Annotated in this window: 101 protein-coding genes, 9 tRNA genes, 1 other RNA gene and 1 riboswitch (1 of these 112 cut by a window edge); of the genes, 44 read left to right on the top strand and 67 right to left on the bottom strand. The window is 69.3% G+C overall.

What is annotated here, in order from left to right:
• The 7 genes from minC to E5S66_RS04750 form a co-directional block, all read left to right on the top strand.
• Positions 1 to 524 carry the 3' portion of a septum site-determining protein MinC gene (gene minC / locus E5S66_RS04780; RefSeq protein ID WP_138348004.1) on the top strand. Its footprint begins 244 nt before the window's first position, so 524 of the gene's 768 nt are visible here — the last part of the coding sequence; the start codon falls outside the window, past its left edge; it ends in the stop codon at positions 522 to 524.
• Between the two features lie 34 nt (positions 525 to 558).
• Positions 559 to 1,371 (top strand): septum site-determining protein MinD, encoded by an 813-nt coding sequence (minD, locus tag E5S66_RS04775; RefSeq protein WP_028838488.1) that lies wholly within the window; start codon positions 559 to 561, stop codon positions 1,369 to 1,371.
• Positions 1,372 to 1,374: 3 nt separating this feature from the next.
• Positions 1,375 to 1,638: a cell division topological specificity factor MinE gene (minE, locus tag E5S66_RS04770; RefSeq protein WP_028838487.1), complete on the top strand. Its 264-nt coding sequence runs from the start codon at positions 1,375 to 1,377 to the stop codon at positions 1,636 to 1,638.
• A gap of 20 nt (positions 1,639 to 1,658) precedes the next feature.
• A complete protein-coding gene (locus tag E5S66_RS04765) occupies positions 1,659 to 2,162 on the top strand; it encodes a hypothetical protein (RefSeq protein WP_246037147.1) in 504 nt (167 codons plus the stop codon).
• A 79-nt stretch (positions 2,163 to 2,241) separates the two neighbouring features.
• Positions 2,242 to 4,203 carry a M2 family metallopeptidase gene (locus tag E5S66_RS04760; protein ID WP_138348002.1) on the top strand — a complete coding sequence of 654 codons (1,962 nt, stop codon included), beginning with the start codon at positions 2,242 to 2,244 and terminating at the stop codon, positions 4,201 to 4,203.
• Between the two features lie 87 nt (positions 4,204 to 4,290).
• Positions 4,291 to 5,355 (top strand): aromatic ring-hydroxylating oxygenase subunit alpha, encoded by a 1,065-nt coding sequence (locus E5S66_RS04755; protein WP_138348000.1) that lies wholly within the window; start codon positions 4,291 to 4,293, stop codon positions 5,353 to 5,355.
• 46 nt (positions 5,356 to 5,401) lie between these two features.
• Positions 5,402 to 6,736, top strand: coding sequence for an amino acid permease (locus tag E5S66_RS04750; protein ID WP_138347998.1), 1,335 nt, complete (start codon positions 5,402 to 5,404; stop codon positions 6,734 to 6,736).
• Here E5S66_RS04750 and E5S66_RS04745 read toward each other — a convergent pair.
• Positions 6,723 to 7,910, bottom strand: coding sequence for a multidrug effflux MFS transporter (locus tag E5S66_RS04745; protein WP_246037172.1), 1,188 nt, complete (start codon positions 7,908 to 7,910; stop codon positions 6,723 to 6,725). The two genes, E5S66_RS04750 and E5S66_RS04745, sit on opposite strands and share 14 nt — an antisense overlap.
• 253 nt (positions 7,911 to 8,163) lie before the next feature.
• A riboswitch (glycine riboswitch) is annotated at positions 8,164 to 8,294 on the top strand.
• Between the two features lie 34 nt (positions 8,295 to 8,328).
• Between E5S66_RS04745 and gcvP the strand changes: the two genes are divergently transcribed.
• Positions 8,329 to 11,238: an aminomethyl-transferring glycine dehydrogenase gene (gcvP, locus tag E5S66_RS04740; RefSeq protein ID WP_138347996.1), complete on the top strand. Its 2,910-nt coding sequence runs from the start codon at positions 8,329 to 8,331 to the stop codon at positions 11,236 to 11,238.
• A 252-nt stretch (positions 11,239 to 11,490) separates the two neighbouring features.
• On the top strand, positions 11,491 to 14,367 hold the full coding sequence (locus E5S66_RS04735; protein ID WP_138347994.1) for a TonB-dependent receptor: 2,877 nt from the start codon (positions 11,491 to 11,493) through the stop codon (positions 14,365 to 14,367).
• Between the two features lie 83 nt (positions 14,368 to 14,450).
• Here the strand turns inward: E5S66_RS04735 and E5S66_RS04730 are convergent, their stop codons facing one another.
• Together E5S66_RS04730 and trhA are read right to left on the bottom strand one after the other, a co-directional pair.
• Entirely contained in the window at positions 14,451 to 17,105 is a 2,655-nt protein-coding gene (locus E5S66_RS04730) for a M1 family metallopeptidase (RefSeq protein WP_138347992.1), read from the bottom strand.
• Between the two features lie 89 nt (positions 17,106 to 17,194).
• Positions 17,195 to 17,848 carry a PAQR family membrane homeostasis protein TrhA gene (gene trhA / locus E5S66_RS04725; protein WP_138347990.1) on the bottom strand — a complete coding sequence of 218 codons (654 nt, stop codon included), beginning with the start codon at positions 17,846 to 17,848 and terminating at the stop codon, positions 17,195 to 17,197.
• Positions 17,849 to 17,991: 143 nt separating this feature from the next.
• Between trhA and E5S66_RS04720 the strand changes: the two genes are divergently transcribed.
• Entirely contained in the window at positions 17,992 to 18,309 is a 318-nt protein-coding gene (locus tag E5S66_RS04720; RefSeq protein ID WP_138347988.1) for a flagellar basal body rod protein FlgC, read from the top strand.
• Positions 18,310 to 18,378: 69 nt separating this feature from the next.
• Here E5S66_RS04720 and E5S66_RS04715 read toward each other — a convergent pair whose 3' ends face one another.
• From E5S66_RS04715 to rlmE, 11 genes are all read right to left on the bottom strand, one after another.
• Positions 18,379 to 19,671, bottom strand: coding sequence for an adenylosuccinate synthase (locus tag E5S66_RS04715; RefSeq protein ID WP_028838475.1), 1,293 nt, complete (start codon positions 19,669 to 19,671; stop codon positions 18,379 to 18,381).
• 236 nt (positions 19,672 to 19,907) lie between these two features.
• Positions 19,908 to 20,093, bottom strand: a complete 186-nt coding sequence (locus E5S66_RS04710; RefSeq protein WP_028838474.1) for a DUF2065 domain-containing protein — start codon at positions 20,091 to 20,093, stop codon at positions 19,908 to 19,910.
• A 48-nt stretch (positions 20,094 to 20,141) separates the two neighbouring features.
• Positions 20,142 to 21,005, bottom strand: coding sequence for a protease modulator HflC (gene hflC / locus E5S66_RS04705; protein ID WP_028838473.1), 864 nt, complete (start codon positions 21,003 to 21,005; stop codon positions 20,142 to 20,144).
• Complete coding sequence (gene hflK, locus E5S66_RS04700) at positions 21,002 to 22,060, bottom strand: FtsH protease activity modulator HflK (RefSeq protein ID WP_342777279.1); 1,059 nt, start codon at positions 22,058 to 22,060, stop codon at positions 21,002 to 21,004. The genes hflC and hflK overlap by 4 nt, the downstream gene beginning before the upstream one ends.
• A 41-nt stretch (positions 22,061 to 22,101) precedes the next feature.
• A complete protein-coding gene (gene hflX, locus E5S66_RS04695) occupies positions 22,102 to 23,445 on the bottom strand; it encodes a ribosome rescue GTPase HflX (protein ID WP_138348680.1) in 1,344 nt (447 codons plus the stop codon).
• Between the two features lie 66 nt (positions 23,446 to 23,511).
• Complete coding sequence (gene hfq, locus E5S66_RS04690) at positions 23,512 to 23,787, bottom strand: RNA chaperone Hfq (protein WP_138347984.1); 276 nt, start codon at positions 23,785 to 23,787, stop codon at positions 23,512 to 23,514.
• Positions 23,788 to 23,964: 177 nt separating this feature from the next.
• Positions 23,965 to 24,930: a tRNA (adenosine(37)-N6)-dimethylallyltransferase MiaA gene (miaA, locus tag E5S66_RS04685; RefSeq protein WP_138347982.1), complete on the bottom strand. Its 966-nt coding sequence runs from the start codon at positions 24,928 to 24,930 to the stop codon at positions 23,965 to 23,967.
• Positions 24,931 to 24,935: 5 nt separating this feature from the next.
• Entirely contained in the window at positions 24,936 to 26,438 is a 1,503-nt protein-coding gene (gene putP / locus E5S66_RS04680) for a sodium/proline symporter PutP (protein WP_138347980.1), read from the bottom strand.
• 53 nt (positions 26,439 to 26,491) lie between these two features.
• Positions 26,492 to 27,385, bottom strand: coding sequence for a dihydropteroate synthase (gene folP / locus E5S66_RS04675; RefSeq protein ID WP_138347979.1), 894 nt, complete (start codon positions 27,383 to 27,385; stop codon positions 26,492 to 26,494).
• Between the two features lie 66 nt (positions 27,386 to 27,451).
• Positions 27,452 to 29,356 carry an ATP-dependent zinc metalloprotease FtsH gene (gene ftsH / locus E5S66_RS04670; protein ID WP_138347977.1) on the bottom strand — a complete coding sequence of 635 codons (1,905 nt, stop codon included), beginning with the start codon at positions 29,354 to 29,356 and terminating at the stop codon, positions 27,452 to 27,454.
• A gap of 43 nt (positions 29,357 to 29,399) precedes the next feature.
• The gene (gene rlmE, locus E5S66_RS04665; protein WP_138347975.1) at positions 29,400 to 30,047 is read right to left on the bottom strand and encodes a 23S rRNA (uridine(2552)-2'-O)-methyltransferase RlmE; all 648 of its coding nucleotides are present in this window, start codon (positions 30,045 to 30,047) and stop codon (positions 29,400 to 29,402) included.
• Positions 30,048 to 30,164: 117 nt separating this feature from the next.
• On the opposite strand from rlmE, the gene yhbY reads away from it, so the two are divergent.
• The 3 genes from yhbY (at position 30,165) to rnk (ending at position 31,399) form a co-directional block, all read left to right on the top strand.
• On the top strand, positions 30,165 to 30,470 hold the full coding sequence (gene yhbY, locus E5S66_RS04660) for a ribosome assembly RNA-binding protein YhbY (RefSeq protein WP_028838465.1): 306 nt from the start codon (positions 30,165 to 30,167) through the stop codon (positions 30,468 to 30,470).
• Between the two features lie 19 nt (positions 30,471 to 30,489).
• The gene (locus E5S66_RS04655; protein WP_138347973.1) at positions 30,490 to 30,861 is read left to right on the top strand and encodes an Mth938-like domain-containing protein; all 372 of its coding nucleotides are present in this window, start codon (positions 30,490 to 30,492) and stop codon (positions 30,859 to 30,861) included.
• 109 nt (positions 30,862 to 30,970) lie between these two features.
• Positions 30,971 to 31,399 carry a nucleoside diphosphate kinase regulator gene (gene rnk / locus E5S66_RS04650; RefSeq protein WP_138347970.1) on the top strand — a complete coding sequence of 143 codons (429 nt, stop codon included), beginning with the start codon at positions 30,971 to 30,973 and terminating at the stop codon, positions 31,397 to 31,399.
• 10 nt (positions 31,400 to 31,409) lie between these two features.
• Here rnk and recO read toward each other — a convergent pair whose 3' ends face one another.
• From recO to rpoE, 9 genes are all read right to left on the bottom strand, one after another.
• Entirely contained in the window at positions 31,410 to 32,153 is a 744-nt protein-coding gene (recO, locus tag E5S66_RS04645; RefSeq protein WP_138347968.1) for a DNA repair protein RecO, read from the bottom strand.
• Between the two features lie 36 nt (positions 32,154 to 32,189).
• Positions 32,190 to 33,110, bottom strand: coding sequence for a GTPase Era (era, locus tag E5S66_RS04640; RefSeq protein WP_028838461.1), 921 nt, complete (start codon positions 33,108 to 33,110; stop codon positions 32,190 to 32,192).
• Between the two features lie 76 nt (positions 33,111 to 33,186).
• Positions 33,187 to 33,873, bottom strand: a complete 687-nt coding sequence (rnc, locus tag E5S66_RS04635; RefSeq protein ID WP_138347967.1) for a ribonuclease III — start codon at positions 33,871 to 33,873, stop codon at positions 33,187 to 33,189.
• Positions 33,854 to 34,237, bottom strand: a complete 384-nt coding sequence (locus E5S66_RS04630; protein ID WP_028838459.1) for a DUF4845 domain-containing protein — start codon at positions 34,235 to 34,237, stop codon at positions 33,854 to 33,856. The genes rnc and E5S66_RS04630 overlap by 20 nt, the downstream gene beginning before the upstream one ends.
• A gap of 48 nt (positions 34,238 to 34,285) precedes the next feature.
• Complete coding sequence (gene lepB, locus E5S66_RS04625; RefSeq protein WP_138348679.1) at positions 34,286 to 35,071, bottom strand: signal peptidase I; 786 nt, start codon at positions 35,069 to 35,071, stop codon at positions 34,286 to 34,288.
• A 52-nt stretch (positions 35,072 to 35,123) separates the two neighbouring features.
• Positions 35,124 to 36,914 carry a translation elongation factor 4 gene (gene lepA / locus E5S66_RS04620; protein ID WP_171033504.1) on the bottom strand — a complete coding sequence of 597 codons (1,791 nt, stop codon included), beginning with the start codon at positions 36,912 to 36,914 and terminating at the stop codon, positions 35,124 to 35,126.
• Between the two features lie 170 nt (positions 36,915 to 37,084).
• Positions 37,085 to 38,641, bottom strand: a complete 1,557-nt coding sequence (locus E5S66_RS04615; protein WP_138347964.1) for a DegQ family serine endoprotease — start codon at positions 38,639 to 38,641, stop codon at positions 37,085 to 37,087.
• A 73-nt stretch (positions 38,642 to 38,714) separates the two neighbouring features.
• Complete coding sequence (locus E5S66_RS04610) at positions 38,715 to 39,611, bottom strand: sigma-E factor negative regulatory protein (protein ID WP_171033476.1); 897 nt, start codon at positions 39,609 to 39,611, stop codon at positions 38,715 to 38,717.
• A gap of 5 nt (positions 39,612 to 39,616) precedes the next feature.
• Positions 39,617 to 40,222: an RNA polymerase sigma factor RpoE gene (rpoE, locus tag E5S66_RS04605; RefSeq protein ID WP_246037146.1), complete on the bottom strand. Its 606-nt coding sequence runs from the start codon at positions 40,220 to 40,222 to the stop codon at positions 39,617 to 39,619.
• 180 nt (positions 40,223 to 40,402) lie between these two features.
• Between rpoE and E5S66_RS04600 the strand changes: the two genes are divergently transcribed.
• Complete coding sequence (locus E5S66_RS04600) at positions 40,403 to 42,478, top strand: 3-hydroxyacyl-CoA dehydrogenase NAD-binding domain-containing protein (protein ID WP_138347958.1); 2,076 nt, start codon at positions 40,403 to 40,405, stop codon at positions 42,476 to 42,478.
• Positions 42,479 to 42,503: 25 nt separating this feature from the next.
• Here the strand turns inward: E5S66_RS04600 and E5S66_RS04595 are convergent, their stop codons facing one another.
• From E5S66_RS04595 to E5S66_RS04515, 17 genes are all read right to left on the bottom strand, one after another.
• Positions 42,504 to 44,582, bottom strand: a complete 2,079-nt coding sequence (locus tag E5S66_RS04595) for a S9 family peptidase (RefSeq protein ID WP_138347956.1) — start codon at positions 44,580 to 44,582, stop codon at positions 42,504 to 42,506.
• Positions 44,583 to 44,609: 27 nt separating this feature from the next.
• A complete protein-coding gene (locus E5S66_RS04590; protein WP_138347954.1) occupies positions 44,610 to 46,430 on the bottom strand; it encodes a hypothetical protein in 1,821 nt (606 codons plus the stop codon).
• A 27-nt stretch (positions 46,431 to 46,457) separates the two neighbouring features.
• Positions 46,458 to 47,366, bottom strand: a complete 909-nt coding sequence (locus tag E5S66_RS04585; protein ID WP_138347953.1) for an ABC transporter ATP-binding protein — start codon at positions 47,364 to 47,366, stop codon at positions 46,458 to 46,460.
• Positions 47,367 to 47,459: 93 nt separating this feature from the next.
• A complete protein-coding gene (locus tag E5S66_RS04580) occupies positions 47,460 to 47,870 on the bottom strand; it encodes a GntR family transcriptional regulator (RefSeq protein ID WP_028838450.1) in 411 nt (136 codons plus the stop codon).
• Between the two features lie 246 nt (positions 47,871 to 48,116).
• The gene (locus E5S66_RS04575; RefSeq protein WP_138347951.1) at positions 48,117 to 48,476 is read right to left on the bottom strand and encodes a PilZ domain-containing protein; all 360 of its coding nucleotides are present in this window, start codon (positions 48,474 to 48,476) and stop codon (positions 48,117 to 48,119) included.
• Between the two features lie 33 nt (positions 48,477 to 48,509).
• On the bottom strand, positions 48,510 to 49,508 hold the full coding sequence (locus E5S66_RS04570) for a DNA polymerase III subunit delta' (RefSeq protein WP_138347949.1): 999 nt from the start codon (positions 49,506 to 49,508) through the stop codon (positions 48,510 to 48,512).
• The gene (gene tmk, locus E5S66_RS04565; protein WP_138348678.1) at positions 49,505 to 50,155 is read right to left on the bottom strand and encodes a dTMP kinase; all 651 of its coding nucleotides are present in this window, start codon (positions 50,153 to 50,155) and stop codon (positions 49,505 to 49,507) included. Before tmk ends, E5S66_RS04570 begins: the two co-directional genes overlap by 4 nt.
• Positions 50,156 to 50,157: 2 nt before the next feature.
• On the bottom strand, positions 50,158 to 51,210 hold the full coding sequence (mltG, locus tag E5S66_RS04560) for an endolytic transglycosylase MltG (RefSeq protein WP_138347947.1): 1,053 nt from the start codon (positions 51,208 to 51,210) through the stop codon (positions 50,158 to 50,160).
• On the bottom strand, positions 51,207 to 51,986 hold the full coding sequence (gene pabC / locus E5S66_RS04555; protein WP_212745320.1) for an aminodeoxychorismate lyase: 780 nt from the start codon (positions 51,984 to 51,986) through the stop codon (positions 51,207 to 51,209). Before pabC ends, mltG begins: the two co-directional genes overlap by 4 nt.
• Positions 51,987 to 52,128: 142 nt before the next feature.
• Positions 52,129 to 53,466 carry an aminodeoxychorismate synthase component I gene (locus E5S66_RS04550; protein WP_138347944.1) on the bottom strand — a complete coding sequence of 446 codons (1,338 nt, stop codon included), beginning with the start codon at positions 53,464 to 53,466 and terminating at the stop codon, positions 52,129 to 52,131.
• 55 nt (positions 53,467 to 53,521) lie between these two features.
• Entirely contained in the window at positions 53,522 to 54,760 is a 1,239-nt protein-coding gene (gene fabF, locus E5S66_RS04545) for a beta-ketoacyl-ACP synthase II (protein WP_138347942.1), read from the bottom strand.
• A gap of 90 nt (positions 54,761 to 54,850) precedes the next feature.
• Complete coding sequence (gene acpP, locus E5S66_RS04540; RefSeq protein ID WP_028838444.1) at positions 54,851 to 55,090, bottom strand: acyl carrier protein; 240 nt, start codon at positions 55,088 to 55,090, stop codon at positions 54,851 to 54,853.
• An 89-nt stretch (positions 55,091 to 55,179) separates the two neighbouring features.
• A complete protein-coding gene (gene fabG / locus E5S66_RS04535) occupies positions 55,180 to 55,926 on the bottom strand; it encodes a 3-oxoacyl-ACP reductase FabG (RefSeq protein ID WP_138347940.1) in 747 nt (248 codons plus the stop codon).
• Entirely contained in the window at positions 55,923 to 56,879 is a 957-nt protein-coding gene (gene fabD, locus E5S66_RS04530; RefSeq protein ID WP_425472163.1) for an ACP S-malonyltransferase, read from the bottom strand. The genes fabG and fabD overlap by 4 nt, the downstream gene beginning before the upstream one ends.
• A gap of 130 nt (positions 56,880 to 57,009) precedes the next feature.
• On the bottom strand, positions 57,010 to 57,999 hold the full coding sequence (locus E5S66_RS04525) for a beta-ketoacyl-ACP synthase III (RefSeq protein WP_138347938.1): 990 nt from the start codon (positions 57,997 to 57,999) through the stop codon (positions 57,010 to 57,012).
• Between the two features lie 177 nt (positions 58,000 to 58,176).
• Entirely contained in the window at positions 58,177 to 58,371 is a 195-nt protein-coding gene (rpmF, locus tag E5S66_RS04520; RefSeq protein ID WP_028838440.1) for a 50S ribosomal protein L32, read from the bottom strand.
• A 51-nt stretch (positions 58,372 to 58,422) separates the two neighbouring features.
• Positions 58,423 to 58,941, bottom strand: coding sequence for a YceD family protein (locus tag E5S66_RS04515; RefSeq protein ID WP_171033475.1), 519 nt, complete (start codon positions 58,939 to 58,941; stop codon positions 58,423 to 58,425).
• A 113-nt stretch (positions 58,942 to 59,054) separates the two neighbouring features.
• On the opposite strand from E5S66_RS04515, the gene E5S66_RS04510 reads away from it, so the two are divergent.
• Both E5S66_RS04510 and E5S66_RS04505 read left to right on the top strand, forming a co-directional pair.
• Positions 59,055 to 59,420 (top strand): hypothetical protein, encoded by a 366-nt coding sequence (locus E5S66_RS04510; protein ID WP_028838438.1) that lies wholly within the window; start codon positions 59,055 to 59,057, stop codon positions 59,418 to 59,420.
• 3 nt (positions 59,421 to 59,423) lie between these two features.
• Positions 59,424 to 60,002, top strand: coding sequence for a Maf family protein (locus E5S66_RS04505; RefSeq protein ID WP_138347935.1), 579 nt, complete (start codon positions 59,424 to 59,426; stop codon positions 60,000 to 60,002).
• A gap of 16 nt (positions 60,003 to 60,018) precedes the next feature.
• On the opposite strand, the gene E5S66_RS04500 is transcribed toward E5S66_RS04505, so the two are convergent.
• Together E5S66_RS04500 and E5S66_RS04495 are read right to left on the bottom strand one after the other, a co-directional pair.
• Positions 60,019 to 61,314, bottom strand: coding sequence for a hypothetical protein (locus E5S66_RS04500; RefSeq protein WP_138347933.1), 1,296 nt, complete (start codon positions 61,312 to 61,314; stop codon positions 60,019 to 60,021).
• A gap of 8 nt (positions 61,315 to 61,322) precedes the next feature.
• Positions 61,323 to 63,164 (bottom strand): glycosyltransferase family 39 protein, encoded by a 1,842-nt coding sequence (locus E5S66_RS04495; protein WP_138347931.1) that lies wholly within the window; start codon positions 63,162 to 63,164, stop codon positions 61,323 to 61,325.
• Positions 63,165 to 63,218: 54 nt separating this feature from the next.
• Here E5S66_RS04495 and E5S66_RS04490 point away from each other — a divergent pair, with 54 nt between their 5' ends.
• From E5S66_RS04490 to E5S66_RS04480, 3 genes are read left to right on the top strand one after another with little or no spacing between them, the layout of a single operon-like run.
• Positions 63,219 to 64,169, top strand: a complete 951-nt coding sequence (locus E5S66_RS04490) for an AAA family ATPase (protein ID WP_138348676.1) — start codon at positions 63,219 to 63,221, stop codon at positions 64,167 to 64,169.
• 25 nt (positions 64,170 to 64,194) lie between these two features.
• Positions 64,195 to 65,142, top strand: a complete 948-nt coding sequence (locus E5S66_RS04485; protein WP_138347929.1) for a DUF58 domain-containing protein — start codon at positions 64,195 to 64,197, stop codon at positions 65,140 to 65,142.
• The gene (locus E5S66_RS04480; protein WP_138347927.1) at positions 65,135 to 67,087 is read left to right on the top strand and encodes a transglutaminase TgpA family protein; all 1,953 of its coding nucleotides are present in this window, start codon (positions 65,135 to 65,137) and stop codon (positions 67,085 to 67,087) included. The genes E5S66_RS04485 and E5S66_RS04480 overlap by 8 nt, the downstream gene beginning before the upstream one ends.
• A gap of 108 nt (positions 67,088 to 67,195) precedes the next feature.
• Here the strand turns inward: E5S66_RS04480 and E5S66_RS04475 are convergent, their stop codons facing one another.
• From E5S66_RS04475 to dnaX, 4 genes are all read right to left on the bottom strand, one after another.
• Positions 67,196 to 67,549: a histidine triad nucleotide-binding protein gene (locus tag E5S66_RS04475; protein WP_138347925.1), complete on the bottom strand. Its 354-nt coding sequence runs from the start codon at positions 67,547 to 67,549 to the stop codon at positions 67,196 to 67,198.
• Between the two features lie 96 nt (positions 67,550 to 67,645).
• On the bottom strand, positions 67,646 to 68,242 hold the full coding sequence (recR, locus tag E5S66_RS04470) for a recombination mediator RecR (protein ID WP_138347923.1): 597 nt from the start codon (positions 68,240 to 68,242) through the stop codon (positions 67,646 to 67,648).
• 130 nt (positions 68,243 to 68,372) lie between these two features.
• Positions 68,373 to 68,693, bottom strand: coding sequence for a YbaB/EbfC family nucleoid-associated protein (locus E5S66_RS04465; RefSeq protein WP_138347921.1), 321 nt, complete (start codon positions 68,691 to 68,693; stop codon positions 68,373 to 68,375).
• Between the two features lie 30 nt (positions 68,694 to 68,723).
• Positions 68,724 to 70,451, bottom strand: a complete 1,728-nt coding sequence (dnaX, locus tag E5S66_RS04460; protein WP_138347919.1) for a DNA polymerase III subunit gamma/tau — start codon at positions 70,449 to 70,451, stop codon at positions 68,724 to 68,726.
• Between the two features lie 93 nt (positions 70,452 to 70,544).
• Between dnaX and E5S66_RS04455 the strand changes: the two genes are divergently transcribed.
• Both E5S66_RS04455 and ffs read left to right on the top strand, forming a co-directional pair.
• Positions 70,545 to 70,637, top strand: a tRNA-Ser gene (locus E5S66_RS04455).
• Between the two features lie 43 nt (positions 70,638 to 70,680).
• Positions 70,681 to 70,777: signal recognition particle sRNA small type (gene ffs / locus E5S66_RS04450), an RNA gene on the top strand.
• Between the two features lie 146 nt (positions 70,778 to 70,923).
• Here the strand turns inward: ffs and E5S66_RS04445 are convergent.
• Complete coding sequence (locus E5S66_RS04445; RefSeq protein WP_138347917.1) at positions 70,924 to 71,667, bottom strand: 3-deoxy-D-manno-octulosonic acid kinase; 744 nt, start codon at positions 71,665 to 71,667, stop codon at positions 70,924 to 70,926.
• A gap of 21 nt (positions 71,668 to 71,688) precedes the next feature.
• On the opposite strand from E5S66_RS04445, the gene E5S66_RS04440 reads away from it, so the two are divergent.
• Complete coding sequence (locus E5S66_RS04440) at positions 71,689 to 72,741, top strand: glycosyltransferase family 9 protein (protein ID WP_246037144.1); 1,053 nt, start codon at positions 71,689 to 71,691, stop codon at positions 72,739 to 72,741.
• Positions 72,742 to 72,745: 4 nt separating this feature from the next.
• On the opposite strand, the gene E5S66_RS04435 is transcribed toward E5S66_RS04440, so the two are convergent.
• Entirely contained in the window at positions 72,746 to 73,153 is a 408-nt protein-coding gene (locus tag E5S66_RS04435; RefSeq protein WP_138347913.1) for a DUF6165 family protein, read from the bottom strand.
• Between the two features lie 82 nt (positions 73,154 to 73,235).
• On the opposite strand from E5S66_RS04435, the gene E5S66_RS04430 reads away from it, so the two are divergent.
• Together E5S66_RS04430 and E5S66_RS04425 are read left to right on the top strand one after the other, a co-directional pair.
• Positions 73,236 to 73,326: transfer RNA gene (locus E5S66_RS04430), tRNA-Ser, on the top strand.
• A gap of 316 nt (positions 73,327 to 73,642) precedes the next feature.
• Complete coding sequence (locus tag E5S66_RS04425; protein WP_028838424.1) at positions 73,643 to 74,347, top strand: PP2C family protein-serine/threonine phosphatase; 705 nt, start codon at positions 73,643 to 73,645, stop codon at positions 74,345 to 74,347.
• 43 nt (positions 74,348 to 74,390) lie between these two features.
• Here E5S66_RS04425 and dnaQ read toward each other — a convergent pair whose 3' ends face one another.
• The 3 genes from dnaQ to E5S66_RS04410 are packed head-to-tail and all read right to left on the bottom strand — an operon-like array spanning position 74,391 to position 76,236.
• On the bottom strand, positions 74,391 to 75,119 hold the full coding sequence (gene dnaQ / locus E5S66_RS04420) for a DNA polymerase III subunit epsilon (RefSeq protein ID WP_028838423.1): 729 nt from the start codon (positions 75,117 to 75,119) through the stop codon (positions 74,391 to 74,393).
• Positions 75,119 to 75,577 (bottom strand): ribonuclease HI, encoded by a 459-nt coding sequence (gene rnhA / locus E5S66_RS04415; RefSeq protein WP_038052498.1) that lies wholly within the window; start codon positions 75,575 to 75,577, stop codon positions 75,119 to 75,121. Before rnhA ends, dnaQ begins: the two co-directional genes overlap by 1 nt.
• Positions 75,574 to 76,236: a hypothetical protein gene (locus E5S66_RS04410; protein ID WP_138347911.1), complete on the bottom strand. Its 663-nt coding sequence runs from the start codon at positions 76,234 to 76,236 to the stop codon at positions 75,574 to 75,576. The genes rnhA and E5S66_RS04410 overlap by 4 nt, the downstream gene beginning before the upstream one ends.
• 46 nt (positions 76,237 to 76,282) lie before the next feature.
• On the opposite strand from E5S66_RS04410, the gene gloB reads away from it, so the two are divergent.
• Entirely contained in the window at positions 76,283 to 77,047 is a 765-nt protein-coding gene (gloB, locus tag E5S66_RS04405; protein WP_138347909.1) for a hydroxyacylglutathione hydrolase, read from the top strand.
• A 99-nt stretch (positions 77,048 to 77,146) separates the two neighbouring features.
• A complete protein-coding gene (locus E5S66_RS04400) occupies positions 77,147 to 77,935 on the top strand; it encodes an enoyl-ACP reductase FabI (protein WP_138347907.1) in 789 nt (262 codons plus the stop codon).
• Between the two features lie 93 nt (positions 77,936 to 78,028).
• Here E5S66_RS04400 and E5S66_RS04395 read toward each other — a convergent pair whose 3' ends face one another.
• From E5S66_RS04395 to tig, 8 genes are all read right to left on the bottom strand, one after another.
• The gene (locus tag E5S66_RS04395) at positions 78,029 to 79,996 is read right to left on the bottom strand and encodes a SurA N-terminal domain-containing protein (protein ID WP_138347905.1); all 1,968 of its coding nucleotides are present in this window, start codon (positions 79,994 to 79,996) and stop codon (positions 78,029 to 78,031) included.
• A gap of 119 nt (positions 79,997 to 80,115) precedes the next feature.
• A tRNA-Asp gene (locus E5S66_RS04390) sits at positions 80,116 to 80,192 on the bottom strand.
• Between the two features lie 60 nt (positions 80,193 to 80,252).
• Positions 80,253 to 80,327, bottom strand: a tRNA-Val gene (locus tag E5S66_RS04385).
• 114 nt (positions 80,328 to 80,441) lie between these two features.
• Positions 80,442 to 80,714, bottom strand: coding sequence for an HU family DNA-binding protein (locus E5S66_RS04380; protein ID WP_028838418.1), 273 nt, complete (start codon positions 80,712 to 80,714; stop codon positions 80,442 to 80,444).
• Between the two features lie 222 nt (positions 80,715 to 80,936).
• On the bottom strand, positions 80,937 to 83,393 hold the full coding sequence (gene lon, locus E5S66_RS04375; protein WP_138347903.1) for an endopeptidase La: 2,457 nt from the start codon (positions 83,391 to 83,393) through the stop codon (positions 80,937 to 80,939).
• A gap of 217 nt (positions 83,394 to 83,610) precedes the next feature.
• Positions 83,611 to 84,900 (bottom strand): ATP-dependent Clp protease ATP-binding subunit ClpX, encoded by a 1,290-nt coding sequence (clpX, locus tag E5S66_RS04370; RefSeq protein WP_138347901.1) that lies wholly within the window; start codon positions 84,898 to 84,900, stop codon positions 83,611 to 83,613.
• Positions 84,901 to 85,041: 141 nt separating this feature from the next.
• The gene (gene clpP, locus E5S66_RS04365) at positions 85,042 to 85,665 is read right to left on the bottom strand and encodes an ATP-dependent Clp endopeptidase proteolytic subunit ClpP (protein ID WP_028838415.1); all 624 of its coding nucleotides are present in this window, start codon (positions 85,663 to 85,665) and stop codon (positions 85,042 to 85,044) included.
• A 33-nt stretch (positions 85,666 to 85,698) separates the two neighbouring features.
• The gene (tig, locus tag E5S66_RS04360; RefSeq protein ID WP_138347899.1) at positions 85,699 to 86,991 is read right to left on the bottom strand and encodes a trigger factor; all 1,293 of its coding nucleotides are present in this window, start codon (positions 86,989 to 86,991) and stop codon (positions 85,699 to 85,701) included.
• A gap of 269 nt (positions 86,992 to 87,260) precedes the next feature.
• Here tig and E5S66_RS04355 point away from each other — a divergent pair.
• From E5S66_RS04355 to E5S66_RS04330, 6 genes are all read left to right on the top strand, one after another.
• Positions 87,261 to 87,337: transfer RNA gene (locus tag E5S66_RS04355), tRNA-Pro, on the top strand.
• Positions 87,338 to 87,370: 33 nt separating this feature from the next.
• Positions 87,371 to 87,447: transfer RNA gene (locus E5S66_RS04350), tRNA-Arg, on the top strand.
• 22 nt (positions 87,448 to 87,469) lie between these two features.
• Positions 87,470 to 87,546 (top strand) — tRNA-His (locus E5S66_RS04345).
• Between the two features lie 69 nt (positions 87,547 to 87,615).
• Positions 87,616 to 87,691: transfer RNA gene (locus E5S66_RS04340), tRNA-Lys, on the top strand.
• A 113-nt stretch (positions 87,692 to 87,804) separates the two neighbouring features.
• Positions 87,805 to 87,889 (top strand) — tRNA-Leu (locus tag E5S66_RS04335).
• Positions 87,890 to 87,952: 63 nt separating this feature from the next.
• Positions 87,953 to 88,720, top strand: a complete 768-nt coding sequence (locus E5S66_RS04330) for a Bax inhibitor-1/YccA family protein (RefSeq protein WP_138347897.1) — start codon at positions 87,953 to 87,955, stop codon at positions 88,718 to 88,720.
• A 91-nt stretch (positions 88,721 to 88,811) separates the two neighbouring features.
• On the opposite strand, the gene E5S66_RS04325 is transcribed toward E5S66_RS04330, so the two are convergent.
• From E5S66_RS04325 to grxC, 3 genes are all read right to left on the bottom strand, one after another.
• Positions 88,812 to 89,816, bottom strand: coding sequence for an isocitrate dehydrogenase (locus E5S66_RS04325; RefSeq protein WP_138347895.1), 1,005 nt, complete (start codon positions 89,814 to 89,816; stop codon positions 88,812 to 88,814).
• Positions 89,817 to 89,925: 109 nt separating this feature from the next.
• Complete coding sequence (locus tag E5S66_RS04320) at positions 89,926 to 90,312, bottom strand: carboxymuconolactone decarboxylase family protein (RefSeq protein WP_028838411.1); 387 nt, start codon at positions 90,310 to 90,312, stop codon at positions 89,926 to 89,928.
• Positions 90,309 to 90,587, bottom strand: coding sequence for a glutaredoxin 3 (gene grxC / locus E5S66_RS04315; protein ID WP_028838410.1), 279 nt, complete (start codon positions 90,585 to 90,587; stop codon positions 90,309 to 90,311). The genes E5S66_RS04320 and grxC overlap by 4 nt, the downstream gene beginning before the upstream one ends.
• A 116-nt stretch (positions 90,588 to 90,703) precedes the next feature.
• Between grxC and E5S66_RS04310 the strand changes: the two genes are divergently transcribed.
• From E5S66_RS04310 to ppx, 5 genes are all read left to right on the top strand, one after another.
• Positions 90,704 to 92,335 carry a M48 family metalloprotease gene (locus E5S66_RS04310; RefSeq protein ID WP_138347893.1) on the top strand — a complete coding sequence of 544 codons (1,632 nt, stop codon included), beginning with the start codon at positions 90,704 to 90,706 and terminating at the stop codon, positions 92,333 to 92,335.
• A 75-nt stretch (positions 92,336 to 92,410) separates the two neighbouring features.
• Positions 92,411 to 93,112, top strand: coding sequence for a phosphate regulon transcriptional regulator PhoB (gene phoB, locus E5S66_RS04305; RefSeq protein ID WP_028838409.1), 702 nt, complete (start codon positions 92,411 to 92,413; stop codon positions 93,110 to 93,112).
• A gap of 111 nt (positions 93,113 to 93,223) precedes the next feature.
• Entirely contained in the window at positions 93,224 to 94,561 is a 1,338-nt protein-coding gene (gene phoR, locus E5S66_RS04300) for a phosphate regulon sensor histidine kinase PhoR (RefSeq protein WP_138347891.1), read from the top strand.
• Positions 94,558 to 96,636, top strand: a complete 2,079-nt coding sequence (ppk1, locus tag E5S66_RS04295) for a polyphosphate kinase 1 (RefSeq protein WP_138347889.1) — start codon at positions 94,558 to 94,560, stop codon at positions 96,634 to 96,636. The genes phoR and ppk1 overlap by 4 nt, the downstream gene beginning before the upstream one ends.
• 53 nt (positions 96,637 to 96,689) lie before the next feature.
• A complete protein-coding gene (gene ppx, locus E5S66_RS04290; protein WP_138347888.1) occupies positions 96,690 to 98,219 on the top strand; it encodes an exopolyphosphatase in 1,530 nt (509 codons plus the stop codon).
• Positions 98,220 to 98,312: 93 nt separating this feature from the next.
• On the opposite strand, the gene E5S66_RS04285 is transcribed toward ppx, so the two are convergent.
• From E5S66_RS04285 to creB, 4 genes are all read right to left on the bottom strand, one after another.
• A complete protein-coding gene (locus tag E5S66_RS04285) occupies positions 98,313 to 99,893 on the bottom strand; it encodes a M20/M25/M40 family metallo-hydrolase (RefSeq protein WP_138347886.1) in 1,581 nt (526 codons plus the stop codon).
• A 158-nt stretch (positions 99,894 to 100,051) separates the two neighbouring features.
• Complete coding sequence (creD, locus tag E5S66_RS04280; protein ID WP_138347884.1) at positions 100,052 to 101,425, bottom strand: cell envelope integrity protein CreD; 1,374 nt, start codon at positions 101,423 to 101,425, stop codon at positions 100,052 to 100,054.
• Positions 101,426 to 101,512: 87 nt separating this feature from the next.
• Positions 101,513 to 102,943, bottom strand: a complete 1,431-nt coding sequence (gene creC / locus E5S66_RS04275; protein WP_138347882.1) for a two-component system sensor histidine kinase CreC — start codon at positions 102,941 to 102,943, stop codon at positions 101,513 to 101,515.
• A 6-nt stretch (positions 102,944 to 102,949) separates the two neighbouring features.
• Positions 102,950 to 103,621, bottom strand: coding sequence for a two-component system response regulator CreB (gene creB, locus E5S66_RS04270; protein WP_138347880.1), 672 nt, complete (start codon positions 103,619 to 103,621; stop codon positions 102,950 to 102,952).
• Between the two features lie 68 nt (positions 103,622 to 103,689).
• On the opposite strand from creB, the gene E5S66_RS04265 reads away from it, so the two are divergent.
• The 7 genes from E5S66_RS04265 (at position 103,690) to E5S66_RS04235 (ending at position 111,725) form a co-directional block, all read left to right on the top strand.
• Positions 103,690 to 104,547, top strand: a complete 858-nt coding sequence (locus tag E5S66_RS04265) for a 23S rRNA (adenine(2030)-N(6))-methyltransferase RlmJ (RefSeq protein WP_138347878.1) — start codon at positions 103,690 to 103,692, stop codon at positions 104,545 to 104,547.
• A gap of 112 nt (positions 104,548 to 104,659) precedes the next feature.
• Positions 104,660 to 105,601, top strand: coding sequence for a DUF808 domain-containing protein (locus tag E5S66_RS04260; RefSeq protein WP_138347876.1), 942 nt, complete (start codon positions 104,660 to 104,662; stop codon positions 105,599 to 105,601).
• 59 nt (positions 105,602 to 105,660) lie between these two features.
• The gene (locus tag E5S66_RS04255) at positions 105,661 to 106,245 is read left to right on the top strand and encodes a GNAT family N-acetyltransferase (RefSeq protein WP_138347874.1); all 585 of its coding nucleotides are present in this window, start codon (positions 105,661 to 105,663) and stop codon (positions 106,243 to 106,245) included.
• 104 nt (positions 106,246 to 106,349) lie between these two features.
• A complete protein-coding gene (gene mfd / locus E5S66_RS04250) occupies positions 106,350 to 109,940 on the top strand; it encodes a transcription-repair coupling factor (protein WP_138347872.1) in 3,591 nt (1,196 codons plus the stop codon).
• A gap of 78 nt (positions 109,941 to 110,018) precedes the next feature.
• Positions 110,019 to 110,534 (top strand): phosphoglycerate mutase family protein, encoded by a 516-nt coding sequence (locus tag E5S66_RS04245; protein WP_138347870.1) that lies wholly within the window; start codon positions 110,019 to 110,021, stop codon positions 110,532 to 110,534.
• Positions 110,534 to 111,205 carry an endonuclease V gene (locus tag E5S66_RS04240; protein ID WP_138347868.1) on the top strand — a complete coding sequence of 224 codons (672 nt, stop codon included), beginning with the start codon at positions 110,534 to 110,536 and terminating at the stop codon, positions 111,203 to 111,205. The genes E5S66_RS04245 and E5S66_RS04240 overlap by 1 nt, the downstream gene beginning before the upstream one ends.
• Before the next feature lie 97 nt (positions 111,206 to 111,302).
• On the top strand, positions 111,303 to 111,725 hold the full coding sequence (locus E5S66_RS04235) for a hypothetical protein (RefSeq protein WP_138347866.1): 423 nt from the start codon (positions 111,303 to 111,305) through the stop codon (positions 111,723 to 111,725).
• Positions 111,726 to 111,728: 3 nt separating this feature from the next.
• Here E5S66_RS04235 and E5S66_RS04230 read toward each other — a convergent pair whose 3' ends face one another.
• Positions 111,729 to 112,670, bottom strand: coding sequence for an integron integrase (locus E5S66_RS04230; protein ID WP_246037170.1), 942 nt, complete (start codon positions 112,668 to 112,670; stop codon positions 111,729 to 111,731).
• Between the last annotated feature and the right edge of the window lie 296 nt (positions 112,671 to 112,966).

Genomic DNA, 112,966 nt, shown 5'->3' with positions numbered 1-112,966 from the left:
TGCCGGTGGCGCTGGCCTACGGCACCAGGGAAATCGATGCGCTTTCGCAGCAGCTGGGCCTGCCGCTGCTGGCGAAGTTCCGAGCCCAGTACGAACGCGCCGACGATGCGCCGGCGCCGGCGCGCGCCCCGGAACCGCTCCGCGCGGCCGAGCCGTCGCCTGCCCCCGCCGCCCCGGCGGCCGCCAGCGCGTCCGCACCCGGCCTGATCCAGGCCACGCCGGTGCGCTCCGGCCAGCAGGTCTACGCCGAACAGCGCGACCTGACCGTGCTGGCACCCGTCGGCGCTGGCGCGGAAGTGCTTGCCGATGGCAGCATCCACATCTACGGTGCACTGCGCGGCCGCGCCTTGGCCGGTGCGCGCGGCAACGAAGGCGCCCGGATCTTCTGCCGCGAGTTCCATGCCGAACTCGTCGCGGTGGCCGGGCACTACAAGGTGATGGAAGACATCCCCGCCGCGCTGCACGGCAAGGCCGTGCAGGTGTGGCTGGAAAACGGACAACTCAAGCTTGCGGCGCTCGACTGAATGCCGCTCCCACAGCATCACGGAGGAAGCCACTTTGGCTGAGATCATCGTAATCACCTCGGGCAAGGGCGGCGTCGGCAAGACCACCACCAGCGCCAGCATCGCCACCGGGCTCGCCCGTCGCGGCAAGAAAGTCGCGGTCATCGACTTCGACGTCGGCCTGCGCAACCTCGACCTGATCATGGGCTGCGAGCGCCGGGTGGTGTACGACTTCGTCAACGTCATCCACGGCGAGGCCACGCTCAAGCAGGCGCTGATCAAGGACAAGCGCTTCGACAACCTGTACGTGCTGGCCGCCAGCCAGACCCGCGACAAGGATGCGCTGAGCAAGGAAGGGGTGGAGAAGGTGCTGAAGGACCTGTCCGCCGAAGGCTTCGACTACGTCATCTGCGACAGCCCCGCCGGCATCGAGAAGGGCGCGTTCCTGGCGATGTATTACGCCGACAAGGCGATCGTGGTGGTGAACCCGGAAGTCTCCAGCGTGCGCGACTCCGACCGCGTGCTGGGCCTGCTGGCCTCCAAGACCCATCGCGCAGAACGCAGCGACGGCGAGGTTGCGGCGCACCTGCTGCTGACCCGCTACAGCCCGGTGCGGGTGGAGAGCGGCGAGATGCTGTCGATCAACGACGTCGAAGAAGTGCTGGGCCTGAAGACGATCGGCGTGATCCCCGAATCGGGCGACGTGCTGAACGCGTCCAACAAGGGCGAGCCGGTGATCATGGACGGCGAATCCATCGCCGGACAGGCCTACGACGACGCGGTGGCGCGGCTGCTGGGCGAAGAACGCCCGCTGCGCTTCACCACGGTGGAAAAGAAAGGCTTCTTCAGCAAGCTGTTCGGGGGTTGAGGCATGGCTATTTTCGATTTCCTCAAGCCCAAGAAGAACACCGCCTCGGTCGCCAAGAACCGCCTGCAGATCATCATCGCGCAGGAGCGCAGCTCGGCCGGCGCGCCGGACTACCTGCCGCTGATGCGCCGCGAGATCCTGGAAGTGATCCGCAAGTACGTGAACGTGGACACCGACGCGGTCAAGGTGGACGTGGTCAAGGACGGCGAGCACGACGTGCTGGACATCTCGGTGTCGCTGCCGGAACGCGGCGCCTCGCCGGCCTGAAAACGGCCCGGCCGCCCGCCGTGGAAACCCCGCCGGTGCTGACCCTGGCCGATATCGGCTTCGATGCGCCGCGCGCGCTGCTGGCCCGCTACGGGCTGGCGCTCGCGCGCGTGGCCGATTTTGATCCCATTCCCGGCAGCTACTGGGGCGAGAGCGAGGCCGGCATCATCGGCACCACCGTCTACGCCCGCGCCGACACGCCCGTGCATTCGCTGCTGCACGAGGCCGGGCACCTGATCGTGCTGCCGCCGGAGCGCCGCGCCGGCGTGCATACCGACGCCACCGATTCGGTGCCCGAGGAAGACGCGGTGTGCGTGCTGCAGGGCCTGCTGGGCGATGCCCTGCCCGGCGTTGGCCGCCAGCGGGTCTGGTCCGACATGGACGCGTGGGGCTACACCTTCCGGCTTGGCTCCGCCCGCGCCTATGTCGAACACGATGCCGATGACGCCTGGCGGTGGCTGCGCGAGCACGGGCTGGTGGATGCCAAGGGCGCGCTCACGCAGGCTGGCCCCAGCCACGCCTGAGCCGGCCCGCTTGCCCGCACGCGGCATCGCGGTCTAGCCTTGCCGCTTCCCGCATCTCCCTGCCGCCGAGGATCTCGCCGTGAAGCTTCGCCACGCCCTGCTTGCCACCGCCGTCATCGGCACCCTCGGTCTTGCTGCGTGCAAGCGCGACGCCGAGCCCACGGCGCCCGCCGCCACGCCCGCCGCGCAGCAGGGTGAAACCGCCGACCAGTTCGTCGCCCGCGTCAACGAGGAAGTGCGCAAGCTCAGCACCGAACTCAACTCCGCGCAGTGGCTGTCCAATACCTACATCAACAGCGACAGCGAGCTGGTGGCCGCCAAGGCAAACGAACGCTGGCTGGCCCAGCTCAACGCCTGGATCGAGCAGTCCAAACGCTACGACGGCCAGCAGCTGAAGCCGGAAACCGCGCGCGCGCTCAAGCTGCTGAAACTGTGGACGGCGATGCCGGCACCGCGGGACCCGAAGAAGCTGGAGGAACTGACCCAGCTGGTGACGCGGATGGAGGGGATGTACGGCGCCGGCAGCTATTGCACCGGCGAAGGCAGTAGCCGCAGCTGCCGCGACATCGGTCAGCTCAGCGAGGTGCTGGCCAAGAGCCGCGACTACGACGCCCAGCTGGATGCCTGGCAGGGCTGGCATACCGTCAGCGTGCCGATGCGCAAGGACTACGTGCGCTTCGCCGAACTGGTGAACGAAGGCGCGAAGGAAATGGGTTTCGCCGATGCCGGCGAGATGTGGCGCTCCGGCTACGACATGTCGCCGGCGGAGCTTGCCAGCGAGAGCGACCGCCTGTGGGGCCAGGTCAAGCCGCTGTACGAACAGCTGCACTGCTACGCGCGCACGCGCCTGGACGCACAGTACGGCAAGGACAAGGGCGAAGTCGCCGGCGGCCTGCTGCCCGCCCACCTGATGGGCAACCTGTGGCAGCAGGACTGGAGCAACCTCTGGGACATCCTGCAGCCTTACAAGGCGGCCGGCAGCCTGGACGTGAACGCCGCGCTGGAACGCATGGCGGCCGCCGACCTTGCGCGCGAACTTGCCAAGCCCGCCGCGGCCGACGGCTCTGCCGCCGAGCGCAGCTTCATGGCCCAGCGCGCCGCGCAGCTGGCCACCGCCAAGGCGATGACCGAGCGCGCGCAGGATTTCTACGTCTCGCTGGGCATGCCCAAGCTGCCGGAGAGCTACTGGCAGAAGTCGCAGTTCATCAAGCCGCTGGAGCGCGACGTGGTCTGCCACGCCAGCGCCTGGGACATGAACATGGCCGGCGACGTGCGCACCAAGATGTGCATCGTGCCCAGCGAGGAAGAGCTGACCACGATCTACCACGAGCTTGGCCACATCTATTACGACCTGGCCTACAACAAGCAGCCGCCGATCTTCCAGAACGGCGCCCACGACGGTTTCCACGAAGCCATCGGCGACACCATCGTGCTGGCGATGACGCCGCAGTACCTGGCCTCGGTGGGGCTGGTGGATGCGCCCGAGCAGAGCCAGGAAGCGCTGATCAACGCGCAGATGCGGATGGCGCTGGCGAAGGTCGCCTTCCTGCCGTTCGGGCTGATGATCGACCGCTGGCGCTGGGGCGTGTTCGACGGCTCGATCCAGCCGGACGGCTACAACAAGGCGTGGTGGGCGCTGAAGGCGAAGTACCAGGGCGTCGCCCCCGCCACCGCCCGCGGCGAGGACTTCTTCGACCCGGGCGCGAAGTACCACGTGCCCGGCAACACCCCGTACACCCGCTACTTCCTGTCGCACATCCTGCAGTTCCAGTTCTACAAGGCGCTGTGCGATGCCTCGGGCCACAAGGGCCCGCTGTACGAATGCAGCTTCTACGGCAACAAGGAAGCCGGCCAGCGCTACTGGGCGATGCTGTCCAAGGGCAACAGCCAGCCGTGGCAGCAGACCATGAAGGAGCTGACCGGCGGCGAGAAGATGGACGCCAGCGCGGTGCTGGAATACTTCGCCCCGCTGCAGGACTGGCTGAAGCAGCAGAACGCCGGCCAGCAGTGCGGCTGGCAGGCGCCCGCCGCAGGCGCCTGATCCACGGCGCTCTGGTACGCGAAGAAGGCCGGCCCTGCCGGCCTTTTTCATTGCCCGCGCCCGCGTGATCCGCGCAATACTGCCGGCATGGACGCCGACCTTGCCCCGCAGCCGCAAGCCACCGCCACCGCCCTGCCCGCGCGCTTCTATGCCGGGCCGGCGATGGCCGCCATCGACCGCAACGCGATCTTCGACCGCAGCTGGCAACTGGTCGCGCACGTCTCGCAGCTGCGCGGCACAGGCGACCACGTCGTCGCCAACCTCGCCGGGCTGCCGGTGATCGCGGTGCGCGGCGGCGACGGCACGGTGCGGGTGATGCACAACGTCTGTCGCCATCGCGCCGGGCCGATCGCGCAGTGCGACGGCCTCGCCGCGAAGGCGCTGCGCTGCCGCTATCACGGCTGGACCTACACCTTGGAAGGCCAGCTGCGCTCGGCGCCGGAAATGAAGGACGCGCAGGGCTTCGACGTCGCCGACGTGCGCCTGCCGCAGCTGGCCGTGCGGATCTGGCAGGGTCTGGTGTTCGCGGCGGTCGATGCAGCGAACGCACCGGACTTCGACGCCTTCGTCGCCGGCATCGACGCCCGCCTCGGCCCCGACCGCGGGCTGGAACACTACGGTGGGCACCACCGCGCCAGCTACGACATCGCCTGCAACTGGAAGGTATATGTCGACAACTACCTCGAGGGCTACCACGTCCCCTTCGTGCATCCGGGCCTGAACCGGCTGCTCGATTACCGCAGCTACCGCACCGAACTGGCGCGCTGGCATTCGCTGCAGTGGAGTCCGCTGGAGAGCGACCCCGCGCTGTACGGCAACGGCGACGCGCTGTACTACTGGCTGTGGCCGAACAGCACGCTCAACATCCTGCCCGGCCGGCTGCAGACCAATACCGTGGTGCCGCTGGGCGTGGACCGCTGCCGGGTGATCTTCGACAGCTACTACGCCGATGCCGGCGACGCCGCGCGGCGCGACGCCGACCTCGCCTTCAGCGACGAGGTGCAGCACGAGGACATCGGCATCTGCGAGGACGTGCAGCGCGGCTTCGCCTCCGGCAGCTATGTGCCGGGCCGGCTGAACCCGCTGCGCGAAACCGGCGTGCACCATTTCCATGAGCTGCTGCGCGCGGCGTACCGCGCGGATGGCCTCTGATGTTTGCTCCCTCCCCTGCGTGCAGGGGAGGGTTGGGGAGGGGTAGATGGCCAACGATGAATCCCCGGCACCTGGCACCTCGCCGCCGCCGACTGCCCTGCACGTGCAGCAGGTAGAGAAAAAACCCCTCGGCCCGTGGTCGGCCACCGCGCTGGTGGTCGGCAGCATGATCGGCAGCGGCGTGTTCCTGCTGCCGGCGTCGCTGGCCTCGTACGGCGGCGTCAGCCTGCTGGGCTGGGCCATCACCCTGTCCGGCGCGCTGGCGCTGGCGCTCACCTTCGCGCGGCTGGCGATGCGCTGGCCGCAGACCGGCGGCCCCTACGCCTTCGCCCGCAACGCCTTCGGCGAGGCACCGGGGTTCATGGTGGCGTGGAGCTACTGGGTGTCGATCTGGAGCGCCAACGCGGCGATCGCGGTGGCCTTCGCCGGCAGCCTGGGCGCGCTGTTCCCGGCGCTGGTGGCGACGCCGCTGCGCGCCGGTGCCTGCGCGCTGGCGGGGCTGTGGCTGTGCGCCGCGATCAACCTGCTGGGGCTGCGCGAAGCCGGGCGGATGCAGATCGTGCTGACCGTGCTCAAGTTCGTGCCGCTGGCGCTGTTCGCCGGCATCGCGATCTGGTTCGTCGAGCCGGCACAGTTCCAGCCGTTCAACCGCAGCGCGGAGTCGCTGCCGGCGGCCACCCATGCCTGCGTCGCCCTGGTGCTGTGGGCGCTGCTGGGGCTGGAGGCCGCCACCGTGCCGGCCGGCGCCATCGACGACCCGGCGCGCACCATCCCGCGCGCCACCCTGGCCGGCACCGCGCTGGCCGGGATCGCCACGGTGCTGGCAGTGACCGCGGTGATCGGCATCGTGCCGGCCGCGCAGCTGAAGGATTCCACCGCACCGATGGCCGATGCCGCGCGCATGCTCTGGGGCGGCTGGGCCGGCATCGCCATCGCCACGGTGGCGGCGGTGTCCTGCCTCGGCGCCCTCAACGGCTGGGTGATGCTGTCGGCGCAGATCCCGCTGGCGGCCGCGCGCGATGGCCTGCTGCCGCGCGCCTTCGCCCGCCAGGACGCGCGCGGCACGCCGGCGTTCGGCATCCTCGCCAGCAGCCTGCTGGCCTCGCTGCTGGTGGCCGCCAACTTCAGCCGCTCGCTGGTGTCGCTGTTCACCTTCTCGATCCTGCTGTCCACCGCCGCCACCCTGCTGCCCTACCTCGCCGGCAGCGCCGCCTGGCTGCTGCGCGGCGAACGCAAGGGCCGCGCGGTCGCCGCTTTCGCGCTGGTCTACAGCGGCTATGCCCTGCTTGGCGCCGGCGGCGAGGCGCTGCTGTGGGGCGGTGTGCTGCTGCTGGCGGGGGTGCCGGTGTATGCGTGGATGCGCCGGCCTACAGCTCGCTAGGCTCCATCGCCGCCGGCACCGCCGGCACCCGCAGTGCGCGGCCCGAGACGCGGTTTTCCCACCACCAGAACAGCCAGCCGGCCAGCACGAAGGCGGCGGCGCCCAGCGCCAGGTGCAGGGCGCTGTCGCTGAGCAGCGGCGACAGCACGCCGGCGATGATCGCGTTGCCCAGCAGGCCGAAGAAGGCCTGCAGCGAGGACGCGCTGCCGCGCCGGTGCGGATACATGTCGAGGATGGCGAGGGTGACGATCGGGAACACCAGCGCGATGCCGAACGCGAGCAGGCTCATCGGCAGTACCGCCCACGGCACCACCGGCGCGCCGGCCCACAGGGTATAGCCGAGGTTGAGCACCATCGCCGTGCCGCAACAGGCGAAGCCGATGTTCGCCAGCCGGCGGCCGTCGATGCGCCCGGCGGCGCGGCCGGACATGAACGCGCCCAGCATCATCCCGCCGATCATCGGGATGAAGAACCAGCCGAACTGCTGCTCGCGCAGCCGCAGCAGGTCCAGCACGAACGCCGGCGCGGAAGCGATGTACAGGAACAGCGCGCCGAAATTGAGCGCCGCCGCCATCGACAGGCGCAGGAAGCGCGGGTTGCGCGCCATCTCCAGGTAGCCGCGCAGCAGCGCCGGCGGCCGCAGCGGCAGCCGCGCCGCGGGCGGGTGGGTTTCCGGCAGCGCGCGCTGCACCGCCACGATCAGCACCAGCGCAAACGCGGCGAGGAACCAGAAAATCGCCGGCCAGCGGTGCCAGCCCAGCAGCCAGCCGCCCAGCACGGGCGCCACCGCCGGGGCGATGCCGAAGATCATCGATACCTGGCTCATCAGCCGCTGCGCGTCGTCGCCGTGCAGCACGTCGCGGATCACCGCTCGCCCCACGATCAGCCCCACGCCCGCGCTCAGGCCCTGCAGCGCGCGGAACGCCAGCAGCTGCGGCAAGCTGGTGGCCAGCGCGCAGCCCACCGAGGCCAGCAGGAACACCGACAGCCCGCCCAGGATCACCCGCCGCCGCCCCAGCGCGTCCGACAGCGAGCCGTGCACCAGGCTCATCCCCGCGTAGGCCAGCAGGTAGACGCTGATGGTTTGCTGCATGGCCAGCTTGTCCGCGCCCATCTGCGCACCGATCTGCGGGAACGCCGGGAAGATGGTGTCGATGGAGAACGGGCCGAACATCGACAGTCCACCCAGCAGCAGCGCCAGGCGGCGGAACGAAATGGATGGATTCACGACCGGGGGATGGGGAATGCCGGCGGGCAGGATAGCAGCGCGGCGGTCGCCGCCCGTCGCGGAAAAGCTGCGTTGCACGCTTGCAACTGTCGGCAACCGCTATAATCGCTCCACACGGAGGGAGAAGCGCGCGGACCTCGTCCCGCAGCGCTGCCGAAGGCGCAACCGCCCGGAATCGCTCAGGCCCAAGACCGCCGTGTGACCACACTCTGGAGAGATCGGCAGGCCATTCATCGGCGCTGCCGGCGCCGAAGGGGCAAGAAGCCGCGCGGATTCCCCTCCCCGCCCGCGCGCTTCCAAACTCTCAGGCAGAAGGACAGAGCGGGCATCCCCTTCACGCGCCCTCGCGCCCCCGGATGCCGCCATGACCCAGCCCTCGCTCCGCTCGCTCGAACACCACGACGCTTTCATCGAACGCCACATCGGCCCCAACGACGCCGAGATCTCGGCGATGCTGGGCCAGCTCGGCTTCGATTCGCTGGAGGCGTTCACCGACGCCATCGTCCCGGCCAGCATCAAGTCCACCGCCCCGCTGGCGCTGCCGGAGTCGATGACCGAAGTCGACGCGCTGGCGAAGATCCGCGCCATCGCCGACAAGAACCAGGTGTTCCGCAGCTTCATCGGCCAAGGCTATTACGGCACCCACGTGCCGAACGTGATCCTGCGCAACATCCTCGAGAACCCGGCCTGGTACACCGCCTACACGCCGTACCAGGCGGAGATTTCGCAGGGCCGCATGGAAGCGCTGATCAACTTCCAGACCATGGTCGCCGACCTGACCGGGATGGACATCGCCAACGCCTCGCTGCTGGATGAGGCCAGCGCCGCGGCCGAGGCCATGACCCTGGCCAAGCGCAGCGCCAAGTCGAAGTCCGACACCTTCCTGGTGGTCGGCGACACCCACCCGCAGACCATCGAAGTGCTGCAGACCCGCGCCGAGCCGCTGGGCCTGAAGGTGAACGTGGTGCGCGGTACCGACGCGGTGCATGAAGCGATCGCCGCAGGCGACTACTTCGGCGTGCTGGCGCAATACCCGGCCTCCAGCGGCTGGGTCGCCGACTGGGAGAAGGATGCCGAGGCCATCCACGCGCACAACGCGCTGTTCGTGGTCGCCACCGACCTGCTGGCCCTGACCCTGCTGAAGTCGCCGGGCGAGATGGGCGCCGACATCGTGATCGGCAACAGCCAGCGCTTCGGCGTGCCGTTCGGCTTCGGCGGCCCGCACGCCGCGTTCATGGCCTGCCGCGACGCCTTCAAGCGCAGCATGCCGGGCCGCCTGATCGGCGTGTCCATCGATGCCGACGGCAACCCGGCCTACCGCCTCACCCTGCAGACCCGCGAGCAGCACATCCGCCGCGAGAAGGCGACCTCCAACATCTGCACCGCGCAGGTGCTGCTCGCAGTGATGGCGGCGATGTACGCCGTCTACCACGGCCCCGATGGCCTCAAGCGCATCGCCAGCCGGGTGGCCCGCTACACCGCCATCCTCGCCGCCGGCCTGCGTGAACTCGGCCACGCCAGCGTCCACGCCAGCGCCTTCGACACCCTGTGCATCGACGCCGGCGACCAGTCCGCCGCGCTGGTCGAGCGCGCACGCGCGCGCCGCGCCAACCTGCGCGTGCGCGGCAACGGTTCGATCTGCATCTCGCTGGACGAAACCACCAGCCGCGCCGACCTGGAGCTGCTGTGGCGCATCTTCGGCGGCGACGACGCCAAGCTGCCGTCGATCGACGCGCTGGATGCCAGCGCACCGTCGCTGATCCCGGCGGAACTGGCGCGCAGCAGCGCGTTCATGACCCACCCGGTGTTCAACACCCACCACAGCGAGCACGAACTGCTGCGCTACCTGCGCACGCTGGCGGACAAGGACCTGGCGATGGATCGCACCATGATCCCGCTGGGCAGCTGCACCATGAAGCTCAACGCCACCGCCGAGATGATCCCGATCACCTGGCCGGAGTTCGGCAACATCCATCCGCTGGTGCCGGCCGAGCAGGCGCAGGGCTACAAGGAACTGATCGCCGGGCTGGAAGCGATGCTGGTGGAAGCCACCGGCTACGACGCGGTCAGCCTGCAGCCCAATTCCGGCGCGCAGGGCGAATACGCCGGCCTGCTGGCGATCCGCGCCTACCATGCATCGCGCGGCGAGAGCCATCGCAACATCTGCCTGATCCCGGAATCGGCGCACGGCACCAACCCGGCGTCCGCCAACATGTGCGGGATGAAGGTGGTGGTCACCAAGTGCGACGCCAATGGCAACGTCGATGTGGAAGACATCCGCGTGCAGGCCGAGAAGCATTCGGCCAACCTTGCCGCGCTGATGATCACCTACCCGTCCACCCACGGCGTGTTCGAGGAAGACGTGGTGGAGATCTGCGAAATCATCCACCAGCACGGTGGTCAGGTGTACACCGACGGCGCCAACATGAACGCGCTGGTCGGCCTGGCCAAGCCGGGCAAGTGGGGCTCCGACGTGTCCCACCTCAACCTGCACAAGACCTTCTGCATCCCGCACGGCGGCGGCGGCCCCGGCGTCGGCCCTTGCGCGGTGCGCTCGCACCTGGCGCCGTTCCTGCCCAAGGCGTTCGGCGAGCAGGGCATCCGTACCGAAGGTAGCGGCGGCGGCGCGATGGTGTCGGCGGCCAGCTTCGGCAGCGCCAGCATCCTGCCGATCAGCTGGATGTACATCGCGATGATGGGCCGCGACGGCCTGCGCAAGGCCACCCAGGTGGCGATGCTCAACGCCAACTACATCGCCAGGCGCCTGGCCCCGCACTTCCCCACCCTGTACACCGGCCGCAACGGGCTGGTGGCGCACGAATGCATCCTCGACCTGCGCCCGCTGGAGAAGCAGTCCGGCATCAGCGCCGAGGACGTGGCCAAGCGCCTGATCGACTTCGGTTTCCACGCCCCGACCCTGAGCTTCCCGGTCGCCGGCACGCTGATGGTGGAACCCACCGAGTCCGAATCGCAGCACGAGCTGGATCGCTTCATCGACGCGATGATCCAGATCCGCGCCGAGATCCAGGACGTGATCGACGGCAAGCTGGACCGCCTGGATAACCCGCTCAAGCACGCGCCGCATACGGCGGTGCGCGTGTCAGCCAGCGAATGGGCCCACGCCTACCCGCGCGAGCTGGCCGCGTTCCCGCTGCCGGTGCTCAAGCAGGTCAAGTACTGGCCGCCGGTGGCCCGCGTGGACAACGTGCACGGCGACAAGAACGTCATGTGCGCCTGCATCCCGGTGGACGCGTACAAGGACGAAGACGCGTAACCGTCGCCGCGACGTGATGACGTGCAACAGGCCCCGCCATGCGGGGCCTGTTGCGTTTCCGGCCCCGCGAGCGGGGCGACCGGCGCCGCGCGGGTTTATTCCCGTTCGGCACCGGGGCCGCAAGACCTATTCCAACGCCAGTCGATCCCGACTAGATTGGGGGCCGGCCCCGTCTTCCGCAGCCGCGAAGCACGGGGATCGCATGCAGCCGCGCTTCGGCGCTGCCACGACAATCACCTGGGGAGGGATTTGATGAACACATTTGCGAAGCCCGGCAAACGCCGCCTCTGCATCGCCCTGCTGGCCGCGCTGGCGCTGCCGGCGATGGCCCAGCAGGCTGACGACAAGCAGCCCGCTGACAGCAAGGTCAGGACACTGGACCGCTTGACCGTCACCGGTTCGCGCATCCAGCGCACCGATATGGAGGCGGCGCTTCCCATTACCGTCATCCAGCGCGCCGAAATCGACGCGCAGGGCATCACCTCGGCCGAGCAGCTGTTGCAACAGCTGAATGTCGCCAGCAGCGGTCCGGATAATCTTGCGGCCAACAGCGGCGTTGCCCCGCCCGGCACCCGCGGCAACAACGGCGTGTCCGGCGCCAACCTGCGCGGCCAGGGTGCCGATGCAACCCTGGTCCTGCTCAATGGCCGGCGCGTCGCCGCCCACGGGCTGGCCGGACAGGTGGTGGACCTGAACTCGATCCCGTTCGCCGCCATCGAGCGAGTGGAAGTGCTGCGCGATGGCGCATCCGCCGTCTACGGCACCGATGCCATCGGCGGCGTCATCAACTTCATCACCCGTCGCAACTATCAGGGCTACACCCTCAGCGCCGGCGCGGATGTCACCCAGCAGGGCGGTGGCGAGATCTATCACGCCAGCCTGCTTGGCGGTTGGGGCGATCTGGACACCGACCATTGGAATGTCTGGGCGGCACTCAACGTCAAGCGAAACAATATCCTGCGCGGCAACCAGCGCGACTTCGCCAACAGCTTCCAGGCCGATCGCGGCCTCTCCCCTGACACCCGCGGCACGCCGTTCGCCAACGTGGTCAGCGGCACCGGCAGCCTGATTGGCAGCGGCTTGCGGGACCCCGACAGCAATCTCACCAAGACCACCATCAGCGTCCTCGACCTGCCTGGCGGCGCGGGCTGCGAAGCCGGCGGCGACATGATGGGGCCCTACGACGACAAGGTCTGGTCAAGCCCCGGTGCGAGCTTCGGCTGCGCATGGGACTACGGTCGCGCCCGCACCATCCAGCAGCCGGTGGATACCGTGCAGGGCATCGGACGCGCCACTTTCAGGATCAGCGACAACCATGAATTCTTCGCCGAGTTCATGGGCTCGAAGGTCAGCTCCACCCGGCGATTCGAAGCCCAACAGATCAGCTCCAGCGTCAATGCCAGCGCCACCCAGTTGGACGCCTACGAGCTGAATGCCACGACCCAAGCCACCTACGACGCGATCTACAACCAGCTCCACGATTACTTCGGCGACCAGGCCAACCTTGCCTACGGCAAGCCGATCACCTACCGCTGGCGCTGCTACGCCTGCGGCCCGCGTCAGCTGGAAACCACCACCAAGGCCTACCGCCTGCTGTTCGGGCTGAACGGGGTCGTCGGCCGATGGGATTACGACATCGGCCTGTCGCGTGCGGAAAGCCGCGCCCAGACCGCGTTGGCCGGGGGCTACTACTACACGCCGCAACTCAAGGCCGCCCTCAAGAGCGGCCTGCTGAACCCGTTCCTGATGCCGGGCCAGGAGCAGTCACAAGCCGCCTACGACGCGCTAGCCGCGGCCGACGCCAGCGGCCTGCTGCTGTACAAGGGCGTATCCACCACGACCACCCTCGATGCCAGTTTCAGCGGTGGCCTGGGCTTCAAGCTGTGGGGCGAGGAGGAGGTGAAGGCAGCGGTCGGCTTCGACCTGCGCCGCGAGGAATACGAGTTCAACGGCCCGTCCGACTGGTCGCGCGGGAACGCCTTCGTGTTCGGCGCGCCCGGCGACGCCTCCAATTACATGTCGCCCAAGACCCGTAATGTCAAAGCACTGTTCACCGAGCTCAATCTGCCGGTGATGGACAGCCTGGAAGTGAATCTGGCGGTGCGGCACGACCGCTACGACGGCTTCGGTGGCACCACCAACCCGAAGTATTCGTTCAAATGGCAGCCGATCGACTGGCTGGTGTTCCGCGGCGCCTACAGCACCGGGTTCAAGGTGCCGGATTTCGCCAAGCTGTTCCGCGGCATCACTGAAACCCAGTACACCGGCCTGGACCTTGCCGATCCGGCAACATGCCCGAACGGCCGTTACAACCCCGACGTCGCCAACTGCAACGTGCAGATCCGCCCCGACATCGTCACCGGCGGCAACCCCAACCTGAAGCCGGAAGAAGCCAAGCAGCGCAGCCTCGGCTTCGTCATCGCCCCCAACGCCAACTTCAACCTCAGCGTGGACTGGTGGGAGATCGAGCGCATCAACACGATCCGCAGTGGCTTCAACCTCAGCACCATGACCGCGAACTACCCGCTGTACGCGGCCAATTTCATCCGCGACAGCAGCGGCGCCATCGTCCAGATCGACCAGCGCTACATCAACACCGGCGGCACCCTGACCAGCGGCATCGAACTGGACGCCAACCTGCGCGGGGAGCTGGCCGGCGGCGCCTGGAACATCCACCTCAACGGCAACTATCTGGATACGTTCAAGACCAAGAGCTTCGACAGCCTGCCCTACAGCGACAACCTGGTCGGCGAATACGAGCGCTACTTCAACCTGCCGATCAAGTGGAAGCACACCCTCGGGTTCGGCTGGCAGAAGGGCGACTGGTCGCACCTGCTGACCCAGGTCCATCGCGGCGGATACAAGGACTGGCAGCCACCGGGCATTGCCAACGGCTACGTGCCCGCCAACTACAGCCGCGACGTGGACAGCTACACGCTGTACAACTACAGCGTCAGCTGGGCCGGCATCGACAACATGAAGCTGACCTTCGGCATCCGCAACCTGCTGGATACCGACCCGCCATTCACCCTGCGCTATCTGGACGACGGCGACGGTGCCGGCTGGGAAGCGCGCGTGGCCGATCCGCGAGGGCGTTCGTTCAATCTGCTGGCGGAATACCGCTTCTGATCAGCCATCGCCGCACGCCGTAAAAACGAGAGGCCCCGCATCGCGGGGCCTCTTCGTTTCACTTCGGGCAGATATCGCAGCGGTCAGACGCCCTGCTGCTTCAACCACGCATCGACCTGCGGCAGCCGCTGCTGGCGCAGCTTGACCCGGGTCTGGATGCCGTTGACCACGCGCTCGGCGTCGCGACGCGACGTGGGGGCGATATGCGCTTCGGCGAAGGCATTGATCTTCTCCACCATCGACAGGTCGGTGGCGCTGCCGCCCAGCCCCGGATAGAAGCGCGCACGCGAAGTGGAGTCGACCAGCTTGTCCACCTGCTCGCGGTGGGCAACGGCGAAGTCGAAGGCCAGCTCCGGATGCTCCCACGACACCGAGGAGATCATCCCGGCGCCGTTGGTGGCACCCGGCTCGTCGGTCAGCGCCATGTCCAGCGCGCGCTGCGCCAGCGCCTTGTCCTTGGCCCGCGCCAGCAGGCCGTAGTACTGGTCGCGCAGCATCGAGGACTTCTCCGCCTTCGCCAGCGCGTGCAGGCGGTCCCAGGTGGCGGCGTCGGCATTGCGCGCCACCATGCCCAGCACGGTGCGGCGCAGGTCCGGCGACAGCGAAGCGGGATCGGCCAGGAACGCATCGAAGCGCCGACGCGCCTCCGCCAGCACCGCAGCATCGCCCAGTTCGCCCAGAGTGGAAATCAGGCTGTTGCGCAGCTGCCGGGTGGATGCCGAATCACCGTCGCGGTTGTCCCAGCCCAGCTGGGCAAACTTCGGTGCCAACCGCTTGATCGCGAAGGCATGGATCGCGTCCTGCCGCTTGGCATCACCCTTGAACAGATCATCCAGCCCGCCCACCGAGCCGGCCACCATCTGCCACAGCTCCGGCGCCGCGGCAGTCGGCACCTGCATGGCCAGGTCCAGGCTGTCGGATTCGGGTTGCAGGCCGACCGCCGCCAGCGCGCCGGTATCCAGCATCAGGCCCATCTGGTCCACCACCGGCAGGGTGGCGAAGCCGCTGCGCAGCGCCTTGAACTGGGCCGGCGCGTACAGGGTGCGGAAGTAGCCCTTCTGCCCGGCGTTCACCAGCGCCGGCGCGTTGCAGCCGGGCAGGGTCACGCTGGCCTTGCCGTCCACCAGCACGCGCGCCGACTTGCCGTCGCCGCGCACGTGCACCGGCACCCGCCAGCGCAGCGGCGTCTTGTCGGGACGGTCCAGGGTGTACTCGCCCTGCTCCAGCTGCACCACGGTGTTGCCGCCCGTGCACATGCTGCTGGCCTTGATCAGCGGCACGCCGGGCTGCAGGGTGAAGTCGTGCGCGACCGCGGCGAACTGCTTGCCCGGCGTGGCCTGCTCGATCTCGGCCCACAGGTCGTCGGTCACCGCGTTGCCGTAGGCGTGCTTGCCGATGTAGCTGCGCACGCCGTTGCGCCACGCAGTCTCGCCCACGTAGTCCTCCAGCATCGAAATCACCGCAGAACCCTTGCCGTAGGTGATGCCGTCGAAGGCCTGGCTGGCCTGCTCCACCGTGGCCACGTGCTGCACCACCGGATGGGTGGTGGCGAACGCATCCTGGCCCATCGCACCGCGGCTGGTGAAGGCCGCATCGACGCTGTCGGTATCCCACTCGGGATGCAGCTTGCGGGTGGTGCGGCCTTCCATCCAGGTGGCGAAACCTTCGTTGAGCCACAGATCGTCCCACCACGCCATGGTCACCAGGTTGCCGAACCACTGGTGGGCGATCTCGTGCGCGGCGGTGCTGAACACGCGCTGCTGGTCGGAGACGTTGGAGATCGCCGGGTCGAGCAGCAGCGAGGATTCGAAGGTGAAGATCGCACCCCAGTTCTCCATCGCGCTGAAGAACTGGCTGCGGCCCGGCGCGGCGATGTTGTCCAGCTTCGGCAGCGGATACTTCACCCCGAAGTAGTCGTTGAACTCGCGCAGCGCGTCGCGGCTGGCCTCCAGCGCAAAGCGCGCCTGTTCCACCTTGCCTTTCTGCGCGATCACGCCGATTTCCACCCCGTTGTCGGCAAGGGTGGCGCGATCGAACTCGCCCATCGACAGGAACAGCAGGTAGGTGGACATCTTCGGAGACGGCTTGAACAGGGTCAGCGTGCGCCCATCACCAAGACCGTGGGTGCTGGCCACCGGCATGTTGCTGACCACCATTTGTGCGGACGGCGCGGTCACCGCCAGCCGGAACGTGGCCTTGTGCGCCGGCTCGTCCCAGGACGGGATGAAGCGGCGCGCATCGGAGTTCTCGAACTGGGTGTAGAGCGCGCGCTTCTTGCCGGCGTCGGTGGGATAGTCCAGTGCGAACAGGCCGTTGGCCTGGGTGCCGATCTTGCCGCTGTATTCGATGGTCAGCAGGTAGCTGCCCACCGGCAACGTCTGGTCGAAGCTGAAGGTCGCGGTCTGCGCCGCGGCATCGACACGGGTCTTGGGCACCAGCGCCTTGCCGTTGGCGCGCTCCAGCCGGACCGTGCCGAATTCAAGGTCGGCGGCATTGAGGGTGATGCTGCGGGTAGGCGCCAGCACATCGACATTGATCCGCACCTTGCCGTCGAACGCCATGCGCTCCGCATGCGGTTCGACCTCGATGTCGTAGTTGCTCGGTCGGACATCGCGCGGCAGCTGCGTCGTCACCGCCGCAGGCGCCGCGGCGGGTGCGGCAGCGGCGGGCTGCGCGAGCGCGGCATTGCCGGCGCCGGCCAAGGCCAGCGCGATGGCGGTTGTCAGGATGCGACGCATGGACTACCTCGGGGATGGATGCGAAGCCCCGATCATCCGGCCTGCGCCCGGCGGCGCACACCGCCGGAAGTCATGCGCGCCGCTCGCGGTTACAGCAAGTGCAGCATCACCGCGACGTAATGGCAGACGCTGCCGGCAATCACGAAACCATGCCAGATCGCATGCGACCAGCGCAGCTGTGGGCGCATGTAGAAGAACGTGCCGACGGTATAGGCAACGCCGCCGGCCAGCAGCCACAGCAATGAATCCATGCCCAGCGCATGCAGCATGGGTTTTGCGGCCAGCACGATCAGCCAGCCCATGCCGATGTAGATCAGCGTCGACAGGCGCTTGAAGCGGCCGGTGTAGAACAGCTTGAACACCACCCCGGCCAGCGCCAGCGTCCAGATCGTGCCGAACAGCCACCAGCCGGTGGGGCCGCGCAGGCCGACCAGGGTGAACGGCGTGTAGGTGCCGGCGATCAGCAGGTAGATCGCGCAGTGGTCGAACACTTTCAGCCGGCCCTTCAGAACCGGATGCGAGATCGCGTGGTACAGGGTGGAGGCGGTGTAGAGCAGCAGCAGGGCGACGCCGAAAACGATCGCGCCGGCCAGCTGCCAGCCATCGCCGAACAGTGCCACCAGCGTGATCAGCACCGCACTGCCAGCCAGCGACGCGGCGGCGCCGACCCCGTGGGTCAACGCGTTGGCCAGCTCCTCGCCGGGATGCGGAACGACGCTGGAATGGCTCTGAGCATATTGCATTGCAGCAGGATACCTCGCTGCCGGCGCCTGTGGGTGAAGCCGGCCCGGCCCGCCGGCAGCGGCCGGAAACCGGACGGGGTTCGCCGTTTTCGCGCCAATGGCAGCGTAAAGTGGGCCGCGCTCATCCTGCAAAGCTGCCCGCCATGATCATTTCCGGCGTTTCATCGAATATCGCGGCCTCCGGCATGCACGCGGCGACGCAGCGGATGCAGGCTGCCGCCAGCAATACCGCCCACCGCGAAACCACCGGTTTCCAGCGCCGCGAAGTGGTGCAGTCGGAAGCTCCGGACGGCGGCGTGCAGGCGCGCATCGTGCGCACCGACGCAAGCAACGGCACCGCCGCCGCGGAGGTGTCCAACGTCATCGATGCCCGTCAGGCTGCCCATGACTTCGCCGCCAGCACCGCCGCCTTCCGCGCCCGTGAGGACGCACTGGGCACGCTGCTCGACGCGTTCGCCTGACTCCCGAGGCCTGAAACGCAAACGGCCGGCCACGCTCGCGCGGGCCGGCCGTTCTTCATTGCACCCGGCTCAGGCGAACGGGTCGCGCAGCACCATGGTGTGGTCGCGGTCCGGGCCGGTGCTGACGATGCTGATCGGGCAACCGGCCAGCTCTTCCAGCGCGCGCAGGTAGGCGCGTGCCGCAACCGGCAGCTTGTCCCATTCGGTGACGCCGTGGGTGTTCTCACTCCAGCCCGGAAACTCCAGGTACACCGGGGTGATTTCTTCCCAGCCCTGGGCATCCAGCGGCGCGTACTCCGTGCGCTTGCCACGGTACTCGTAGGCAATGCACATCTTCAGCTTCTCCATGCCGTCCAGCACGTCGAGCTTGGTGATGCACAGGCCGGAAATGCCGTTGATCGCCACCGCGCGCTTCAGCGCCACGATGTCCATCCAGCCGCAGCGACGCGGGCGACCGGTCGACGCGCCATATTCGGCGCCGCGGTCGCGGATGCCCTGACCCACTTCATCGTCCAGCTCGGTCGGGAACGGGCCGCCGCCGACGCGCGTCGCGTACGCCTTGGCGATGCCCAGCACGTAGTCGATCGCATCCGCACCCACGCCGGCACCGGCCAGCGCACCGCCGACGGTGGTGTTCGACGAAGTGACGTAGGGATAGGTGCCGTGGTCGATGTCCAGCAGCGCGCCCTGCGCGCCCTCGAACAGCACCCGCTTGCCCTGCTTGCGCAGCTCATGGCAGATCCCGGCCACGTCCGACTTCATCGGCTCGACGTATTCGCCGAAGGCCAGCGCCTCGGCATAGACGGTGTCGAAATCCACCGCCTCCACGCCCAGATACTTGGTCAGCACGAAGTTGTGGTAATCCAGCGCGGCGCGGAGCTTTTCGGCCAGCTGCTCGGGATAATGCAGGTCGGCGATGCGGATGCCGCGGCGCGCCACCTTGTCCTCGTAGGCCGGGCCGATGCCGCGGCCGGTGGTGCCGATGGCCTTGCCGCCGGCGGCCTTCTCGCGGGCCTGATCCAGCGCGATGTGGTACGGCATGATCAGCGGCGCGGCCGGCGAGATCTTCAGGCGGCTGCGCACGTCGACGCCGGCGGATTCGAGTTCCTCGATCTCCTTGCGCAGCGCGGCCGGCGAGATCACCACGCCATTGCCGATCAGGCACAGCGCGCCGTCGCGCAGGATGCCCGAGGGGATCAGGTGCAGCACCGTCTTCTTGCCGTTGATGACCAGCGTGTGGCCGGCGTTGTGGCCGCCCTGGAAACGCACCACCGCACCGATGTCCTCGGTCAGCAGGTCGACGATCTTGCCCTTGCCCTCATCGCCCCACTGGGCGCCCAACACCACGACCGACTGGCCCATGGCCGCAACTCCTGTTTACTGGCGGCCATCGGGGCCGCTGGATGGATGCGCCGGCATGCTTGCCGCCGTGCGCGAACCGCCATCGGGGCGGCCCGCGGCGGCGCCTACGCCAGACACGGAAAAAGCCGAGGCGAACCCCGGCTTTTGCGCATTCTACCCGCTTCCGCAACCGGCCGCGAACTTGGCTGATGGCTGCGTTCAGCCCGCTGCCCGACAGTGCGGGCGATCGGAAAGCCCTAGCCGCGCACCAGCCACAGCGACAGCAGCCCCAGTATCAGCACGACGCCGCCGATCCGGCGCACGTGTTCGTCGGGCAGGTTCAGCAGCTGCGCCGCGGCGCGCTTCCACGCACCGGGGGCGGCAAACAGGAACAGGCCTTCGATGACCGCCACCAGGCACAGCGCCGCCCACAGCTCAGCCACGGCAACCCGGACGCGGGGCGCGCGTGTTCGCAATCGGACCGGAAACCATCAGCGGTCGCTGCGCATGTACTGGAGGAACGGGTCGTTGCGCTCCAGCACGATCACGCTTTCGCCACCGGAGAACGCCTTGCGATAGGCCTCCAGGCTGCGCTGGAACGCGTAGAAGGACGGATCGCGGTTGGCCGCATCGGCGTAGATGCGCGCGGCCTCGGCGTCGCCTTCGCCGCGCAGCTTCTGCGCGTCTCGCTCGGCTTCGGCCAGGATCACCTGCTGGTCGCGGTCGGCACCGGCGCGGATCTCGTTGGCCTGCTCCTCGCCTTCCGCGCGCAGGCGGCTGGCCACCTGCTGGCGCTGGGCGCGCATGCGGTTGTAGACATCGTCGATGACGCGGCTGTCGGTCGGCAGGTCGAGCTGCTTGATGCGCAGGTCGATGATCCGCACGCCCAGCGTGGCCGCGCCCTTGTTGATGATGTCCAGCTGGCTCTTGACGATCTCGGTGCGATCGCCCGAAACCGCCTGCTGCAGGGTGCGCGCGTTGATCTCGTTGCGCAGCGCGTCCTTGATGATCGGCGCCAGGCGGTCCACCGCCGCAGCCTCGTCGCCGCCGGTGGCGCGATAGAACGCGCGCGCGTCCTGGATCCGGCCGACCGCGAAGAAGTCCACGCTGACGTCCTTGCGCTCGGAGGTCAGGTAGCGCTCGGGCTCGGCCGGCAGCACCTGCAGGCGCTTGTCGAAAATGCGCGCGGTTTCCACCATCGGCCACTTGAAGTGCAGGCCGGGGCCGAGATCGACCCGCGACACGCGACCGAGGTTCAACACGATCGCGGTATGGCCTTCGCTGACCACGAACACCGAACCCATCAGCAGCACCAGCGCGGCGACCACCGCCGCCATCCATGCCGGGAATTTCATCGCACGTTCTCCTCACGGCCGGCGGGGCGGCCGCTGCGGCCCGGGCGCGCCTGCGCCTCCGGCGCGGCGGCCTCCACCGTCGGCGACAACAGTTCGGGCAGCATCGCCTGCGCGGGTGCCTGCTTGGCGGCGCCGTCCAGCGGCACATAGATCAGCTGGCGACCGTCGCCACCGACGATCTTGCGGTTGCGCGCCAGTACCTCCTGCACGGTTTCCAGCCACAGCCGCTTGCGGGTCACTTCGGGCGCGTTCTTGTACTGCGCCACCAGCAGGCTGAAACGTTCGGCGTCACCGGTAGCGCGGGCGATCTCGGCGGTCTTGTAGCCTTCCGCCACGGTGCGCACGCGTGCGGCCTGGCCGCGCGCTTCCGGCACCATCTTGGCGGCGTAGGCGCGGGATTCGGAAATCAACCGCTCCTTGTCCTGCTGGGCGCTGTTGACATCGTCGAACGCCGGCTTGACCTGCTGCGGCGGACGCGCGTCCGGCAGGTTGAGTTCGGTCACGACCAGACCGGTGCGATAGGCCTCGAGCGACTTCTGCAGGCGCTCGCGCGCGCCCACAGCCAGCTGTTCGCGCGCACCGAGCACGGTATCCAGGGTGGAGCGTCCCACCGTCTCGCGCACGGTGCTGAGCGCCGCCTGGCGCAGCACTTCGTCGCCGTCGCGGGTGCCGAACAGGTACACCTGCGGGTCGGCCACACGGTACTGCACGTTCACCGCGACCTCGACGATGTTCTCGTCGCTGGTCAGTACCGGCACGCGGTCCTCGTAGTTCTTGATCTGGGTGGCGTTGACCTTGATGACGCGTTCGATCGGCCACGGCAACTTGAAGCTCGGGCCGGGCTGCATCACCCGGTCGAACATGCCGAAACGCAGCACCACGCCGCGCTGCTGCTCGGCAATCAGCACGAAGCAGTTGAACGCCAGCCACAACGCCAGCGCCAGCCCAATCCAGCGCAACGGGCTGCCGCCACCGCCGAAGTCCGGCAGCTTGTCCAGCAACCGGCCGAAACCGCCGCCTGCCGAACGGCCGCCACCGGGCCGGTTCCACGCCATCCAGACCGCTTTTGGCCCGCGCGGGCCGCTGTTTTTTATCGTCATGTGCCTGATTCTACTGAGAAGCGGTCTGCCGGGTAGGGCTCATCCGGAAACTCCGGTGGCTCCGGCAACAGCGCGCGCAGCGGCGCGCCGTCGGATTGGGCCGCCAGCCTGGCGGCATCGGCCTGCGGCAGATCGATCGACAGGCACCAGCCGTCGGCGTCGTGGGTTTCGCCGCGCACCGCGTCCAGCGCATGCAGGCGCGCACGCAGGCGCCCGGCGTCGGTGGGCAGGTGTACGTCGCCGACCACCCGGCGCAGGCCGAGGCGCTCGCCCAGGACTTCGCGCAGCAGGTTCAGCCCCAGCCCGTCGCGCGCCGACAGCCACACCGCCGCGCGTGCTTCGCCGGGCGCGTCGATCCGCGGCTGCGCGCCTTCGATGCGGTCGATCTTGTTGAACACCAGCAACTGCGGAATCTCGCCGGCGCCGATTTCGTGCAGCACCATCTCCACCTGCGCCATGCGCTCGTCGCGCAGCGGGTCGTCGGCATCGATGACATGCAGCAGCAGGTCGGCCTCGCGCGCCTCGCTGAGGGTGGAACGGAACGCCGCCACCAGCTCGTGCGGCAGGTCGCGGACGAAGCCGACGGTATCGGCCAGCACCACGCCACCGCCGGGCAGTGCGATCCGGCGCACGGTCGGGTCGAGGGTGGCGAACAACTGGTCGGCGGCGTAGGCATCGGCGCCGGTCAGCGCATTGAACAGGGTCGATTTGCCGGCGTTGGTGTAACCCACCAATGCCACACGCGGCAGTTCGCTGCGCACCCGCGCGCGGCGCATCTGGGTGTGCTGCACCTCGACTTTCTCCAGCCGCTTCTGCAGCATTTCCATGCGCTTCTGCAGCAGCCGGCGGTCGGTTTCCAGCTGGGTTTCGCCGGGCCCGCGCAGGCCGATCGAGCCGCCGCGCTGGCGTTCCAGATGGGTCCAGCCGCGCACCAGCCGGGTCGCCATGTGCTTGAGCTGGGCCAGTTCGACCTGCAGCTTGCCTTCGGAACTGCGCGCGCGCTGCGAGAAGATGTCCAGGATCAGCCCGGTGCGGTCCACCACCCGACGCTCCAGCGCCTTTTCCAGGTTGCGTTCCTGGATCGGCGTGAGCGCGTGGTTGACCAGCACCAGATCGGCGCCGGTGGCCTCGCAGGCCGCCCTCACTTCCTCCAGCTTGCCGCTGCCGATCAGGATCGACGGGTTCGGCTTGTCGATCCGTGCCGGCAGCGTGGCCAGCACGCGCGCACCGGCCGAGCGCGCCAGTTCGGCGAATTCCTCCAGCACGCCTTCGGCCGGCGGGCCGCCGGCATGGGGTTGGATCAGCAGGGCGTTTTCGCCGCCGCGCGAGCGTTCGAACAATTGGGTCGGCATCGGGACGTAAGTGCGGGCGGCGGCCCGCGATTGCAAGCCCGCGCCGCGGCCGGGTCAGTCGGCCTCGACCTGAGCCGGAACCGGCTCGCCCGCATCGGCAGCATCACCGCCGGGGCCACCCAGACGCACGTTGCGCGCCGGCACCACGGTGGAGATCGCGTGCTTGTAGACCATCTGGCTGACGGTATTGCGCAGCAGGATGACGAACTGGTCGAAGGATTCGATGGTGCCCTGCAGCTTGATGCCGTTGACCAGGTAGATGGACACCGGCACGCGCTCGCGGCGCAAAGCGTTCAGGAATGGATCCTGCAAGGACTGCGACTTCGTCATGGATTCCCCGTACTGTCGTGCGTTGTTGTTTGTCGTGGGCCGACGCCTGCGGCGATCCCCGGCCCCGCGCCCGTCCATCGCGGCGGGCGCATCCCGATGTTAACGCAGGAGTCAGCTCCGCGGGAACGCCCGCATTCCGCGCCGCCACTGCCCAAGCGACCGCAACGCCTGCCGCACCTATGTGACTGCCCTGCAGCCGAGGAAACCGTCCACCGCCGCGTTCAGCGCATCGCGCTGCGAGGCGGGGTCGAACCAGCGTGCGTCCAGCTCGCCGCGCAGCCATGTGAACTGGCGCTTGGCCAGCTGGCGGGTGGCGGCGATGGCGCGTTCGCGGAATTCCGCAGCCGATGTCGCGCCGTCCAGATGCTCCCAGGCCTGCCGGTAGCCCACCGCGCGCAGCGCCGGCAGATCCAGCGGCTGCGGATGCCCGGCGAGCTCCGGCAGTGCGCGCAGTGCGCGAACCTCGTCGAGGAAACCTTCCGCCAGCATGGCGTCGAAACGGGCTTCGATGCGGGCATGCAGATCGGCGCGCTGCGGCGGCGCCAGCACCAGCTTCAACGTGCACACCGGCAAGCGCCGGCCGGACGCGTTGCACCGCCAGTCGCTGATGCTGCGCCCGCTGAGCCGGTAAACCTCCAGCGCGCGCTGGATGCGCTGCGCGTCGGTGGCGTGGATGCGCGCGGCAGCCGCGGGATCGATCCGCGCCAGCTCGGCATGCAGCGCGGCCCAGCCGCGTACGCCGGCCTCCTGCGCAAGCGTGGCGCGCAGGGCCGGATCGGCCGCGGGCATGTCGGACAGGCCATCCAAAAGCGCGTGGAAGTACAGCCCGGTGCCCCCGGCCAGGATCGGCAGCCGGCCGCGCGCGACGATGCCGTCGATGGCGCGTTTCGCATCCACCGCGAACTCCGCCGCCGAGTACGGCTGCCAAGGCTCGCGCAGGTCGATCAGGTGGTGCGGCGCCTGCGCCTGATCGGTGCGGGTGGGTTTGGCCGCGCCGATGTCGAGGCCGCGGTACACCAGCGCCGAATCGACGCTGACGATTTCGCCACCCAGCCGCTGCGCCAGTGCGATCGCATAGGCGCTCTTGCCCGACGCGGTCGGGCCCATCAGCGCGATCGCGCGCGGGCGCGCATCCAGCCCCATCGGGTTCAGTAGCCGCTTTCGCGCAGGCTGGCCTCGACCTGCGCATGGCGCGCCTGCACATCGGCCGGCGGCGGCCGCGACAGCAGGCTGCCGGCCACGATCGCGATGCTCGCCACGATGAAGCCCGGCACCATTTCATAGAGCGTGCTGCCGGTGTGCTTCCACAGCACCACGGTCAGCGCGCCGGCGAGCATGCCGGCCAGCGCGCCGGTGCCGGTCATCCGCGCCCAGAACAGCGAGAACAGCACCACCGGCCCGAACGCCGCGCCGAAGCCGGCCCACGCATAGCTGACCAAACCCAGCACGCGGCTGTCGGGGTCGCGCGCGATCCAGATCGCCAGCAGCGCCACTGCCAGCACCGTGGCCCGGCCCACCCACACCAGCTCGCGTTCGCCTGCGCGCGGGCGGAAGAAGCCGTGGTAGAAGTCCTCGGTCAGCGCGCTGGAGCAGACCAGCAGCTGGCAGCTGAGCGTGCTCATCACCGCGGCCAGGATGGCCGACAGCAGCACGCCGGCCACCCACGGGTTGAACAGCGCTTCGGCCAGCACGATGAAGACGCGCTCGGGATTTTCGCCCAGCGCGACCGCCTGCTGCGGGTGCTGGGTGGCCCAGGCGATGCCCGCCAGCCCAACCGCGACCGCGCCCAGCAGGCACAGCACCATCCAGGTCATGCCGATCCGCCGCGCCTGCGGGATCACCGCCAGCGAATCGGCCGCCATGAAGCGGGCCAGGATGTGCGGCTGGCCGAAATAACCCAGCCCCCACGCCAGCGCCGACACCACCGCGACCAGGCCACCACCGCCGATCCACTGCAGCCGCGCCGGATCGACCTGCTCGATCACCCGCAGCGTCTCGACCGGGCCGCCCACGCCGAGGATGACGATGACCGGCGTCAGCAGCAGGGCGAAGATCATCAGGGTGGCCTGCACGGTGTCGGTCCAGCTCACCGCCAGGAAGCCGCCGATCAGCGTGTACAGGACAGTCGCCGCCGCGCCCCACCACAGCGCCTGCGCGTAGGGCAGGCCGAACACGCTCTCGAACAACCGCGCGCCGGCCACGATGCCGCTGGCGCAGTAGATCGCGAAGAACACCAGGATCACCAGCGCCGACACGATCCGCAGCAGCCGGCCGTTGGCGGCGGAGCCATCACTGGAGAAGCGCGTGGTGAAATAGTCCGGCAGGGTCAGCGCGTTGTCGGTGCGCTCGGTATAGACGCGCAGCGGCCCGGCCACGAAACGCCAGTTGCACCACGCGCCGATGCACAGGCCAATGGCGATCCACGCCTCGCTGACGCCGGTCAGGTAGAGCGCGCCGGGCAGGCCCATCAGCAGCCAGCCGCTCATGTCCGAGGCACCGGCGGACAGCGCGGTGACATAACCGCCCAGCGAGCGCCCGCCGAGGATGTAGTCGTCGAGGTTGCGGGTGGATCGCCAGGCCGCAAAACCAATCCCCACCATCGCCAGCAGGTAGATGCCAAAGGTGATCAGCAGCGGGGTACTGGCGGTCATGCGCGCGCTCCGGATGGACCGGCGCACTTTAACCCGGCGCGGCGCGGCGCCGCTTATTCCGGCCAGACGATCTCCGGCCGGCCGGCGTCCTTGCGCGGCGGCGCGACCGCGGCCACCGCGGCCCAGACCTTCAACGCATCCACGGTCGCAGCCACGTCGTGCGCGCGCACGATGGTGGCGCCGTTCTGCGCGGCGATGAGATGGGCCGCCACCGAACCATGCACGCGCTGGCGGGGCTCGTCCCGCCCGGTGAGCTCACCGATGGTCTTCTTGCGCGACAGCCCGGCCAGCACCGGCACGCCCAGTTCGGTGAACCGGCGCAGCTGCGCCAGCAGCTGCAGGTTATGCGCGACGGTCTTGCCGAAGCCGAAACCGGGGTCGGCGATGATGTTCTTCCTGGCGACGCCTGCCATCTCGGCGGCGAAGATGCGCTCGGCCAGGAAGCGGTGTACCTCGCCGACCACGTCGTCGTACTCCGGCGCCTCCTGCATCGCGCGCGGCTCGCCCAGCATGTGCATCAGCACCACCGGCATGCCCAGCTCGGCGGCCGCATCGAGTGCGCCCTCGCGGCGCAGGCCATACACATCGTTGAGCATGCCGGCGCCGGCCTTGATCGCCGCGCGCATCACCTCGGGCTTGCTGGTGTCGATGCTGATCGGCAGCGCGGTGTTCCGCGCCAGCCCTTCGATCACCGGAACGACGCGACGCAGCTCCTCCTCCACCGGCACTTCCTGTGACCCCGGGCGGGTGGATTCGCCGCCGACGTCGAGGATGTCGGCGCCCTCCTGCGCCAGCCGCAGGCCGTGGGCGATGGCGGCCTCGGCATCGAAGTGCGCGCCGCCGTCGGAAAACGAGTCCGGGGTGATGTTCACGATGCCCATCACCCGCGGGCGGTCGAGGCGCAGGATGCGGCCGTTGCAGTCGAACTGGGGCGAGGTGTCGAACATCGGGATCCGCAAACGAAAAGGCCAGAGCGAACTCTGGCCTTTTCGTCATTTCCCGGCAAGCATCGCTCAGCCCTGCACGACGGGGCCGCCGATCGGCGCGGCCGGCGGCGCGGCATCGCCACCGGGCTTGTTGCCCGGCTTGCTCCAGCCCATCGGCGGCGGCACTTCGCGGCCATCCATGATCGCGTCGATCACCGGCACGTCGATGGTTTCGTACTCCAGCAGTGCCTTGGCCATCACGTGCAGCTTGTCGATGTTCTCGTTCAGCAGCTGCGTGGTGCGCGCATAGGCGCGGTCGAGGATGCCGCGCACCACGTCGTCGATCCGGCGCGCGGTGTCATCGGAGACGTTCTTGTGCTGGGTCACGCTGCGGCCCAGGAACACCTCGTCCTCTTCCTCGCCGAAGGTGATCGGACCGAGTTCCGACAGGCCCCACTTGGTCACCATGTTGCGAGCCATCTTGGTGGCGCGCTCGATGTCGTTGGACGCACCGGTGGTCACCTTGTCGGCGCCGAAGATCAGCTCCTCGGCGACGCGACCGCCGTACAGCGAGGCCAGCTGGGACTCGATCGCGATCTTGTTGTAGCTGTATTTGTCGCCTTCCGGCAGGTACATGGTCACGCCCAGCGCGCGGCCGCGCGGGATGATGGTGACCTTGTAGACCGGGTCGTGCTCCGGCACCAACCGGCCGACGATGGCATGGCCGGCCTCGTGGTAGGCGGTCAGGGTCTTCTCCTGCTCGCTCATGGCCATCGAACGTCGCTCGGCGCCCATCAGGATCTTGTCGCGCGCCTTGTCGAAGTGCTCCATGCGCACTTCCTTGGCGTTCTCGCGCGCGGCGAACAGCGCGGCCTCGTTGCACAGGTTGGCAAGGTCCGCGCCGGAGAAGCCGGGCGTACCGCGGGCGATGGTCATCGGCACCACGTCGTCGGCCAGCGGCAGCTTGCGCATGTGGACCTTGAGGATCTGCTCGCGGCCCTTCACGTCCGGCAGGCCCACCACCACCTGGCGGTCGAAGCGGCCGGGGCGCAGCAGCGCCGGGTCGAGCACGTCGGGGCGGTTGGTCGCGGCGATCACGATCACGCCTTCGCCGCCCTCGAAACCGTCCATCTCCACCAGCAGCTGGTTGAGGGTCTGCTCGCGCTCGTCATGACCGCCGCCGAGGCCGGCACCGCGATGGCGGCCGACCGCGTCGATCTCGTCGATGAAGATGATGCACGGCGCGTGCTTCTTGGCCTGCTCGAACATGTCGCGCACGCGGCTGGCACCGACGCCGACGAACATCTCGACGAAATCGGAGCCGGAGATCGAGAAGAACGGCACCTTGGCCTCGCCGGCGATGGCCTTGGCCAGCAGGGTCTTGCCGGTGCCGGGCGGGCCGACCATCAGCACGCCGCGCGGGATCTTGCCGCCCAGCTTCTGGAAGCGCGACGGGTCACGCAGGAACTCGACCAGCTCGGCCACGTCTTCCTTGGCCTCGTCGCAGCCGGCGACGTCGGCGAAGGTGACCTTGACCTGGTCGTCGGAGAGCAGCTTGGCGCGCGAACGGCCGAACGACATCGCACCCTTGCCGCCGCCACCGCCCTGCATCTGCCGCATCATGAACAGCCAGAAGCCGATGATCAGCAGCACCGGCAGGAAGTTCAGCACCAGCGACCAGAACGAGATGCCGGAATCCGGCGGCGCCTGCTTGATCTCGACCTTGTGCTGGATCAGGTCGTTGATCAGATCCTTGTCGCGGACCGGCGCGGTGGTGGTGCCGGAACTGCCGTCGGCGCGCTCGAAGCTGATGCTGCGCTCGTTGCTGGAGATGTCGACCTTCTTGATGCGGTCGTTCTCCACGTCCTGCACGAACTGCGAATAGACCACGTCCTGGCTGGCGGCCAGCTTCGGCGAGAAGCTCTGGAAGACCACCATCAGCACGGCGGCGACCACCACCCAGAGCAACAGGTTTTTCGCGAGATCGTTCATGTCGGCCCTTGGCTGTCCTTCCGCTTCACTTCGTTGTGGAACATCACTTGATCTGTGCCAGCTTGCCGGTGGCCAGTGCGTATACCTCCGGCGAGCGGTTGCGCGAAGCCGCCGGCTTGCGGATCGCCACCTTGGCATAGCGCCGTCGCAGCTCCCGCACGTAATCGTCGAAACCCGTTCCCTGGAACAGCTTGATCAGGAACGTACCGCCGTTGCGGAGCTGGCCATCGGCGAAGTCCATGGCCAGTTCCGCCAGGTGCATCGCACGCGGCTGGTCCACCGCCGTCATACCGCTCTTATTGGGGGCCATGTCGGACAAGACAAGGTCGACCTGTTCCCCGTTCAGCATTCCAAGCAGATTCGATAGAACCGCATCTTCCCTGAAATCGCCATGAAGGAACTCCACCCCGGCCAGCGAGGGCATTTCCAGGATGTCGCTGGCGATGACCCGCCCGGGCCGGTTCGGGTCGAGCCGATCCAGCTCCTGGCGCACCCATTGCGACCAGCCGCCGGGCGCCGCCCCCAGATCCACCACCACCATGCCCGGCTTGAGCAGGCGATCGCGCTCCACCAGCTCCTCGAGCTTGTAGGCCGCGCGCGAGCGCATGCCCTCGGCCTGCGCCTTCTTCACGTAAGGGTCGGAGAAGTGTTCCTTGAGCCAGCGCTGGCTGGATTTGCTGCGGGTCGCCATGCGTCTCGTCCCCCTCCCGGGGCCGGGAGGGTCGTGGGGGAATGGAGCCGCCCGCGGGCGGCCCCCATCTTCCGCATGATACCCTGCGCACCCTTCTTTTATTCCGCCGCGTGCCGCATGCCGATTGCCTTGACCAACGCCCAGATCCGCTTCCTGCGCGGCCAGGCGCACGACCTCAAGGCGATGCTCCAGGTCGGCGGCAAGGGCATCACCGATGCGCTGGTAGCGGAAGTGGAACTGGCGCTGGAACACCACGAGCTGATCAAGGTGAAGGTGGCTGGCGCGGATCGCGAGGCGCGTGACGCCATGATCGTTGCCCTGGCCGAACGCGCCGACGCCGCGCTGGTGCAGCGGATCGGCCATACCGCGGTGCTCTATCGCCCGAGCACGGACAAGCGGCAGATCGTCCTGCCCCGCGGCTGATCGCAGCCGGCGACCCACGATGCAGCTGAACCTCGAACGCCCGGATTACCAGTATTTCCTGCGCGGCGCCGACGGCACCGGCGCACTGGTCAACGAGCGCCGGCTGACCGCCAGCTTCATCATCGCCCCGCAAGCGCTGGTCGAGGACTGGCCGGTGCGCGACGCCTCCGCAATCGGCGCCGCCGACCTTGAGCCGCTGCTGGCACTGGCGCCGGAACTGGTCCTGCTGGGCACCGGCGCCACCCAGGTCTTCCCGCCCGCCGCCGCGCTGGCCACCTGCCTGCGGCGCGGGATCGGCATCGAAGTCATGTCCAACGCCGCCGCCGCGCGCACCTACACGGTGCTGGCCGGCGAAGGCAGGCGGGTTGCGGCCGGTTTCCTGTTCCCCTGAAGGTTGCCGGGCCGTTGAATCGCGGCTAATGTTCCCCCAAATTCCAGAACATCCGCGGGCGACGCGCCAGCCGCGCCGCCCGCATTGCTTTGCAGGAGCCTTTGTCGACATGAGCACCGCCACCCAACGTCCCACCCTGCTACTGTCCCGCGTGGACGTGGAGCGCATCGAGGACCTGCTGGACCGCCCGCAATTCCGCAGCCTCAACACCGCGCCGCTGCGCGAGGAGCTGGAGCGCGCCGAGCTGATCGAGCCCGGCGATATGCCCGACGACGTCATCACCATGAATTCCACCGCGCTGGTGAAGGTGATCGACGACCAGCAGCAGGCCCACGAATACGAGCTGACCCTGGTGTATCCGCGTGATGCCGACGGCAGCAGCGACAAGGTGTCGATCCTGGCCCCGGTGGGCAGCGCCCTGCTGGGCCTGCGGGTGGGCAACAGCATCGACTGGCCGATGCCGGGTGGCCGCAGCGCGCGCCTGCACGTGCTGTCGATCCGCTACCAGCCGGAAGCCGCGGGCGAACTGCACCGCTGAGCCCGCACGATCAGGGCGCGCCTTTGTCCTTGGGCGCTCCCAACCGACCCAGTTCGCCCAGCATTTCCCACGATTTCAGCCCGCGGCCACCCAGGTGGTGCAGCAGCACCGCCCGCAGCGGCAGGCGCAGGCTGGCCAGGTCCTCGCCTTCCGGCTGCGCGTCCGCGGCCAATGCCAGCAGCGCGCGGCCGGTCGCGGTATCGCGGCGCTCGCCGGCACGCTCGCTGCGCAGCCGGCGCGGCCCTTCCTCGGGGTCCAACCGATAGCGCGCCACCGGATCGACATCGGTGCCGTCGCCGTCCACCTCGAATGCCGGCCCCACCCCCAGCGCCTCCAGCAGGTCGCGCTCGAACCGACGCAATGTCCACGCCAGCGGTTCGCCCGCGCGCAGGCGTTCGCGCACCTGCGCATAAGCCGCGTGCAGCTCCGGCTGCGGCACATGCCGCGGCGCCAGTCGCAGGCACAATTCGTTGACGTAGAACGCCGCCAGCGCGGCATCGCCCTGCAGCAGCGGCGCGGCATCCACTGCCTCGGCGGCGGCCAGTTGCGCCAGTTCGCCCTTTTGCACGGCATCGAAACGGATCGACTGCAGCGGCTGCAGCGCTGCCCGCAGCACATGTTTCTTCGGCCCGGTCACCCCGCGCGCCACCAGTCCGATGCGGCCGTGGTCCGCGCTCAGCACCTCGACCAGCAGGCTGGTTTCCCGCCACGGGCGGGCGTGCAGGACGAAGGCGGGCTCGGCGCTGTAGCGCATGCGCTCAACTCTCCTCGCGCCGGGCGGCCATCGCGATCAGTCGTGGTAACCCAGCGCGCGCAGCGCCGCTTCGTCGTCGCTCCAGCCTTCGCGCACGCGCACCCAGGTCTGCAGGAACACCTTGGCGTCGAACAGGCGTTCCATCTGCTCGCGGGCGTACTTGCCGATATCGCGCAGGCGCTCGCCGCCCTTGCCGATCACGATCGCCTTCTGGCCTTCGCGCTCGACCCAGATCACCGCATCGATGCGGTACATCACGCCGGTCTTGGGCGAAGGTTCCTCCTCGAAGCGCTCCACCTCCACCGTGGTGGAGTACGGCAGTTCCTCGCCGAGGCGGCGCATCAGCTGCTCGCGCACCAGCTCGCCGGCGAGGAAACGCTGGCTCTTGTCGGTGATCTCGTCCTCGCCGAACGCCGGCTCGCCTTCCGGCATCAGCCCCAGCAGGGTGGCGACCAGCGGTTCCAACCCGCGGCGCTTGAGCGCGGACAGCGGGTGCACGGCGGCGAATTCGCGCCCTTCCGTGACCTTGGCGATGAACGGCAGCAGCGCGGTCTTGTCCTTCTCCTTGTCGACCTGGTTGACCACCAGCACCACCGGCAGGCCGGCTTCGCGCAGTGCGTCGAAGGCCAGCCCGTCCTCGTGGTCCCAGCGCCCGGCCTCGATCACCAGCAGCGCTGCGTCCACGCCTTCCAGCGCGCCGCGGGCGGCGCGGTTCATCATCCGGTTCATCGCCTTGCCGGAGCGCTTGCCCTGCTCGCCGTGGATGCCGGGGGTGTCCACCAGCTGCAGCTGGCCGCCGGGGAAGGTGGCAATGCCCAGCAGGCGGTGCCGCGTGGTCTGCGGACGATTCGAGGTGATGCTGATCTTGGCGCCGACCAGCGCGTTGACCAGGGTGGATTTGCCGACGTTGGGGCGGCCGATGACGGCCACTGCGCCGCTGCGTGATGTGGGATTCATGCGCGGATTGTAGAGCGCGGCCCGCTTTGACGCTGCGATTCCCGCAGATCGACCGACGATGCCCGCCCAGCCGGGGTCAGGTGGATTCGAGCAATTCCAGCATCGCGCCCGCGGCAACCTGTTCGGCCGCACGCCGCGAACTGCCCTCGCCTTCGGTGCGCAGGGCGGGACTGGCCAGGCTGCAGCTGACGCTGAAGATCCGCGCATGGTCCTCGCCGCCCTCGTGCAGCAGCGCGTAGACCGGCAGCGGCTGCTGCCGCCCCTGCAGCCACTCCTGCAGGCGGGTCTTGGCGTCCTTGCCGACCTTGTTGGGCGGCGGCAGGGCGGCGATCAGCGGCGCGAACCAGGGCAGCACGGCTGCCCGGCAGGCGTCGAAACCGCCATCCAGGTAGATCGCGGCGACGATGGCTTCCACCGCGTCGGCCAGGATGGAGTCGCGGCGGTGGCCGCCGGTCTTCATTTCGCCCGGCCCCATCACCAGCCGCGGACCGATGTCGAGCCAGCGGGCGATGCCGGCCAGCGCGGATTCGCGCACCAGTTCGGCCCGGGCGCGGGTCAGCGCGCCTTCGTCGGCCTTCGGCCAGTGCCGGTACAGCGCCTCGGCGACGAACTGGTTGACCAGCGCGTCGCCGAGGAATTCCAACCGCTCGTTGTTCGGACTGCCCGCGCTGCGGTGGGTCAGCGCCTGCGCCAGCAGCGCGGGGTCCGCGAACACATGGCCGGCGAACGCCGGCGGCGTGCGATCACTCGCCGCTGGTGCCACGCGTCAGCACCTGCTCGGCGTGGAACTTGCCGACCACGTCGAGGTTCGCCATCAGTGATTCACGGCGCTCGTAGTCCACGATCATCTTCAGGCCGCCATCGGTGGACTCGAACTTCATCGCATCCATCTTCTTGACGTGATCGGCGTAGCTCATTTCCAGCCGCTTGAGATAGCGCGTGCGCACTTCTTCCTTCGAGGCCCCGGCCAGCTCCTTGTCGTCCGCCAGACCCTTGAGCGCCTGCTTCACCGAATAGAACTCGATGTACATGGGCACGATCTTCATCGCGCAAAAGGCGAAGAAAATCCCAAGGCACAGCACCATCAGGAACCCCAGCATGGTCATGCCGCGCTGCTTCTGCTTCATTCGTGCATCCCCTCTTGGTTTAACGGCCGTGCCCCTGGCCAGGCATGATCAAGGAATACGCGTTCCGATACGGGAAACGTCCACCCAATGATCCGCGCTGGCGTCGAAGTTCATCCACACCATGAACGCCTTCCCGCGCAGGTTGGTTTCCGGCAGGAATCCCCAGAACCGGCTGTCCTCGCTGTTGCCGCGGTTGTCGCCCATGACGAAATAATGCCCCGCCGGGACCGTCCAGTCACCATCGGCGACGCTGAATTCGCCTTCCAGCACGAAATGCGGCCGGCCGGGCATGCCTTCGGTCAGCTTGGAATCGCCGGTTTCGCCCGCGCCCTGGCCAACCCCGGTGTAGACCCCTTCCACCCGGTACGGCAGCGCCTGCCCGTTCACGCTGACCTTGTGGTCGTGGTAGCCGATGACATCGCCCGGCACCCCGATCACGCGCTTGATCCAGTCCTCGCGCGGATGGTGCGGCGGGCGGAACACCACCACGTCACCGCGCGCCGGCTCGCCAAGCTCGACGAACTTCTTGTTGCTGATCGGCCAACGCAGGCCGTAGCTGAACTTGTTGACCAGGATGAAATCGCCGATCAGCAGGGTCGGCATCATCGAGCTGGACGGAATGCGGAACGGCTCGGCGACGAAGCTGCGCAGCCCCAGCACCAGCGCCAGCACCGGGAAAAACGCCTTGGAGTAATCGACCAGCAGCGGCTCCTTCACCTCGTCCAGCGGGCCGGCTGCCGCGGCGCGGCGCTTGGCAAGGAACAGCTTGTCCAGCAGCCAGACCAGGCCACTCAGCACGGTCAGGGTGACCAGGATCGTTTCGAACCACACCATCATGCGATGTTCTCCATTTGCCGCCGTGTCGTCGCGCCCCCGCGGGGCGCTCCTACTTGTCCATCTGCAGCACGGCGAGGAAGGCTTCCTGCGGAATCTCCACGCTGCCGACCTGCTTCATCCGCTTCTTGCCTTCCTTCTGCTTCTCCAGCAGCTTCTTCTTGCGGGAGGCATCGCCACCGTAGCATTTGGCCAGCACGTTCTTGCGCAGCGCCTTGACCGTGGTGCGGGCGATGACCTGCGCGCCGATCGCGGCCTGGATGGCCACGTCGAACATCTGCCGCGGGATCAGGTCCTTCATCTTCTCGGTCAGCTCGCGCCCGCGCCGGTCCGCGTGCGTGCGGTGCACGATGATCGACAGCGCATCGACGCGGTCGCCGTTGATCAGCGTGTCCACGCGCACGAACGGACCGGCGTCGAAGCGCAGGAAGTGGTAGTCCAGTGAGGCGTAGCCGCGGCTCACCGACTTCAGCTTGTCGAAGAAGTCCAGCACCACCTCGGCCATCGGCAGTTCGTAGCTGATCTGCACCTGACTGGCCATGTAGGTGATGCCGATCTGCACGCCGCGCTTTTCCTCGCACAGCTTGATGATGTTGCCGATGTAGGCCTCGGGGGTGAGGATGTTGGCGCGGATGATCGGCTCGCGGATCTCCTGCACCTGGTTGATCGGCGGCAGCTTGGCCGGGTTGTCCATCGACACGATGCTGCCGTCGGTCTTGAGCACCTCGTAGACCACGGTCGGCGCGGTGCTGATCAGGTTGAGGTCGTACTCGCGCTCCAGCCGCTCCTGCACGATCTCCATGTGCAGCATGCCGAGGAAGCCGCAGCGGAAGCCGAAGCCCATCGCCTCCGAGCTTTCCGGTTCGAAGCGCAGCGCGGCATCGTTCAGGCGCAGCTTGTCCAGCGCTTCGCGCAGGTCCGGGTAGTCCTCGGCATCGACCGGGAACAGGCCGGCGAACACGCGCGGCTGCATTTCCTGGAAACCCGGCAGCGGCTCCGGTGCGGGGTCGGCCAGCAGGGTCAACGTGTCGCCCACCGGTGCGCCGTGCACATCCTTGATGCTGGCATTGATCCAGCCCACTTCGCCGGCACGCAGCACCGGCATCTCCTTGCGCTTGGGGGTGAACACGCCGACCTTGTCGACCAGGTGCCAGCGTCCGGTCGACATCACCAGGATCTTGTCGCCCGGCCTGATCTCGCCCTGCATCACCCGCACCAGCGAGACCACGCCGAGGTAGTTGTCGAACCACGAATCGATGATCAGCGCCTGCAGCTTGTCGGTGCCGCGCGGCTGCGGCGGCGGGATGCGCTGGACAATGGCTTCCAGCACGTCGCCGACGTTGAGGCCGGTCTTGGCGCTGATGGCGACGGCGTCGGTGGCATCGATGCCGATCACGGCCTCGATCTCTTCCTTGACCTTGTCGATGTCGGCGGTGGGCAGGTCGATCTTGTTCAGCACCGGCACCACTTCCAGGCCCTGCTCCACCGCGGTGTAGCAGTTGGCCACCGACTGCGCCTCCACGCCCTGCGCGGCATCGACCACCAGCAGCGCGCCTTCGCAGGCGGCCAGCGAGCGGCTGACCTCGTAGCTGAAGTCGACGTGGCCGGGGGTGTCGATGAAGTTCAGGAAGTAGGTATTGCCGTCCTTCGCGGTGTACGGCAAGGAGACCGACTGCGCCTTGATGGTGATGCCGCGCTCGCGCTCGATCGGGTTGTTGTCGAGCACCTGCGCTTCCATCTCGCGCGCGGTCAGGCCGCCGCAGAGCTGGATGATGCGGTCGGCCAGGGTCGACTTGCCGTGGTCGACGTGGGCAATGATGGAGAAGTTGCGGATGAACCGCATCGAATCGTGCTGCATGGGGGGCGTCGGCTGAGTGCGGCAACGGCCGCGGGATCGCGGCCTGTGGGAAAGACAGCCGTGCATTATCGCACAGGCCCGGATGCAGCCCTGACGGCCTGCCGACGCCGCGCCCGGCCTGCGTTCACGACCGGGCGCAGGCTTGCACCATGCCCTCAGCGCTCGACCGGAGTCACCGTGACATAGCGGGTACCGCCGCCGCGCCGCACCAGCAGCATCACCGGCTTGTCGGCCCCCACCGCGCGCAGCTGGGCGTCGAGGGCCTCGACGCTGCCGACATCGTGGCGACCCACCGCCAGCACCACGTCGCCGCGCTGCAGGCCCGCTTCGCGCGCGGCCTGCCCTTCGACGCGGGCGATCAGCACGCCCTCCTTCGGCTGCAGGCCCATGCCGGCGCGCTGCTGGGCGGTCAGCGCCTGGCCGATGATGCCCAGCGGGTTGGCCTGCGCGGGCGCCGCCGGCTTCTGGCCACTGCCCGCTTCGCCGCCGGCCGCTGCAACGCTTTCGTCGAGTGCGCCCAGGGTTGCGGTCAGGGTGCGCCGCTTGCCGTCGCGGATGACTTCCAGGGTGACCCTGCTGCCCGGCGCCATCGCGCCGATGATCGGCGGCAGGTCGCTGGATTCATACACGCGCTGGCCGTTGACGCTGCGGATCACGTCCTGCCGCTGCAGGCCGGCGCGTTCCGCGGCGCTGCCCGGCTCGATGGTCGCCACCAGCGCGCCGCTGGCATCGGCCAGGCCCAGCGCGCTGGCGGCATCGCGATCCATGCCCTGGATCTGCACGCCCAGCTGGCCGCGGGTGACCTTGCCGGTCGCCTTGAGCTGCTGCACCGCGTTCATCGCCACGTCGATGGGAATGGCGAAGCTCACGCCCATGTAGCCGCCGGAATTGCTGAAGATCTGCGAGTTGATACCGACCACCTGCCCACGGGTGTCCAGCAGCGGGCCGCCGGAGTTGCCGCGGTTGATCGCCACGTCGGTCTGGATGAAGGGCACGTAGCGCTGGTCGGCGCCGGGGTTGGCGCGGCCGACCGCGCTGACGATGCCGGCGGTGACCGAATGGTCGAGGCCGAACGGCGAGCCGATCGCCACCACCCACTGGCCGGGCTTGAGCGCGCCGGAATCGCCGATGCGCATCACCGGCAGGCCCTTGGCGTCGATCTTCAGCAGCGCCACGTCCGACTGCGGGTCGCTGCCCACCACCTTGGCGGTGAACTCGCGGCGGTCGGACAGCTTGATGCGCACGGTGTCGGCGCCATCGACCACATGGTGGTTGGTGAGCAAGTAGCCGTCGGCCGAAATGATGAAGCCGGTGCCCAGCGACGTGCCGCGCGGGCGCGCGTCCGGCATGCCCGGCATCCCCGGCATGGGGGTCATGCCGGGGCCGAAGAAGCGGCGGAAGAACTCGGGGATCTGTTCGTCGCCGTCATCCCCGTCTTCCGGCATCTGCGGCATCCCTCGCGCCTGCGCCGTGGCCTGCGAGCGGCCGCCGAGTTCCGCCTGCACGCTGACCACCGCCGGGCCAACCTGATCCACCAGCCGGGTGAAATCGGGCAGGCCGGCCACCAGCTCCGGCGCAGGCGTGGACGGCTGGGTGGCCAGCGGGGTCTGTGCATTGGCGGCGTTCTGGCCGCTGCAGGCACCCACGCCGGCCACCGCCAGCGCGGTGGTCAACAGCAGGGGACGCAGGGAAGCGAGCTTGATCGCGGGCATGACAAGGGATTCCTCTTCGCGTGGATCGGAAACAGGGAAGGCGTGGCGCCGGGCGCGCCACGGGGCTGCACGGTCAGGGCTGCTGCTGGCCCTGCGCATCGGCGCCGGCGGCCGCTTGCGTGGAGGCCGCCTCGTCGGAAAGCAGCTTCGGCGGCGCGCCGAAGACCGGCGGGGCGAACGGATTGTCGGCACGCCGCGGGTGGTCGCCGAAGCCCACCGCAAGGCCGCCGCTGCCGGCGTACTGCGGCAGGATCGAACGTGGCCACGGACGGGTGACGATTTCGGCATCGGGCAGGCCGCGGAATTCCGGGGCGGCGACAGCGGGCGTCGCCGGAGTGACCGCGGCGATCTGCGCGTTGGCCTCGACTGCGGTCACGGTGGCCGCGACAGCGGCAGCCGGCCTGCTGCGCCGCGCCGGCTTGACGGACGCGGTGGCAGCGGCCGCCATCGAGGCAGCAGCCAGCATGTCCGACCCGCCGGCCGGGGCCGTCGGCAACTGCGGCGCAAGCTGCGACGGTGCCGGCTGCCCATGCAGCGGCGCGGCCGGAGTCGTCGCGGCCACCTGCGCCGGTGCAGCGGGCGACGCATCGCTATCCAGCGCAGGCCGCCCCATCAGCGCCACCACCGCCAGCGCGGCCGCCAGGGCGCCGATGCCGGCGCCGCGCCGCAGCCACGCCGGCCGCGAGGTTGTGGCGGCCGGTGCCGCCGCCACTTCGCCGCCATGCAGCGCCGCGGAAACACGCGAGGCGAAATCGGCCGGCAGATGCCGGGCCGGCGCCATCCCGCGCATCACGTCGCTGGCGATGCGCCAGCGCTCCCAGCTGCCGGCCAGCTCGTCATCGTGCTGCAGGCGACGCAGCAGGAAGCGGGTCTGGTCCTCCGGCAGCGCGCCGTCCATCAGCGCGGACAGCTGTTCGCGGCTGCTGAGCTGGGTGAGGTCGATGCAATGGCGGTCGGTATCGGTATTCATGGGCGTCATGAGGCGTGGGTACGCTTCGGAAGTTCATCGTGGTCCAGCAGGGGACGCATGCGGGCATCGATGGCCTCGCGGGCGCGGAAGATGCGCGAACGCACCGTGCCGATCGGGCAGCCCATGCGTTCGGCGATTTCCTCGTAGCTCATGCCTTCCACCTCGCGGAAGGTGATGGCATCGCGCAGGTCCTGCGGCAATGCTTCGACCGCAGCCAGCACGGTTTGTTCCAGCTGGTGGCGCATCAACTCGCGCTCGGGGGTGTCGTTGTCGCGCAGGCGCAGGCCGGACTCGAACTGCTCGGCATCCTCGATCTCGATGTCCTCGCCCGGCGGCCGGCGGCCATGCGATGCGAGATGGTTCTTGGCGGTGTTCACCGCGATCCGATGCAGCCAGGTGGGGAACTGGGCGTCGCCGCGGAACCCGCCGATGGCACGGTAGGCGCGGATGAAAGTGTCCTGCGCCACGTCCTGCACCTCCGCCCAGTCGTGCACATAGCGCGAAATCACCGCGGCCACGCGGTGCTGGTACTTGCGCACCAGCAGGTCGAAAGCGGCGGCATCGCCGCGCTGCACGCGGGCCACCAGGTCCTGATCCAGCGCTTGCGACACCCGATCCTCCGTCATTTGCGCCGCGCCCTCGTGGTTGGGCCCGTTCGCTTCCGGGCGTTATGACAGCAATGCGCCGCGAAAGTTCCGCGGCCTCGCCCTGGAGTTGCAGGCGTTTAGACAAGTATTCAAGTTTTCGCGGGCTACGATAGCCGCTTCCCAGCTGATACGGATGGCATGCGCATGGCCGACACCTCCGCAACCGGTTTCGACGGGCTCCGCCTGCGCCACTGGCAGCCGCAGCGCCGTGACGACGGCGTGCTGGTGCTGTGCTTCGATCGCGCCGACGCGCCGGTCAACGCATTCTCGCAGGATGCGCTGATCGAGCTGGGCGAGGCGCTGGCGCGCATCGCCATCGAACCGCCGAAGGCGCTGGTGATCGCCTCCGGCAAGAGCAGCGGCTTCATCGCCGGCGCCGACCTGAAAGAGTTCCAGGAATTCGACCGTCGCGGCACCGTCAACGACGCCATCCGTCGCGGCCAGGACGTGTTCCAGACCCTGGCCAGCCTGCCCTGCCCCACCGTCGCCGCCATCCACGGCTTCTGCATGGGCGGCGGCACCGAGATTTCGCTGGCCTGCCGCTACCGCGTGGCCAGCAGCGACGCCTCCACCCGCATCGGCCTGCCGGAAGTGCAGCTGGGCATCTTCCCCGGCTGGGGCGGCAGCGCCCGCCTGCCGCGCCTCGTCGGCGCGCCGGCGGCGATGGACATGATGCTGACCGGCCGCGCGCTGTCGGCCAAGGCCGCGCGCGGCATCGGCCTGGTGGACAAGGTGGTGGAACCGGCGCAGCTGATCGACGCCGCCGCCACGCTGGCGCTGAGGGGCACGGTGCGTCCGTTCAAGCAGCGCGCGCTGGGCTGGCTGACCAACACCCTTCCCGCGCGCAAGCTGCTGGCGCCGCAGATGGCCAAGCAGGTCGCGCGCAAGGCACCGAAGGCCTTCTATCCCGCGCCCTACGCCCTGATCTCCACCTGGGAGCGCAGCGGCGGCGCCGGCATCCGCGGCCGACTCGACGCCGAGCGCCGCGCGGTGGTCAAGCTGGCCGGCAGCAGCACGGCGCGCAACCTGATCCGCATCTTCTTCCTCACCGAACGCCTGAAGGCGCTGGGCAAGGGCGAACCCGGCATTGCCCGCGTGCACGTGGTGGGCGCCGGCGTGATGGGCGGCGACATCGCCGCGTTCGCCGCCTACAAGGGCTTCGAGGTGACGCTGCAGGACCGCGAGCAGCGCTTCATCGACGGCGCCCTGCAGCGCGCGCAGGCCCTGTTCGAGAAGAAGGTCAAGGACGAGAGCAAGCGTCCGGCGGTGGTGGCGCGATTGAAGTCCGACCTCGACGGCGCGGGCGTGCCCGAGGCAGACCTGGTCATCGAAGCGATCATCGAAAACCCGGAAGCCAAGCGCGACCTCTACCAGTCGGTCGAACCGCGCATGAAGGCGGACGCGCTGCTGACCACCAACACCTCGTCGATCCCGCTGGACGAATTGCGCCCGCACATCGCGCGCCCGGCGCAGTTCGCCGGCCTGCACTACTTCAACCCGGTGGCGCAGATGCCGCTGGTGGAGATCATCCGCCACGACGGCATGGCCGCCGAGACCGAACGGCGGCTGGCCGCGTTCTGCAAGGCGCTGGGCAAGTTCCCGGTGCCGGTGGCCGGCACCCCCGGCTTCCTGGTCAACCGGGTGCTGTTCCCGTACATGCTCGAGGCCGCGACCGCCTACGCAGAGGGCATCCCCGGCCCGGCCATCGACAAGGCGGCTACCCGTTTCGGCATGCCGATGGGGCCGATCGAGCTGCTCGACACCGTGGGCCTGGACGTGGCCGCCAGCGTCGGCCGCGAGCTGGCGCCCTTCCTCGGCCTGGACGTGCCGGCGGCGCTGGCCACGGTCGAAGCCGGCAAGCGCGGCAAGAAGGACGGCCAGGGCCTCTACAAGTGGGAAAACGGCAGGGCGGTCAAACCCGAACTGCCGGCCGGCTTCGTGGCCCCCGACGACCTGGAAGACCGCCTGATCCTGCCGCTGCTCAACGAGGCGGTGGCCTGCCTGCACGAGGGCGTGGTCAGCGATGCCGATCTGCTGGACGCCGGGGTGATCTTCGGCACCGGCTTCGCGCCGTTCCGCGGCGGCCCGATCCAGCACATCCGCGCCGTCGGCGCCGACGCGCTGCTGGCGCGGCTGCTGGCGCTGCAGGCGAAGTACGGCAACCGCTTCGCGCCGCGCGCCGGCTGGGATCAGCCGGTGCTGCGCTCGCCGCTCGCCTGATCCCCGCGATCGGCAGCACCGGCGCTCAGCGCGTCGGTTTTTTTGCCAGCGCGCGGAATTCCGGCCCCGCCGCGCGCAGGTTTTCGCGCAGGTAGGCCCGCAACTGCGGGCCCGCGGGCTCAGGCACCGGCCCGCCGAGGTGGCGCTGCAGCATCGTTTCCATCGCGAACAGATACGCCTCGCGCGGGATCGGTTCGAGCGGCGAATGGCCACCGCCGGGCTCCACCAGCAGAGTGACGGGCCGCCCCGATGCTTTCAGCGTCGCCACGTAGTTCGTCACTTCGCGGATCGCCACGGTGCGGTCGGCGCCGCCAGCCATCACCAGCAGCGGCCGACGCATCCTTGCGGCATTCGCCAGCGGTGACTGCGCGTGCAGGCGGGCGAAGACCGCCGGATCAGTGGCGTCCAGCGACAGCGCCCGCAGGGTGTGGCGCAGCGAACGATCCGGCAGGTCGCCCTGCTCGCCGGCATCGACCAGCCAGCGCATCGACCAGCCGAGGTCCGTCGGCGGCGCGCCGGCCACGCCGACCTTGAACAACTCCGGCTGGAAAGTCAGGCCCAGCAGCGCGGAATAGCCGCCGAACGAGTGGCCGACGATGCCCACGCGATCGCCATCGCCGATGCCGCGGGCCAGCAGCCAGCGGACGCCCTCGACGATGTCGCGCTGCACGCGACCGTTGCCGTAATCGCCGTCGGGCGCAAACGCGTAGGCGCGGCCGTGGCCGGTGGAGCCGCGGAAGTTCGACTGGAACACCACGTAACCGCGGTTGGCGAGGAACTGCGCCACGCCGTCGAAGCCGGGGCGGAAGTGGTTGATCGGCCCGCCGTGCACCTGCGCGATCAGCGGTGCGCGCGCCGGGTCCACGCCGGGCGGCAGCAGCAGGAAGCCGTGCACGCGCAGGCCGTCGGAGGCGAGGTAGGACACCGCGAGCTTGCGCGCGAGCTGCGACTCCCGCGGCGAATGCGCGGTGATCGTGGCCTCGTCGAGGATGCGGCGATGCCTGCCGGTGCGCGGATCGAACAGGTGCCAACGCGGATCGCGCAGAGTCGCCGCGCGTTCGGATACCAGCCATTGCGCGCCCGGCCCGCTGCCGGGCTGCACGGCGATATCGCGGCCGGGGAATTGCCTGGCAATGCCGGCCACCAGCGCCTGCGCGTCGCCGACACCGTAGGTCGCCGCGGCCGTGCTGCGATAGCTCGCGACCAACGGCATCGAGGTGCGCGGGTCCAGCACGACCTCGTCGAGGTCGGCCTCAAGGCGCGGGTCTTCGTGCAGCGTCTGCAACTTGTCGTCGGCGGTCAGCCGCAGTAGGCGCCGGAAGTTGTCGGCGGGCACCTCGCTGCCCGGGTTGCCTTCCATCAGCAGGCTGCCATCGGGCATCGCGGCGAGCAGGTTCAGCCTTTCCATCGGCGCGAGGCGCAGCACTTCGCGCAGCGACCCATCCGGCAGCACGCGATGCAAGGCATCGTGGTCGCCCTCGAAACGCGCCAGCGCGACGATCCGGCCACGTGCATCCAGCGCGACATCGTGGACCCAGCGCGGGTCCTCCCGCAGCAGCGAGCGCTTGCCGTGCACGTCCATGCGAACGATCCGCCAGCGTTCGCGCTTGCCGATCGACACGCGCTCGCGCAGCAGCACCGCGGCCGGCTGCGACGGGTCGACCTTCATCGCCTGCCGGCGATCCGCGCCGCCCATCGGCACGCGCACGCCGGCACGGCCGTCCGCCGACACGCTGGCGAGCGACTTCGATCCGCGCAGGAACAGCCAACGGCCGTCGCGCGACCAGAACAGTTGTTCGGCCTGGGTACTGGCGACCAGCACCCGCGGCTTGCCGCCCGCGACAGGCAGCAGGAACAGGCTGCGCGACTCCCCCTGTTCGCGCAGGTAGGCCACGTGGTCGCCGCCCGGCGACAGCTGCACCGCGGCCAGGCCGCGACTTTCGAGGAAGGCGGTGCGCGGCAGTTGCGGTGCGCGCGGCAGCGCGCGCTGGGCGGCGATGGCGTTGCGCAGTTCGAAGGTGGAGTCGGCCGCCGGCAACTGCCCCGGCGCAAACAGCAGCGCGAGCAAGGCCAGCATCCCGCACAGCTCACGGAACTTCGTCATCTCGATTTTCTCCGTAAGTCCGGGCGTTCAGGCCGCCGCGGTTTGCAGGTTGGGCAGCGCGGCTGGCAGGGTTTCGCGCTTCGGCACCATCAGCCAGAGCGCAACCAGCGCGGGCAGGCCGACCGCGCCGCACATCGCCACCCACAGCCAGCGTCTGCGCGGCGCAAGCTGCAGGCGCGCACTCAGCCAGATCGCGCCGAGCAAGGACGCCACGCAACCGGCCAGCGCCAGCCACAGCATGCTGCGCGGCATCGGCTGCGGCGGCGCGCGCAGCGGGTGCGGCACTGCGTACAGGTCCTGCGCGCCCAGGCACAGCGTGCGCAGCACCGGCGACAACCACCAGATGCGCGCGGTGTAGGCGGTCGGCAGGTCCTGGCCGATGTCGCGGCGCGCGATTTCGCGCACGCGGCCGCTGCCATCGACGCGCAGCACCTGCTGGAACGGATGCTGCAGTTCGCTCGACCACACGCCCCAGGTGTAGGTGAACGACACCAGGTAACCGTCGAGCAACTCGATAACGTCCATCCGCCTGAGGTTGCCCACCTTGCCCGGCATCGGCACGCGCATCAGCGGCTGCAGCAGGTCGAGTCCGTTCACCGCCTCGCGGCCGGGATAGAAATAGGCGGCGCGGTCGCTGAGCAGCAGCAGGTTGTCGCCGGCCGGCTGCGGCGGGCTGGCCATCACTTCGCCCTGCGGCAGGTGGATGCGTTCATGGATGCGCCCCTGCCCGTCGTCGTACTGATAGACGGCGTGGGCGTTGTACAGATGGTTGGCGGCAAACGGCATCGTCGGTGCCGGGAACGCGGCCTGCGCCTCACCCACCCCGAGGTCGCCGCGCGCGCGCATGTCCAGCGTGCCGTAGCCGACGAAACGCATGCTGTCGTGCTTGAACACCCATGTGATGTTGCGCTCGCCGTCAGTGAACTCCATCGGCTGCAGGTTGGTCATCTCGCCGCGGCGAGGCAGGTTGCGCAGCGGGTAATGCGTGTACACGTCGGACAGCGCGATCTGCTCGCGCCACAGTTCCGCCTCCGGGTCGCGGCTGCGCTCGATGCCCATCAGCAGGATGTCCTTGCCTTCCGCGCGATCGGCCTCGATGTAGCCGCCGTGCGGCGGCGTTGCCATGTTGAGCGGATGGGTGCCGGAGGCCGTCCAGAACAGCTCGACCCCGTAACCCAGCATCCACAGCAGGAAATACGCGCCGAGCTGCACCGGCAGCGCGGTCGCGGCGGTGGCGGCGAAGCTGCGCGGCGCGGCCACCGGATCGGGCCGGAACACGATGGCCACCAGCGCCACCAGCACCGCGAGCAGGGTGAGCTGCAACGCCAGCATCGCCACTCCCGCGGCCTGCGCGAACATCAGCAGCATCGGCAGCACCAGCACCGCGAACGAATGCCGGCGGTTGCCGATCATCGCGTAGGCGCCCGCTGCGTAGCCGATGAGCGCGATCAGCCAGCCGGCGATCGGCATCATCCAGTGGCGCAGGTCGACCACGCGCGCGGTCATGGTGTCCTGGTACAGCGCGATCAGCGCGATCGGCAGCGCGACCGCGGCGAACAGCAGCAGCGCGCCCGCCCCGCCCAGCGCACCGGCGATGCGCAGGCGATGCAGCGGGCGATGCAGCAGGCTCAGCCACTGGTTCGGCTTGCGGTAGCTGCCCATCTGGTACAGGCCGAGCAAGGTGCCGGCCACCGCATACACCATGCCGCAGACCTGGTAGACCAGCAGCGGTTGCTGGGCCGGGTCGACGATACGGGCCAGGAAGCCCAGCACGCCGGCGTGCACCAGCGCGGCCGCGAGGGCCCACAGGCGGAAGCGCAGCAGCTCGCCCTTGAAGAGATCGATCATGTTGGTGTCCTCGGGTCGTGATGCGCGTCAGGCCGCAGCCGGCGCAGCATGGTTCTTGGCAAGGAAGGCGTTGACCGCGCGGTCCAGGCTGACCGGCATCGACTGCACGTTGCGCGCGCCGGCTTCGCGCAGGAAACGTTCAAAACCATCGTCCTGGTCCAGCACCAGGTAGTGGTGCAGGCCATCGAGGCGCTGCACTTCCAGCAGTCCGGGCACGGTATGCAGTTCCGGCCCCTTGAACGGCACGTCGGCCACCCAATGGCTGACCCGCGCGGTGAATTCCTCCGGCGCCGACATGTTCTTCAGCTGCCCGCGCTCCAGGATGATCAGGTTGTCGGCAACGCGCTCGATCTCCTCCATCTGGTGCGAGCAATAGATCACCGTGCAGTCGTCGGCGGCATTGCTGTACAGCAGCGATTCCAGGAACGCGCGCTTGGCGACCACGTCCAGGCCCAGCGTCGGTTCGTCCAGCACCAGCAATTCCGGCCCTTGCGCCAATGCCAGCGCGAGGTTGAAGCCGGCCCGCTCGCCGCGCGAGAGCTGGCCGACCTTCTGCTCCGGCAGCACGTGGTAGTGGCCGATCACGCCGTCGAACGCCTGCTGGTTCCAACGCCCGTACTGGTGGCGCTGCATCCCCACCACCTGCGACACCCGCATCCAGTTCGGCAGGGTGTGTTCCTCGTTGACGAAGCCGATCCGGCTGCGGTCCTGCGGCGTGAGCGCTTGGCTGTCCTTGCCGAGGATGCGCGCATCGCCCGCGCTGGGCGGCATGAAGCCCAGCAGGATGCGGAACAACGTGGACTTGCCTGCGCCGTTGGCGCCGACGATGGCGTGGACCCGGCCGCGGGGAATCGCGAGGTCAAGCCGGTCCAGCGCCAGCTTGCGTCCGTAGCGCTTGGACAGCGCACGGGTTTCGATGATGAGGTCGTTGGGCATGTAGGCGTATCCGGATGGGCCCGCCGATCCGCGGATCGCTGTCCCCCTGCGTTGGACGCAGACGGACGGCCCCCGCGGCGGCGATGGCGGGGGTCAGGCGGTCTTGCGGGGCACCAGCAGGTCGAAGGCGTCGGCGACCCGCGCCTGCACCTCGTCGGCTGCAAAGCCCAGCGGAATCACGTCGTTGACGAAGCGGCCGACGGCGTCGTCCAGGCGGCGGTCCCGCTCGGCGTCGGACAATCGCTGGCGGGGTGCGGCAACGAACAGGCCCGTGCCCTGGCGCGATTCCAGCCAACCCTCGGTGGTCAGCTCGGCATACGCCTTGGCGACGGTATTCGGATTGATCATCAGCTGCTGGGCAAGCCCGCGGACGCTGGGCAGCTGATTGCCGTGCGTGAGCTCGCCGGTGGCGATCTTCATGCGCACGGCATCGACGATCTGGCGACCGATCGGGCGCGGATCGCCGGTGGCGACCTGGATCATCAGTGGGCTGGTTCGGGCCATGGTTGCACTGTCCTGTCTGTACTACTTGAAATAGTACAGCGCGAACAGCCAGCCGGCGTCAACCCGCCTGCGACGGAATCTTGCGGGTGGCGACGAAACCGGGGCGGATGGGCGCCAAGCTCGGCATGCGGGGCGGAACCGTACCCACGACGGCATCCTCCGCGGGCCGGGCTGACCGCAGCGGCGGGATCAGGCGTTGTGGGGTGAAGCGGCGGCCGCGGCGGTCAGCGCGGGCGGAGGCCGCGGCTACATCGTCTGGGTCGGCTGGTCCGCGTTGAGGGTGCCGGCCAGGGTGGTTTCGATCTTGCTGCGCACCGCCTCGCCTTCGGCGGTATCGGCGAACTGCACGCCGATGCCGGCGGCGCGGTTGCCCTGGGCGCCGGTGGGGGTCACCCACACCACCTTGCCGGCGACCGGCAGGCGTTCGGAGGAATCCGGCAGGGTCAGCAGCAGGAACACTTCATCGCCGATGAAATAGCGGCGCGCGGTCGGCACGAAGATGCCGCCCTGGCGGATGAAGGGCATGTAGGCGTTGTACAGCGCCGCCTTGTCCTTGATTGCCAGCGACAGGATGCCCTGCCTTGCCCCACCGGTCGGATTGCTCATTCCCCGTTCCCTGTCAGTTGCCTGTCCCAAGCCTCAGCGCCACGCCAGCAGCGCTTCCGCCACCGCAAGGTCCGCGCGCACCGTGGTGTGCAGCAGCTCGCGGGCGCGATTGGCCGCGTCGAAGCGCGCGGCCAGCGTGCGGGTTGCCGCCGGATCGGTCAAGCCCGCGGCTTCGCGCAGCGCGAACTCGGCCAGATGACACAAACGTTCCGCGGCGCGTCCGTCGGCCACCCAGCGCTGGGCGACTTCGCTGGCCTCGGCCTGCCCGCGCAGCAGCGCCTGCGCGTCCTTGACCACATCGCGGCGCAGCGCCAGACCATCGCCCGATGCCCATGCATCGGCCAGGCCGGGGTGCCCGCGGGCGGCATCCAGCGCCTCGCTGGCCAGAGCCTCCGCATGGCCGCGCTGGCGCAGCCAGTACAGTGCTTCATCGTGTGGCGGCAGCCGCAGCTCCAGCCGCTGGCAGCGGCTGCGGATGGTGGCCGGCAGCCGCGCCGGGTTGGACGCCAGCAACCACAGATAGCGGCCCGGCTGGGGCTCTTCCAGCGTTTTCAGCAGCGCGTTGAAGGCGCTCCAGTTGATCGCATCGCAGGGATCGACGATCACCACCTGCGCCCCGCCCAGCTGCGCGGTCATGCCCATTTTTTCCGACAGCACGCGGATCTGCTCGATCACGATTTCGCTGCGCGGCTTGCCGGTCTTGTGGTTGATCTCGTAGCCGAGGAAGCGCAGGTCGGGGTGCGCGCTGTGCCCCCACGGGTGCGCCGGCGTGCCGTCCGGGCGCACCTCCAGTGCTTCCATCTGCGCGCGCGAAGCGAACAGCGTGCAGCTCCTGCAGGCGCCACAGGCTTCGCCATCGGGGCGCGGCGAGGCGCACAGCACGCGCCGCGCCAGGTGTTCGGCGAGCAGGCGCTTGCCGATCAATGCCGGCCCGGTGATCAGCGTTGCATGGCCGAAGTGGCCGGCTTTGATGGCGTCGGCCGCCTGCGTGTAGGCGCGCTGCAGCCAGGGCGAGAGCGGCGGCAGGTTCATGCCAGCGCCTTGCGGTAGTCGGCCAGCACCGCTAGCGCGGCGGCGGCGACGGTGGCCGCATCAGGGCCGGCGTCGAGCACGCGGATGCGCTGCGGATGGCGTGCGGCGCGGGCGAGGAAGCCTTCGCGCACGCGCTCGAAGAAGTCGTCGCGCTCGCGCTCGATGCGGTCGGGCGAGGCGCCGCCGAGCAGGTCGCGCCCGCGGGTGCGTTCACGTGCGTGCGCCACGCCCAGATCCAGCAGCAGGGTCAGGCCGGGCTCGATGCCGACCGCGCGCCGCTCCAGTTCGGCGATGAAGCTTTCATCCATGCCGCGCGCCGCGCCCTGGTAGGCATAGCTGGAATCGGTGAAGCGATCGGACACCACCCACGCGCCGCGCGCCAGCGCCGGCAGCACCACCCGCTGCACATGCTGCGCGCGCGCCGCGAACATCAGCAGCAGCTCGGTGTGCGGATGCACCGTCTCGTCGCCGGCGTCCAGCAGCAGGCCGCGGATGCGCTCGGCCAGCGGCGTGCCGCCCGGCTCGCGGGTGCACACCACTTCGCAACCATCGGCAAGCAGCGCATCGCGCAGCGCGGACAGCACGGTGCTCTTGCCCGCGCCCTCGCCGCCTTCGATGGTCAGCAGGCGCGGCTTCGATTGCAACATCGTCACTTCGTCGTGGCTCCTTCACGCTCGGCCTGGCGCTGCGCGCGGTAGCGCTGCACGTAGCCGCGCACCGCGCTGTTGTGCGCGTCCAGCGATGCGCTGAAGACGTGCCGCCCGCTGCCGTCGCCCACCGCGACGAAATACAGCGCATCGCCCGCCGCCGGCTGCGTGGCCGCCTGCAGCGCCGCCTTGCCGGGCATGGCGATGGGCGTCGGCGGCAGGCCATCGCGGGTGTAGGTGTTGTAGGGCGTATCGGTGGTCAGGTCGCTGCGGCGGATGTTGCCGGCGTAGCTGGAGCCCATGCCGTAGATCACGGTGGGATCGGTCTGCAGGCGCATGCCGGTCTTCAGCCGGCGCACGAACACGCCGGCGATGGCCGGCCGCTCCTCGGCGATCCCGGTTTCCTTCTCGACGATCGAGGCCAGCGTCAGCGCCTGGTCGCGGTTGTCCAGCGGCAGGTCCGGTGTGCGCGATTTCCACGCTGCATCCAGCGCCTTGTCCATGCCGGCGTAGGCGCGCTTGAGGATGTCGAGGTCGGAATCGCCGCGCACCCAGGCATAGGTCTCGGGCAGGAAGCGGCCCTCCGGATGCTGGCCGGCGTGGCCCAGCGCCGCCATCAGCGCGGCGTCATCCATCTGCGTGGTGTTCTGCTCCAGCAGCGGCGCCTTGCGCAGCGCCGCGCGCAGATCGCGGATGTTCCAGCCTTCGATGATGGTGAACATGCGCCGCACCACCTTGCCGTCGCGCATGGCCTGCAGCAGCGCGCGCGGCGAGGTGTCCTCGCGCAGCGCGTATTCGCCCACCTGCAGCCGGCCGGCGGCACCGGTCTGGCGCGCCAGCAGCTGCCAGTACAGGCGGTCGCCGGTGCCCACGCCCTGCGCCTGCAGCTTGCGCAGCACCTTGTCGAGGTTGTCGCCGCGCGCGACCACCAGCCCGGCGTTCGCCTGGATGCCGGACAGCGGCGCTTCGGCAAAGGTGCGGAAGCGATCCCAGTACCACGCCGCCACCGCCAACACGGCCAGCAGCAGGATCGGCAGCGGCCGACGCGCCTTCATGCGCCCACCGCGGGATTGGAAAACATCGGATAGGCCATCGCCAGTCGCGCCTGCAGTTCGGTCAGCGCCGGGTGCGCCGCCCAGTTGCGCGCGCCCAGCAGGGAGACCGGCAGGATACCGCGCACGGCGTTGCAGAGCGCCAGTGCGTCGGCGTCCTCCACCTCGCCTGGCGTCAGTTCGGCCTCCTCCACCAGTCCCTGCGCCAGCAGCCAGCCGCGCAGCACCCCGGCCACGCCGCAGCGGACAACCGGGGGTGTCAGCCAGCGGCCATTGCGATGCGCCAGCAGGTTGGCGGCGGTGGCAGAGACCACGCGGCCTTCGCTGTCCCGCATCAGTCCTTCGTCGCAGCCGGCGCGCTCGACCTCGCCGCGCGCCAGCACCTGTTCCAGCCGGTTGCAGTGCTTGATGCCGGCCAGCGCCGGCTGGATCGCCAGCCGCATGTCGCAGACATGCAGGCGCAGGCCGGCGTTGGCCATCGGCGGCAGCGGATGCAGCGCCACTGTCCAAGCCGGTTGCGCATCGACCGGCGGCGCATAGCCGCGGCCACCGTCGCCGCGGGTGAGCAGCAGCTTGAGCACGCCGGCATCGGCGCCATCGATCATCTCGGCGATGCGTGCTTCGATGAAAGCCGGATCGGGCAAGCCGATGCCCAGCCGCCGCGCGCCTTCGCGCAGCCGCGCGAGATGGCGCGGCCACAGCGGCAGTTCGCCGCCATGCACGCGCATGGTTTCGAACACGCCGTCGCCGTAGGCAAGACCGCGATTGGAAATGGACAACTCAGTCGATCGAGTTACGCCGGAAAAAATCATTTTTTCTCCCAGCTGCCAGCACAAGTTGCAAGCGGATGCCATGGGCCTTGGCGCACCAAGCGAGTATCGGGGAGCGACTGCGCCAAGGGCCATGGCATCCGCCGCTCGATCACTCGCATCCCAGTGCCCTCAACATTCCCCGCGCCTTCGCCCGCGTCTCCTCCAGCTCGCGCTGCGGATCCGAGTCGATCACGATGCCGGCGCCGGTGCGGAAGCGCAGGGTGTCGCCCTCCACTTCGGCGCTGCGGATCAGGATGTTCAGGTCCATGTCGCCATCGTGCCCCAGCCAGCCCATCGCGCCGGTATAGGCACCGCGGCCGACGCCTTCCAGCTCGGCCACGATCTGCATGCAGCGCACCTTCGGACAACCGGTGATCGTGCCGCCGGGGAACAGCGCGGCCAGCGCCTGCCCCGGCGTCACCTCCGCGCGCAGCTGCCCACGCACGTTGCTGACGATGTGGTGGACGTGCGCGTAGCTTTCCACCGTCATCAGCTCGTCCACCTGCACGCTGCCCGGCGCGCACACCCGGCCGAGGTCGTTGCGCTCCAGGTCCAGCAGCATGACGTGCTCGGCGCGCTCCTTCGGATGGCCCACCAGCTCGCGGATGCGCGCGGCATCGTCGTCGCCGGGAAAACGCGCACGAGTGCCGGCGATCGGGCGGGTTTCGGCAACGCCCGCGCGTACCGACAGCAGCCGCTCCGGCGAAGCGCTGACCACGCTGCCCCAGGCGCTGCGGAACAGCCCCGCGAACGGCGCGGGATTGTGCTGGCGCAGGCGCTGGAACAGCGCAGCCGGGTCGAGCGCGCCGTCGAACCTCGCCTTCCAGCCGCGCGAGAGGTTGGCCTGGAACACATCGCCGGCGGCGAGGTAGTCCAGCACCCGCGCCACGCCATCGAGATAGCGCTGCGGTTCGTCTTCGTCGATACGCCTCGGCGGCGCCCACGCCGGCAGCGGCGCCAGCGCGCGCGCGCGCTCGATGTCTTCCGCAAGGCGCAGCCGCCATGCATCGGAGTCGGCTTCCGCACAAACGCGAAGCTCACCGCTGCCGCGATCGCGCAACACCACCGCCGGGCAGCGCAGCGCGATGGCCACCGGCAGGCCACCTTCCGCCTGCGGCAACGCCAGCACCGGCTCCACCTGCGCAGCCAACTCGTATCCCAGCAGCAGCGCCCAGCCGCCGGCCAGCGGCAGACCGGGGCCGGTCGCGGCCGCCTGCCATTGGCGGTCGAGCACGTCGAAGAAACCGCCTGCCAGCGCCTCGCCCGACAGCGTGCGCACCACCCCATCGCGATGCAGGGCGAAGCCCTCGCCAGCGTGGGCCAGCAGCAGGTCGCGGCGACCGTGCGCGCCGGTGGCGCTGGATTCCAGCAGCACCGGGTAGCGCGCCGGAGCGAGCCGGTGCAGGTCAAGCAGGTCGATGTCGGCGGGAAGGGTTGGTTCGATCATCGGCAAGAACACCCCTCCCCGGCCCTCCCCTGCTACCCAAGGGAGGGAGCAAGTTTCAGACCCGCTTGAACACCAGCGTGCCGTTGGTGCCGCCGAAACCGAAGCCGTTGGATACCGCCACGTCGATCTTCGCTTCGCGCGCCACGTTCGGCACGTAGTCAAGATCACAGCCTTCGCCCGGGTTTTCCAGGTTGATGGTGGGCGGGATGATGCCGGTCTGCAGCGCCTTGATCGAATAGATCGCCTCCACGCCGCCGGCCGCGCCGAGCAGGTGGCCGGTCATCGACTTGGTCGAACTCACCATCGTCTTGTACGCATGCTCGCCCAGCGCGCGTTTGATCGCCAGCGTTTCGGCCAGGTCGCCCAGCGGCGTGCTGGTGCCGTGCGCGTTGAGGTAGCCGATCTGGTCGGGATTGATGCCGGCGTCGCGGAACGCCATCGCCATGCAGCGCGCCGGGCCTTCGCCGTTCTCGCTGGGCGCGGTCATGTGGAAGGCATCGGACGATGCACCGAACCCGACCAGCTCGCAGTAGATGCGCGCGCCGCGGGCCTTGGCGTGTTCGTACTCCTCCAGCACCAGGATGCCGGCGCCGTCGCCCAGCACGAAGCCGTCGCGTTCGGCATCCCACGGCCGCGAGGCGCGGGTGGGATCGTCGTTGCGGGTACTCATCGCCTTCATCGCGCAGAAGCCGCCCATCGCGGTCGGCGAGCTGCCGCGTTCGGCGCCGCCGGCGAACATCACGTCGGCATCGCCGTACTGGATCATCCGCATCGCCATGCCGATGCTGTGGTTGGCTGTGGCGCAGGCGGACACGGCCGAGAACGTCGGCCCCTTGATCCCGGTCGCCAGCGACAGCTGGCCCGGCATCATGTTGATGATGGTGCTGGGGATGTAGAACGGGCTGATCTTGCGGACCCCGCCCTCGTGCAGCTTGATCGCGGTTTCCTCGATGCCCCAGATGCCGCCGATGCCGGCACCGATCAGCGCGCCGATGCGCTCGGCGTTGGCCTCGGTCACTTCCAGCCCGGCATCGTCCTTCGCCATCAGCGAAGCGGCCATGCCGTAGTGGATGAAGTGGTCCATCTTCTTGGCGTCCTTCGGGTTCACCCAGCGGGTGATGTCGAAGTCGCGCACCTCGCCCGCGATGCGGGTGGGATAGGTGCTGGCGTCGAAGCCTTCCACCATGCCGATGCCCGAACGGCCGTTGACGATGCCGTCCCAGTTGCTGGCCAGGTCGTTGCCCAGCGGCGAGACGATGCCCATGCCCGTGACCACCACGCGTCGCTTGCCCATCGTCGCCTCCTCCACGCTTTTCGTTACGTTCGGTGCAAATACAGGGGGCCGCATGCGCGGCCCCCGGGGTACAGCTGGCGGACGCCGGGCTTACGCCTTGACGTGGGCCTTGATGTAGTCGATCGCAGCCTGCACGGTGCTGATCTTTTCCGCGTCTTCATCCGGGATTTCGCACTCGAACTCTTCCTCGAGCGCCATCACCAGCTCCACGGTGTCCAGCGAATCCGCGCCCAGGTCGTCCACGAACGACGCGCTGTTGGTGACGTCTTCTTCCTTGACGCCCAGTTGTTCGACGACGATCTTCTTGACGCGCTCTTCGATGTTGCTCATGTGGGTTGCTCCTCCCGGAAATCGGGTCGTTCAGTGGTGAAGTGTACGGGAAACCCGGGCGACATGAGGACAGGCCGCCCGGCGGTAAATCACGGCATGTACATGCCGCCGTTGACGTGCAGGGTCTCGCCGGTGATGTAGGTCGCCGACGGCCCCGCGAGGAAAGCCACCGCGCGGGCGATGTCGGCCGGTTCGCCCAAACGGCCCAATGCGATCTGGCCCAGCATCGCCTCCTTCGCGGCCTCCGGCAGGTCGGCGGTCATGTCGGTGGCGATGAAGCCCGGCGCAACCACGTTGACGGTGATCCCGCGCGAGCCGATTTCTTTCGCCAGCGACTTGCTGAACGCGATGATGCCGGCCTTGGCCGCGGCGTAGTTGGCCTGGCCGGCATTGCCGGTGACGCCGATCACCGAAGCGATGTTGACGATGCGGCCCTTGCGCGCCTTCATCATCCCGCGCAGCACCGCCTTCGACGCGCGATAGACGGACGTCAGGTTGGTGTCGAGGACGGCCTGCCAGTCCTCGTCCTTCATCCGCATCAGCAGGTTGTCGCGGGTGATGCCGGCGTTGTTGACCAGGATCGAGATGGCGCCGAATTCGCTGGACACGGCCTCCACCAGCGCTTCGATGGCGCCGGCTTCGTTCACGTTGAGGCGACGGCCGTGGCCTCCGCGCGCGGCCAGCCGCTCGCCGATCGCCTGCGCGCCGGCGTCGCTGGTGGCGGTGCCGATGACGGTGGCGCCCAGCGCCGCCAGTTCATTCGCAATCGCCGCGCCGATCCCGCGCGATGCGCCGGTGACCAGCGCGACTTCACCTTGCAGCAACAACTCGCTCATGCCTTCCATTCCTCGATGGCGCCGGCGAACTCGGCCGGCGTGCCCAACGCGCGTGCGTCGAGCGATTTGTCGATGCGCTTGGCCAGCCCGGCCAGCACCTTGCCTGGGCCGCATTCGCCGATGCGGACGACGCCGCGCGCGGCCAGCGCCTGCATGCAGCCGGTCCACTGCACCGGCAGGTATAGCTGGCGCACCAGCGCGTCACGGATCGCATCGACGCTGCCGTGCGCACGTGCATCCACGTTCTGCACCACCGGCAACGCCGGCAGCTTCCATTCCAGCCCGGCCATGGTCTGCGCCAGCCGGTTGGCCGCTTCGCGCATCATCGGCGTATGCGACGGCACGCTGACCGCCAGCTTGACCGTCTTGCGCACGCCCTTTTCCTGCAGCAGCGCCAGCGCGCGGTCCACCGCCGCGGCATCGCCGCCGATCACGATCTGGCCGGGCGAGTTGTAGTTGGCCGGCACCACCACCTGCGCACCGGAGGCCTCCGCGCAGACCGCTTCCACCAGCGCATCCTCGGCGCCCAGCACCGCCGCCATCGCGCCGGTGCCGGCGGGCGCTGCGTCCTGCATCAGCTGGCCGCGAATGCGCACCAGATGCGCACCGTCGTGCAGCGACAGCGCGCCGGCCGCGACCAGCGCGGTGTATTCGCCCAGACTGTGGCCTGCCAGCACCGACGGCATCGGCCCGCCCTGCTCGTTCCACAGCCGCCACACCGCCACGCCCGCGGCCAGGAGCGCCGGCTGGGTGTACTCGGTGCGATTGAGCATTTCCTCCGGTCCGCCCTGCGACAGCGCCCACAGGTCCACGCCGGCGCCATCGGAGGCCTCCTGGAACGTGGCCTTCACGGAAGGATGCAGCTCGGCCAGTTCGGCCAGCATGCCGACCGCCTGCGATCCCTGACCGGGAAACACCAGCGCGACCGGATTGGATTGGATGGCTTCGCTCACGCTATGCAAACCGTGCAGATGTGGCGCAGGACGTAGCCCTGCGTTGGGGCGGGCATGATACGAGCAATTGCTCTAGCCTGTCTGTACCGGGGCGTATTGGCGGGCCGGATGCGTGTCCGGCGGCGCGGACTCAGTAGCGCAGCAGCGCCGAGCCCCAGGTGAAGCCGCCGCCGAACGCTTCCAGCAGCACCAGCTGGCCGCGCTGCACCCGGCCCGAACGCACCGCCTCGTCCAGCGCCAGCGGCACCGAGCCGGACGAGGTGTTGCCGTGGCGGTCGACGGTGACGATGACGCGGTCCATCGGCATCGCCAGCCGCTTGGCGGTGGCTTCGATGATCCGCAGATTGGCCTGGTGCGGCACCAGCCAGTCCAGCTCGGTGCGGTCCAGCCCGTTGGCTTGCAGCGCTTCCTCGACTACCGAGTCCAGTGCCTTCACCGCGTGCTTGAACACCTCGTTGCCGGCCATCATCACCCGCACGCCGGCGTTCTCTTCCTCCGGCTTGAAGCCGACCGACACGCCGACCGGGTTCCACAACAGTTCCGCCTTGCTGCCGTCGGCATGCATGTGGGTGCTGAGGATGCCGGTGTCGGTGTCGGTCTTGAGCACCACCGCGCCGGCGCCGTCGCCGAACAGCACGCAGGTGCCGCGGTCGTTCCAGTCCAGCATCCGGGTCAGGGTTTCGGCGCCGATCACCAGCGCGGTCTTGGCCGCGCCCGAACGGATGAACTTGTCGGCGATGGTGAGCCCGTAGATGAAGCCCGAGCAGGCCGCGTTGACGTCGAAGGCCGGGCAGCCGGCCACGCCCAGCTTGTGCTGGATCAGGCAGGCGGTGGACGGGAAGATCAGGTCAGGGGTGGTGGTGCCGACCACGATCAGGTCGAGCTCGTCCGCGCGGACGCCGGCCGCCTCCAGCGCGCGCAGCGCGGCCTGGTAACCGAGGTCGCTGGTGGTCTGGCCTTCCGCCGCCACGTGGCGCTCGCGGATGCCGGTGCGGGCGGCGATCCACTCGTCGCTGGTGTCCACCATCTTCGCCAGGTCGTCGTTGGTCAGGACCTTCTCGGGCAGGTAGCTGCCGGTGCCGGCGATGCGGGCGTAGATGCGGCTTTCGGTCTGGCTCATGCGGACGGCAACTCCCCTGATCAAGCGGACAAGATTAGCCGATGCGGGGCGCGGGCGCGGCCGAAGCCACCGCCGCGGCCGCCGCCATCGGGATTGCGGGCGCAGAAACGCCAACGGCCGCGCCATGAGGCGCGGCCGGGCGTGGTGCGTCGTGGCGCCGGCCTTGCGGCCGACGGATCACTCTTCGTCAGCCACCTTGGTCTTCGGCACGATGACCTGCTTGCCGCGGTAGTAGCCGTCGGCGGTCACGTGGTGGCGCAGGTGGGTCTCGCCGCTGGTCGGATCGGTGGCCAGCTGCTTGGCGGACAGGGCGTCGTGGGCGCGGCGCATGCCGCGGCGGGACGGGGAAACGCGGGACTTCTGGACAGCCATCGGACAACTCCAAGAAAAACGTATGTGACGCGCGATGCGGCGATTATCGCACTATTCCTTCTTCCACCCGGACAACGCCGCGAACGGGTTGGCCTGGGCGGTTTCCTCCACGGTGGGCGCGAAGTCGCGCTCGACCGTCTCGGCATCGGGCGAGACCGGCACCACCGGCAACGCCAGAATCAATTCGTCCTCGACCAGCTCGGCCGGCCGCAGCATGCCGTCGGCGGGCACCAGCAGCGGATCGTAATCCGGCGGCAGGGCCGCTTCGTCGGCCTCGTCACGGATCAAGCCCAGCCGCTGCACCAGCCGCACCGGCTGCACGAACCGCTGCAGGCTGCGCTGGCATTCCAGCGGCAGTTCCGCATCGATCCGCAGCTCGACGTGGGGCACCTTCAGGCTGTCGGTATCGAAGGCCAGCATGTAGCGGACCTCGCCTTCGGCATCGACCAGACTGCCGCGCAGCCGCGTCATCGCCGCCAGCGGAATCCTGCCTTCGAACTCGCGCCGCGCCGCCACCATGCGCCAGGCATCCAAGACTTCTGGCACCCGGCTTGTCGGCTGTTCGGACATAAGCCGCAAAATGCTACGCGTCGCCCCGACCGCTGTCAAATCCATCCGCGCGCGGGCCGCAGCAGCATCCTCGCCGGTTTGCGGGCCCGGGCGGGCTCGCGCAGACTGCGCCGATGGAAATCCTGCTGCCATTGCTCTTCCTCGCGCTCGCTGGCTGCGCGTCCTGGCTGGCGCTGCGCCTGCGCCGCGGCAGCCGTGGCCGCCAACAGGCGATCTCGCAACTGCTGGACGCGGCCGATGCGCTGGAGTCGCGCCTGCGGGCGGCGCGCGCAGAGATCGAGGCGGTGGCCGGCAGCGACGAGAACCCGGTGCGCACGGCCATGCAGGAGCTGCTGCGGCAGCGGCTGTGGCTGCAGGAAAACGCCGAGCGCGCCAGCCTGGAGCAGCTGCACGGCGTGCGCGATGCGCTGGACGCCGCCCGCGCCAGCATCGAGCGGCAGCTGCAGCAGGTCGATCGCGCCCGCGCCGGGACAGCCTGACCGATGCCGCAGCTGACCCTCGCCTCGACCTCGCGCTATCGCCGCGAACTGCTGGAACGGCTGCGCCTGCCGTTCGCGGTGGCCCGCCCGGAGGTGGAGGAAACCGCCCTGCCCGGCGAAACCCCGCTGGCGCTGGCCACGCGTCTGGCCAAAGCCAAGGCGCAGGCGGTGGCGCGCACCCTGGCCGGCGACGGCTGGGCGCTGGGCTCGGATCAGGTCGCCGACCTCGACGGCCGGCCGCTGGGCAAGCCGGGCGGCCGCGATGGCGCGATCGCCCAGCTGCGGGCGATGTCCGGTGGGGTGGTGCGCTTCCATACCGCGCTGTGCCTGGCCCATCCCGATGGCCGCGCGCTGGCCGCCATCGATCTCACCGGGGTGCGTTTCCGCGCGTTGGCCGACGCCGAAATCGAACGCTACGTGGATGCCGAGCAGCCGTTCGACTGCGCCGGCAGTTTCAAGTCGGAAGGCCTGGGCATCTGCCTGTTCGAGTCCATCGACAACCGCGACCCGACCGCTTTGATCGGCCTGCCGCTGATCGCCACCTGCACGCTGCTGCGGCAGGCGGGTTTCACCCTGCCCTGAGTGGACGCGGGCACCGTCAGTCGGCGTCGGCGCGGCCGAACGGGGCGAAACCCCATTGCCGCAGCAGCGCCAGCCGCTGCCGCGCGGCGGCGGCGCGGTCGCCGTAGGCCTGCGCCAGCAGCGCGTCGTCCAGCTGCGGCCAATCCGCGCGGATCTGCGCGGCGACCGCGACCGCGCGCTGGTGCGTGGTCCGGGCCTTCTTCGCCAGATGCGCGCCATTCACCGCCGCGAACAGCAGCGTGACAATCAACAGCGGTCGCACCCAGCGCCAGGCCGTCGCGACATCGCGCCAGGCCAGCACCATCAAGCCCAGCCAGCCGATCCAGAACAGCAGCGCGAAGCTGGCATAACGGGTCACGAAAGCGTGGTCCGTGCCGAAGTTGCCGACGCGCCCCAGCGCCGTGAACAGGGCGCAGCCCAACGCAAACGCCATCAGCGCCAGCCACGGCCGCGCCTGCGCCTGCCGGCGGCAGCGCACGGCGGCGGGAATCGCCAGCACCAGGGCCAACAACGTCCACCACGGCGCGATGTTTTCGGCGAACCGCAGCACCCCGCCGCCAAGGTAGTTGAGCGCGTACAGCGCCAGCGCACCGGCGCCGGGCAGCGCCACCGGCTCGCCGCGCGCCGCCAGCAGCCATGCCACCAGGGCGCCGCCGGCCAGCAGCCATGGCAGCGCGAAGGTCAGGCGTCGCAGCCACGACCATTCGCTACGCAACACCACCAGCGCCAGCGCCACCGGGAACACCGCCAGGGTGGTGGAAAACCCCAGCACGCCAATAACCGCCAGCACCACGCCGGCAAGGTTCAACGCCTGCGTGGGCCGCTCCAGCGTCAGCCAGTGGATCGGCGCCACCGCGCCCAGCAGGCTGATGAACACCGCCACCTGCCAACCCCACTGCAGGTTGGCGAGATGGCCCGGATGCGCGATCAGCAGCAGCATCGCCCCCCACCAACCGCGCGCCACCTTCCGCTCGCGCCAACCGTTGCCGACCAGCCGCCACAGCGTCCACGCCAGCAGCGCGTAGAACCCCCAACCGGCCACGCAGTCCAGCCACGGCCGCCCACCCGACAGCCAGGTGGTGGCCAGCAGCACCGCATAGGCCGCGGAATGGAAATGGCTTCCGTCGTGGATGCGCCAGAACTGCGAAGCGGCAAGCGCACCGCGCCGCCATGCGTCGTAGATCGGCACCAGGTCGATGTGGTCCCACAGCATCAGCGGCAGCTGCAGCTGCAGGGTGGCGGCCAGCAGCAGGCACAGCGCCAGCGGCAGCGCGACGACGGGAAGCGGGGAAACGCGGGAAGCGGTGTGCATCGTCGCGCTCAGCGCAGCTGCACGGGTTGTTCGGGGCCGTCCTCGACCGCGCCGTCGCTGCCGGTCACGCGCAGGCCCAGCCAGTGCGTCCCGGCCGGCAGCGCGCGCACGTCCACCTCGGCGGTGAACTGCACCTGCGGCACGGCCGGATCAAGCGAGCGGCCCTGCAGGAAGTCGTCGACCACCCATGGGTTGGCGCCGGCGCGTTGCGCCGTGGCCACCACCCGCCCATCCAGCAGTACTTCCACCCTGCGCACGCCGGCCACGTCCTTGGCCGCCCAGGCCGACACCTTGAACCGCCGCTCCACCCGCGCGCCGGCTGCAGGCGCATCGATATTGGCGAGCGCCGGCGTCACGCACGCCCCGTCGCCGCGCCGTGCCGGCAATGCGAACAGCAGGAAGCGCTGGCGGCCATGGTCGATGTTCAGCACACGTGGCGGCGGCAGCGGGCCGACCTGTTCGCACAGCCGCTGGAAATACGCCAGCTCCTCACGGAACTTCACGTCGGTGGCGGCGACCACCAGCAGCATCGGCGCATCGCGGGCACCGTCGTGCTGCAACCCCCACAGCGCCAGCTGCGGCGCGCGGCCGTGGTGGTGGTTGAGCGGATGGTCGAGCACGGCGATGCGCGGGTCGGCGAGCAGGAATCCGAGTTCGGCGCCGATCTTGAAATCGCCGGCCAGCAACCGCGTGCCGGCCGGCATGGCGGCGCGTTCGCCGCGCACCGCCTCCGCCAGCGCGCCCCAGCCGGCAAAATTGGCCGGATACAGGCGATGTCCCGCGGTCTGCTCGCGCCACGCCGGCACCGAGGCCATGAGGAAGAAGCCCAGCACCAGCCCCAGCCCCGCCGCCGCGGTAGCCAGCGTGGCGATGCGCCAGCCGCGTGGCCAGCCGGTCAGCACCGCCGGCAGCAGCGGCAGCAACGCGACGAAGCCGGGCAGCGGCCAGTGGAAGCTGACCCGCTCGCGATCGGCGAAGAATCCCAGCAGCAGGAAACCCAGCACGATGCCGCTGCCGCACAGCGCCAGATAGCGCGCGGCGGGTCGCGACTCGCGCAGGCCGCGCCAAGCGGCCAACGCCATCGCCGCCAGCAGCAGCGGCGTGGCCGGCAGGAGCTGCAGCAGGCCAAGCACGAAGCCATCGCCGCCGAACCGCCACGGATGCCGCTCGACCAGCTGGAACTGCAGGCCGGCATCGGCATTGCGCAGGTTCCACAGCAGCAACGGCAGCCAGGCCAGCGCGCCGATCGCAACCGCCACCCACAGCGCGCGATGCCGCAGCGCGTGACGCCCGTCGCGCAGCATCAACAACCCGACAAACCCCACCGCGATCACCGCGACGAAGCGGTAATGGGTCAACCCGCCGAGCAGCAGGCCCAGCGCCAGTTCGCCCGCCCCCAGGACATCGACCCGGCGCAGCAGCCGCAATCCGGCGTCGAGGCAGAGCAGCGTGGCCAGCAGCATCGGCACGTCCGGCAGCGCCAGCAGGCCCAGGCTGCCAGCCAGCGGCAGCAGCAGGGCGAGCAGTCCGGCCTGCCAGCCGCTGTTCGCACCGAATTCGCGCGCGGCCATCCGCACCACCAGCCACGGCAGCGCCGCGCCGATCAGCAGGAACGGCAGCCGCAGGCCCAGCGCATGCTGGCCGAACACCTCCACGCCCAGCCGCGCCAGCCACGCGGTCAGCGCCGGCAGGTCGGAATAGGCCCAGGCCGGATGCTGGCCCTCCTGCCAGTAGAAGGCCTCATCGACGAACAGCGGCAGCCGCACCGCCAGCGCCAGCTTGAGCACGCACAGCAGCAGCCAGCCGGCGATGAACCCGCGCCGCGCCGCCGCGCTTCCCGCATCCTGCATTCCCGGCGTCCTCGCTACACTCGTTGCCACTTCCGAGAACCGATGCCCAACGACATGTCCGCGATCCCGGTACCGGCGCAGATGCTAACCGATGAGCTGCAGCAGGCCCTGCGCGACGCGCAGGCGCAGGTGAACACGCTGGTGCTGGGCAAACCGGTGCAGGTGCGGCTGGCCTTCGTCGCCCTGCTGGCGGGCGGCCACCTGCTGATCGAGGACCTGCCCGGGCTCGGCAAGACCACCCTGGCGCATGCGCTGGCGGCCACGCTGGGGCTGGATTTCAGCCGCGTGCAGTTCACCTCCGACCTGCTGCCCTCCGACATCCTCGGCGTATCGGTGTACGAGGCACAGGCACGCCGCTTCGAGTTCCATCCCGGCCCGGTATTCACCCACGTGCTGCTGGCCGACGAGATCAACCGCGCGCCGCCGCGCACCCAGAGCGCGCTGCTGGAGGCGATGGCCGAACACCAGGTCAGCATCGACGGCCAGACCCGCGCCCTGCCCGATCCGTTCCTGGTCATCGCCACCCAGAACCCGGTCGACCTGTCCGGCACCTACCCGCTGCCGGATTCGCAGCTGGACCGCTTCCTGCTGCGTCTGGCGCTGGGTTATCCCGATGCCGCAGCAGAACGCGCGCTGCTGGCCGGCAGCGACCGCCGCGAGTTGATCGCGAACGTCGCCCCGGTGCTGGACGCGCCGCGCATCCTCGCCCTGCGCCGGGCGGTGCCGCAGGTGCATGCCGCCGAGCCGCTGCTGGACTACGTGCAGGCGCTGATCGCGCGCAGCCGCCAGCAGCCCGGCGTGCGGGTGGGCCTGTCCCCGCGGGCCGGGCTGGCGCTGCTGCGCGCGGCGCGCGCGCATGCGCTGCTGCTGGGCCGCGGCCACGTGGTGCCCGAGGATGTGCAGGCGCTGTTCCCGGCGGTGGCCGAGCACCGGCTGGTGGCGGATGCGGACACCCCGGCTGCCAGCCTGGCCAAGGCGATCCTGCACGCGGTCGCGGTGGACTGAGGTGATCGCCGCGCTGCGCAGGCGCATGCGGTCGTGGATGCGCCCGCGCGCGCCGGAAACGCTGCCGGCGCAGCTCACGCGCCACCGCATCTACGTGCTGCCCACCGCCAGCGGGCTGTTCTTCGGCCTGCTGCTGGGGGCGATGCTGCTGGGCGCACTCAACTTCAACAACAACCCGGCGCTGCTGCTGGCGCTGCTGCTGGCCGGTGCAGCGCAGGCCAGCCTGATTGCGGCGCATATGCAATTGTCCGGGCTGCGGGTGGAAGCGGTGGCGGCCGAACCGGTGGCGGCCGGCGAGGACCTGCACCTGCGGATTGCCCTGGGCGCCGCCGATGCGCGCCAACGTCGCGGCTTGCGGGTATCGGCAGGTGGCCAGGCCACCCACGTTGCGCTCGACGCCAGCGGCGCCTCCGCCGAACTGCGCCTGGCCACCACGCATCGCGGCCTGCTGCCTTTGCCGCGGCTGGAATTGTCCAGCGTGCAGCCGCTGGGGCTGGCGCGCGCCTGGGGCTATGCCTGGCCGGCGCAATCGCTGTTGGTGTACCCGGCGCCGGAAACCCAGGCGCCAGCGCTGCCGATTCCGGCGGGCGGGCAGGACCATGCGCAGGTCACCCGTGCGGGCGACGAACCGCATCACCTGCGCGGCTATCGCCCGGGCGATCCGCCGCGCACGGTGGCGTGGAAGGCTTCGGCCCGCCACGACAGCCTGCTGGTACGCGACTACGAACAGCAGCGCGGCGGCGAACTGCTGCTGGACTGGCAGCAGACCGCCGGCCTGCCCTACGAGCAGCGCATCCGCCGGCTGGCGCGCTGGGTCGACGATGCCGAGCGCGACGGCCGCCTTTACGGCCTGCAGCTGCCGGCGCAGCCGCCCATCGCCAGCGACCGCGGGCCGCCGCACCGGCACCGCTGCCTGCGCGCGCTGGCGCTGCTGCCGCATGACCCGCCGGCGTCGGAGCCTGCGCATGGCTGAGCACGCATCGCCGCCGATGACGCCACGCGCCCGCATGCAGGTGCTGCTGGCGGCCGCCGCCTGCCTGCTGCCGCTGCTGCTGCAGCTGCCGGCGTGGCTGGGGCCGGCCTTCGGCATCGGCGCGCTGGCGGTGGCCGCGGCTTCGTGGCGGCGGCCGATGCCGGCGCTGCTGCGGCTGCTGCTCAGCGCCTGCGCGCTGCTGGCGGTGGCGGTGGTGGCGCCGGGCATCGGCCGCGACACCGCCTGCGCGGTGCTGGCGGCGATGCTGGCGCTCAAGCCGGCCGAAACCTTCAGCCTGCGCGACGGCCGCAGCCTGGTTGGCTTCGGCCTGTTCGCACCGTTCGCCACCTTCCTGCTCGATCAAGGTCCGGCCAGTCTGGCGCTGGCGCTGCTGGCGGTGCTGCTGGCGCTGCTGGCGCTGCAGCAGCTAGCCGCGGACGAGGGCGAAGTCGCGCAGCCCGCCGGGCGCGGCGCTGCGGCCTTCGGCGTGCTGCGCCTGTTCGCGCTCGGGCTGCCGCTGGCGCTGGCGGCGTTCTGGCTGTTCCCGCGCCTGCCCTCGCCACTGTGGGGGCTGCCGCACCGCAGCGTCGCCACGCCGGGCCTGTCCGACACGATGACCCCCGGCAGCATGGGCGAGCTGCTGCTGGACGACAGCCCGGCCGCCCGCGTGCAGTTCTTCGGTGCCACCCCCGCGCCGCAGCAGATGTATTGGCGCGGGCCGGTGCTGTGGGATTTCGATGGCCGCAGCTGGCGGCAGGCGCGCGACCTGCAGCGCTTCCCGGTGGCGCCGATGCAGCCGGCCGGCGCGGGCTGGGACTACCGCATCGACATCGAGCCCACCGAGGATCGCCAGCTGGTTGCGCTGGACCTGCCCACCCTGCTGCCGGACGGCGCCTACGCCAGCCGCGACTACACGCCGTGGGCGGAAACCGCGCAGTACAACGTGTCGCGCTGGCGCATGCATTCGGCGCCGCCGGCCGCGTTCGAGACCGAACTCCCGCCGCCGCTGCGCGCGCGCGCACTGGCGCTGCCGCGGGGCTACAACCCGCGCACAGTCGCGCTGGGCCGGCAGTGGCGGCGCGAAGCCGGCAGCGACGCGCAGGGCCGCAGCGACGCCGCCCTCATCGGCCGCGCGCTGGCGATGATCCGCCGCGACTTCGCCTACACCCTCGAGGTGCCGCTGGCCGGCCGCAACGAGGTCGACGACTTCCTGTTCGACCGCAGGGAAGGCTATTGCGAGCACTTCAGCTCCGCATTCGTGGTGCTGATGCGCGCCGCCGGTATTCCCGCGCGGGTGGTCACCGGCTATGCCGGCGCCTATCGCAATCCCATCGGCGACTACTGGCTGGTGCGCAAGTCCGACGCACACGCGTGGGCCGAAGTCTGGCTGCCGGCGCGCGGCTGGGTGCGCGTGGATCCCACCGCCGCGGTCGCGCCCGAGCGCGTCTACGACACCATCGCCGACCGCCAGCCGGGCCGCATCGCCGGGCTCGACGCGCTGGTGCCGATGTTCAACGCAGGCGACTGGATGCGCCGCGGCTGGAACGACTTCGTGCTGGGCTTCAACGCGCAGCGCCAGCAAAGCCTGCTCAAGCCGCTGGGGCTGGACCGGCTGGGCGCGGGTGCACTGGTCGCGCTGTTCGCCGCCATCGCCGCGCTGGCACTGGTGTGGATGGCCTGGCTGATCGCCCGCGGCGAACGCCAGCGCGACCCGCTGCTGCGCGCCTGGCATGCGCTGGAGGCACGCTACCGCAGGCTCGGCCGCGGCCGCGCGACGCACGAACCGGCGCTGGCCTGGGCCACGCGGGTGGCGGCGGACAGCCCCCGCGCCGGCCAGCACCTGGCCACGCTGGCCGCGCGCTTCAACCAGGCGCGCTATGCGCCGGCGGGGAACCGCGCGGCACTGCAGGCGCTGCTGCGCGACCTGCGCGTGCATCGCCCCTGAGGCACGGCGGGCCGGGCCAGCCCGTCGAAATCATGCCGACCGCTGATCGAGATGCACCGGCCGCCACTTCCGCGTGCGCGCCTGGATGAAGGCGCGACGGTCGCCCCCCTACTTCTGCGGCGTACCGAAACGCCCCAGCGGCGCCCCGGCCAGCAGATGCAGGTGGATCTGGAACACCGTCTGGCCACCGTCGCCATTGCAGTTCATCACGATCCGGTAGCCATCCGCGGCGAAGCCCTGCGCCTTTGCATAGCGCGCCGCGGCAGTAGCGAGCCGGCCGATCACCACCGCATCTCCTTCGGGTACGTCATTGAGCGTGGCGAAATCCCGCTTCGGCACGAACAGCACGTGTACCGGCGCCTGCGGCGCGATGTCGCGGAACGCGATCAGCTGTTCGTCCTCGAACACGATGTCGGCGGGAATTTCGCGGCGGATGATCTTGTGGAACAGGGTGTCGGACATGGCGGGCTCCTGTCGGAATTACCGTGCATTGTAGGAGCGCAGCACAGGCCCGATGCCCCTTGTCGATCCACACGCAACGCAACGCGCGCTGCGTTGCTACGGAATTTCGCTGCGGCTGCCGAACGCGTGCGACAGGGTGCCGCGGTCCACGTATTCCAGCTCGCCGCCCAGCGGCACGCCGTGCGCCAGCCGGCTGGGCGCAACCCCGCGCGCGCGCGCCAGCTGCGCCAGATAGTGCGCGGTCGCCTCGCCCTCCACGGTGGGGTTGGTGGCGACGATCAGTTCGCGCACCCCGCCTTCTTCCAGTCGCTGCGCCAGCAGGTCGAGCCCCAGCTCGCGCGGGCCGATGCCGTCAAGCGGACTCAACCGCCCCTGCAGCACGAAATACAGGCCGCGAAAGCCGGTGGCCTGCTCGATCGCCAGCCGATCCGCCGGGGTTTCCACCACGCACAGCAGTTGCGCATCACGCGCGCTGCTGGCGCAGGTCGGGCAGACTTCGGTCTCGCTGAAATCGCGGCAGCGGCTGCAGTGGCGAATCCGCTCCATCGCTTCGGCCAGCGCATCGGCCAGCCGCCGGCCGCCGTCGCGCTGGCGCTCCAGCAGGTGGTAGGCCATCCGCTGCGCGGACTTCTGGCCAACGCCCGGCAGCACGCGCAGGGCGTCGATGAGGTGTTCGAGCAGGGAGGCGGTCATGGGTCAGAGACCTGGTTGCGCACATGGATGTGCGCACGTGGCGCACGCAGGGCGACGCGCAAGCGGGCGAAAACCATGTTTTTCGCCCGCGTTGCGAATGCGGCGGCAGGATGCCCCGTCATTCGCAAACTCAGAACGGCAGCTTGAAGCCCGGCGGCAGCTGCATGCCGGCGGTGGCGCCGGCCATCTTTTCCTGCGAGGCGGCATTGATCTTGTTGACCGCGTCGTTGAAGGCGGCGGCCACCAGGTCCTCGGCCATTTCCGGGTCGGTGAACACGGTCGGGTCGATGCGCACCTTGCGGCAGTCCATGCGCCCGCCGAGGGTCACGCTGACCATGCCGCCGCCGGCGCTGCCGGTGGCTTCCAGCGCCGCCACCTCTTCCTGCGCGCGCGCCATGTTTTCCTGCATCTGCTGCGCCTGCTGCATCAGCTGGGCGATGTTTCCACGCATGTCGTTCTTCCGTAGTTGCGATGTTGGATTTCAGCTCGCGCCGAGCGGGCGGATCGAGTCCGGCACGATCTGCGCGCCGTGCTGCTGGACCAGCCGCTGGATGCCGGGGTCGGCAGCGAAGCCGCTCTCCGCGCCTGCCTGGCGCGCGTCGCGCTCGCGCGCGTTGCGGGCGTTCGCGGTTTCGCCGCGCGGCTGGCCGATCTCGAAGCGGACCTGCACCTCGCCACCAAGCTGCCGACCCACCGCATCGCACAGCTGCAGCACCAGGCTGGGTGACTTCAGGTGCTCCTGCTCGGACGCCAGCGAGAGCCGCAGCACGCCATCGGCATGGCCGACGAAGCCCGCGTTCTCCGCCAGCAGCTTGGCCGGACCTCGCAGGCCGCAGCCCGCGACCAGCTCCAGCCAGTGCTCCGAATCGGTGACCAGCAGCGCACTGCCCGCAGATGCGTAGGCGTTGCTGGCGGGCGCGACTTCCGCCACGCGCGGCTTGGGCGCGGGCGGTATCTCCGCGGGCGCGGAAGCTGGTGCGGGCGGCGGCGGTGCGGGCGGCGGCACCGGCACCACTTCGGCCATGGCCGCACGCGCCCGGGCGGCGGCATCGGTGCGTGCTTGCGAAGACTGCGGTACGGCCTGCGCGGCAGCGGCCGGCTGCGGCCGCGGGGCCGCCAGCTGCGTGGCGGCATCCGGCCGGAACGCCAGCATCCGCAGCAGGGTCATTTCGAAGCCGCTGCGCGGGCTGGGCGCGTGGCCGAGGTCGCGGCGGCCGTTCAGCGCCATCTGGTACCACAGCTGCACCAGCTCGGGCCGCAGCTGCGCGGCCAAGCCCTCGACGTCGATGGCATCGCTGCCGACATCCACCGACGGCACCAGCTGCTTCACCTGGATGCGGTGCAGCGCCTGCGCGAAGGCATCGAGGATGCTGGTCCAGTCTGGCGAAAATTCTGCCAGCTGCGCGGCCTCGTCCAGCAGCCGCGCGCCGTCGCCAGCTGCCAGCGCGGCCAGCAGCGCCTGCACGCGGCTGCGGTCCACCGTGCCCAGCATCGCGGCCACGGTGGCGCCGTCCAGCCGGCCGCCGGCATAGGCGATGGCCTGGTCGAGCAGCGACAGCCCGTCGCGCAGGCTGCCATCGGCCGCGCGCGCCAGCTGCGCCACCGCATCGTCATCGGCCTCGATGCCCTCGGCGCCGAGGATCTTCACGATCTGGCCGTGGATCTGCGCCTCGTCCAGCCGCTTGAGGTTGAACTGCAGGCAGCGGCTGAGCACCGTGACCAGCAGCTTTTCCGGGTCGGTGGTGGCGAACAGGAACTTGACGTGTCCCGGCGGCTCTTCCAGCGTCTTCAGCAGCGCGTTGAACGCCGGCTTCGACAGCATGTGCACTTCGTCGATCAGGTAGACCTTGTACTTGCCGCGGCTGGGCATGTACTGGGCGTTCTCGATCAGCTCGCGGACGTTGTCGACGCCGGTATTCGATGCGGCGTCGATCTCCAGCAGGTCGATGTAGCGGCCGGCATCGATGGCCAGGCAGGTCTCGCACTCGCCACAGGGATCGCTGGACGTGCCGCGCTCGCAGTTCAGCGATTTGGCGAAGATCCGCGCGATGGTGGTCTTGCCGACGCCGCGGGTGCCGGTGAACAGGAATGCGTGGTGGACGCGCCCGGTTTCCAGCGCGTTGGTCAGCGCACGCACCACGTGTTCCTGGCCAACCAGTTCGGCGAAACGCCGGGGGCGCCACTTGCGGGCAAGCACGAGATAGGACATGCCGTCATTGTGGCATGGGCCGCCAGCCCGTCGATGCCCGTTCGCCGAGTTCTGTTGTGGAACGGCCGGGCCACCGCTAGAATGCGCGGTTCCGGAGAGGTGTCCGAGTGGTTGAAGGAGCACGCCTGGAAAGTGTGTAAGCGTCTAAACCGCGCTTCGGGGGTTCGAATCCCCCTCTCTCCGCCAGGTTCCAGGGCCGCGCGCTGCGCGGCCCACGTCTATGGTGGCCCCGTCGGCCCCTCGCGACGCTAGGTCGAAAACTCCGCCAGGGCCGGAAGGCAGCAACGGTATCGACTGACGCGGGCGCCGAGGTCAGCCGGCGGGGTCACCGCCTTTTCGGGCTTTGCCATGAATCCGAAGTCTGCTTCGCAAGCCTTGGGCCGCAGGCTCGTTGTTTCCAATCCCCCGCTCGCTGCGCGAGCCGCCCCTTGCAAAGGGGGCTGAAGCAATCGCTTCGGCCTGCCGCAAAGATTCAGTAACCGCGATCCCACGCTACCGCGTAGGCGGCGCGCAGACGGGCGAAGTCGGCATCCACCTCCTCCGCGCTGCGCATGCCGCGCAGCTTGCGCAGCGAGCGGTGCAGGCGTTCGAGATTGGCTTCGCGCCAGGCGGTGGCGGGAATGCGCAGGCGCGACTGATCGAGGTCGATGAACCAGCCGCGCCCCTGCCCATCGAACAGGATGTTGTGCGCGTTCAGATCGGCATGGTCCAGCCCGGCCCGATGGAACTTCGCAATCAGCTGACCCGCGGCCTCCCAGGGCGCGATGCCGTCGGCCGCCAGCGCGGCCAGCGGGCGCACGTCCTGCAGGCGCTGCATCAGGATCGCCGCGCGGTAATGCACCCCCTCCCGTTGGTACCAGGCGGCAAACGGCAGCGGCACCGGCAGCTTCTTCGCCCGCAGGGTGCGCAGCAGACGGAACTCGGCAAAGCTGCGCACCCGCTGGATGCCGCGCCACAGGTGGCGATCGCGGTTGAAGCGGGCGACCAGACCGCCGCGCAGGTAGTGCCGCAGCAGCGCATCGCCTTGGCCGAAATCGATGAACCAGGCGCCGCCGCGGCCGCCTTCAGCCACCCGCTGGGCGGCCATGCCCCAGTGTTCCGGGTCGAACCAGTCCGGCTCGGGTTGCCGCAGCTGCGTGCGGTCGAACAGAATCGCGCCATAGCCGCGCGCGTCGCGGAACGGCGTCAGATGTTCGTTGGCGTCGAAACCCGTCATTCTTCCGAGTGTAACAACCGCGTGCAAAAACCCCATGCCCCGCGTTCGATCTGCCTGCTGCGGCTGTCCGCGCTGGGCGATGTCACCCACGTGCTGCCGCTGGTGCACACGCTGCAAGCGGGCCTGCCCGGGGTCGAGCTGACCTGGGTCATCGGCCGCGGCGAGCACCGCCTGCTGGACGGCCTGCCCGGCGTGCGCTTCGTCGAATACGACAAGAAGACCGGGCTGGCCGGGATGCGCGCGCTGCGCCGCGAACTGGCCCAACGCTTCGATGCGCTGCTGCAGCTGCAGGTCTCCGCGCGCGCGAACCTGCTGTCGGCGTTCGTGCCGGCAAGGCGGCGGATCGGCTACGACAGATCGCGCAGCAAGGAAGGCCACGGCCTGTTCGTCAGCGAGCGCATCCCCGACCACGGCGACATCCACGTGCTGGACGCCATCGGCAGCTTCTGCGAACCGCTGCGGCTGGTGCGCGACGAAGTGGTCTGGAATCTGCCGGTGCCGGATGACGCCCACGCATGGGCGCGCGCGCAATGGCAGCACGACGGCCGCCGCACGCTGATGATCTCGCCCTGCTCCAGCCACGCGCTGCGCAACTGGCGCGCCGACCGCTACGCCGCACTGGCCGACCACGCCGCCGCGCAGGGCTGGCGGATCGTGCTCTGCGGCGGCCGCAGCGAGCTGGAGCGCAGCACCGGCGACGCCATCCTCAACGCGATGGCCGCGCGCGACGGCGTGCTGGACCTGATCGGCAAGGACACCCTCAAGCAACTGCCGGCCCTGCTGGCCCACGCCGACCTGCTGGTCACGCCGGACTCCGGCCCGATGCACATCGCCAATGCAATGGGTACGAAGGTGCTGGGCCTGCACGCCGCCACCAACCCGCACCGCAGCGGCCCGTATTCGGACCGCCGCTGGTGCGTGGACCGCTACGACGATGCCGCGCGCAGGTTCCGTGGCAGGCCGGCGGCGGAACTGAAGTGGGGAACGAAGATCGAGGCCGAGGGCGTGATGGACCTGATTGCCGTGGACGATGCCATCGGCGCGTTCGAGCGCTTCCGCACCAGTCTCGACTGACGGCTCAGGCGCCCTGCCCGCTGCCGTAGTCCTGGTACGACTTTTCCTCGACGTAGGCCGATCCCAGCGCCAGGTTGATGTCCTTCTTCACCCGCGCGCGGATGTCGTTCTGGAAGTACACCGAGCGCGCCAGCCGGATGAACTCCTCGTCGAAGGCCTGGGCCTTTTCCTTCAGGCGGATGTCGTCCTCGATCACCCACAGGCGCTCGTTGACCGCCTTCAGCTCGGCCCGCAGCGTGACGATGTCCCGACCGGCGGCAGGATGGGCCATCCAGGTCTTCTCCAGCGCGGACAGCTCGGCACGGACGTTGGCCAGCTTGGCCGGGTCCGTCATGCGCTCGGACTTGATCTGCAGGATGGCGATCTTGTCCAGCAGCTCGCCGAACGACACGGGCACCAGGATTTCGGACATCGGGACGCAGCCTCCGGAGGGGCGGCCAGTGTAACGCCTTGCCGACAGGCAGCTGGCCCCGTATCATCTGCGGCCCACTTCCGGAGAGGTGGCAGAGCGGTTGAATGTACCTGACTCGAAATCAGGCGTAGGTTTATAGCCTACCGAGGGTTCGAATCCCTCCCTCTCCGCCAGACATGAAAGCGCCCCCGTCAGGGGGCGTTTTCATGTCTGCGGGGACGCGACGGACGAGCACCCGCGCAGGGTTCGACTGCTCGGCAGGATTGCCGCCGCAGGCTGCCCGCAGGACGAGGGCCATGGATGGCCCGAGTCCGCCCCTCCCTCCGCGACAGACCCAAGCGCCGCCCCACGCCAGACTTCCGGCACAGGCGCCCTGTCGCGCCCTCCACAATCATTGCCCGACGGCAGCGCAAATCCGCATTGCCGTCACGTCCGGTTCCTGCGCATGATTCCGTTACCTCCCATGACACCCGGACAAATCCCGCGCGCATGATCGAATTCGGACATCTGACCCATGTCGGCCTGCGGCGCGAGCTGAACGAAGACACCTATTACGGCGACAGCGACCTGGGGCTGTGGCTGGTCGCCGACGGCATGGGCGGCCACGAGTACGGCGAGGTCGCCAGCGCCCTGGCGCGGGAAACCATCGTCCGCCAGGTGCGCGCCGGCAGCACTCTGGCCGAGGCCATCCGCATCGCCGACGAGGAAATCATCCGTTGCTCCCGGCGCCGCGGCGACAGCCTGCCGATGGGCACCACGGTGGTGGTGGCCCGGGTCAACGGCAATCGCTTCGAAGTGGCCTGGGTCGGCGACAGCCGGGTCTACCTCTGGCGGGACAGCACCCTGACCCAGATCTCGCACGACCATAGCTACGTGCAGGAACTGATCGCCCAGGGCGCCATCAGCGCCGACCAGGCCCGCAGCCACCCGCATCGCAACGTGGTGACACAGGCGCTGGGCGTGACCGCGCCGGAACAGCTCAACGTGGAAACACTCGCGGGCGAGCTGCGCCCGGGCATGCAGCTGCTGCTGTGCAGCGACGGGCTGACCGAGGAAGTGGATGACCGTCATATCGCGCAGGTGCTCGCGCACCGCGAATGCAGCGCGCAGGAGTGCGTCGATGGCCTGGTCGCGGCGGCACTGGATGGCGGCGGCTCGGACAACGTGACGGTGGTGCTGGTTCGGCGGCACTGAGCCGCGATCCGCAACCACCGCCGGGCTTGTCGGCACCGAATCGCTACGCGGCGCCCGCTTCGGCTTCCGCTTCCAGCTCCAGCCATACGCAGCGCCCGGCCTTCTTGGCCAGGCCGGCCAGCCGCGCGGCGTGGGCTTCGGCCTCCTCGGCGCTGACATGCACCCGTGGGCGCGGCGCAGCTTCGCCCAGCTCCACCACGAACGCCACCTCGGCGGCTGCCTGCGGCGCCGCCTCGCTGTCGAAGCCGATCTCGCCCTGGCCCGATGTCAGCGCCAGGTACACATCCATCAGGATCTGGGCGTCGAGCAGCGCGCCGTGCAGCTGGCGCTGCGAGTTGTCCACGCCCAGCCGCTTGCACAGCGCGTCCAGCGAGTTGCGCTGGCCGGGATAGCGCTGGCGCGCCATCAACAGGGTGTCTTCCACCGTGCAGCGATCCTGGATGCGTCCCAGACCGTCCAGGCGCGCCAGCTCGGCATTGAGGAAGCCAAGATCGAAAGCGGCGTTGTGGATGACCAGCTCGGCGCCGTCGATGAAGTCCAGGAACTCGCCGGCGACCTCGGCGAAGCGGGGCTTGTCGGCAAGGAACTCGAGGGTCAGGCCGGTGACTTCCTGCGCACCGGGCTCGAACTCGCGATCCGGCTTCAGGTAGCGATGGAAGGTGCGCCCGGTCGGCCGCCGTTCCAGCATTTCCACGCAGCCGATTTCGACCACGCGGTTGCCTTTCTGCCATTCCAGGCCGGTGGTTTCGGTATCGAGGATGACCTGCCGCATCAGCCCGTGTACTCCTTGTGCTTGAGCGCCTGCAGACGTGCCAGCTGATCGACGCGCTCGTTCTCGGGATGCCCGGCGTGCCCCTTGACCCAGCGCCAGTCGACCGCATGCCGGCTGGCGGCCGCATGCAGTCGTTCCCACAGGTCGCGGTTCTTGACCGGATCGCCGCCTGAAGTTTTCCAGCCACGCCGGATCCAGCCGGCCATCCATTCGGTGATGCCTTGGCGGACGTACTGCGAATCGGTGGTCAGCACCACGTTGCAGGGCTCCTTCAGGGTCTCCAGCGCGGCGATCGCCGCCATCAGCTCCATCCGGTTGTTGGTGGTGGCGGCTTCGCCACCGGACAGTTCGCGCTCGACGCCGCGCCAGCACAGCAGCGCGGCCCAGCCACCCGGGCCGGGATTGCCCAGGCAGGCGCCGTCGGTATGGATGTCCACGTGCTTGCGTGCAGGACTCACGCCGTCGTCCCCGCCTGCAGCGCCAGCGGCCGCGGCTTGCGCAGCGGGGTCATCGGCAGCCTGCGCTTCTCGGCGCGCAACAGGAACGCGGCGCGCAGGCCCACGCCGTCCTGCAGGCGCGCATCCGCGGCGATCTCCCAGACCGGGCCGATCCCCTGGGTCAGCGAATCCGGCGACAGGCCGGCCGCGCGCAGGCGCTTGCGCCAGGTGACCGGCTCGCGCGCATGCAGCCCCTGCCCCCACCAGCGCAGCCGGTAGGGCGACAGCGGGTTCAACGCCAGCAGCCACAGCCAGCCACCGGGCAACAGCACCCGCGCGCATTCGGCCAGCAGCTGGTCCTGGTCGCAGCCGGAGGCGTCGCCATGCTGGACGATGACCACCGCGCAGGATTCGCTGGCCAGCGGCAGCGGCAGGCCGCAGCGCAGGTCGCCGTGGAAGGCGGCGCCGTCCAGGTTCAGGCGCAGCGGCAGCGGGCCGTCGGCAGCCTCCGGCAGCGGCGCAGCCGCTGGCCCCAACCACAGCGCGGCCTGGCCTGGGCGCTGCTGCAGCGCGGCGCCCACGCAGTCGGCTTCGCTATCCAGCAACACCTGCCCCATTGCCCCCGCAAACCAGGCAGCGGCGGCGGGATCGGGTTGTGGGCGGAACGGCGACAGCGGCATGATCGGGATTCTGCGGGAAAGCCCGCATCACGTCACGGCTGGACAAATGCACGCGTTGCCGCTCCCGGCGTTCGACGACAACTACATTTGGCTGCTGCGCGATGGCACCGGCCGCGCGCTGGTGGTCGATCCGGGCGATGCAGCCCCGGTGCTGGCCGCGCTGGGCGATGGCCCGCCGCCGCATGCGATCCTGCTGACCCACCATCACGGCGACCATATCGGCGGCGTCGACGGGCTGCTGGCGCGCTGGCCGGGCACGCCGGTGTTCGCGCCGCGGGACGAGCGCATCGCCAGCGCCAGCCAACGGGTGGAGAGTGGAGACGAGGTGGCCGTCGGGCGGTGGCGCTTCCGCGTGCTGGCCGTCCCCGGCCACACCCGCAGCCACGTGGCCTACCACGGCGAGGGCCTGTTGTTCTGCGGCGATACTCTGTTCAGCCTTGGCTGCGGGCGGATGTTCGAGGGCACGGCTGCGCAGATGCACGCCTCGCTGGCGCGCCTGGCTGCGCTGCCGGGCGACACGAAGGTCTGCTGCGCGCACGAATACACGCTGGCCAACGCGGCGTTCGCACTGGCGGTCGATCCGGAAAATCCGGCGCTGCAGGCGCGGGCGGACGCAATCCGCCGCCTGCGCGCGGCGGGCCAGCCCACCCTGCCGACACGGTTGGACGAAGAGCGCGCGTGCAACCCGTTCCTGCGCTGCGCCGAACCGGCCGTGCACGCGGCGGCGCAGCGCCACGCCGGCCGGCAGCTGGCCAGCGACGCCGAGGTGTTCGGCGCGCTGCGCGCATGGAAGGACGGCTTCCGCGCCTGATCCGCTCCGTACGGGCGCGAACACTGGCCGCAGCCCCGCGCGCAGGGCACACTAGAGCATTCGCTCGACGCGCCCCACGCGCACATTCAAGGAGACACCATGGGATTCCTGCAGGGCAAGCGCGCGCTGGTCACCGGCATCGCCAGCCAGCGTTCGATCGCCACCGGCATCGCCGACGCCTTCCACCGCCAAGGCGCCGAGCTGGCGCTGACCTACCAGAACGAAAAGCTCAAGTCGCGCGTCGAGGACGCCGCCGCCGGCTACGGCAGCAACATCGTGCTGCCGCTGGACGTGGCCGATGACGCCCAGATCGACAACTGCTTCGCCGAACTGGGCAAGCACTGGAGCGACGGCTTCGACATCCTCGTCCATTGCATCGCGTTCGCACCGCGCGAGGCGATCGAGGGCGACTTCCTCGACGGCATCAACCGCGAGCGCTACCACATCGCCCACGACATCAGCGCCTACTCGCTGGCCGCGCTGGGCAAGGCCGCGCGCCCGCTGATGAAGGGCCGCAACGGCAGCGTCCTCACCCTGTCCTACCTCGGCGCCGAGCGCGCGCTGGCCAACTACAACACGATGGGCGTGGCCAAGGCCTCGCTGGAAGCCACCGTCCGCTACATGGCGATGGCGCTGGGTCCGGAGGGCACCCGCGTCAACGCGATCTCGGCCGGCCCGATCCGCACGCTGGCCGCATCGGGGGTGGCCAATTTCCGCAAGATGCTGAGCAGCTTCGAAGCCGCCGCACCGCTGCGTCGTGCGGTCACCATCGAGGACGTGGGCAATACCGCCGCGTTCCTGTGCTCGGACTTGGCCAACGGCATCACCGGCGAGATCACCTACGTCGACGCCGGCTACAACATCATGGGCATGAGCGGGATCGACTGATCGCACTCCGCCGCAACAAAAAACGCCCGGCATTGCCGGGCGTTTTCACATCCGGGCGATGGCGGCGCGATCCACCGCGCCGCCCGCCACGCGTCAGAGCCGGTCTTCCGCCACCTTGATGGTGTACTTGGCGCGCGCCGCGCGGATGAAGGCGTTCTGGGCCTGCATGCCATGCGCCGCCGACATCTGCTTGCGCAGGGTATCGCGCTCCTGCGGGGTGACCTGGCCGATGTCCGCATCGCGCACCGCGCGCACCGCGAACACCACGTACTGACCACCCGCCAGCACCTTGTTGACCGAAGCCTGCCCGGCCTGCGGACGCGGCTCGTTGAAGAACGCCTGCGCCGCCTGCGGCGACGGCACCGGCATGCCGCGGGTGATGTCGTTCAGGTCGGCCACGGCCAGCCCGGCCTCCTGCGCAGCTGCCGCCAGGCCCTTGGCCTTCGCCGCCTTCACCAGCGCGTCCGCCGCGGCCTCAGCCGCCTTGCGCTGGCGATCCGCGCGGATCGCCGCCACCACCGCGTCGCGCACCTGCGCCAGCGGCAGCGCCTTCTCGGCCTCGTGTTCGATGACCCGGACCAGCACCGTGCGCTCCGGGCCCAGCTCGATCGGATCGCTGGCGGTGCCGTCCTGCAGCATGGTCTCGGAGAACGCCACCCGCAGTACCTTCTGGTCGCTGGCAATGCCCGGGCCACCGGCGCGGGTAAACGCCGGCGTGGTCTGAAGCGGCAGGCCCAGCGCCTTGGCGGCCGGCTCCAGCGAGGTCGGCGTGCGGTAGGCGGCGTCGACCAGCTTGCCGGTCAGCTCGTTGAAGGCGCGTTCGCGCGAGCCTTCCTGCAGCTCCTTCTCCAGCTCCGCGCGCACGTCCTCGAACGGACGCTGCACCGCTGCCTGGACGGTGTTCACCTTGATGATGTGCCAGCCGAAATCGGTCTTCACCGGCCCACGCACTTCGCCCGCCTGCATCGCGAAGGCAGTGTCGTCGAACGCGCCCGGCATGCCGCCCTTGGCGATCAGGCCCAAGCTGCCGCCGCCGGCCTTGGAGCCGGCGTCGTCCGAGTTGGCACGCGCCAGCGCGGCGAAGTCCGCGTCCGGCGCCTTCGCCTCGGCGGCCAGCTTCTTGGCCTTGGCTTCCGCGGCTTTCTTGTCTGCGTCGCTGGCATTCGCGGCCACGGTCACCAGGATATGCGCGACGTCGCGCTTCTCGGTCGAGGAATACTTGCCGATCTGCTCCTGATAGCGCTTGTGCAGCGCGGCCTCGTCCACCGCCGCGGCCGGCACCGCGCTGCCGTCGACCTCGACGTACTCCAGCCGCACCGTTTCCGGCTTGCGGTATTCGGACTTGTGGGCCTGGTACCACGCATCGATCTGCGCTGCAGTCACTTCGCCGGCATCCGGCGCGACCGGCGGCAGGGCCACGAAGCCGACGTCGCGATGCTCGCCCAGCAGGCGCATCAGGCGATCCAGCTCGGCATCGGTGACGAACGCGGAGCGGGCGATGCCGGACGGAATCAGTTCGTTCTTCAGGCTGTCGCGGATGCGTGCTTCGAAGTCGCGCGGGCTCATCGGCGGGTTCTGCGACGCCAGCAGCAGCTGGTAACGGTCGGCGTTGAACGCGCCGTCCACCTGGAAATCGGGGAACTTGCGGATCGACTCGCGCACTTCGGCGTCGCTGATGACGATGCCGTCGCGTTCGGCGGCCAGCTTCATCAGCTGTTCGTCGATCAGCGCATCGAGGATCCGGCGCTTGTTCTCGACCGACTCGAACGCCTTCGGGTCGAAGTTCTCGCCCTGCTGCTCGCGCATGTTCATGCGGACCATTTCCAGGCGCTCGCGATAGACCTGCGAATCGATGTCGTGGAACGTCCACAGGTAGCTCACCGGCCATACCTGCGGCGCCGACTTCCACCACGAAGGCGGCTGCGCGATGCGCGCGGCGTAGTTGTCCACCTGCTGCGACATGTATGACTCCATGCCGAAGAAGGCGAACGGGACGATCAGCAGGCCGAGGATCACGGTGGCGATCCAACCGGAAGTCTTATCGCGGAGTTTCTGCAGCATGGGCGAACCGGCAGTGAGACGTAGCCGGTTAGTCTAACCCGAGCGAAGCGGCCGGCACGCGCGGCGCGACCGGCGCACAGCAAAAAGCCCTGCATCGCTGCAGGGCTCTTGCTTCAAACTGGCGGAGTGGACGGGACTCGAACCCGCGACCTCCGGCGTGACAGGCCAGCATTCTAACCGACTGAACTACCACTCCGCTGTGAGCCCGCAATCATACCTACATTTTTCGTAGGCGCAACACTTTTCTTTCGCAACCTGGTGGGCACTGAGGGGATCGAACCCCCGACCCGCTCCGTGTAAAGGAGCCGCTCTACCGCTGAGCTAAGTGCCCGGGCCGGTGATTATCGCAGCAGGCGCCGCGCAACGGAACCTTTGCGGCCGACGGCAGTCACGAAAAAGCCCGGCTTGCGGCCGGGCTTTTCGAGGATTCCCGTGAGGGAAACGGTCAGTTGACCGCGTCCTTCAGCGCCTTGCCGGCCTTGAACGCCGGGTTCTTGGAGGCCTTGATCTTGATGGTGTCGCCGGTGCGCGGGTTGCGGCCGGTACGGGCGCCACGCTTGCGGACCGAGAAGGTGCCGAAGCCCACGAGAGTCACGGTGTCGCCCTTCTTGAGGGCCTTGGTGATGGCGGCGACCATCGCATCAACAGCGCGACCGGCATCGGCCTTGGTCAGTTCGGCATTGTCGGCGACGGCTTCGACGAATTCGGCTTTGTTCATTTGCTTGTTGGCTCCGTTGCGGAAAGTGACGCGGAGAATTCTCGTTGACCGGAACCGCGGCGCTCCCCTGCCTTGGTTCCGGGCTTGCCGCGACGCCAGGTCAGACCGCCGCGGTTGCCAACCTTATACCAGCGCCGTTTCCGGCGCGCAACACGAAAGCGAGCAGTGGTGCGGCTTTCAGACACATGTCGGCAATCATGCGCGCATCTTCGCGTGCGGGGCTCAATGCTGCACGGCGGGACGGCTGCCCGCCTTGCCCCTGGATTTGCCCTTCGATGCCGCCGCCGGCTTGCCGCCGCCGCGCGTCTGCGCCGGCAACGGCCGCTCCAGCGCCAGATCCAGCACCTCGTCGATCCACTTCACCGGCACTATCTTCATGTGCTTGGTCACCGTCGCCGGGATGTCGGCCAGGTCCTTGCGGTTCTCGTCCGGGATGATCACCGTGCGGATGCCGCCGCGCAGCGCCGCCAGCAGCTTCTCCTTCAGCCCGCCGATCGCGGTGACCTTGCCGCGCAGGGTGATCTCGCCGGTCATCGCCACGTCGTGGCGCACCGGGATCTTCGTGAGCATCGATACCAGCGCAGTGGCCATCGCGATGCCGGCGCTGGGGCCATCCTTCGGCGTCGCGCCGTCCGGCACGTGCACGTGCACGTCGTGCTTCTGCAGGAAGTCCAGGTCGATGCCGAGCTGTTCGGTGCGCGCACGCACCACCGACAGCGCTGCCGATGCCGACTCCTTCATCACGTCGCCGAGCTGGCCGGTCAGGATCAGCGCGCCCTTGCCAGGCACCAGCGTGGATTCGATCTGCAAAAGGTCGCCGCCGACTTCGGTCCAGGCCAGGCCGGTGACCAGGCCGACCTCGTTTTCCGCCTCGGCACGGCCGAAGTCGAAGCGCTGTACGCCCAGGTACTTGTCGAGGTTCTTGTCGGTGACGGTCACCGTCTTCGGTTTCGCCGGCTTGCCCTTCTTCGGCGCCGGCTGCGGGCCCTTCAGCGCGATCTCCTTGACCACCTTGCGGGCGATCTTGGCGATTTCGCGCTCGAGGCTGCGCACGCCCGACTCGCGGGTGTAGTAGCGCACGATGCCGGTGATGGCGCTCTCCGCGATCGCCAGCTCGCCCTCGCGCAGGCCGTTGGCCTTGAGCTGCTTGGGCACCAGGTAGCGCATCGCGATGTTGAGCTTCTCCTCCTCGGTGTAGCCGGGGATGCGGATCACTTCCATGCGATCCAGCAACGGGCCGGGAATGTTCAGCGAATTGGAGGTAGCGACGAACATCACCTCGGACAGGTCGAGGTCGACCTCCAGGTAATGGTCGTTGAAGGTGTGGTTCTGCTCGGGATCGAGCACTTCCAGCAACGCCGAGGACGGATCGCCGCGGAAGTCCATCGACATCTTGTCGATCTCGTCCAGCATGAACAGCGGGTTGCGGGTGCCGACCTTGTTGAGGTTCTGCACGATCCGGCCCGGCATCGAGCCGACGTAGGTGCGGCGATGGCCGCGGATCTCGGCCTCGTCGCGCACGCCGCCCAGCGCCATCCGCACGAACTTGCGGTTGGTCGCTTTCGCAATGCTCTGCCCCAGCGAAGTCTTGCCCACGCCAGGCGGGCCGACCAGGCACAGGATCGGGCCCTTCATCTTGGCCACGCGCGACTGCACGGCCAGGTATTCGAGGATGCGGTCCTTGACCTTCTCCAGCCCGTAGTGGTCGGCATCCAGGGTTTCCTGCGCGCCCTTGAGATCCTTGCGCACCTTGCTGCGCTTCTTCCACGGCACGCCCAGCAGCCAGTCGAGGTAGTTGCGCACCACCCCGGCCTCGGCCGACATCGGCGACATCTGCTTGAGCTTGGCCAGCTCGGTCCGCGCCTTGGTTTCCACCGCCTTGGGCATGCCGGCGTTGGCGATCCGGCGGGCGATCTCGTCGAGGTCGTTGGGCGCGTCGTCGAGCTCGCCCAGCTCCTTCTGGATCGCCTTCATCTGCTCGTTGAGGTAGTACTCGCGCTGGCTCTTCTCCATCTGCGTCTTGACCCGGCCGCGGATGCGCTTTTCCATCTGCTGAACGTCGATTTCGCCGTCGACCAGCCCCACCAGCAGCTCCAGCCGGCCGGCGGTGTCCAGCGTTTCCAGCAGCTTCTGCTTGTCGGCCAGGCGCACGCCCAGGTGCGCGGCGATGGTATCTGCCAGGCGGTCGGGTTCTTCGATGCCGGAGAGGGTCTGCAACAGTTCCGGCGGCAGCTTGCGGTTGGTCTTGATGTACTGCTCGAACAGCGACAGCAGGGTGCGCACGATCGCCTGCACCTCGCGCGGCTCGCGCTCGTCGCCCGACGCCACTTCGTGCGCGCTCGCGAACAGCGCGCCGTCCTGTGCATGCACTTTTTCGGCGCGCGCGCGCGACAGGCCCTCCACCAGTACCTTGATGGTGCCGTCCGGCAGCTTCAGCAGCTGCAGCACCTGCGCCATCGTGCCGATCTCGTGGAGATCGCCGGCCTCCGGGTCGTCGGTGTCGGCGGCCTTCTGCGCCACCAGCAGGATGCGCTTGTCGCCTTCCACGGCGATGTCCAGCGCGCGGATCGACTTCTCGCGACCCACGAACAGCGGGATCACCATGTGCGGGAATACCACCACGTCGCGCAGCGGCAGCACCGGCAGCACGGGGGATTCGGATCGGGTCGGGGCAGCCATGTGGGGGACTCCGTTGCGGCCGCGGCGCGCCTGCGCCGCCATGCTTCGTTTATGGGGATGTTGCGCCCGGGTTGCAAGCGATCTCCGCCATGAGCGCGCAATCCCAGCCGAATCAATGCGTTGCGGACGCATCGCCCGACCCGGACGGGCGCATCTTCCCGCTGAAACGCGAAAGCCGCCCGAAGGCGGCTTTCCACGCATCCGCGGCGGACGGGGCTCAGTCCGCGGCCGCGGCCTTGGCCGGCGCCGGCACGGTCTGGTAGATCAGGTACGGCTCGGACTTGTGTTCGATCACCGACTCGTCCACCACCACCTTGCTGACGTTCTCCAGCGACGGCAGTTCATACATCGTGTCCAGCAGCACCGACTCGACGATGGTGCGCAGGCCGCGTGCGCCGGTCTTGCGCTTGATCGCCTGCTTGGCGATCGCCGCCAGCGCGTCGGGGCGGATTTCCAGCTCCACGCCTTCCATCTCGAACAGCTTCTTGAACTGCTTGGTGATGGCGTTCTTCGGCTCGGTCAGGATCCTGATCAGCGCCGCCTCGTCCAGCTCTTCCAGGGTGGCGACCACCGGCAGGCGGCCGACGAACTCCGGGATCAGGCCGTACTTGATCAGGTCTTCGGGCTCGACCCGCGCCAGCACCTGGCCGATGTCGGCCTTGCGCTCGGCGCTCTTCACCTTGGCACCGAAGCCGATCCCGCCGGAATCGCTGGAACGCTGCTGGATCACCTTGTCCAGCCCGGCGAACGCGCCGCCGACGATGAACAGGATGTTGCGGGTATCGACCTGCAGGAACTCCTGCTGCGGATGCTTGCGCCCGCCCTGCGGCGGCACGCTGGCAAGGGTGCCTTCGATCAGCTTCAGCAGCGCCTGCTGCACGCCTTCGCCGGACACGTCGCGGGTGATCGACGGATTCTCGGACTTGCGGCTGATCTTGTCGATCTCGTCGATGTAGACGATGCCGTGCTGCGCCTTCTCGACGTCGTAGTCGCACTTCTGCAGCAGCTTCTGGATGATGTTTTCCACGTCCTCGCCGACGTAGCCGGCTTCGGTCAGCGTGGTCGCGTCGGCCATCGTGAACGGCACGTTGAGCATGCGCGCCAGCGTTTCCGCCAGCAGCGTCTTGCCCGAGCCGGTCGGGCCGACCAGCAGGATGTTGGACTTGGCGAGCTCGATGTCGTCCGACTTCTGCCGGCTCTCGATGCGCTTGTAGTGGTTGTAGACGGCCACCGCCAGCGTCTTCTTCGCCCGCTGCTGGCCGATCACGTACTGGTCCAGCACTTCGAGGATCTCGCGCGGCTTCGGCAGCGAACTGCGGTTGGACTGCGCCTTCTCCTCGAGTTCCTCGCGGATGATGTCGTTGCAGAGCTCCACGCACTCGTCACAGATGAACACGCTGGGCCCGGCGATCAGCTTGCGCACCTCATGCTGGCTCTTCCCGCAGAAGGAGCAGTAAAGGATCTTGCTGTTGTCGCCGGTGTTGCGTCCCTGACGGTCTTCGCTCATTCGCCACTCGCTCGCCGCGCAGTGCGGCTTCGGCCCGAGAATACCATACGCCCCCGCCGGGCCCAGCCGGGGCGGTTCTTCGTTGTACGCCAGTTATCGGCCGGCGGGCGGAATCCGTGAGTCCACGGCCCGCCCCTCGGTTCAGCTGGTCTGGATCGACTCTTCCGGGCGCCGGCTGAGCACTTCGTCCACCAGCCCGTAGTCGCGGGCGGCTTCGGCGCTCTTGAAGTTGTCGCGCTCGGTGTCGCGGGCGATCACGTCGATGGCCTGGCCGGTATGGCGGGCCAGGATCTCGTTCAGGCGCTCGCGCATCGCCAGGATCTCGCGCGCCTGGATGTCGATATCGGTGGCCTGGCCCTGCGCGCCGCCCAGCGGCTGGTGGATCATCACCCGCGAATTCGGCAGCGCGTAGCGCTTGCCGGCGGCACCCGCCGCCAGCAGCACCGCGCCCATCGAGCAGGCCTGGCCGACGCAGATGGTGCTCACGTCCGGCTTGATGTACTGCATGGTGTCGTAGATCGCCATGCCGGCGGTGACGATCCCGCCGGGCGAGTTGATGTACAGGCTGATGTCCTTCTCGGGGTTTTCCGCCTCGAGGAACAGCATCTGCGCGACGACCACGTTGGCCACGTGGTCGTCGATGCCGCCGACCAGGAAGATCACCCGCTCCTTCAGCAGGCGCGAATAGATGTCGTACGCGCGCTCGCCGCGGCTGGTCTGTTCGACCACCATCGGCACCAGGTTGAGGTTCTTGATCGGATCCATTGGTTGCTCGCTCGGCGTTTCCGCCTGTTGAAGTTACTGGTTGATCGCTTCCTGGAAGCTCAGCGCCTTTTCGGTGTGCTGGGCACGCTCGGCGATCCAGTCGGTGACCTGCTCTTCCATCACGCGGTTCTGCAGGCCCTGCATCAACTGGGGATCGTTGCGGTACAGATCAATGACCTGCTGCGGCTGTTCGTAGGTGGAAGCGATCAGGCGCATGGTTTCGTTCAGGCGCTCCGGCTCCAGGCGCAGGTCGTTGCGACGGGCCACTTCGCCCACCAGCAGCGCCACCAGCACGCGCTTGCGCGCCGCTTCCTGGAACGCCTCGGGCGCGGCGGCCAGCTGCTGGCCCTGGCGGCGGGCCTGCTCGGCGGCGTTGGCCATCAGCGCCTGCGCCTCGCTCTCGACCAGGCGCGGCGGCAGCTCGACGTCCTTGTAGACGGTCGCCAGCTGTTCGCCGACTTCGCGGCGCAGGCGGTTCATCAGCGCGCCCTTGAGCTCGCGCTCGAGGTTGCTGCGGATGTCGGCCTTGAACTGCTCCAGGTCGCCGCTCTTGACGCCGAAGCTGCGGATGAACGCGGCATCGACTTCCGGCAGCACCTGTTCGGCCACGTCCAGCAGCTTGAAGGTCGAGGCGATGGTCTTGCCGGCGAACTGCGCGGCGTGCCAGTCGGCCGGCAGGGTCACGTCGAGGGTCTTCTCCTCGCCCGGCTGCATGCCGGCGATGGCGGACTCGACCTCGGGATAGATCGCGGCGGAACCCAGCACGGTGCTAGTGCGCTCCACGCCTTCGGCCGGCATGCGGGTGCCGTCGACGGTGCTGCTCGTTTCCAGGTTGACCAGGTCGCCGGCCTTGGCGGCGCGGGTGACCTGGGTCCAGCTGGCGCGCTGCTGGCGCAGGTTCTCGAGCATGCGCTCGACGTCGGCATCGGTGACTTCCGCGGTGTGGCGCACGACTTCCAGCTTGCTCATGTCGAGCTCACCGAAGTCCGGCGCCAGCTCCACCGAAGCCACGTACTTCAGCTCGCCCTCGGCGGCGTCTTCGCCCGGCATCATCTGCGGCGCGCCGACGACGTTCAGCTCGTTTTCGCGCACCGCCTTGCCCAGCCCCTCGCGCAGCAGGCCATCGAGGATTTCGGCGCGGACCTGGCCGCCGTAACGCTGCTCGACCACCTTGGTCGGTACCTTGCCCGGGCGGAAGCCCTTGATCCGCACCGTGTGCGCAATCTCGCGCAGGCGGTTGCCGATCTGCGCCTCGACGTCGCCGGCGGGCAGGCTGAGGATGACGCGGCGCTCGAGGTTGCCGATGGATTCGACCGAGACTTGCATGATGCGATGACTCCTGGGCGGGTTCGCGAGAACCCGGAATTGTGCGGATGGATGCGGTTACCGGAACAGTCGCCCCGGGCGCGGCCACGACCGCGCGGAACTTGCTAGTTTCCCCGATTTCCGCCCGCCTCGCCACCCATCCGGCGATGACGCGTTGACAGACGGCGCGCGCAGTCGGACAATGCCCGGCCTTTCGTTGCGCTGGCGTGCTCGGAAGACAGTGATCGCAGCAACCGGGCGGGCGCTGGAATGAAATCGGTTCCATCGGGCGGGGTATAGCGCAGTCTGGTAGCGCGCCTGCTTTGGGAGCAGGATGTCGGGGGTTCGAATCCCTCTACCCCGACCATTCCGGTGTCGCCTGGTTCAAGTTCCGGCCCGGGCGCCCGTAGCTCAACCGGATAGAGCACCGGCCTTCTAAGCCGGTGGTTGCAGGTTCGATTCCTGCCGGGCGCGCCAAACAGCGGGACAGTTTTCGGTGGTGGCTGTAGCTCAGTTGGTTAGAGTCCTGGATTGTGATTCCAGTTGTCGAGGGTTCGAGTCCCTTCAGCCACCCCACCCTTTGATGAACGATCGGCCGCGGGTATTTGCAGTTGATCGAGTGTTTGCTACAATTTCGCTTCTTCGGGGCCGTTAGCTCAGTTGGTAGAGCAGTTGACTCTTAATCAATAGGTCCAAGGTTCGAATCCTTGACGGCCCACCAAACCCCGAAACGCCCGGCCACAAGCCGGGCGTTTTCTTTGCCCGACGCGCCAGCGCGGACTCGAACCGGCGGTTCGCCCGCGGTGCCAGCCGGCGCCGCTACAATGCCGGCGCGCGAAAGTGGCGGAATTGGTAGACGCCCTGGATTTAGGTTCCAGTGCCGCAAGGCGTGCGGGTTCGAGTCCCGCCTTTCGCACCATCCTGCAACGGCTGTTATCCTCGCCGCATCCGGCGGCAGCCGACCAAGCACAGGATGATCCCCATGCGCAGCGGCAATCCCGCACTCAAGGACAACACCTTCCTCGACCTCGGCAGCGGCACCCTGGTGCAGGGCGACGCGGGGGCGATGACGCTCAACGGCGCGGTCAACAAGACCGCCATCCTGCTGGTGCTGACGCTGGCCGGCGCGCTGTTCACCTGGGCGCAGTTCTCCGCCGCGATGGCCGCCGGCAACCCGGGCGCGGTGATGCCCTACGTCTGGGGCGGCGCGATCGGCGGCTTCATCGTCGCGCTGGTGACGATCTTCAAGAAGACCTGGTCGCCCTATACCGCCCCCGCCTACGCGGTGCTGGAAGGGCTGTTCCTCGGCGCGGTGTCGGCGATGTTCGAACTGCGCTTCCCGGGCATCGTGATGCAGGCGGTGGGCCTGACCTTCGGCACCTTGGCCGCGCTGCTGCTGGCCTATCGCAGCGGCCTGATCAAGGCGACCGAGAACTTCAAGCTCGGCGTGGTGGCGGCCACCGGCGGCATCGCCCTGCTCTACCTCGTCCAGATCGGACTGGGCCTGTTCGGCTTCAAGGGCATGAGCTTCATCCACGACAGCAGCCTGATCGGCATCGCGTTCTCCGGCTTCGTGGTGGTGATCGCCGCGCTGAACCTGGTGCTGGACTTCGACTTCATCGAACAGGGCGTGGAACAGGGCGCGCCGAAGTACATGGAGTGGTACGCCGCGTTCGGCCTGCTGGTGACGCTGGTGTGGCTGTATCTGGAACTGTTGCGCCTGCTCAGCAAGCTGCAGTCGCGCAACTGATTGCCGATCGTTGCCGGACATGAAAAAGGGCACCGCAGGGTGCCCTTTTTCGTGGCGATGCCGGCATTGGCGCCGGCATGCGATGGATCGCTTACAGGCGCGACGCGATCGCCTTGGCGAACGACATCGTGGTGCCCTCGCCGCCCAGGTCCGGGGTCAGCGAATCCTTGGCTTCCAGGGTGGCGATGATGGCTTCGCGCAGGTGGGCGGCCTGATCCGGCTTGGCCAGATGGTCGAGCATCTGCGCCGCGCCCAACAGCAGCGCGCACGGATTGGCGACGCCCTTGCCGGCGATGTCCGGGGCGGAGCCGTGCACGGCTTCGAAGATCGCCACGTCGGTGCCGATGTTGGCGCCGGGCGCCAGGCCCAGGCCGCCGACCAGGCCGGCGCAGAGGTCGGAAATGATGTCGCCGAACAGGTTGGTGGTGCAGATGATGTCGAACTGTTCCGGCTTCATCACCAGCTGCATGCAGGTGTTGTCCACGATCATCTCGTTGCACTCGATGTCGGGGTACTGCTGGGCCACTTCGCGCGCGGTCTTCAGGAACAGGCCCGAGGTGGACTTCAGGATGTTGGCCTTGTGCACGATGGTGACCTTCTTGCGGCCGGTCTTGCGGGCCAGCTCGAAGGCGTAGCGGACGATGCGCTCGGAGCCCTTGCGGGTGACCTTCTGGGTCAGCACCGCGGTCTCGCCGTCCTCGGAAACGCTCTGGCCCTCGCCGATGTAGGCACCCTCGGTGTTCTCGCGCACGGTGATCAGGTCGACGCCGCCACTGAAGCGCGACTTGGTGTTCGGGAAGCACTTGGCCGGGCGCACGTTGGCGTACAGGTCGAAGCGCTTGCGCAGCTCGACGTTGATCGAGGAGAACCCGCCGCCCACCGGGGTGGTCAGCGGCGACTTCAGCGCGATCTTGTTCTTGCGGATCGAATCCATGGTCGCCGCCGGCAGCAGGTCGCCATGCTTCTCCAGCGCGACCATGCCGGCGTCCGCGTACTCGTACGAAAGGCCCAGCTGCATCGCGTCCAGCACGTGCAGGGTGGCGTCCATGATTTCCGGGCCGATGCCGTCGCCGCGGATGACCGTGATCGTTGTCATTTTCCAGTTTCCAGACAGGCCGGCACCGCGCGCCGCGCGATGCCGTGGGTGGGGGCAGATAGCCCGCGATTATCGCAGATGCCGTGCGACGGCGTATGTCCGCCGACCTTCAACCATGGTCGTGGGTGGCCGGCGCTTCGGCCTCCCCCTGTTCCAGCCGGTCCAGGAAATCCACGGCGCGGCGCAGGTGCGGGATGACGATGGAGCCGCCCACCACCAGCCCGACAGAAAACGCCTCGAACATCTCCTCGCGGGTGACGCCGGCGTCCTTGCACTGGGCCACGTGGTAGCTGATGCAGTCGTCGCAGCGCAGCACCATCGAGGCGGTCAGCCCCATCAACTCCTTGGTCTTCACGTCCAGCGCGCCGGGCTGGTAGGTCTGGGTATCCAGCGCGAAGAAGCGCCGCACCACCTGGTTGGGTTCGTCCAGGATGCGCTTGTTCATGCGCTGGCGGAATTCGGTGAACTGCTTGATCCGGTCGTCGGCGTCGCTCATGCGGGCTTGCCCTCGAGCAGCGGCTCCAGCTTGCCTTCGCGGTGCAGCGCCATCATGTCGTCGTAGCCGCCGACGTGGACGTCGCCGACGAAAATCTGCGGCACGCTGGTGCGCCTGGTCAGCGCGACCATCTTTTCGCGCTCGGCCGGGTCGGTGTCGATGCGGACCTCGGTCCACTCGCGGCCCTTGCTCTTGAGGAAGTTCTTGGCCATCACGCAGTACGGGCAGACCGCCGTGCTGTAGATGGTGATGGCGGGGGTCTCTGCGGCACTCATGGGATCTCCTGAATCTGTGGGCGGGAATCTGGTCGAATATGGGGCCGCCGCGCTGGTTTTCCAGCCGCTCAAGCCCCATTCACGCCCCGCCTTCGCCCAGCCCGCATCCTGTCCGCATGACTCCTTCCCCGCGCCGCCTGTCCACCGCCCTGCTCGCCTGCCTGCTGGCCACCGGCACCGCCGCGGCCATCGCCCAGGACCGCGGCCTGCCGGACATCGGCTCGTCCGCCGGCAGCATGCTCTCGCCCGCCCGCCAGGCCGAGTACGGCGCGATGGTGCTGGCGCAGCTGCGCCACGCCGGCTACGTGCTGGACGATGCGCTGCTGGACGGCTGGCTGGACGACGTCGGCCAGCGCCTGTCCGGCGCCAGCGACCGGCCGCAACAGAGCTTCACCTTCTTCATGCTGCGCGACCGCCAGATCAACGCTTTCGCCACCCTCGGCGGCTACATCGGCATGAACGCGGGCCTGGTGCTGGCGGCGGACAGCGAGGACCAGGTAGCCGGCGTGCTGGCGCACGAGATTTCCCACGTCACCCAGCAGCACGTTCTGCGTGGCGCCGAGAAGGCCCAGCGCGAAAGCCTGCCGATCCTGCTGGCCACGCTGGGCGCGATCGTGGCCGCCCAGCAGGCGGGGGGCAACTCCAGCGGCGACGCCACTTCGGCCGCGCTGATGACCGGCCTGGGCGTGCTGCAGCAGCGCCAGATCAACTACACCCGCGACAACGAGGCCGAGGCCGACCGCATCGGCATCCGCACCCTCGCCCACGCCGGCTACGACCCGGAAGCGATGGCGGACTTCTTCCAGACCCTGCAGTCGGTGGTGCGGATGAACCAGGGCGACGAGCGCAGCGCCGTGCCCGGCTACCTGCAGACCCATCCGCTGACCCTGTCGCGGATCAGCGAAGCGCGCGAACGCGCCGCCAAGCTGGAACCGACACTGGCCAATACCGCTGCCACCGGGCCCAGCAACAACCCGCTGCTGCCGCCGGGCCTGCGCATCGCCACCGGCGCGCGCAGCCGCCAGGGCCAGGGCAGCACCGGCGATTTCGACTGGGCGCGCGAGCGCCTGCGCGTGCTCAGCGCGCCGACGCCGGCGCAGGCGATCCGCGAATACCAGCAGATGCGCGCCAAGGCGCCGCTGGACGAGGCGCGCCGCTACGGACTGGCGTTCGCCCACCAGCAGGCCGGGCAGCATGCGCAGGCCCTGCAGGAGCTGGCCCCACTGGCGCAGGCGCGGCCGGACAACCTGTGGCTGCAGATCGCGCTGGGCGAATCCGAGGCCCGCACCGGCCACGCCCGGGACGCCGACCGCCGCTTCGAGGCGCTGCTGGCGCGCATGCCCACCCACCGCGCGCTGGCGCTGGGCTATGCGCGGCTGCTGGGCGAGCGCAATACCCGCGAGGCGGGCATCCGCGCGGTGGCGGTGCTGCGCCCGCTGCTGGGCGGTGCCGGCGACGACCTGCCGTTCCAGCAGGCCTATGCGCGCGCCAACGAGATCGCCGGCGAGCCGGTGCGCGCGGGCGAGGCCTGGGCCGAGGCCGCCTACCTGTCCGGCCGCCCCGAGCAGGCGCTGGTGCAGCTCAACAACCTGAAGAAGCGCGACGATCTGGACTACTACGCCCGCGCCCGGATCGACGCGCGCATCGCCGCGATTACCCCGACCGTGCTGGAGCTGCGCCGGCAGGGCGTGCGCGACGACGAAGCCAGCGGCGGGCGGCTGGGTTTCGGGGTGCGCAGCGGCAGGTGACAGGGTCACGAAACTGTCACCAAACCGTCGTGTAATGATGGGGTGCGCCCCTCCGCGGCGCGACCATCGGACGACATGCAAAAGCACATCCTGATTGTCGAAGACGAGCCCGCGATCCGCGACATGCTGGCCTACGCCCTGCGCAAGGGCGACTACGCGCCGCTGCTGGCCGCCGACGCCCGCGAGGCGCAGGAACGCATCGCCGAGCGCGTGCCCGACCTGATCCTGCTGGACTGGATGCTGCCCGGCACCAGCGGCCTGGAACTGGCCCGGCGCTGGCGTCGCGATGCGCTGACCCGCGACATCCCGATCATCATGCTGACCGCGCGCGGTGAGGAAAACGACCGCGTCGGCGGGCTGGAGGCGGGCGTCGACGATTACGTGGTCAAGCCGTTCTCCGCGCGTGAGCTGCTGGCGCGCATCCGCGCGGTGCTGCGACGCTCGCGCGACGACGACGACGACGGCAGCGTGCAGGTCGGCGCGCTGCGCATCGACGGCGCGGCGCACCGCGTGTTCGCCGACCTCGACGGCGCCTCGCACCCGATCCAGATGGGCCCCACCGAGTACCGCCTGCTGCACTTCTTCATGACCCACGCCGAGCGCGTGTATTCGCGCACCCAGCTGCTGGACCATGTCTGGGGCGGCAGCGTGTACGTGGAGGAGCGCACCGTCGACGTGCACATCCGCCGCCTGCGCAAGACCCTGGAACCGCATCTGCTGGACGCGATGGTGCAGACCGTGCGCGGCGCCGGCTACCGGTTCTCCGCCTCGGCCTGAATCTGCTTCGTGCGCTGCGCGCCCGCGGCACACGCAGCGACGCCACGCGCCCTCGCCCACTTCCCGCCTCCCCGGCAAGCAGGCCGGGGGGCAAACACGGATACTTGCCCGATGTCGCCCGACGCCCGCCAAGCCTGGTTCCGCACGCTGGGACAACTCGCCCTGGTGCTGCTTGCCGGGCTGGGCCTGGGCCTGCTGCTGGGACATCCGTGGCCGGCGCTGGCGATCACCGCGCTGGGCGTGGTGGGCTGGCATTACTGGCGGCTGCACCGGGTGCTGCAGCGGTTGGAGGCGCGCCAGCGGCCGGAACCAGTCGGCGGCAGCGGCGCCTGGAATTCGCTGGACGCCCTGCTGTTCCGCGGCCAGACCGAAATGCGCATGCGCAAGCGCCGGCTGCTGACGATGCTGCGCGCGTATCGCGCGGTAGCCGCGGCGCTGCCCGACGCGGTGGTGCTGGTGGAACGCAACAGCCAGCGCGTGCTGTGGTTCAACGAGGCGGCCACGCCACTGCTGGGCCTGCACTACCCGCAGCACCACAACGCGCCGGTGGCGCAGGCGCTGCAGCCGCTGCCGATGGCGCAATGGCTGGCGGCCGGGCGCAACGCCGAGCCGATGGAGGACGTGGCCTCGCCGGTCGATCCGGGCCGGCGCCTGAGCCTGCGCCTGCTCCCCTATTCCGACGAGCTGTGGCTGCTGCTGGCGCGCGACGTCAGCAAGCTGCTGCGGCTGGAACACATGCGCCGCGACTTCGTCGCCAACGTCTCGCATGAACTGCGCACGCCGTTGACGGTGATCCACGGCTATCTGGAAATGCTCGACGCCGATGACAACCCGGAATGGGCGGCGCTGCTGGCGGAAATGCGCCGGCAGTCGCAGCGGATGACCCGGCTGGTCGAGGACCTGCTGACGCTGTCGCGGCTGGAGGCGCGCGACCAGCTGCCGGAGGAACACGTGGCGATGGCGCCGCTGCTGGCCAGCCTGCGCCGCGAAGCCGAGGCGCTGAGCGGCGGTCGCCATCGCGTGCAGGTCGAGGACCTGGCGCAGGTGGACCTGCGCGGTGCGTCGAAGGAGCTGCACAGCGCCTTCGGCAACCTGGTCAGCAACGCGGTGCGCTACACCCCCGACGGCGGTGGCATCAGCATCCGCCTGAGCCGCGAAGCCGACGGCGGCGCGCTGCTGTCGGTGCGCGATTCCGGCTACGGCATCCCGGCCGCGCACCTGCCGCGGCTGACCGAACGCTTCTACCGCGTCTCCACCAGCCGTTCGCGAGAATCCGGCGGCACCGGCCTTGGCCTTGCCATCGTCAAGCACGTGCTGGGCCTGCACGAAGCCCAGCTGCGCATCGACAGCGAAGTCGGCATCGGCAGTACCTTCTCCTGTCGCTTCGGCCCCGAGCGCGTGCTCGACCGCGGCCTCGACCACGACTCATCGGCTATCCATCCGACATGACCACCGATTCCAGCCTGCCGTCGCTGCACGACCCGTCGCTGTACGCCAATCGCGAACTGGGCCAGCTCGACTTCAACTTTCGCGTGCTGGCGCAGGCGCAGGACCCGTCGGTGCCGCTGCTGGAGCGGCTGCGCTACCTATGCATCTCCTGCACCAACCTCGACGAATTCTTCGAGATCCGCGGCGGCGCGGTGCGCCACGCGGTGGAACTGAACCTTCCCGCGGGCATGGACGGGCTGGCGCCGGCGGTGCTGCTGGAGCGCATCCACGAACGCGCGGCGGCGCTGGTCGATGCGCAGTACCGCTGCTTCTACGAGGAGCTGCGGCCGGCGCTGGCCGAGCAGGGCATCCGCCTGCTGCAGCGCGAACAATGGACGGCGGAACAGGCCGGCTGGCTGCGCGCGCATTTCCAGGAGGAGATCATGCCGGTGCTGTCGCCGCTCGGCCTCGACCCGGCGCATCCGTTCCCCAAGATCCTCAACAAGTCGCTCAACGTGGTGGTGCAGCTGGAAGGCCGCGACGCCTTCGGTCGCGAAGGCCATCTTGCGGTGGTGCGCGCGCCGCGCTCGCTGCCGCGGATCATCCGCCTGCCCGATGCCGACGGCGATGGCGATGCCTTCCACGACTTCGTGTTCCTGAGCGAGGTGCTGTCCGCGTTCGTGCACGAGCTGTTCCCGGGGATGATGGTCACCGGCGCGCACCAGTTCCGGGTGACCCGCAATTCCGAACTGATCGTCGATGAAGACGACATGGACAACCTCGCGCTCGCCCTGCGCGACGAACTGCTGGGCCGCGGCTACCTGCGCGCGGTGCGGCTGGAGATCGACGAGCGCTGCCCGCAACCGGTGGTGGACAGCCTGCTGGCCAATTTCGAACTGTCGGAAAGCGCGGTCTACAAGATCAATGGCCCGGTCAATCTCAACCGGGTGGTGCAGGTCTACGACATGGTGCAGCGGCCGGACCTGAAGTACCGCCCGTTCCAGCCGCGGCTGCCGCGCGACATGGACGCGATGTTCGAGCTGATCCGCCAGGGCGATGTGCTGCTGCACCATCCCTTCGACAGTTTCACCCCGGTGCTGGAGCTGATCCGCCAGGCCGCCGAAGACCCGGACGTGCTGGCGATCAAGCAGACGCTGTACCGCACCGGCAAGGAGTCGGCGATCGTCGAGCACCTGATCCAGGCCGCGCGCAACGGCAAGGACGTGACCGTGGTGGTGGAGCTGCGCGCGCGCTTCGACGAGGAAGCCAACCTGCGCCTGGCCGACCGCCTGCAGGATGCCGGCGTGCAGGTGGTGTACGGGGTGGTGGGCTACAAGACCCACGCCAAGATGCTGCTGGTCGTGCGCCGCGAGGGCAGCGCGCTGCGCCGCTACGTGCACCTGGGCACCGGCAACTACCACAGCGGCACCGCACGCGCCTACACCGACTTCGGCCTGCTGACCGCGCATCCGGACATCGGCAACGACGTGCACCTGATCTTCCAGCAGCTGTCGGGCCTGGCCGCGCCGCTGACCCTGTCGCGCCTGCTGCAGTCGCCCTTCACCCTGCACCCGGGGGTGCTGCAGCGGATCGCGCGCGAGGCCGCGCATGCGCGTGCCGGCCGGCCTGGACGGATCGTTGCCAAGATGAACGCGCTCAACGAACCGGAAGTGGTGCGCGCGCTGTACAGGGCGTCGCAGGCCGGGGTGGAGATCGACCTGATCGTGCGCGGCGCCTGCGCGGTGCGACCGGGCATCCCCGGGATTTCCGACAGCATCCGGGTGCGCTCGGTGGTGGGGCGTTTCCTGGAACACCACCGGATCTGGTGGTTCGGCAACAACGACGCGCCGGAGCTGTACTGCTCGTCGGCCGACTGGCTGGAGCGCAACCTGCTGCGGCGGGTGGAGACCGCCTTCCCGCTGCTGGACCCCGGCGTCGCCGCACGGGTGCAGCGCGAAGGCCTGCTCAACTACCTGGCCGACAACCAGAACGCCTGGGAACTGCGCGCCGACGGCTGCTACGAACGTCGCCTGCCGGCGCCCGGCGAGCAGCCGTTCTCGGCGCAGCTGGCCTTGCTGGCCGCGCTGGACGCCTGACGGCGACCGCGCAGGCGATAATGGCGCATGCGCCCCCCTATCCGACCGATCGCATGAGCCCGCTTCCGCCCCGGGCCCCCGCACCGCTGCGCGACGGCGACCTGGTGGCAGCAGTCGACCTCGGCTCGAACAGCTTCCATATCGTGGTGGCGCAGCGGGTGCTGGGCCAGCTGCGGGTGGTCGATCGCCTGCGCGAAACCGTGCGCATGGGCGAAGGCCTGAACGCATTGGGCGGGTTGGCGCCGGAAGTGCGCGAACGCGCGCTGGCCTGCCTGGCCCGGTTCGGCCAGCGCATCGCCGAGATCCCGCCGCGGCATGTGCGCGCGGTGGCCACCCATACGGTGCGCCAGCTGCGTGCGCCGGAATCGTTCCTGGCCCCGGCCGAAGCGGCGCTGGGCCATGCCATCGACGTGGTCTCCGGCCGCGAGGAAGCGCGTCTGGTCTATCTGGGCGTGGCCCATGAGCAACCCCCGCAGGAAGGCCAGAAACGGCTGGTCATCGACATCGGCGGTGGTTCCACCGAATGCATCATCGGCGAAGGCTTCATCCCGCTGGAGCGCGAAAGCCTGCAGGTCGGCTGCGTGGCCAGCACGCGCCGCTTCTTCGAGGGCAGCAAGCTCACCCGGAAGCGCTGGAACGCCGCGTTCACCGAGGTGTCGGCGCAGCTGCAGCAATTCGCCGCCACCTACCGCCGGCTGGGCTGGGACGAAGCCATCGGCACTTCCGGCACCCACAAGGCGATCGGCGGCATCTGCGCAGCGATGAAGCTGACCAAGGGTTCGATCACCCCCGAGGGGCTGGCGCAGATCCGCGACCGCATCCTGCAGGCCGGCCGGATCGAGGACATCGTGCTGCCCGGCCTGTCCGACGACCGCCGCCCGGTGATCGCCGGCGGCGTGCTGGTGCTGGAGGCGGTGTTCGCCGCGTTAAGGCTGGAACGGCTGCAGGTCAGCAAGGCGGCGTTGCGCGAAGGCGTGCTGTACGACCTGCTCGGACGCGGCGGCGCCGACGACCCGCGCGACGTATCGGTGGCGGCGCTGATGCACCGTTATGGCGTGGATGCCACCCAAGCCGCGCGGGTCGAAGCCACCGCGCTGGGGCTGTTCGAACAAGTCGCCGGCGACTGGGGGCTGAGCAACGACGACCGCGCGATGCTCAGCCGCGCGGCGCGCCTGCACGAGCTTGGCCTGGCCATCGCCCACAGCGGCTACCACACCCACGGCGCCTACGTGCTGCAGAACTCCGACATCGCCGGCTTCTCGCAGCAGGGCCAGCGTTTCCTTGCCGCGCTGGTGCGCACGCACCGGCGCAACGTGCCGAAATCGGCGTTCGAGATGATTCCCGACCGCCTGCTGGCCAACGCCCGCCGCAGCGCCGCGCTGCTGCGGCTGGCGGTGCTGCTGCACCGTTCGCGCAGCAGCGAACAGCCGCAAGGCCTGCAGCTGCGGGCCGATGGCGACCGCCTGCTGCTGCAGCTGGATCGGCGCTGGCTGCAGTCGCGCCCGCTGCTGCGCGCGGACCTGGAGGCGGAGCCGGAAGACATGCTGGGGCTGGGCATCAACCTGAAGCTGGCGCTCGACTGAGCGCTTCAACCCGCCGCCACCGTGCGGGCGCAGGTGCTTGAAAACAAAGGGCCGGCGCACGGCCGGCCCTGCGCATCGCACGCGGCAAAGCGCTTACTTCGTTTCCACGAACGGCTTGCGCGGCAGCTTGGCCGGGCGCATCGCGGTGTTGTAGACGAACGAGGCGACGATCGCGGAAGCCTGCTTCAAATCGGCCGCCACCGCGTGGTCCTGCACGTCCAGATGGGTGTGGTGGACGTGGCTGAAGTAGTCCAGCTGGTCCTGCACGAACTGGAAGCCGGGGATGCCCACCGCGTCGAAGCTGACGTGGTCGGTGCTGCCGGTGTTGCGCTGGGTGACGATGGTGGCGCCGACGTCGTTCCACGGCTTCAGCCATTCTTCGAAGATCGGCGCCACGGCGAGGTTTTCCTGCGCGTAGATGCCGCGGATCTTGCCGCTGCCGTTGTCGAGGTTGAAGTAGGCGGAGATCTTGCCGTGGTCGGCGGTGCGGATCAGCTTGCCCTTGCTCTGGCGGAAGAACGCCGGCAGCGCCTTCTGTTCGGGGTCCTTCGGCTCCTCGAACTTGCCGAAGTGCTTGCCCACGTAATCCTGCGAGCCGATCAGGCCCTGCTCCTCGCCGGTCCACAGTGCCACCCGGATGGTGCGGTTGGGCCTGGCGCCCACCGCCTTGAGGATGCGCATGGCCTCCATCATCACCGCCACGCCGGCGCCGTTGTCGTTGGCGCCCGAGCCGGTGTGCCAGGAATCCAGGTGCGCGCCCAGCATCACCACTTCATTCTTCTGCGGCCCGGTGCCCGGGATCTCGGCGATAGTGTTGTAACCGGGCTGGTTGGCTTCGTCGATGAAGCGCGCATCGACATTGAGGCGCAGCTTCACCGCTTCCTTGCGCTCCAGCGCGCGCATCACCGTGTTGTAGTGCTCGGCCATCATCACCAGCGCCGGCACGCCGACCGACTCGCCGGCTTTGCGCGAACCGCCACCCATGACCCGCACGATGCCGTCGTTCCAGCTGCTGATCGACACCGTGGCGGCCACGCCCTCGTCGATCAGGAACTGGTTGACCAGCGGCGCCAGCTCCATGCGCGCGCGGTAGCGCGCCATCATCTCGGGATCGCTGTTGCGCTCCTGCGGCAGCGGGTAGGACAGCAGTTCCTCCAGGCTGTCGTGGTCGTGGCGGCTGAAGTCCGACTTCTCATTCGGCTTGTACGGGCGCAACGCGTCGGTGAAGACGATCTTGCCCTTCAGCTTGCCTTTCCACTTTTCCAGATCGGCTTTCGACTCGATCTTGGCGAAAATCGCCTCGCCCTCGACCGCACCGTTGGTACCGGGCGTCCACGCCTTGGGCAGCGCGTGCAGCGGCATCGCGCGCGGGGACAGCATTTCCATGCTGGCGTCGGTGAACGCCCAACCGCGGCCGATGTCGGCCACCGCTTCGTCGTGCACGTTGGCCAGCCCCCATTCGCTGAACTTCGAACGCGTCCACTGGTTGGCGTTCGCCATCGACGGCGAATTGGTCAGGCGCGGCCCGATCACATCGGTCAGGTGATTGAGCGTGGCCATCACCTGCGAACGCTGGAATGCTTCCTGGCGGATCTGCGAGGTCACGTCCAGGTCCACCTTTTCCTGCGCCTGCGCGCTGCCCAGCGCGGCCACCAGCAAGGCGGCCGTCAACATCAATCGCTTCATCGTCATCCCCGGGGAACTGCGGCAAAGACCGGAGTCTAGCCAGCGCCGTGGCATCGGCACCCGGGCCTTTGGTCATGGCTGCCTCACCTGCAGCCGTGACGGGGCGCACGTTCCGCGCGCCCCGTTCGATTCGGCACGGCCCGGCCTCAGCGCAGCCCGCCCTCGTCGCGGCCGGACAGCTGGTACCAGTCCACCTGCCGGGTCGCCAGCATGATCCCCGCCAGGATCGCGAACAGCAGCCCGGCGCCCAGCGCCAGCGCGTTGTCCTCCGACAACAGCAGCCCGTACAGCGCCGCGTACAGCGCGGCCAGCATCACTGCGAACCCCAGCCCGCGCGCGCGGCTGCGCAGCACCGCCGACAGGTAGAAGCCGATCAGGCCGATGCAGGCTGCCGCCGCCAGCAGGTAGGACAGGCCGAAAGCGAGGTACTCGCTCAGGCTCAGCAGCAGCAGGAAGAAGATCGCGATGGCCATGCCCACCAGCAGGTACTGGATGGGATGCACGCGCACCCGCTTGATCAGTTCGAACATGAAGAAGCCGACGAAGGTCAGCAGCACGAACAGCAGGCCGTACTTGCTGGCGCGGTCGGCCTGCAGATAAGGGTTCACCGGGTCGATCAGCGCCACGCTGACCGCATCGCCCGGCGGCGTCCACGGCATGCCGGCGCTCAGCGCCGCGCGGGCCGATTCGGACAGCGCCTGCTCCGGTGCCAGCGCCGGAGACTGCAAGTAGCGTCGCTGCGCGTTGCTCGCCACCGCGGCGATCTGCCAGCGCGCGCGGAAACCATGCGCATCGATGTCGTGCTGCGGCGAGCGGCCCTCGAACTTCGGGCTGCGCCAGCGCGAACGCAGGCGCAGGTCGTTGGCCTCGCCCAGCGGCAGCATCGCGAAAGATTCGGTGCCGCGCAGCGACAGTTCGGCGCGCACATCCAGCCGCAGCCGGCTTCCTGCAGCGGGCACCGCCAGCCGCGCGTGTACGCCGGGACCGTCGGCATGGCCGAGGCCCTGCGCCACCGCCACCGCCACGCCGTCCACGCTGATCCGCGGCGTGCCGTGCAGGCCACCGACGTCGGCGATCCCCAGACTCAGCCACGGCTGGCCGATGCGGCGCTGCACGCCGTCGGCCTCGACCGGTATGGCCGCTTCGAAGCGCGCCAGTGCGCGCCCGTCCCACTGATACACGCGCACCTCGTGCAGGCCGCGCCGGCGCACGTCCGGCTTGAGTTCGCCGTCGATCGACAGGCTGGCCGGGAAGAACGTCCACTGCCCGCTCCTGCGCCGCAGGCTGCGGCGCTCGTTGCCATTCTCGTCGCTGGTCACCTCGACCACGCGTTCCTCGTAGGGCACCACCAGCACCGGCCCGGCGATGGTCTGGCGCGCACCGAAGCTGGCGCCGATGTCGCGCACCGCCTGCTCGCGGTACATCTGGCGTTCGTGGATGGTGCCGCGGATCAGCTGCAGCGGAATGAGGATGGCCAGGGTCAGCAGCACCACCATCCCGGCCTTGAATGCCAGTCGCATCGTCTTGCTCCATCGGAAGATGGCGACAGCCTGGCGCGGCGGTTCGAGGCGACGATGGCGCGACGATGAGGCGGGCGTGAAGCGCGCCTATGCGGGCGGCAACACGACCACGGCGATGGCGCCGCCGCCCTCGCGATTGCCCAGGCTGACCGTGCCGCGGTGCAGTTTGGCGATCTCGGCGACGAAGTTCAGGCCGAGGCCGTTGCCGCGCGCGCTGCCGTCCGGACGCGGCAGCGAATAGAAGCGCTCGAACACCCGCTCCAGCGCGAAGTCGGGAAGGCCGGGGCCGCGGTCGGCGACCTCGATGCGCAGGCCATCGGGCTGCGCCTGCAGCCGCACCTCCACCACGCCGCCGGCGGGCGAGAAGTCGATGGCGTTGTCGATCAGGTTGCCCAGCAGCTGGCGCAGCAGGAACGCATCGCCTTCGACCGCCGGCAACGCATCGTCCACCTGCAGATCCACCTGCACGCCACGCGCCTGCGCCCGCGGCGCCGCGTCGTCCAGCGCATCGCCCGCCAGCGCGGCCAGGTCCAGTGGCAGCGGCGCGTCCAGGCCTTGGCGATGCTCCAGCGCGGCCAGCGCCAGCAGCCGGTCCACCATCGCCGCCATGCGCCGGCCCTGGGCGTCGATGCTGGCGACGAAGCGCGCGCGGTCGGCTTCCGGCAGCGGCCCTTCCAGCAGCTCGGCCGCGCCGCGGATCGCCGCCAGCGGGCTTTTCAATTCGTGGGTCAGCGCGTGCACGTAGCGCTCGACGTACTGCTTGCCCTCCAGCTGCCGGCGCATGCTTTCCAGCGCGCGGCCGAGGTCGGCGAATTCGCCGGCGGCGTCCGGCAGGGACGCGCGCTCACCGCGCGCCACCGCGTCGGCATAGCGGCGCAGTGCGGCCAGCTGGCGCGACAGCCACCACGCGGCCAAGCCACCCACCAGCAGCGCGCTGCCCAGCAGCACCCAGCCCCAGCGCAGGATGGTTGTCTGGCTGCGCTCGATGAACGGCTGGATGCTGCGGTTCGGCTTGGATACGGTGAGCACGCCGGCGATCCGGCCACCGGCATCGCGGATCGGCGCGGCCACGTACATCACCGTGCTGGCCTCGTCGTCCGGATCGTCGCGGGTGGAACGCGCGCCGTATTGGCCGCGCAGGGTGCGGTAGACGTCGTTCCAGCGCGAGTTGTCGCGGCCCACTTCCTTGCCCGCGGAATCGAACACCACGATCCCGCGCGCGTCGGTGATGGTCACCCGGTAGCTGGCGCGGCGCTTGGCCTGCCCCCAGATGTCGGCATCCAGCTCGCGCCCGGTCATCGCCCGCACCCGCGTCGCGAAGCGGCCGTCGGCGATGCGGCCGGCCAGCAGGTCGTCGCTGGCCAGTTCCGCCAGCACGTTGGCGGTGTCGGCCAGGGTGTCCTCCATCGCCTGCCGCACGCCCGGCTTGACCTGCTGCACGAACACGTTGACCAGCAGCAGCGCCGCCAGCGCGACGATCAGGAAATAGCCCAGCAGCACGCGCAGCGCGATCTTCACCGGGATTCAGTCCACCTCGATGGAATAACCCAGCCCGCGATGGGTGCGGATCGGGTCGCGCGCGGGATCGAGCTGGCGCAGCTTGGCGCGCAGGGTCTTGATGTGGGTATCGACGGTGCGCTCACCGGACTCCAGCGCATCCGCCCACACCCGGTCCAGCAGCTGCGCGCGGGCCAGGATGGCACCGGGGCGGCGCAGCAGCTCGGCCAGCAGCGCGTGCTCGTAGCGGGTCAACTCCAGCCAGTGGCCGGCGTAGCGGATCCGGTGGGCGTCGGCATCCAGCTCGAAGCAGCCGCGTTGGCGCGCCTGCCCGCCTTCGTGCCGGCGCAGCCGCGCGCGCACCCGCGCCACCAGCTCGCGCGGCGAAAACGGCTTGGCCATGTAGTCGTCGGCGCCCAGCTCCAGCCCCAGCACGCGGTCGATCTCGTCGCTGCGCGCGGTGAGGAAGATCACCGGCAGCGCGTGGCGTTCGCGCAGCCGGCGGCAGACCTCGAAGCCGCTGGCATCGGGCAGGCCGACGTCGAGGATGACCAGGTCGATCCCGCCCTGCTGCAAGCGCGGCAGCACCTGCCCACCCAGCAGCACGTGCTCGGCGGCGAAGCCTTCGGCGCGCAGCGCGTACAGCACGGTCTCGGCAATGGCGGCCTCGTCTTCGGCCAACAGGATCGTGGTGGACATGGCGGCATCGTAACCGGCCGCCTGCGGCGGTTTGCGTGGCGAATGTGAAGTCGGGCGACAATGCGCGCATGAACTATCGCCATGCCTTCCATGCCGGCAACCACGCCGATGTCCTCAAGCACGTCGTGCTGCTGGCCCTGTGCGAGGCGCTGACCGCCAAACCGTCGCCCTGCTTCGCGCTGGATACCCACGCCGGCCGCGGGCTGTACAAGCTCGACGGCGAGGCCGCGCAGGCCACCGGCGAGGCGCAGGACGGGATCGCCCGGCTGCAGGCGGAAGCGCCGCGCGACCCGGCCATCCAGCGCTACCTGGCGGCGGTGCGCGCCTGCCGCAGCCAGCACGGTGGCGCGGCCTATCCGGGCTCACCGTGGCTGCTGGGGCACGCCCTGCGCGAGACCGACCGGATCGCCGCCTGCGAGCTGCATCCGGAAGAAGCCGCGGTGCTGAAGCAGCACTTCGCCGCCGATCCGCGCATCGCCGTGCACGCCCGCGACGGCTACGCCGCGCTCAAGGCGCTGCTGCCGCCGAAACACGGCGCGCAGAAGTTCGCCCGCGGGCTGGTGCTGATCGATCCGCCGTTCGAGGCGCAGCTGGCCGAATTCGACCTCGCGCTGGCCGCGCTGAAGGAAGGCCTGGCGCGCTGGCCGCAGGGCATGTTCGCGCTGTGGTATCCGATCAAGCAGGGCCGCGCGCTGCACCCGTTCCGGCGCGCCGCGGCGAAACTGCCGGCGAAGTCGGCGCTGCTGCTGGAACTGCTGGTGCGCGCGGACGATTCGCCGCTGCGGATGAACGGCAGCGGCCTGCTGATCCTCAATCCGCCGTGGCAGTTCGACGTCGCCATGCGCCCGACCCTCGACGCCCTGCGCCGCGCGCTGGGCGAGCCCGGCGCCAGCGCGCGGCTGGAGTGGCTGCGCGAAGCGGCATAAGGAAGCGGCACCGGGAGGGCACGGTCCTCCCCGCCCGAGAAAGGGCCATCCTGACCCCGCTTTTCGCTTGCGCGTGCGAGACTTTCGCCCTGCCCCTCGACCCGGTCGGCCCATGGCTTCCAGCTTCTTCGCCCTCTTCGACGACATCGCCACCCTGCTCGACGACATCTCGGTGATGGCCAAGGTCGCCACCAAGAAAACCGCCGGCGTGCTGGGCGACGACCTGGCGCTGAACGCGCAGCAGGTGACCGGCATCCAGGCCGAGCGCGAACTGCCGGTGGTATGGGCGGTGGCCAAGGGCTCGCTGCTCAACAAGGCGATCCTGGTGCCGGCGGCGCTGGCAATCGCGGCGCTGGAAGCCTGGCTGAAATCGCGCGGCATTGGCGTGCCGCTGATCCTGCCGCTGCTGATGCTGGGCGGCGCCTACCTCTGCTACGAAGGCGTGGAGAAGCTGGCGCACAAGTTCCTGCACAAGGGCGAGGCCAGCGAACACCACGACATGCTGGTGCAGGCGGTGGCCGATGAGTCGATGGACATGGTGGCGTTCGAGCGCGACAAGATCCGCGGCGCGATCCGCACCGACTTCATTCTTTCCGCGGAAATCATCGTGATCACCCTCGGCACCGTGGCCACCCAGCCGTTCCTCAGGCAGCTGGGCGTGCTGGTGGTGATCGCGCTGGTCATGACCCTGGGGGTGTACGGGCTGGTCGGCGGCATCGTCAAGCTGGACGACCTCGGCCTGCGCCTGACCCGCACCGGCGCCGGGCGCGCCAGCGCCGCGCTGGGTCGCGGCATCCTGGCGTTCGCGCCCCGGTTGATGCGGTTCCTGTCGGTGGCCGGCACCGCGGCGATGTTCCTGGTCGGCGGCGGCATCCTGGTCCACGGCATCCCGCTGCTGCACCACTGGGCGCAGGCCGCGCACGCGCTGCCGCCGGGCTGGCTGTGGGAAAACCTGTTCAACGCCTTCGCCGGCGTGGTGGCTGGCGCGCTGGTGCTGGGCGCGGTGACCGCCTACACCCGTGTGCGCGGCCCGCGACCAGCCGCGACGGGCTGAACGTGCGCCCAGACACGCGCCGTTCATTTTTTTAACGTCGTCCACGCCAAGATGCCCGAATGGCCGCCCGCAACCGCATGCCCCCGTGGCACGAACATGTCCGCCTCGGCAATGGGCGCGACATCCTGATCCGCCCGATCCGGCCGGAAGACGCCGGGCCGATGCAGGCCGCGTTCACCCTGCTGGAGCCTGACGAGATCCGCCAGCGCTTCCTGCATCCGATGAAGGAGCTGAGCACGCAGCAGGCCGAGCGGCTGTCCCGCCCGGACCCGCGCCGTGATTTCGCCCTGGTCGCGGCCGAACCGCTGCCGCCGGGCGAGGCACTGGTCGGCGCGGTGGCGCGCATCTCCATCGATGCCAATGGCAGCGACGCCGAATTCGCGATCCTGGTCAGCCACTACGTCAACGGCATGGGCCTGGGCCGCCACCTGATGCGCCGGCTGGTGCGCTGGGCGAAGGGCCGCAAGGTGCGGCGGGTGTACGGCGACGTGCTGGAAAGCAACCTGCCGATGCAGGCGCTGGCCACCTCGCTGGGCTTCCGCCAGGAGCCCACCGGCGAACCCGGGCTGGTGCGCGTGGTGCTGGACATTCCGCCGCCGAAACCGAAGATCGCCCCGCCGCCGATGCCGCTGCTGGCCGGCTGAGCGCTTGGCGCGTCCGTGAGGCGCGAAGTTCGACCCGGTAGAATCGGCCTCCAATCCCATCGACAACGCGCTGGCGCACGCCGTCCGGCGCGGGCGCGTTTTCCATGCCTGAACTGCTGCTGCAATCCCCCGTCCCCCTGCCGCGCGCCGGCCAGCAGCGCGCGTACTGGCGCGCACCCGCCTCCGGCACCGCGCTGGCCGCCGCCGCGCTGGCCGCAGCGCAACGCATTGATGGCCCGCTGTTGCTGGTGGCGCGCGACAACCACGCCGCACACCAGCTGGAAGCGGACCTGCGCACGCTCACCGGCGCCGATCCGGCGCTGCCGGTGCTGGGCTTCCCTGACTGGGAAACCCTGCCCTTCGACCGCTTCAGCCCGCACCCCGAGATCGTCAGTCAGCGGCTGGCCACGCTGGCGCGGCTACCCGAACTCAAGCGCGGCGTGGTGGTGGTGCCGGCCGCCACCCTGATGCAGCGGCTGGCGCCGCGCAGCCACGTGCTGGGCAACCGCTTCAGCGTGCGGCTGGGCCAGCGCATGGACATGGACGCGGAGAAGCGCCGGCTGGAATCGGCCGGCTACCGAAACGTGCCGCAGGTGTTCGACCCCGGCGACTTCGCCGTGCGCGGCGGCCTGCTGGACGTGTACCCGATGGGCGCCGACGCGCCGTTCCGGGTGGAGCTGCTGGACGACGAGATCGACAGCATCCGTGCCTTCGACCCGGAGTCGCAGCGTTCGCTGGAAAAGATCGACGCCATCGAACTGCTGCCCGGCCGCGAAGTACCGATGGACGATGCCCATGTGCAGCGCGCGCTGGAAGCGTTGCGCGAGCGCTTCGACATCGACACCCGCCGCAGCGCGCTGGTGCAGGACCTCAAGGCCGGGCTTGCGCCGGCCGGGGTGGAGTACTACCTGCCGCTGTTCTTCGCCGCACAACGCGGCGCCGTCGGCAGCACCGAAACCCTGTTCGACTACCTTGCCGCAAACGCGCTGCCGCTGGTCTGCGATGGTGCGCTGGAGGCCGCCGAGCACGCATGGAAGCAGATCGGCGAACGCTTCGAGCAGCTGCGCCACGACATCGAACGGCCGCTGCTGCCGCCGGCCGAACTGTGGTTGTCGCCGGATGCGCTGCGCGAGACGCTGAACCGCGGCGCGCGCATCGAAGTCTGCGGAGCGCAGCATCCGCGCCACGAAGAAGCACAGCCGCTGCCGGTGCAGCCGGCGCCGGCGCTGCCGCTGAGCGCGAAGGACCAGCCGGCGGGGCAGGCGCTGCGCGATTTCCTGTCGAACTATCCGGGCCGCGTGCTGGTCGCCGCCGATTCCGCCGGCCGCCGCGAGGCGCTGTTGGAGGTGCTGCAGGCGGCGGGGCTGCAACCCGAAGTGCTGGCGGACTGGCCGGCTTTCGCGGGCGTCACCCACGGCGCGATTGGCCCTGCCGCCGGGCGCGGTGGGCAGACCGACCAAGCGAGTATCGGGGAGCGACTCGGGCTGGCCACCGCGCCCGGCGGCAAGGCCGGTCCGCACGCGTTCGCCATCGCCGTCGCCCCCTTCGACGATGGTTTCGCGCTGGATGCGCCGGCGCTGTGCGTGCTCACCGAACGCCAGCTGTTCCCCGAGCGCGCCAGCCAGCCGCGCCGGCGCAAGCGCGCGGGGCGCGAGCCGGAAGCGATCATCCGCGACCTCGGCGAACTCACCCTGGGGGCGCCGATCGTCCACGAGGACCACGGCGTCGGCCGCTACCGCGGGCTGGTGGCGATGGACGTCGGCGGCATGCCCGGCGAATTCCTCGACATCGAATACGCCAAGGGCGACCGCCTGTACGTGCCGGTGGCGCAGCTGGACCGCATCAGCCGCTATTCCGGCGCCAACCCCGACACCGCGCCGCTGCACAACCTCGGCGGCGAGCAGTGGGCGAAGGCGAAGAAGAAGGCCGCCGACAAGGTCCGCGACGTCGCCGCCGAACTGCTGGAGATCCAGGCCAAGCGCCATGCGCGGCGGGGCCTGGCGATCGACGTGGACCGGGCGATGTACGAACCTTTCGCCGCCACCTTCCCGTTCGAGGAAACCCCCGACCAGCACGCCGCGATCGAGGCCGTGCTGCGCGATCTTGCCTCCTCGCAGCCGATGGACCGCGTGGTCTGCGGCGACGTCGGCTTCGGCAAGACCGAAGTGGCGGTACGCGCGGCCTTCGCGTCGGCAAGCGCGGGCAAACAGGTGGCGGTGCTGGTGCCCACCACCCTGCTGGCCGAGCAGCACTACCGCAACTTCCGCGACCGCTTCGCCGACTGGCCGCTGCGGGTGGAGGTGCTGTCGCGCTTCAAGTCGAAGAAGGAAATCGAAGCGGAGCTGCAGAAGCTGGCCGAGGGCAAGCTCGACGTGATCGTCGGCACCCACCGCCTGCTGCAGCCGGACGTGAAGTTCAGCGACCTGGGCCTGGTCATCGTCGACGAGGAACAGCGCTTCGGCGTGCGCCAGAAGGAAGCGCTGAAGAAACTGCGCGCGAACGTGCACCTGCTCACCCTGACCGCCACCCCAATTCCGCGCACGCTGAACATGGCGATGAGCGGGTTGCGCGACCTTTCCCTCATCGCCACCCCGCCGGCGAATCGGCTGGCGGTGCAGACCTTCGTCCACGTCTGGGACGACGCGCTCCTGCGCGAGGCCTTCCAGCGCGAACTGGCGCGCGGCGGCCAGGTGTATTTCCTGCACAACGACGTCGAGAGCATCGGCCGCATGCACGACGAGCTGCAGGCGCTGGTGCCGGATGCGCGCATCGGGATTGCCCATGGGCAGATGCACGAACGCGAACTGGAGCGGGTGATGCTGGACTTCCACAAGCAGCGCACCAACGTGCTGCTGTGTTCCACCATCATCGAATCCGGCATCGACATCCCCAATGCCAACACCATCCTGATCAACCGCGCCGACAAGTTCGGCCTGGCCCAGCTGCACCAGCTGCGCGGGCGCGTCGGCCGCAGCCACCATCGCGCCTACGCCTACCTGCTGGTGCCGGATGGGCGCAACATCACCGCGGATGCGAAGAAGCGGCTGGAGGCGATCAGCTCGATGGACGAACTGGGCGCCGGCTTCACCCTGGCCACCCACGACCTGGAAATCCGCGGCGCCGGCGAGCTGCTGGGCGAGGACCAGAGCGGGCAGATGGCGGAAGTCGGCTTCAGCCTCTATACCGAGCTGCTGGAACGTGCGGTCAAGTCGATCAAGCAGGGCAAGATTCCCGATGTGGACGACGCCGACCGCTTCGGCGCCGACGTCGACCTGCACGTGCCGGCGCTGATCCCGGACGACTACCTGCCCGACCCGCACGCACGCCTGACCCTGTACAAGCGCATCAGCGCCGCCCGCGATGCCGATGCGCTGCGCGAGCTGCAGGTGGAGATGATCGACCGCTTCGGCCTGCTGCCGGAGGCCAGCAAGCATCTGTTCGCCACCGCCGAACTGAAGCTGGATGCGACGCGGCTCGGCATCCGCAAGCTCGACCTTGGCGGCAGCGGCGGGCGCATGCAGTTCGTCGAGAAGCCCGCGGTCGATCCGATGGCGGTGATCCGGTTGATCCAGGGCCAACCGAAGCACTACCGCATGGACGGCCCGGACAAACTTCGCATCACCCTGGAACTGCCGGATGCGACGACCCGCTTCAGCGCCGCGCGCGGGCTGCTGACCGCGCTGCGGCCGGGATAGCCCGCCATCAACGGAAGCAGACCCGGCAAAGCGGGGCGTCTCCGGCGACGGACCGTGCGCGCGGCCTATGATGTGCGGATGCGCCTCCGCCTTTCCGCTCCCATCGCAACGCTGGCCTGCATGCTGCTGGCCAGCTGCGCCGCGATGCCCGCCGCCCGCGATGACGGCGCCACCTACCTGCTGGTGCGACACGCGGAGAAGGACGTGGCCGCCGGCAAGGATCCGCCGCTGACCGCCATCGGCGCAGCGCGCGCGCAGCGGCTGGCCGCTTCGCTGGCGGATCAGCCACTGGATGCGATCTACAGTTCAGCGACACGGCGCACCCGCCAGACCGCGGAGCCCGTGGCCCGCGCAAAAGCGCAGGAGGTGATTGCCTACGACCCCACCGATGCCGCCGCCTTCGCCCGGCGCCTGCGCGCCGAACATCCCGCCGGCACGGTACTGGTGATCGGCCACAGCGACACCCTGCCGCCGCTGGCGCGCGCTCTGTGCGCCTGCGCCGTGGCCGACATGGACGAGGGCAACTACGGCATCCGCTATCGCGTCCACTTCGACGTGGGCGGCCATGCCAGCCTTCGCGAGTTCCGCGACTGATGGCGGCCACGCCTCCTCCGCCAGCCTCGGCCGGCGACATCGACGCCCTGCACAACCTGCAGCAGCAACTGGTCCAGCAGGTGGAGCTGCGCGACCGCTTCGCCCAGCCGCTGCGCAGCATCGCCGGCTTCGTGACGGCCAGTGAGGACGACGGCGCAACCCTCCGCGCCACCGCGTTGTTGCTGGACGCGGACACCCTTGCGGTCATCGACCGACAGGTGGCGCGATTGCCGGCAGCGATGCCGGAGATTGCCGACCTGCAGGGCTTCCGTGTACTGCCCGCACTGCTGGAGGCGCTGGCAATGCTCAAGCACCCGCCGGATCTCGCCTTCGTCGACGGCCACGGCACCGCCCACCCGCGCCGGTTGGGCATCGCCGCGCACTTCGGCGTGGCCACCGGCCTGCCCAGCATTGGCGTTGCCACCTCCATCCTCACCGGCGAGCCGCGGATGGCGCTGCATGAAATGCGCGGCGCCTTCACCCCACTACGCGACGTCCGCCAGCAGATCGGCTGGGTGCTGCGCAGCAGGCCGGACAGTCCCCCGCTGATCGTCTCGCCCGGCCATCGGGTGGCGATGGCGGCGGCGCCGGAACTGGTGATGCGCTTCACCACCAGCCACCGACTGCCGGAACCGATCCGGTTGGCCGGGCTGGCCGCATCGGCGACCTGAAACGCGACCGCGGCTGAACCCGGGCGGTCGCCGGACACATCGCCTCGATCCGGGTAGTGCTATACCCGTACACCGTTGCCACTACCGCGAGCCCGCCATGCGCCGTATCGCCAGCCTCCTCGCCACCGCCCTGCTCGCAGGTTGCGCCGGTGCTGCCCCTTCATCCCCACAAGCGCCGGATCGCGAGGACACCAACGTGCACGAAACCGCGCCGCAGACCGTGACCCTGGGCGTGGGCGAGCGCGCCACATTGGCCGACGGCAGCCAGCTGACCTACCTGCGTCTGGTCAACGACTCGCGCTGCCCGCCCGACGTGCGCTGCGTGTGGGCAGGCGACGCGGAGATCCGCCTGCGCTGGCAGCCTGCACGCGGGGCGGCCAGCGAGCTGTCACTGCACACCAGCCCGTTGCGCGGCCAGGGCCAGACCGATGCGACCGTGGGCGGGCTTCGCATCGCGTTGCAATCGCTGGAGCGCGGGATAGCCCCGAAAGCGACTCTGGCGATCACCGCCGCGCCCTGAGCCTCATCCATCCAGCGGACTGCGCACCCCACGCCCACCGCGGTTGAGGACGTGGGTGTAGATCTGGGTGGTGGCCACATCCTTGTGCCCCAGCAATTCCTGGATGGTGCGGATGTCGTAGCCGGCTTCCAGCAGATGGGTAGCGAAGGAATGGCGCAGGGTATGCGCACTGAGCAGCTTTTCCATCCCCGCCTGCGCCCGCGCATTTTTCAAGGCGCGGGCCAGCACCGCATCGTCCACATGGTGACGGTGCAGGCCGCCGCCGCGCGGATCCACCGACCGCCGCTCCGACGGGAACACGAACTGCCAACCGAACTCGCGGCCCGCCTCCGGGTACTTGCGCGACAGCGCATCGGGCAGCGGCGTCTTGCCGAAGCCCTCGGCAAGGTCCTGCCGATGCAGCACCCGCGTCCGCTCGATCTCGCGCTGCAGCGGGCCTTCCAGCGCACGCGGCAGCATCGTGCGCCGGTCCTTACCGCCCTTGCCGTTGCGGATCAGGATCTCGTTGCGCGCAAAATCCACGTCCTTGACCCGCAGTCGCAGGCATTCCATCAACCGCATCCCGGTGCCGTACAGCAGGCTGGCCATCAACCAAGTGCGCCCCTCCATCATCGACAGCAGGCGCCGCACCTCCTCCACCGACAACACCGTGGGCAACCGGCGCGGCCGCTTCGCCCGCAGCACCGAGGCCATCCATGGCAGATCTACCCGCAGCACCTCGCGGTACAGGAACAGCAGGGCCGACAGGGCTTGGTTCTGGGTACTGGCCGCCACGTTGCGCTCCGTCGCCAGCCGGCTGAGGAACGCTTCCACCTCCGCACCGCCCAACTCACGCGGGTGCCGACGACCGTTCGCCAAAATGAATTGCCGCACCCACCCCAGGTAAGCCTGCTCCGTACGCAAGCTGTAGTGTTTTGCACGAATCCTGCGGCGAACAGCCTCCATCAGGCTGACTTTTTTCTCTTGTGCCCGATCACTTGCTACACCCCGTTTTTCAGGCACTTGTGCCATTACGCCCCCGAATCCGCTCCATATACAGAGATGTTCAGCATTCGCTGCGCCGCCGCATAGCAGGCAAGGGATTGTTTTTGCGTAGGAAATTGGCTTGACCGCCCCCACCCAACCGCGCAACATCCCGTCCTATACCCCGCTCTTGGGGTCTACTCAGGTGTTAGGCCGCTAAGAGCAAGGCTTCCGTAGCTGCGCCAAGCGGTGCGCAGGCGCAACTTGCCAACCGTTTC

The organism is Thermomonas fusca, from assembly GCF_005862345.1.
Classification (GTDB): domain Bacteria; phylum Pseudomonadota; class Gammaproteobacteria; order Xanthomonadales; family Xanthomonadaceae; genus Thermomonas; species Thermomonas fusca.
The sequence above is the reverse complement of the archived record's forward strand: the minus strand, read 5'-3'. Positions and strand labels throughout refer to the sequence as shown.

Bases quoted from the DNA above. Each gene is read 5' to 3' on its own strand.
- E5S66_RS04755 (WP_138348000.1), top strand. From the start codon at position 4,291: ATGGACGCCGACCTTGCCCCGCAGCCGCAAGCCACCGCCACCGCCCTG.
- E5S66_RS04715 (WP_028838475.1), bottom strand. From the start codon at position 19,671: ATGGGCCAGTCGGTCGTGGTGTTGGGCGCCCAGTGGGGCGATGAGGGC.
- phoB (WP_028838409.1), top strand. From the start codon at position 92,411: ATGCAAAAGCACATCCTGATTGTCGAAGACGAGCCCGCGATCCGCGAC.
- folP (WP_138347979.1), bottom strand. From the start codon at position 27,385: ATGTTCGACACCTCGCCCCAGTTCGACTGCAACGGCCGCATCCTGCGC.
- E5S66_RS04380 (WP_028838418.1), bottom strand. From the start codon at position 80,714: ATGAACAAAGCCGAATTCGTCGAAGCCGTCGCCGACAATGCCGAACTG.
- E5S66_RS04550 (WP_138347944.1), bottom strand. From the start codon at position 53,466: ATGATCGAACCAACCCTTCCCGCCGACATCGACCTGCTTGACCTGCAC.
- E5S66_RS04445 (WP_138347917.1), bottom strand. From the start codon at position 71,667: ATGACGGGTTTCGACGCCAACGAACATCTGACGCCGTTCCGCGACGCG.
- ppx (WP_138347888.1), top strand. From the start codon at position 96,690: ATGAGCCCGCTTCCGCCCCGGGCCCCCGCACCGCTGCGCGACGGCGAC.
- E5S66_RS04235 (WP_138347866.1), top strand. From the start codon at position 111,303: ATGCGCCGTATCGCCAGCCTCCTCGCCACCGCCCTGCTCGCAGGTTGC.
- E5S66_RS04615 (WP_138347964.1), bottom strand. From the start codon at position 38,641: ATGCCCGCGATCAAGCTCGCTTCCCTGCGTCCCCTGCTGTTGACCACC.
- E5S66_RS04590 (WP_138347954.1), bottom strand. From the start codon at position 46,430: ATGATCGATCTCTTCAAGGGCGAGCTGCTGCGCTTCCGCCTGTGGGCC.
- E5S66_RS04595 (WP_138347956.1), bottom strand. From the start codon at position 44,582: ATGACGAAGTTCCGTGAGCTGTGCGGGATGCTGGCCTTGCTCGCGCTG.
- E5S66_RS04575 (WP_138347951.1), bottom strand. From the start codon at position 48,476: ATGAGCAATCCGACCGGTGGGGCAAGGCAGGGCATCCTGTCGCTGGCA.
- E5S66_RS04245 (WP_138347870.1), top strand. From the start codon at position 110,019: ATGCGCCTCCGCCTTTCCGCTCCCATCGCAACGCTGGCCTGCATGCTG.
- E5S66_RS04395 (WP_138347905.1), bottom strand. From the start codon at position 79,996: ATGCTGCAGAAACTCCGCGATAAGACTTCCGGTTGGATCGCCACCGTG.
- E5S66_RS04400 (WP_138347907.1), top strand. From the start codon at position 77,147: ATGGGATTCCTGCAGGGCAAGCGCGCGCTGGTCACCGGCATCGCCAGC.
- ftsH (WP_138347977.1), bottom strand. From the start codon at position 29,356: ATGAACGATCTCGCGAAAAACCTGTTGCTCTGGGTGGTGGTCGCCGCC.
- E5S66_RS04580 (WP_028838450.1), bottom strand. From the start codon at position 47,870: ATGGCCCGAACCAGCCCACTGATGATCCAGGTCGCCACCGGCGATCCG.
- E5S66_RS04570 (WP_138347949.1), bottom strand. From the start codon at position 49,508: ATGAACCTGCCGCCGCTCTCGCCCTGGCTGCAGCGCGCCTACACGCAG.
- gloB (WP_138347909.1), top strand. From the start codon at position 76,283: ATGCACGCGTTGCCGCTCCCGGCGTTCGACGACAACTACATTTGGCTG.
- E5S66_RS04465 (WP_138347921.1), bottom strand. From the start codon at position 68,693: ATGCGTGGAAACATCGCCCAGCTGATGCAGCAGGCGCAGCAGATGCAG.
- dnaQ (WP_028838423.1), bottom strand. From the start codon at position 75,119: ATGCGGCAGGTCATCCTCGATACCGAAACCACCGGCCTGGAATGGCAG.
- E5S66_RS04730 (WP_138347992.1), bottom strand. From the start codon at position 17,105: ATGCGTCGCATCCTGACAACCGCCATCGCGCTGGCCTTGGCCGGCGCC.
- fabF (WP_138347942.1), bottom strand. From the start codon at position 54,760: ATGGGCAAGCGACGCGTGGTGGTCACGGGCATGGGCATCGTCTCGCCG.
- clpP (WP_028838415.1), bottom strand. From the start codon at position 85,665: ATGGATCCGATCAAGAACCTCAACCTGGTGCCGATGGTGGTCGAACAG.
- ppk1 (WP_138347889.1), top strand. From the start codon at position 94,558: ATGACCACCGATTCCAGCCTGCCGTCGCTGCACGACCCGTCGCTGTAC.
- creB (WP_138347880.1), bottom strand. From the start codon at position 103,621: ATGTCCACCACGATCCTGTTGGCCGAAGACGAGGCCGCCATTGCCGAG.
- mltG (WP_138347947.1), bottom strand. From the start codon at position 51,210: ATGAAGGCGCGTCGGCCGCTGCCGATCCTGCTGCTGGCCGTGTTGGCG.
- E5S66_RS04480 (WP_138347927.1), top strand. From the start codon at position 65,135: ATGGCTGAGCACGCATCGCCGCCGATGACGCCACGCGCCCGCATGCAG.
- tmk (WP_138348678.1), bottom strand. From the start codon at position 50,155: ATGTTGCAATCGAAGCCGCGCCTGCTGACCATCGAAGGCGGCGAGGGC.
- E5S66_RS04260 (WP_138347876.1), top strand. From the start codon at position 104,660: ATGGCTTCCAGCTTCTTCGCCCTCTTCGACGACATCGCCACCCTGCTC.
- E5S66_RS04505 (WP_138347935.1), top strand. From the start codon at position 59,424: ATGCCGCAGCTGACCCTCGCCTCGACCTCGCGCTATCGCCGCGAACTG.
- E5S66_RS04330 (WP_138347897.1), top strand. From the start codon at position 87,953: ATGCGCAGCGGCAATCCCGCACTCAAGGACAACACCTTCCTCGACCTC.
- E5S66_RS04500 (WP_138347933.1), bottom strand. From the start codon at position 61,314: ATGCACACCGCTTCCCGCGTTTCCCCGCTTCCCGTCGTCGCGCTGCCG.
- E5S66_RS04485 (WP_138347929.1), top strand. From the start codon at position 64,195: ATGCGGTCGTGGATGCGCCCGCGCGCGCCGGAAACGCTGCCGGCGCAG.
- hflC (WP_028838473.1), bottom strand. From the start codon at position 21,005: ATGAAATTCCCGGCATGGATGGCGGCGGTGGTCGCCGCGCTGGTGCTG.
- phoR (WP_138347891.1), top strand. From the start codon at position 93,224: ATGTCGCCCGACGCCCGCCAAGCCTGGTTCCGCACGCTGGGACAACTC.
- E5S66_RS04525 (WP_138347938.1), bottom strand. From the start codon at position 57,999: ATGAGCCAGACCGAAAGCCGCATCTACGCCCGCATCGCCGGCACCGGC.
- E5S66_RS04285 (WP_138347886.1), bottom strand. From the start codon at position 99,893: ATGTTGACGGCCGCCTTGCTGGTGGCCGCGCTGGGCAGCGCGCAGGCG.
- lon (WP_138347903.1), bottom strand. From the start codon at position 83,393: ATGGCTGCCCCGACCCGATCCGAATCCCCCGTGCTGCCGGTGCTGCCG.
- rpmF (WP_028838440.1), bottom strand. From the start codon at position 58,371: ATGGCTGTCCAGAAGTCCCGCGTTTCCCCGTCCCGCCGCGGCATGCGC.
- minE (WP_028838487.1), top strand. From the start codon at position 1,375: ATGGCTATTTTCGATTTCCTCAAGCCCAAGAAGAACACCGCCTCGGTC.
- gcvP (WP_138347996.1), top strand. From the start codon at position 8,329: ATGACCCAGCCCTCGCTCCGCTCGCTCGAACACCACGACGCTTTCATC.
- acpP (WP_028838444.1), bottom strand. From the start codon at position 55,090: ATGAGCAACATCGAAGAGCGCGTCAAGAAGATCGTCGTCGAACAACTG.
- E5S66_RS04720 (WP_138347988.1), top strand. From the start codon at position 17,992: ATGATCATTTCCGGCGTTTCATCGAATATCGCGGCCTCCGGCATGCAC.
- trhA (WP_138347990.1), bottom strand. From the start codon at position 17,848: ATGCAATATGCTCAGAGCCATTCCAGCGTCGTTCCGCATCCCGGCGAG.
- E5S66_RS04320 (WP_028838411.1), bottom strand. From the start codon at position 90,312: ATGAGCGACGCCGACGACCGGATCAAGCAGTTCACCGAATTCCGCCAG.
- E5S66_RS04230 (WP_246037170.1), bottom strand. From the start codon at position 112,670: ATGGAGGCTGTTCGCCGCAGGATTCGTGCAAAACACTACAGCTTGCGT.
- rlmE (WP_138347975.1), bottom strand. From the start codon at position 30,047: ATGGCGACCCGCAGCAAATCCAGCCAGCGCTGGCTCAAGGAACACTTC.
- E5S66_RS04515 (WP_171033475.1), bottom strand. From the start codon at position 58,941: ATGTCCGAACAGCCGACAAGCCGGGTGCCAGAAGTCTTGGATGCCTGG.
- tig (WP_138347899.1), bottom strand. From the start codon at position 86,991: ATGCAAGTCTCGGTCGAATCCATCGGCAACCTCGAGCGCCGCGTCATC.
- E5S66_RS04255 (WP_138347874.1), top strand. From the start codon at position 105,661: ATGGCCGCCCGCAACCGCATGCCCCCGTGGCACGAACATGTCCGCCTC.
- E5S66_RS04610 (WP_171033476.1), bottom strand. From the start codon at position 39,611: ATGAATACCGATACCGACCGCCATTGCATCGACCTCACCCAGCTCAGC.
- E5S66_RS04410 (WP_138347911.1), bottom strand. From the start codon at position 76,236: ATGCCGCTGTCGCCGTTCCGCCCACAACCCGATCCCGCCGCCGCTGCC.
- E5S66_RS04475 (WP_138347925.1), bottom strand. From the start codon at position 67,549: ATGTCCGACACCCTGTTCCACAAGATCATCCGCCGCGAAATTCCCGCC.
- E5S66_RS04495 (WP_138347931.1), bottom strand. From the start codon at position 63,164: ATGCAGGATGCGGGAAGCGCGGCGGCGCGGCGCGGGTTCATCGCCGGC.
- hflK (WP_342777279.1), bottom strand. From the start codon at position 22,060: ATGGCGTGGAACCGGCCCGGTGGCGGCCGTTCGGCAGGCGGCGGTTTC.
- yhbY (WP_028838465.1), top strand. From the start codon at position 30,165: ATGCCGATTGCCTTGACCAACGCCCAGATCCGCTTCCTGCGCGGCCAG.
- E5S66_RS04325 (WP_138347895.1), bottom strand. From the start codon at position 89,816: ATGACAACGATCACGGTCATCCGCGGCGACGGCATCGGCCCGGAAATC.
- E5S66_RS04630 (WP_028838459.1), bottom strand. From the start codon at position 34,237: ATGAAGCAGAAGCAGCGCGGCATGACCATGCTGGGGTTCCTGATGGTG.
- hfq (WP_138347984.1), bottom strand. From the start codon at position 23,787: ATGACGAAGTCGCAGTCCTTGCAGGATCCATTCCTGAACGCTTTGCGC.
- E5S66_RS04490 (WP_138348676.1), top strand. From the start codon at position 63,219: ATGTCCGCGATCCCGGTACCGGCGCAGATGCTAACCGATGAGCTGCAG.
- lepA (WP_171033504.1), bottom strand. From the start codon at position 36,914: ATGCGGTTCATCCGCAACTTCTCCATCATTGCCCACGTCGACCACGGC.
- E5S66_RS04510 (WP_028838438.1), top strand. From the start codon at position 59,055: ATGGAAATCCTGCTGCCATTGCTCTTCCTCGCGCTCGCTGGCTGCGCG.
- E5S66_RS04735 (WP_138347994.1), top strand. From the start codon at position 11,491: ATGAACACATTTGCGAAGCCCGGCAAACGCCGCCTCTGCATCGCCCTG.
- dnaX (WP_138347919.1), bottom strand. From the start codon at position 70,451: ATGTCCTATCTCGTGCTTGCCCGCAAGTGGCGCCCCCGGCGTTTCGCC.
- E5S66_RS04265 (WP_138347878.1), top strand. From the start codon at position 103,690: ATGAACTATCGCCATGCCTTCCATGCCGGCAACCACGCCGATGTCCTC.
- E5S66_RS04745 (WP_246037172.1), bottom strand. From the start codon at position 7,910: ATGTTCGGCCCGTTCTCCATCGACACCATCTTCCCGGCGTTCCCGCAG.
- E5S66_RS04310 (WP_138347893.1), top strand. From the start codon at position 90,704: ATGACTCCTTCCCCGCGCCGCCTGTCCACCGCCCTGCTCGCCTGCCTG.
- E5S66_RS04425 (WP_028838424.1), top strand. From the start codon at position 73,643: ATGATCGAATTCGGACATCTGACCCATGTCGGCCTGCGGCGCGAGCTG.
- E5S66_RS04600 (WP_138347958.1), top strand. From the start codon at position 40,403: ATGGCCGACACCTCCGCAACCGGTTTCGACGGGCTCCGCCTGCGCCAC.
- E5S66_RS04435 (WP_138347913.1), bottom strand. From the start codon at position 73,153: ATGTCCGAAATCCTGGTGCCCGTGTCGTTCGGCGAGCTGCTGGACAAG.
- era (WP_028838461.1), bottom strand. From the start codon at position 33,110: ATGAATCCCACATCACGCAGCGGCGCAGTGGCCGTCATCGGCCGCCCC.
- fabG (WP_138347940.1), bottom strand. From the start codon at position 55,926: ATGAGCGAGTTGTTGCTGCAAGGTGAAGTCGCGCTGGTCACCGGCGCA.
- E5S66_RS04585 (WP_138347953.1), bottom strand. From the start codon at position 47,366: ATGCCCAACGACCTCATCATCGAAACCCGTGCGCTGTCCAAGCGCTAC.
- E5S66_RS04655 (WP_138347973.1), top strand. From the start codon at position 30,490: ATGCAGCTGAACCTCGAACGCCCGGATTACCAGTATTTCCTGCGCGGC.
- recR (WP_138347923.1), bottom strand. From the start codon at position 68,242: ATGACCGCCTCCCTGCTCGAACACCTCATCGACGCCCTGCGCGTGCTG.
- miaA (WP_138347982.1), bottom strand. From the start codon at position 24,930: ATGGGGCTGGATGCGCGCCCGCGCGCGATCGCGCTGATGGGCCCGACC.
- recO (WP_138347968.1), bottom strand. From the start codon at position 32,153: ATGCGCTACAGCGCCGAGCCCGCCTTCGTCCTGCACGCCCGCCCGTGG.
- grxC (WP_028838410.1), bottom strand. From the start codon at position 90,587: ATGAGTGCCGCAGAGACCCCCGCCATCACCATCTACAGCACGGCGGTC.
- E5S66_RS04750 (WP_138347998.1), top strand. From the start codon at position 5,402: ATGGCCAACGATGAATCCCCGGCACCTGGCACCTCGCCGCCGCCGACT.
- E5S66_RS04240 (WP_138347868.1), top strand. From the start codon at position 110,534: ATGGCGGCCACGCCTCCTCCGCCAGCCTCGGCCGGCGACATCGACGCC.
- putP (WP_138347980.1), bottom strand. From the start codon at position 26,438: ATGACCGCCAGTACCCCGCTGCTGATCACCTTTGGCATCTACCTGCTG.
- creD (WP_138347884.1), bottom strand. From the start codon at position 101,425: ATGCGACTGGCATTCAAGGCCGGGATGGTGGTGCTGCTGACCCTGGCC.
- clpX (WP_138347901.1), bottom strand. From the start codon at position 84,900: ATGAGCGAAGACCGTCAGGGACGCAACACCGGCGACAACAGCAAGATC.
- rnk (WP_138347970.1), top strand. From the start codon at position 30,971: ATGAGCACCGCCACCCAACGTCCCACCCTGCTACTGTCCCGCGTGGAC.
- mfd (WP_138347872.1), top strand. From the start codon at position 106,350: ATGCCTGAACTGCTGCTGCAATCCCCCGTCCCCCTGCCGCGCGCCGGC.
- lepB (WP_138348679.1), bottom strand. From the start codon at position 35,071: ATGGTGTGGTTCGAAACGATCCTGGTCACCCTGACCGTGCTGAGTGGC.